The following is a 115,343-nucleotide window of genomic DNA, read 5'->3' on the forward strand; positions in this document are numbered from 1 at the left end:
CAAGACGAAGTAACCAAATGTATTCAAATGGTTTACGATGTTTATAAATCATTCGGCTTTGAAGATATCATCGTTAAATTATCAACACGACCTGAAAAACGTATTGGTAGTGATGAAATTTGGGATAAAGCTGAGCAAGGTTTAGCGCAAGCATTAACTGATTTAGGTATTACTTTTGAGTATCTTCCAGGTGAAGGTGCTTTCTATGGTCCTAAAATTGAATTTACTTTATTAGATTGTTTAGGTCGTAACTGGCAATGTGGTACAGTACAACTCGATTTTGCTTTACCTGAGCGTTTAGGTGCTACTTATGTAGGCGAAGATAACGAACGTTACACACCAGTAATGATCCATCGTGCTATTTTAGGTTCATTAGAACGTTTTATTGGTATTTTGATTGAAGAGTACACAGGTAAATTTCCAACGTGGTTATCGCCAAATCAAGTCACTGTAATGAATATTACCGACAAACAGAGCGATTATTGCAAAAAAGTAGTAAAAAAACTGAAAGAAAGTGGATTTAGAGCAAAACTAGACTTGAGAAATGAGAAGATAGGCTTTAAAATCCGCGAGCACACTTTGAAGCGTGTTCCGTATTTGTTAGTTGTTGGTGATAAAGAGATGGAATCCGGCGAAATAGCAATACGAACTCGAAGTGGTGAAGATTTAGGTACAATGTCTGTTGATGGTTTTATTGAGAAAATAACGGAAGAAGTTAACTCAAGAGCATAAACAGGTATAATAATATTTTATAATCCATATATTACACTTACGTAATAAAATATGGGAACAAAGTTCTTTGGAGGAACATGGCTATTAAAGGTGGTCAACGAGGCGGGCAAAAAGAGCCAGCTCATCGTTTGAATGAATTAATTACAGGTACAGAAGTACGTTTGATCCGTTATGATGGCGAAGCTGGAGGAATTGTTACTCTAGACGAAGCTATGAATCAAGCTGAAGAAGCCGGTGTGGATTTAGTAGAAATCAGCCCAACGGCACAGCCGCCGGTTTGTCGAGTGATGGACTACGGTAAGTTCTTGTATGAAAAAGCCAAAGAACAAAAAGAAGCTCGTAAAAAGCAGAAACAAATACAGGTTAAGGAAATTAAATTCCGACCTGGTACAGATGAAGGTGACTATCAGGTAAAACTACGCAGCCTGAAGCGCTTTTTAGAGGATGGCGACAAGATCAAGGTAACTTTACGTTTCCGAGGTCGTGAAATGGCCCACCAAGAACTAGGCTTAGATTTGTTAACTCGCGTTAAAAACGATTTAGCAGAACTAACTGTAGTTGAGTTTTTCCCTCGTAGAGCGGAAGGGCGTCAAATGGTGATGGTTTTAGCCCCTAAAAAATAGATAATATTTGGTCGTTAAAGTAATAAGCTAGCTTGCTAACTTATTCACCACTATTATCGGACACTGGTGATCCAGGCTTACAAGTAAAGCTTAACTAACTAATTGTAAAATTAGCTAAATGAGTTTTCGCCTAGGTTACTTAAATTTGGCATCCAATGCGGAGTTAGTAAAAATGCCTAAAATGAAAACCAATAAAGGTGCTGCAAAGCGCTTTAAACAAACAGCTACTGGCTATAAGTTCAAACAAGCTGGTCTTCGTCATATTCTGACTAAGCGCCGTACTAAAGTTAAGCGTCACTTGCGTGCTAAATGCATGATCGCTGCTTCTGATATTAAATCAGTTAAAAAACTTTTACGTCACGGTTAATAGGAGATATAGAAAATGGCAAGAGTAAAACGTGGTGTACAAGCACGTGCACGTCACAAGAAGGTTCTAAAGCAAGCTAAAGGTTACTACGGTGCTCGTAGTCGCGTTTATCGCGTTGCTTTCCAAGCCGTAACTAAAGCTGGCCAATACGCATACCGTGACCGTCGTCAACGTAAGCGTCAATTCCGTCAACTTTGGATTGCTCGTATTAACGCAGCAGCTCGTCAAAATGGTTTATCTTACAGCCGTTTCATTAATGGTCTTAAAAAGGCTGCTATTGAAATCGATCGTAAGATCCTAGCTGACATTGCAGTATACGACAAAGCAGCTTTTACATTCTTAGTTGAAAAAGCGAAAGCTTCTTTAGTTTAAGATTGAAATGTTGATTAGTAGAAAGGACGCCTAGTGCGTCCTTTTTCTATTCTGTTTTGTAAATGATAGATAAATAGTTTTAGCTAATGTTATTTAACGCAGATAATATTCGCTACAATTATTTTATATTTGAGATATGAAGGATTTATTGCCATGAGTCTTGCTGACAAAATTTTAGCGGTAAACAACGATTTACCTATTCGTACTGACGCACCAGTACACAGTGGTAAAGTGCGTTCAGTATATTGGTTAACTGAAACCGATAGTAAACGTTTAATAAAAGAAAAAGGCTACAACGTAGCAGAAGATACTGCCTTAGCTATTATGGTGATCAGCGACCGTATTTCAGCGTTTGATTGTATATGGAAAGGCGAAGGTGGTATGAAAGGTGTTCCTGGAAAAGGAGCCGCTTTAAATGCCATTTCAAATCATTGGTTTAAGTTATTCCAAGAAAAAGGTTTAGCTGATAGTCATATTTTAGATATTCCACATCCTTTCGTATGGATTGTTCAAAAAGCTAAACCAGTAATGATTGAGGCTATTTGCCGTCAATACATAACGGGTTCAATGTGGCGTTCATATAGTAAAGGTGAACGCGACTTTTGTGGTATTGAATTACCAGAAGGTTTACAAAAAGATTCTAAGTTACCTAAATTACTTCAAACGCCTTCAACAAAAGGTATTTTGAAAGGAATTCCAGATGTTCCTGAAGCTGATGATGTAAATATCACACGTAAGAACATTGTTGATAATTTTGACGCTTTTAATTTTAAATCGACTGATGATATTGCGTTATACGAAAAACTATTAACTGAAGGTTTTAATGTTATTTCAGATGCATTAGCTGAAATTGACCAAATATTTGTTGATACCAAATTTGAGTTTGGTTATGTAAAAGATAAAACTGGCGCCGAAAAGCTTATTTATATGGATGAAGTTGGTACACCTGATTCATCGCGTATTTGGGATGCTAACGAATACCAAAAAGGTAATATCGTTGAGAACTCTAAAGAAGGCTTCCGTCAGTTCTTATTAAATCACTTTCCTGATCCCGATGTTTTATTGAATAAAGAGAGAATGGTCGAAAGAGAAGCATTAGCAAAAAATAATGAGTTACCTGAATCGGCATTAATGGCTATTTCTGATACTTATACGGCCATTGCTGAGAAAATTACTAAGAGTAAAATTGTAATTTCTGATAATCCTAAACAAGAAGTTATCGATATTTTAAGAGATGAATATCAGCTTATTGATTAGCTTTATGAAATACTGAATCGTGAAATAAAAAATAAAAAACCACATTATATAATGTGGTTTTTTATTTTTTATGTGAACCTAGGTTCACATAAAACTTGGGGTTTTATAAATTTCCTAAAGAAGGTAGTTCTCTTATAATATCTTCACTTAAGGCTACATTGGTGTGAGATTCATCAATTGCATGCTTAGATTCATCAAGCATATCTGCAATGTTTTCTAAAATATGGTTAGTTTCGCCAACTTGTTGATGCATTTGTGCTATAACAGCTTCAGCAGCATGAGTACTCTCTAGAGAAAGAGAATGTACTTGGCCTAAGTCAGTTACTATATTTGACGTAATCTCAAGACTTTCTTCAATACTACCCACAACAATTTTTTGTTGTGTAATAATATCATCTGAAATGCCCATTATTTTTCCCATTCCTTCATGTATTTGTTCAGCTGATTCGTTTGAGATACTTGCTAAAGCTCTTACTTCATCAGCTACCACTGCGAATCCTCGACCATGTTCACCGGCTCTAGCTGCCTCTATTGCTGCGTTTAAAGCAAGTAAGTTTGTTTGACTTGCGATACTTTTTATCGCTTCTAATGATTGAGAAATAGTTTTATTGTTATTAGTTAAGCCTTCAAGTAGTACCGTAAATTCAGAAATGTTTTTTTCGGCCGTAGAAATTTTATCTGAAAGAGACTGCAATTGTTCTATGCTTATTGCACTTTTAGATGATGTTTCTTGTGCTGTAGATACTGAGTTTGCCGATAAGTCAGCCATAGCTGTTGCTTGTTCTGCTAATCGGCTAACTAGTTGAAAGTTATTTTCTATTTTGCTTAGGTGCGTTAATGACGCTTGGCTTGCGAGCTGGGTATTGGAAGCGAGTACCGATACTTTCTCTTGGAACTCGTTTGCAATTAATTGATCAACTATTCCTGCTTTTGTTTTTAAAATTTCTAGTTCAGCTTTATCAATTATGGTTTCGTTAGGAGATATTTTTTGTTTATTAAAAAAAGAGAGCATAAATTTTTTTCCATTTTATTATCATTTATCATGTTGTTTATTCATACTTTTTTGAATAAATACGACAACGGCATTGAAAACCTAATACATTAATTTTATTGAAGACTTAACTAGTATAGTTGAAATATACAATTAGTTTTTAATAAGTTGTAAAAATATAATGTTTCGTAAAGAGTCTGTCTACTTTTATATGAATTTACTTTTTATGCTCAGGTAAATATGAATTTTTCTATGGTGTGTAAATGACTATTAAATACGAAAACACATTACTTTCAATTGATTATATGTGTTTTTTTCTTAGTTTAAAAAAACGCTCTTATTTGTTTACTATCTGTCCAATAGCTTTTTTATGCATGTAAACTGTGAATATAATATATACCCGCTACCAATTAAGATGCTCATTTCTGAGTGTTCAAGCGATTCATCGAATGTGCGGTAGTTGAACTCAACAGGTATATTATTCTCCTTTTTTATGATCTTATTGTAGTTAAGTGCTACTAAATGTAATTTGATGTAATTGCAGATGGAATTCAGTTTTAGTCGTGTTAGATTGTCTTAATAAATCACTAAAATTAGTTTGTTCAGCTGTTGAAATATCTCTTATCCATTTTTTTTATTATTTGTCAGTACAGTATTAGCACATACAGTTTTGCTCAATGCGAAGCTGAAAGTACTTTATGTGCGCCCGTTGGACAATGGAAGTTATCAGTAGGTGTAGGGGCGGGAGTTTATACTAATCCTTTGTACGACAGTAAAAATATCCCTTTAATTGTAGTGCCTAGTATTAGTTATTATGGTGAACGTGTTTTTTTTCAAAACAACACATTAGGTTATACGTTTATAGAAAGCGAACAACTAACGTTAAGTGTGATCACTAAAGCAAATGTTGAAAAAGCCTTTTTTACTCGATGGCATCCTCAAAACATTTTTATCCCTAATTTATCTAACGATTTTGTAGAATCTGTACCCAGTTTTGGCGCAAGTATCAAGATCAGCCCTGATAAAGTCAGAAAAAGGAAATGGGCGTTAGATGCAGGTTTACAGCTAAATTGGTTTATATCAGATTCAATGAATGCTGAATTACAAATTATGCATGACGTTAATAGCGTTTATAATGGTTTGAACGCTAACCTAGAAGCTTCAAAAACATTGAGTGTTACAACAGAATCATCTTTAGAACTAACCGTAGGGGTGCAATGGAATAGCGCTAATTTGGTTGATTATTATTATGGTATTGATGAATCAGAAACGATTTATAATAGTGATTTATTCGAAGGTAAATCAAGTATTAACCCTTATATAAGTATTGGTTATGCATATAAATTATCACCAGATTGGACGTTTAAAAGTTACCTTAAAAGAAAAAGGTTAGACAATAATACCTATTTAAGTCCACTCGTTGAAGACCGTTATATTGATTTAATGTTTGTAGGTTTTTTCTATGAATTTTAAAAAAAAATTCTTAATGTTAATTATATTTAATATAAGTACTCAAGTTGTCGCTCAAGACGAATTAACATCAACTGTATTACAAAGTTCTGAAACCTCGAGTGTTATTAACATGTCTATTTCTCCTTCTATTTGTGTTGTAAAAACAAGGGGAGATCTTTGTCAAATGACGGCCTTTGTTATGTGGCAAGCTGGATTAGCAATAGATGCATGTTTATATCAAAACGATGACTTAATTACTTGTTGGGAAAAAAAACGTCAAATTAAGAAAAAATTAGAATTGTCGTTAATTCAAGATATTATTTTTACCTTAAAAGACCAAGATAAAGTGTTGGCTAAACAGCATGTAAAAGTGAATGCGAGCAGTTCAACCAAATACAGAAGACGATTACGATCGCAATGGAGTTTATTTTAATGAAGCACATATTGTTAGTTGAAGATGATATGAGATTATCTAAATTAATTTCAACTTTTTTAGAGCAAAGTGGCTTTCAGGTATCTGTATTAAACCAAGGTGATCAAGCCATAAGCTATATTCAAAAAAACTCATTAGATTTAGTTATATTAGACGTTATGTTGCCTAAGCTTGATGGTTTTAGTATTTGCCGTAAAATCAGAAGTTCATTTGAAAAACCAATCATTTTTCTTACCGCTAAAGACAGTGATTTTGATCATGTATTAGGATTAGAAATAGGCGCCGATGACTATATTATTAAACCTGTTGAACCTCATGTTTTATTAGCACGAATAAATATGCTACTTAGACGTAATGCTAATCTTAAAAAGGCGAATATTGAACAACTTAATTATGGTGGCTTATCTATAAATAAACCGTCAAGAACAGTTATGTTAAATCAAGAAATTATTGATTTAACAAGCCATGAATTTGAGTTGCTTTGGTTATTAGCACATCATGCTGGTGAACCTCAAAGCCGCGAATATATACATAAAAAAATGATAGGCAGAGAATATGATGGGCTTGATCGTAGTGTTGATGTCAGAGTATCTCGCTTACGAAAAAAATTAGGAGATAATACTGAAACCCCAACTAAAATTTTAACCGTTTGGGGTAAAGGATATTTATTGAGTAAAACAGCTTGGGATTAGTGAAGCGTTTATTCTTAGTTTTACTTTTAAGGGATTGTATTGAATCGTTTATTTATTAACTTGTACGTTGTTATTATTTGTGGATTGTTAGCCATTAACTTTGTGACTGAACAGTTATGGTTATTTTATGCGAATGAAAGCGACGAAATTGTTAACTCACAACACTTTATTGAGTTATTACCTCAATTTATTTCTCCTTCAGAACGTGACATTCAATTAGTTTCATCATCATTAAAAGTTCCAGTGAGTGTTATTTCTATTTCAGATGTAGCATGGTTAGACGACCAACTTAACCAGTTAAACTTAGGGCGTTCGGTTGCTCAATACAATGAGCAAGACGATGTTGTATTTTATGTAAAAGTAGCTAATGAAGAGCGTTTGTATCAAATAGGGCCATTTGTTAATCATCAAATATCATCTGCGAATGTATATATAAAATGGGTTATTCTTGCGTTTTCTTATCTGCTTTTAGCGGGGGTTGTTGCTATTTGGATAAAGCCTTTATGGCGAGATTTACATCAGCTAAATCAAATGGCCGCTACTATTGCTGACGGTGAACATGAGGTTAAGCTAGTTACCCATTCAATATCACCTATTAATCATGTTGTTGTCACTTTTCATCAAATGGCTCATCGTATTAAACGACTTCTTTCTGATCAAAAACACCTTGTGAATGCCGTTTCTCACGAACTACGAACGCCTTTGTCGAGGTTAAGGTTTGCTTTAGCTTTATTGCCTGCTGAAGACAAATTAGCGGTTAAAGAGATGGAAAAAGATATTAAAGAAATAGAAACGCTTATAGATGAAATGTTAGGTTACGCTCGGCTTGAAAATGTAAATCAACAAATTGAAAAGTCATCAGTAGACTTATCTACATTAGTTAATCAGCAGTTAAGTAAGTTAGTTTTTGTTCGCCCACTCAATATCAGTAAAAATATTCCTACTTCACTTTTATATGTATGCAATGCCAAACTCATTGAGCGAGTTATCCAAAACTTATTAGTGAATGCGACGCGATATGCTAACAACACTATAAATATCTCATTAGAAACTGATACTACAAAGTTAAATTTAGTCATTGAAGATGATGGTGTAGGCATTGCTGAAAATGAAGCAAGTAAAGTATTTAAACCTTTTTATCGACTTGAATCTCTCAGTGATAATAGTGAGACCAGTTCAGGTGCTGGATTTGGTTTAGGGCTAGCCATAGTGAAAAGAATTTGTGACTGGCACTTGGCTACATGTAAGGTAGAAAGGTCTTCTTTAGGCGGCTGTAAATTTATTTTATCTTTTCCGTATCATCAATAGCGGTATATTTACGCGTAAATCATTAAAAACTCCTATTTTTACTACATTTTTTCATCGTAATTGTGTAGAATCGGTCTCCATTTTATTAATCAAATTAGTCTACCCAAAGCCTTAACTTTTCAGTAGGGTGCTTAGAGGAAATCATGAATTTAGACGATATTATCTTGCAGGCAGAACAAGCAATAGCTGCTGCTACCGATCCTGCTGCACTTGATCAAGTACGTGTTAACTTTTTAGGTAAAAAAGGTTTATTTACAGAGCAAATGAAAGGGCTTAGTAAATTACCAAAAGAAGAAAAACCTAAAGCAGGGCAAGTAATTAACATAGCTAAACAGCACGTTCAAAAATTACTAACTGAGCGTGGTGAATTATTACGTGCTGAAGTGATTAAACAAAAGCTAGCGGCTGAATCTATAGATGTAACATTACCTGGTCGTGGAAACGAGTTAGGTGGTTTGCATCCTGTTACTCGCACTATCGAACGTATTGAAAGCTTTTTCGGTGACTTAGGTTTTTCTGTTAAAGAAGGTCCTGAAGTAGAAGATGATTTTCATAACTTTGATGCGTTAAATATTCCTGAGCATCATCCAGCAAGACAAGATCACGATACTTTCTATTTTAATCCTAAGCTTGTGTTACGTACGCAAACTTCAGGTGTACAAATTCGTACAATGGAAAAAGAAGCGCCACCATTAAGAATTATTTCTCCGGGTAAAGTATACCGTAACGATTACGATCAAACACATACACCTATGTTCCATCAGGTTGAAGGTTTGATGGTAGATAAAGACGTTAGCTTTACTCATCTTAAAGGTATTTTGCACGACTTCTTACATCACTTTTTTGAAGAAGAAGTTGAAATACGTTTCCGCCCATCTTATTTCCCATTTACAGAACCTTCAGCAGAAGTTGATATTATGGGTAAGAACGGTAAATGGTTAGAAGTATTAGGCTGTGGCATGGTTCATCCTAATGTATTGAAATCAGCCGGTATCGACCCAGAAGTATACACAGGCTTTGCCTTTGGTATGGGCGTAGAGCGTTTAACTATGCTTCGCTATGGTGTGAATGACTTACGCTCATTCTTTGAAAACGATCTTCGCTTCTTAAAACAGTTCAAGTAGGAAAGCCAACAATGAAATTTAGTGAATCATGGTTAAGAGAGTGGGTTAATCCTGCTTTATCTTCAGATGAGTTGTCTCATCAAATTACAATGGCTGGCTTAGAAGTTGATGCTGTTGATCCTGTTGCAGGTGAATTTACCGGTGTTTTAATCGGTGAAGTGGTTGAATGTGGGCCTCACCCCGATGCAGATAAATTACAAGTAACAAAAATTAATTTAGGACCAGATTTCAACGACGGTGAGTTAGTTGATATTGTTTGTGGTGCTAAAAATTGTCGTTTAGGGCTTAAAGTTGCTGTAGCCACTGTTGGCGCAGTTTTACCTGGCGACTTTAAAATTAAAAAAGCTAAATTACGTGGTGTACCTTCTCACGGTATGTTGTGTAGCGAATCAGAAATTGGTTTAGCTGATAGTTCTGACGGTATTCTTGAATTAGCGCAAGATGCACCATTAGGACTGTGTGTTCGTGAATATCTTGATTTAAATGACGTAACTATTGACGTTGACTTAACGGCTAACCGCGGTGATTGTTTAGGCCTTAAAGGTTTAGCACGTGAAGTTGGTGTATTAAATGGTTTAGCGGTTACTGAACCTGCTATTAATGATGTAGCGGCTACGATCACTGACGAGTTGACTATTACATTGTCAGCTGAAAAAGCCTGTCCGCGTTATTTAGGTCGTGTGATTAAAAATATTGACGTAACAGCTCAATCTCCTTTATGGATGGTAGAAAAATTAAGACGTTGTGGTATTCGCTCAATCGATCCAGTAGTTGATGTAACAAACTACGTGTTATTAGAGCAAGGTCACCCAATGCACGCGTTTGATTTAGATAAAATCGAAGGTGGCATTAACGTACGTTTCGCTAATAAAGAAGAGAAATTAACCTTATTAGATGAAAATGAAGTGACGCTTTCAACAGAAACTTTAGTTATTGCAGATGACAACAAAGCATTAGCAATGGCTGGTATTTTTGGTGGCTTAAACTCAGGAGTTACTACTGAATCTAAAAACATCTTTTTAGAAAGTGCTTTTTTTAGCCCATTAGCTATTTTAGGTAAAGCTCGTCAGTATGGTTTACATACAGATGCTTCTCATCGTTACGAGCGTGGTGTAGACCCACAGTTACAACTTGATGCAATGAACCGTGCAACTGAATTACTGCTTGAAATTGTTGGTGGTGAAGCAGGTCCTATCACTGAAGCTAAGTCTGAAGAAAATATTCCTCAAGAAAAACAAATTAGCCTGCGTAGAGTTAAATTAGATTCTCGAATTGGTCATCATATTGCTGATGAACAAGTTGCTGACATCCTGACGCGTTTAGGTTTCACTATTTCGTTTGCAAACGACGTATGGCAAGTAACGGTTCCTGCATATCGTTTTGATATTAAAATCGAAGTAGATTTAATTGAAGAAGTTGCTCGTATATTTGGTTACAACAACATACCGAATGTTTCGCCTAAAGCAACATTAAGTATGTGTGCAAATAAAGAAGCAAATTTAAGTGTAAGCAAATTACGTAACGCTTTAGTTAACCGTGGTTATCAAGAAGCTATAACTTACAGTTTTGTTGATCCTAAAGTTCAAGCCTTATTACATCCTGATCAAGAAGTGATGACATTGCCTCATCCTATCTCTTCAGAAATGTCAGTAATGCGCCTAAGTTTATGGACAGGGCTATTACAATCAGTTGCTTATAACCAAAACCGTCAACAAAACAGACTACGTTTATTTGAAACAGGTTTACGTTTTGTTCCTGACGAGTCTGCTGAAAACGGTGTAAGACAAGACAACATGCTTGCCGGTGTTATTACAGGGCAACGTAATGAAGAACATTGGGATATGGAAAAAGCTGCAACAGACTTTTACGATATAAAAGCTGATGTTGAAGCACTTCTTTCATTAACAGCTGATGCTTCTGCTTATGAATTTTCAAAAGCAGAAGTGAGTGCATTACACCCTGGTCAAACGGCTGGTATTTATCGTAATGGTGCTATTGTTGGTTATGTTGGTACCTTACATCCTGAATTAGAACGTAAATTAGGCTTAAACAGTAAAACATTAATTTTTGAACTATTATTATCTGAAATTTTAACTGCTAAAATTCCTGAAGCCGCTGCTATATCTCGCTTTCCGTCTAACCGACGTGACATCGCAGTAGTAGTAAAAGAAGATGTTGATGCAAAAAAAGTGTTACAACTTATTGAAAAGGTTGGCGGAAATTATTTAATTGATCTAAACTTGTTCGATGTATACCGTGGTGAAAGCATAGAGCAAGGTTTTAAAAGCCTCGCGATAGCCATGATACTACAAGATGATGAGAAAACACTTGAAGAAAAAGACATTTCTGATGTTGTAAATCGAGTGGTAGATTCATTAAAAACTCAATTAAACGCATCACTGAGGGATTGAGCAATGGCGCTTACCAAAGCAGAAGTAGCAGAACATTTGTATGAAAAGGTCGGTCTTAGCAAACGCGACGCAAAAGATATGGTTGAAATATTTTTTGAAGAAATACGTGAGACGTTAGAAAGCGGTGAGCAGGTCAAACTTTCGGGATTTGGAAATTTTGATCTGCGTGTTAAAAGCGAACGTCCGGGTAGAAACCCTAAAACTGGCGAAGATATTCCTATCTCTGCGCGTAAGGTAGTTACGTTCAGACCGGGTCAAAAGCTTAAAAGTCGTGTTGAAGACGGTAACGGATAAGAAATTCGTTTTCATATACTTTTATAAAAGGCTGCATTATTGCAGCCTTTTTTATTGCCTATTATTTGAAGTTTTTCTATAAATATTACTTCTCTGTAAATAATTCATAAGGTATTTTGTTATACCTTATCTTTATTGGTCGTGTAATTTACTTTACAGTGAGTTTTATTGAAAATTTGTACTACCCCGATACGTAAAATCTAGTATTATTTGAAGCAAAAAAGCGCTAAATGTGCTTGTCGTCACTATAGATGTAAGGAAAAAGTATGTTTAGTCTTAAAATTAATGGTGAATCTGTGGAAGTTGATGCTGAACCTGAAACATCGTTGCTTTGGGTTTTGCGTGAACATCTTGGTTTAACTGGAACTAAGTTTGGCTGTGGTGCTGGTGTGTGTGGTGCCTGTACAGTGCATATTAATGGGAAAGCGAGTGTTGCATGCCAATTAAAGGCTATAGATCTTAGCAAAGCCGAAATCACTACAATTGAAGGCTTGTCTGAAGATGGTACTCATCCACTACAACTTGCTTGGATGGAAGAACAAACACCTCAGTGTGGTTATTGTCAATCAGGCCAGATAATGCGTGCAGCCGCTTTACTTACCGAAAAACCAAACCCATCTCGTATAGAAATAGTGGACGGTATGTCGAGCAATATTTGCCGATGTGCAACTTATCCACGAATTATCCGTGCCATTCAACGCGCATCGAAAGAGGTATAAATCATGACGGATACTATGAATCTTTCACGTCGTCAATTTTTAATTGGTACAAGTGTTACAGCCTTTGCAATGTTAAGTACGGGCGCAATAGCCATTTTGAACGAAGATCCGCTTTCTAAAAATGAATCAAACCTTAAAGATCTTGATGCTTGGATCTCGATAAGCTCTGATAATCAAATCACCATTCGGTTTGCATCAACTGAAATGGGGCAAGGGGTTATGACCTCACAGCCAATGATCGTGGCGGAAGAGTTAGATGCTGATTGGTCAAAGGTGAGAGCAGAACAAATCAATCAAGGACCGTTAGAGACATACGGAAACAAAGAGTTAGGTGGCTTATTGTTTACAGCAGGCAGTGCCTCTATTCAAGGCTACTTTACAAAGCTTCGTTTCGCGGGCGCAAAAGTTCGAAGAATTCTTATTTATTCTGCGGCAAAAAATTGGGGCGTTCCCGTAGAAGAATTGACAACTGAACAAAGTGAAGTGATGCACCATTCCTCTGGCCGGCGAGCAACATTTGGATCAATAGCAACAGGAGGTCATCTTGTTGTTGACGTTCCAGAGGTGACTGAAGAAGAGCTTAAACCACAAAAACAATGGCGAATTATTGGTCACGATCAAGATCGTTTAGACATACCAGAAAAGACAAGAGGTGAAACTGTCTATTCTATAGATGTGCGTATTCCAGGGATGGTCTATGCCTCTCAAGCTCTTGCTCCTGTAGAAGGTGAAACACCTATTACTGTTAATGCTGATAAAGCACGTAAAGTGAAAGGAGTAATTGATGTTGTTACATTAGATAACAGTGTTGCTGTTGTAGCTAACACACTTGAAAGCGCTATCGCTGCGAGAGATTTTTTATCAATTACTTGGTCTCAGTCATCGCGATTTAGAAAAGCCGATAGCGAACAGGAATTACTGGATTTACAAAACGCGGCTAATGACCTTTCAATTCCTGCAATGGCTTGGGAAAATAGAGGGGAAACTGTTGAAAAAATTAAGCGTGACGCAAGTAATGTAATCAGCGCTACTTACGTTACAGAGCATGTTTATCATGCACAAATGGAGCCTCTTTGTGCTATTGCCGATGTTGATGATGATGAAAAGGGGGCTGAGGTTTGGTTAGGCACACAAAGTCAAACTATGTCTATTGTTGCTGCAGCACAAGCTTTGCAAACAAAGCCTGAACGTATTCGTTTTCATGGTATGCAAATGGGGGGAGGATTCGGACGACGCACCTTTTTTGGAAGAGATCTACTTAAAGATGCCGTATATATTTCACGCGCTGTTAAAAAACCCGTTAAGCTTATATGGACACGAGAAGATGATGTGAAAAACGCATGGTTGCGACCTGCAACTGCACATCATATGTCGGCAAGTATTAATGAAAATGGTGATGTTGAAGCATTTCGACACAGAGTTGCTAGCCCTTCAATATTTCAATTCGTTTTACCGCAACGCTGGAAAAAGGATGAGCCTGATGCATTAGTGATGGAAGGTACTGAAAGCTCTGATTATGATATCCCTAACTTTTTGGCTGAAACTGTTCGTTTAGAGCGCAAGTCTCGTCTTTCAGCATGGCGAGGGATAGGTTGGGGAGTAAACAGTTATGCACGGGAGTGTTTTATTGATGAACTGGCCAGTAAAGCAGGTAAAAATCCAGCAGATTTTCGTCGGAGATTGTTAAGGAAAAGCCCACGAGGCTTAGGCGTATTAGAAGAGGTTATCAAAATATCTAACTTTGGTAATGCGCCAGAAGGGCGAGCCCATGGTTTATCATTTGCAGGATACAAAAACACATTTGGAGCAGGGGTAGCTGAAGTGTCGGTTGATCCAAAAACAAAAAAGGTAAAAGTTCATAAGTTTTGGGCGGCAGTTGATCCTGGCATTGTGATACATCCAGAGAATTATATTGCACAGACGGAAGGGGGAATTTTATTTGGTCTTTCCGGGTTAATGCGTGAACGTATCAGTTTTAAGAAAGGTGAAATAGAGCAGAATAATTTTTACGATTACGAGTTAATGCGTATGAACAATGTGCCTGAATTAGAAGTGAGCATAGTAGAATCGGGCGAAGCACCATCAGGTGGTGGTGAAATTGGTGTACCTATGACCGGTGGAGCAGTTGCTAATGCAGTTAAAGCATTGACAGGAGTAAGTATTCAGCAAATGCCTTTTAATCAGTACCTGTGAATGAGAAGGAATATAGTGGGAGGTTGAAATCAATTATTTCTTGATGAAACTAAGTCACTATAAGATTAGTCGGGCTTTTAACCGTTTATACTATTCCGCTTCGTTATACATTGGCGATAATGGCTATATTGTGCATAAATTATTTGAATCTCTTGATACAGTAAAGAGGCCTTAACTATTATTACATTCACTCTATAGTGTTTAACTCCGGTGAATAAAGTTGAGGTTTGAGTAACTGACATTCTTAAAAATTGTTGTTGTATCAAGTACATACCAATTGGTACAACCTACTATCACTAAGCATATATACCCGTTATCATTCAAGATGCTCTGAAATACGCATCTTGAATGGTAACGGGTATAGACAAATCGACGTCGTTTTTGATATTTATGATAAATGCTTAGTCATCTTTTTATTCTCATGGAGACTCATGATAGTTTCTGTTTGTATTAGCTAAACCTATTTATCATTAATTACTTTTGAATATTTATTTGTTATTGAACGTATAAATATTATTGTATAGTTAATAACTATATGACTTGTTATAACAATGAATAGAGCAGATGCAACTCCTGTAGATAACGCAGGTAAACTTAATGGAATAGCTAACTGATATTGTTGAAATGTAGCTTGAACCATAGACTCATCAAATTCCGTAATAAAGTAATAAACTCGTTTAATGTAATCAGTTTCTTGTATATTAAATAAATGCGCTTGTAAATCTGATGCTCGAGTTGATGTATTCATAATGATCTCACCGGTTTCTTTAATAGAAGGTTCGCTGTTTAGTAAATACTTCTCTATCATCGTTTTTAAATTTCCGTCAAAATGACGGTTAGCAATTAGCTGGTATTCGTTTAATTGTAATAATGCTTCGTTTAAATGTCCTGATAGCCTTTGTGAATACTGTTGAATAAATTCAGGAAATTGCACACCTACAATAAAAGTAAGAGTAAACAAACACCGATCAAAGAGTGTCGATAAAATTTTTAACATAGGTGTTCTCATCTTTAACTGATTAAACCGAATTCAGGTTAATTAAAAAGCTGGCTGATTTTTTAAGGTAATGTTCAATATTACTACTCAGCATAAAATGCTGTGCGGCAGTAGTAAAGCTTTCTCATACTAAACTCACAGTATCCCATTGTACTGAAAACTCAAACACTATATGGTTAGCCCATTATTTTTTAAGGTAAATTAAATATGCGTCCAAGTCGTTTTAATGAAAATGAAGCCACTGAAATTAATTGGCGAGTAATTAAAATGTTACTTCCTTATATGATGGAGTTTAAAGCCAGAATAGCCCTAGCTTTACTGTGTTTAGTGTTAACTAAAGTCGCGAGTGTTTATTTACCTTTTATATTAAAAGATGTGGTTGATACATTAGATCAACAACAAGAAAACAATATTTACCTCGTACCATTTGGGCTAGTTGCTGCTTATGGCCTTGTTCGACTATCCATCGTTTTATTTGCAGAAATAAGAGATACTTTATTTGGCCGTGTAACTGAAAGAGCCATTAGACGCATTGGTTTAAAGGTATTTAAGCATTTACATGATCTTGATTTAGATTTTCATTTAAATCGTCAAACAGGGGGATTATCGCGAGATATTGATCGTGGTAATTCTGGTGTTAGTTTTTTAATGCGTTTTATGATCTTTAATATTATTCCCACCTTATTAGAAATCGTCATGGTTATTGGTATTTTATTTGTAAATTACGGAATATGGTTTGCTTTAATTACCGCAACTTCAATTACGCTTTATATCTTATATTCGGTAAAAGCTACTAACTGGCGTACTGAATTTATTAGAGAAGCCAACAAAGCAGACTCATCGAGTAACACTCGAGCAATAGATAGCCTGCTTAACTACGAAACTGTTAAATATTTTACTAACGAAGCCTACGAAGCTAAGGCATATGATCACCAGTTAGAAAATTGGGAAGAAGCTAAAAAGAAAAATCGTTTATCGCTCTTTGCTTTAAATGGTGGTCAAGCCATTATCATTTCAGTATCTATGACCGCAATGCTGGGGTTAGCGGCCTATCAGGTTACCTATGGGCACATGACTTTAGGTGACTTTGTTTTGATAAATGCATTTATGATGCAGTTGTTTATTCCTCTTAATTTTCTTGGCTTTATTTATCGAGAAGTTAAAGGATCTCTGGCGAATATTGAACATATGTTTGGCTTGTTATTAAAGTCACCCAAAGTGAAAGATAAAGATAACGCTACAGAGTTGGTTATTAATGGTGGCGAGGTTGAGTTTTCAAATGTGTCTTTCGCTTACGATGAAAAAAGACCCATTATAAAAAACATCTCGTTTTCAATAAAACCGGGTCAAAAAGTAGCGGTTGTAGGCGAAAGTGGCTCAGGTAAGTCAACCTTAGTTAAATTGTTATTTCGTTTTTATGATGTGAATCAGGGTGAAATAAAAATAGATAATCAGGCCGTTGACCAAGTTAGCCAACATTCATTAAGAAAAAATATTGGTATTGTGCCTCAAGATACTGTGTTGTTTAACGACACTTTATTTGAAAACATTAAATACGGTAATACCAATGCGACAGATGCCGAGGTTGCAAAAGCGATAGAGTTATCTCATTTATCAAGCTTTATCGCGTCGTTACCCGACGGAGATCAAACTAAAGTAGGAGAGCGCGGTTTAAAGCTTTCTGGTGGCGAAAAACAGCGTGTTGCTATTGCACGTACTATATTAAAAAATCCTGCTATTTTGGTGTTTGATGAAGCGACATCATCACTGGATAGTCATTCAGAGCAAGCTATTTTACGTGCTATTCAAACAGTAGCAAAAGGTCATACGAGTTTAGTGATTGCTCATCGTTTATCAACTATTGTAGATGCCGACAATATTATTGTGATGAACAAAGGTGAAATTGTGGAAGTGGGCGACCATCAAACCTTAATCGCTAAGAAAGAACATTATTACAATATGTGGCAATTACAACAATCTAGCTAATGTTAAGCCGAGTTCAGGTTAACTATTTAACTTTAATAAATATACGAATATAAAATGAATAAAGAACCCCGTGAAATATCACAAACACGACAATGGATAGAAGACATTATTGTTGGGCTTAACTTTTGTCCGTTTGCAAAAAAAGAACTGGTTAATGATACGATTTATTATTATTTATCTCATCATAAAAAGCTTAAATTAGCTCTAACAGAGCTTTTTGAGCAATGTCATTATTTACAACGTAATATTCAAATTGAAACAAGCTTAGTGATATTTGACAAAGGTTTTAAGTCGTTTGAGCAATATTTAGAACTTGTTGACTATGCTAACGAGCTGCTTATTGATTCAGAATATGATGGTGTATTTCAATTTGCGACTTTTCACCCTGATTATTATTTTGATGGCGTGGGCATTGACGATGCGGAAAATTACACTAATCGTTCGCCGTATCCTGTTATTCATATTTTAAGAGAAGAAAGCCTAACGCGAGTATTATCAACCTATAAAAATCCTGAAAATATTCCTGACAATAATATTGCTTTAGCACAAAAAAAAGGTCGAACGTATTTCGAGCAAGTACTTAAAAATATAAAACAATCATAATTTAATTTTAAACCGTTACAGCTTCTAAACGGTTCTAGCTGAAACATAAACTAATAATAGGTATACTGCGTGGCCCTAATATCGCAGTTAATAAATAGGTATTCTTTTTCGTGGAAAATAATAAATTAATCAATGTGGGTGGTAACGTTGAAAGTGCAGAGCAAGGCAAATATTCAATCGATATAAAATTGGTGTTACAAGAGGCTTGGAGCCTTACTCATAAATCGAGGCTTCCTATTATTGCCGGTGCGTTGATTTGTAGTGTTATAACATTGTTCATTGTATTTATTGCCAGTCAGTACCTAGGTGGCGTTGAAAACGCTTTAAAGGATATGCAGGCGCAGTACATTATTAATATTTTGGTTACTTTAGTTGTTTCGCCTTTTATTGCAGGAATAGAAATGATGGGCGTATTTCATGCTGTAGGATTAAAAACTCAGCCTAAATTAGTGTTTTCTTTTTTAAATAAAGGCGCTGTTATTGCTATATGCGCTTTACTTTCATCAACATTATCGTCATTGGGTTTTAATTTATTGATTTTACCTGGAATATTTTTATTGGTAACACTGTCTTTAACCGTACCTTTGGTGATTGAAAAAAATATGATGCCAATTAAAGCGATTATATTAAGTGTTAAATCATTACGTTTTCAGTTTTTTAAGTTATTAGCAATTTATGGCATTTTATTTATGGCTTTATTACTGTCTACTTTCCCTCTGCTATTATTATTTAAGTCTGGTTTTGAAATTATTGGTGTAGCATTTTTACTGTTTGCGCTTACTTATTTAGCTCCTCTTTTTTATAACACTAAAGGCATCTTGTATCGTGAAATTTTTGGTGTGCAACTCAATGCGTCTGAAGGCCCAACTCAAGGAGACAGTGGAAGTTTTTCCGCTTAACACTATATGGTAGGTCAAACGAATAGAGCTTTACATTATTTTAAAGTAGCAAGCTGTTGGTTGTTAATAGGGCTTTTTATCGTCGCATTAGTTGCTCCTTTTACTTTTATGAAACCACCTGTTGATACTCCAAGTAAAAAAACACCTGACGTAAAAGTTATACCGATTGAAAAACCGTTGCATAATGTAAAACTGCCTAAGTTTTCTAAAATTAAAGACGTTAAAGAAAAAAAACGTACATTCTTTGCTTTTATTAAACCCGTAGTGGAAAAACAAAATAATAAAATTCTTAGCCAAAGAAATAAGCTATTAGAAATAAAAGAACGTTATTTGAATGAATCAGTATTAACGAAAGCAGATAAAAGTTTTTTGGCTAAACTGAGTCTTAAATATAAAAGTAAAACGCAATTTGGAGTACTTGCACAAATAGATAAATTATTACTCAAAGTTGATATTGTGCCTATTCCTCTCGTTTTAGCGCAAGCTGCGAATGAATCTGCTTGGGGAACATCTCGTTTTGCTAGAATAGGTTTAAACTTTTTTGGTATGTGGTGTTTTGAAAAAGGTTGTGGAATGGTGCCAAGAAGTAGAAATGAAGGTGCTTTTCATGAAGTTGCTGCATTTAGTAGTGTAGAAGAAGCTATTACCAAGTATTTACATAACATTAATACTAATACCGCTTATAGCGTTTTTAGAACCATAAGAGGGCAGTTAAGACTACAAGAACTACCGTTAACTCCCGAAATATTAGCCACGGGTTTACTACCTTATTCTGAAAGAGGTACAGACTACGTGTTAGAAATTACCGATATGATCAGGCATAACCGAAAATATTTTTAACCTGTTATCGTATATACCCACACCACCTTAAGGTGCAGGATTCAGCTGCATATTGAGGTGGTATGGGTATACCTTCAATCATCTTCCGTAATTGTTCTATTTAAAAAGGCTCGATAATTAAATGCCATTTTTATATAGTCTGTACCGTCTAAGCATATAAGTCATTTGTGGATGCGAATTACATATGAGCTTTTCACGAGCGACAGATCACGTGCTTATCTTTAACACCAGAAAGCCTTAAAGCATTGAAGAATAAGTCATTTAACTAAAAATAATAGCAGGACTAACGTAGAGGTAGTGTTTATGGATGAATATTGGTTATTAAATGTATTAATTCAGATTTTTATTACTGTGATGATTATTTGGTTAGTTTTAAAGAGAGATAAAAAATCATTTATTGATAATGGTGATACTGTTGTGATTAGAAATACAATATTATCTAGAGTCTTTAACTTTGGAGTGAGAACGGTTAAAAAGTCAGATATCAATAAAGTTCAACTTGCAGGACGTTGTATAAGTATTTTTAATAACAGTAATAATGCTTATGATGTTTTTACTCATTCAGAATCACCCCAGAAGGTATTCAATCAAGCAAAAGCTATATTCACACATGCTGAGTTTATAGAAATAAATAGCTAAACAATCCACCGTAAAGAACCAAAACAGCTAGTCGTTGCTCGTGCGTTTTTCTTCATAGTCTGCCTAGCCTAACTTTTGTATGGGTCAGGATAGGCAGTTACACAGGCTTAATTTAAATAACCTCAGCTCGGGATAAGCAAAGTTACTCAACAAGCTATTTTTATGCCTAACTTCGTTGAATTTATTACTAATAGCTAGCTATTAGATAGAAAAATTCGCCTTGTTATACACACAAATATCAATGTTGAGAGACTAATATAACTTAGGAAAACAACGATACAGATTAAGGTTTTGATAAATAATAATTTTAATTCATTATCTAACATTCATTAACCCGAGTTGAGGTTAAATAGCCAGTTTTTATGGTTTTCCGTTGTTTATTTTTAGTAAATGTATTTGTTTAGCATTCAATTTTTTCCTACGGGTTTGCCAAGTAGCCCCACTCATTATTAATAGTAAAATACCCGCTAAGCTATAATAAATAGCGTTGTTTGGTTCAATGCTTTGCACGATTTGTTTTTCTAATTTTTGTCCGTTAACTTGTTGCTCTGCTTTTTCTACTTGGTTTTGCTGTTCAGCAAGCTGTTGGTTGTTCATTTCTTGCTGTAATTTTGCATTTGCTGCCATAGCTGCCATTGTTTTTGTTACTAAGGGAGCTAAACCAAAACCTTGCGCAAGTTCATTAACATGGGTTTTTACGGCATCATTTAGAATGACTAAGTCATTGTTATTAACCACAGCAATATATTGTTCAACCAGTTGTTTTAAACGTTCAGGATCTGCTTGCCAATAATCTTTACGTTCTGCTTCTAACATGCGCTCCATCATACGAGCAAAGGCAGCAGGGTTAATTTCTTTAAACCATTCATCGAGCTCTAAAGCTAATTTGTCATTAACATAAATGTCCATGTACTCATCCCATTGATCATTTCGTATCAAGTTAGGATCAACCACTTGCCAACCGAAAAAGTTATCCATTTTTGACGCTAATGACACGGCACCGGAATAACCTTCTTTTTGTAGCTCTTTTATCCAACGCGGGTGGAACATACGCGTGCGTAGCTCTTTAGCTAAAAATAAGTCGGCGTTTTCGGCTTTAGCATTTTTAGCGTCACGTAAATTTGCTACAACCATATCAGGGCTTTTACCATCAATATTACGAACGGCTAAACTGAGTGCTCCAAAGTATTCGAATGGATCATCGGTACTTAACATGCCAAATAGGTTTGACGAGCGTGCAAACATAGCAATGTCGGTACCTGATAATTGCTTGGCATAAAGTTGTACTTCTTTACCTTCGCTATTCGCGGCTTTTTGTCCCCATCGGCTGTTGTCGGCACCGAAGAAGTAACCCATTTTTCCAAGGTAGTTATCAGAGATTTTTTTGTCATTTTCCCAAGTGTCACTTGCCCAAACCGCATCATCAATACCTGTACCGTAATCTCCTGATTGATTGGAAAAAATACGTATAGTAGATAAATATTCGGCTTCTTTTTCTTCTACACCTTCAGCTAATAAATCGGCTTTTACTTTCTGGCTATTTTGCCAAACTGAGTTGTTGTCTTCTTTTATAGCTGCAACTTGATTGACGGCTTTTGCCAGCATTTGCATAACATTAGGAAATGCATCGCGATATAAACCTGTTGCAGATAATACAACGTCGATACGCGGTCGTTTTAATTCACTGTAGGGAATTATTTCAGTGCCAGTAACACGGCCGCTTGCACTCCATTTGGGTTTAACACCCATGGCATAAAGCACTTGAGACTCAAGTACGCCGTAGTGACGCATAGTTTCAATCGACCATAATGAAAAGGCCATTTTATCAGGGTAGGCTTTATGCTTTTGGTAGTAGTTGGCAATCATTTCTTCAACCAGTTCTTTACCTTGCTCGAAAGCTGCTTGGGTAGGAACCCGAGAAGGGTTAAAGCCAAATAGGTTATAACCTGTAGCCAATGATTCAGGATGTCGTATGGGATCACCACCTGATTTAACAGGGATATATTTAGCACTTAAAAAGTCAACCATAGCATCAAGCTCGTGGATACTTGCCATGCTTTGGTAAAGCTTTTTACCACGCTCAATATCAGCTTGTAGCTCAGTTGAAATTTCACTTAATGCTACTGGACGTTGCGCAGTTTGATCGTCAGCATCAATGATATAATTTTTTACGGTTAAATAACCTGACAAGCGGCTGATATCATTTTCTTGAGTTGTTTTAGTGTTGGTGATTTTATCGTTTTCAGAGTGTTGTTCGACGTTTTTCTCATTATGTTCGTCATGACTCTTTTCATGATAGGTATGGCTATGATCTGTGTTTTTATCTTCTTCATCGTCGTGGTGCTCACCGATTAAGCTTTCACTATAACTATCATGTTCAAATTCACTGGCCCGTTGTGTAAAGTCGTTACCTAGCATTTGTATTAAGGTTGAAATGGTAAGTGGCTGTTCAGGAATATAACCAAAGGTATGTAAACCTAATGGTTGATTTGCCGTTGCTAACGCCTCTAAGTGAATATGTAAGGCGTCAATAAACTCATCAAATGCTTGATCAATGCGTTCTTGTTCCCAGGCTAAGTCTTTACAAATATTGGTATCGAAACATAACTTAGTTAACTGAACGGCAGTTTTTTGCTTTACGCCACCTTGATCAAGCTGTTTATATTGATGCATTAATTCATGTAAATTACGTATTTCACCTTCTAAACCAGCAGCTGCGAATGGTGGTGTCATATGGGAAATAACTGTAGCGCGACCTCTGCGCTTGGTTTGCATTGCTTCGCCAACATCATCAACAATAAATGGGTAAACCACGGGCGTATCCCAAACCGCTAAATTACCTTGGTCATAAATTGATAAACCACGTTCTTTGCCACCTAAATACTCTTGTGAGCCGTGCGTACCTAAATGAACAATTGCGTCTGACTTCCAGTATTCTCGGGCATAATAATAAGCGGCTAGGTAAAAATGGTTAATAGGCACTAAACCTTGGTGATAAATCATGTTTTCGTCGTTCTTATTATCAGAACGAGGAGGCTGTCGCATGATCAACATATTACCGTTGCGAATGCGAGGTAGAATAAAAAAGTGTTTACCGCTTTTTTCTACGGCCATAAAGTTATCTTCTGGCTTGCCCCAATGATCGTTTATTGTTTGGGTTAACTCAGCGGGTAGGGCATTAAACCATGTTAAATAATCATCAATTGGCATTAACTCAGCTAAATCATTGTCTAACAATTCTGTTAACTGATAATCGCGGTAGAAAGGGTTGAGGATTTTTTTTGCGTTAGCTACAAAGTATTGCGCATCACGCTCTGCGGTTTTATAGCCTTCATTGGCTAAACGTTGGCTAATAGCTTCAATACTTTTAGGAATATTGAGAAAAGAGGCTCCTACGTCTTTGTCGCCCCAAACAAATAGGGTGAGTTTTTTATCTTTATTGGCTTTATATTTTAGATTAACGACATTAATCGCTTTGTTCACTAAATGCTCTAATTGGTAGTCGATAACTTCGATATTCTGGTCGCTCATGTTCCTCGCGGCTACGATCATAGGATCGATTACGCCGGCATTCTCTGGTAGCACTAAGGTAAATGACATCATATTGGCACTAACGCCTTGCATGTCATTTTCCCATGTTTCCTTATCGCCAGAATAGTAAGTCATCGCTTGCATGACAGGTACATTGAATTTTTCAAATTCGACTTTACGTTGGTTAGCCCAATGGATGTTACGAAAGTTAATGATCAAATCTACATCGGTTTGTTGGCCAATAACTTGACCATCCTTAGTCATTGGCAGTTGCAGTAAGTGGCTATAGTCGCTGGTAACAGGACTCAGTTTGAAAAAGAAGGGTACAACATAAGCACCTTTAGCTTCTAATTGGGCAATGGTGGCATCAATTAATTGCGTTTGCTCAGATTCAATCAGTGTTCGTTGTAATAGTATTGCTATTTTAGGTTGCTGAGGCTTTGCTGGACGGTGCTGTTTATATGTCGCTAAATCGTTAATGATTAAGCTCTCTAGCGCTGGATGGTAAATACCTTGCTGTGGAAAAATAATTGGAGTAGGCACGGTATTTTGTACTAAAGCATTGCCTTGGCCTGCTGATTTAATAATGTTTAGTGAGATATATGACAACATGTTATCGAGATTACGTCGGCCAGCATTCATCCAATAATCTTGTAAGGTGCTAGCACTATCAGCGTCTAAGCCTTTATTAAGGCTGGCGTTTTGTAAGTAGTTAAAAGCAACAATGTTAGTGTTTGTTTTAACTACTGCATTGTTATAACTATCAAAGGCCGCGCTGGCTTCTCGTACCGAAACCGCATCAAGAATAACTAAGTCATATTTATTGAATAGTGCAGCAAGGGCATCTGCTTGATTGGCAGTTTGTAATAATGATTTAGCTGATTTTTGCTGAATGTTCCATGTTGAGTTGGTTTTTTTATCGGCAACGGTTTTTAACAGCGTTATTTTGGCTGTGTTGGTATGAGCGGTACTGACAAAAAGTACACTATGGTTTGTGCTTTTGTTGCTAACACTATCTGTGACGGCATTACTAATAAAGCTAATGACGGAAAATAGTAAGATGGAAATTTTAATTAAAAGGTTTTTCATTGGATAATATCACTATTCTTTTACGTAAATCATGCTGCCGTCTGCCATTTCGTAAGCTGTACCGGCTTTTTTACCTGTACCTGCTCCCGTTGTTCCATCACTTTTGAAGCTTTCGATGGTATTGCCTTTTTTGACGATAATTTCCATATTCTCTTTGCCTTCGTTTTTAATGACAGTGACATCCTCAGCTAGGAAGGGATTTAATGGATTTTGTGCGATGGCGATGAGTAAAGCGGCAACGAGCACTAAAAACACATCAACTAAATTAACTACTGATAGCGCAGGGTTAATACCTTCGTCTTCATCAAGCAACCTCATAGTTTTTCTCCACGGCTTGTACAGGTAAGGTGAGTGCTGGTTGGTTAATTTCTGGCGCTTGGTTGTTGATCAGCGGCATTAAGGCCACAAGTTCTTCAACCATCCAGCGTTTTTTCACTGAAGCTATCCAAAAGGTAATTGACGCGATAATCAAACCAAAAATAACTGCAGAGAAAGCTACAATCAGATTTTCACTAATGCCTTGTATATTGCCATCGGCTAAGCTTTTTAATGCAGGCCCCATTGGGATCATAGTAGCGATTAAGCCTAACATTGGCGCAAGTCGGCTAACGTTACGTACACCTTCTAGCTCTTTCAGTGCTGCAACATCAAGTTGATCTTGGCTGATTGTAGGTACTTCATTGGCTAAGCTTGCCATTGGATAACCGTTTAGCGTTAGTTCAGGATTTTTGCCTAAATTATCGTTAAGTAATTGGATAAATGCTTGATAGTGACGACGGCGTTGTATTGTTTGGCTGAAAAACTGTCCGGTAGCAAATAGTGAATAAACAAAAAGTAAAGCGATAAGACAGAGTACTGGTGCCATAAAAAAATCTGACAGCTGGTACATGGTTTGTTCGATTAGATCGATCATAATAATTTCCTAGCGGTATTAAGATAAATTCATTAAGGGTGAGTCAGTGACTCAAGGCACAGAATGTGTGCCTTGAGTATGAGGTTTACAGGTTGGTTTTAATTACTTGCTTCGCCAGCAAGTTCATTGACTTCATCAGCTCTAAAACTGATGTTGCCAGAAATTCCATCGGCATCGTAATAGCTTGTTAATTGAAACTTATGGACGGTTGTTGGTGTTTTAATTAAGTAAACATCAAATTGTGACCATAATAAGTGACCACCATTTAGGGCATATTGATACCAAGGTGTGTTGTCAAAAGCCTTGATGGTGTGGCTATTTTCTTGAAAGTCGTAGAATGAAACGGCTGTTGGGTCAATGGCATTGTAGTTGTTGTCAAAGTCTTGTATCGCTTGAGCATCATCGGCAATATTGATGGTGAAATCAGCAGAGACTTTATCGGTAGCACAGGGCAAGTTAATGTCCCAATCATCGGCGTTGGTAACTTCTTGGTTCGTATCAAAATCTACATAAACATGGGTTACATCACCCGAACAAGTTAACGCTGCATCGATAACCAGTTCTTGTTCTGCTGCGAAGGCTGCATCACTGCTACCTTGGTAAGCTGTTTGTAACGTGAATTGACCAATACCTATGCCAGCGGTGACAATGTCAGTTACTCTAAACTTAGTGAATGCGTCATCTGAATTTACAATAAAGTAATGGTTTTGTGCTGCCGTGACCACATGTGTAGTGGTATTGTAATCGTAAAAACCTTCAATAATGTTTGATGTAACATCACCAATAAATTGAGTGTCATCTGTAGGAATATCAATGGCTTTAACGGCTAAGTAGTCATCTAATTCAGTGTCTGCGTTTGCAGCAATAAAGCTGGCAGCAATTGCACTGCCATCAGCGTTAAAAAATTCGCTGTTATTACCTGTTGCATAAGCTTTGACTGTATTTTCACTATGTTGATTTAAGTAAATGCCGCTGCGCTTAAAGGCCATATCCCATACTGAATTGGTTGCTGCTTGCTCTTCGGTGAGCTCAAGAACGGCTTTAGTTTCTAAATCGTAATAAACAAAGATCGGTTCGCTAACACTACCTGTGCTATGTGGGCCACTGATCGCACCTTGCTCTGGTGCAGTAGGTGCAGGAGTTGGTGTAGGTTCTGGAGTAGTTTCTTTACTTGAGTCACTTCCACCGCCACAAGCGGTTAGTAAAACACACAGTGCTAAGCTGCTTAATTTAAATGTATGGCTGATGTTTGCGTTAAATGTCATGTGATTATCCTAGAGTTTATTAAAATTGGTAACTAATGCCAGCACTGATGGTGCGGCTACTAACAGGTCTTGCATCAAATAGATTTTGATTATTTGTCGACGGGCTTTTATGCTCGTCAAAAATGTTGTCAACACGAATGCGCCAAGATAATTGCGTGGTTAATGCTTGATTTAATAGCGCATTAACGGTGGTGAATTCATTGTTTTCTACAGCTTGATAGCTATCGGGTACGGCTTCACCGGCTTGGTAAACGGCATAGGCAATAAATTCGATATCGTAGGCATCTATGTCGTAATTTATGTTGAATTTTATTTGATGGCGCGGGCGAGAAAGTAAGCGCTGATTTTTTTCATCTTCACTAGTTAAGTAACTGTAATTTAACTGCATCTTCCATTGGTTAAAGGTTAATTGACTGCTGATATCGATACCGTGTATTTTGGCTTTGTTAATATTTTGATATTGGTATATTGATAAGCTACTTTCTTCTGAAAGCTTAGGATCTATAATCGAGTCGATAAGATCGTCTGTTTTTGAATAATGCACACTAATATCACTGCGCAGGTCAACTGTGTTATCGGCAATACTGGTATTAAAGGTTAAACTTGAACTCATTGAATTGGCTGTTTCTGGTTTAAGGTTTTTATTACCTAAAACCATGTAGCCAAGAGCGCTGTGATCAAAAATATAGAAACGTTCTTTTAAGTTAGGTACGCGATAACTTTGACCAATGCCTGCACGCCATTGCAGGCTGCTTTTACCGAATGTAAAGTTTTTCATTGTGCTCAGGCGTAGGGCGTTATGCCAGCCAAAATCTGAATCGTATTGGCTGCGTATTCCTGCGAGTATTTGATCGTTGGATTTGCTCCAGTTGCCTTGAGCAAAAATTTCTACACTTTCTCGACTTTCATTGTCTATTTCAATAACACCGTCAGCAGGCTTATATTGATCTAGCTGGTCAGCATGAATCACACCGCCGGTAACTATTTCTATATGGTGTAACTGAAAAACTTTTTGAGCGTTAATTTCAGATAACTTGATACTCGAGTCTCGAATACTGTTTGACTGGCCACTCGTTTCTTGATGATTAATATATCTGGCGTTGATCTGCCATGGAGTTTTTGGGCTTGCAGCACTTTTTAAACCTAGCTCTATTTGTTGCTGGGTTACATCTGTTTGGTAATAAATTATCTGACTTTGTCCAGGTATTGCAGAGGTGTCACGTAGTTTCTTATCACTGAGCCATTGATACTTAGCACTTGTCGCTAAGTTGTTATGGGTTTTACTGGTGCTTAAGGTGATGAATTTTTTTTCTACGCTAGCGGCGTCTTGACTCACAGTTGTATTGTCATAGTCAAAACCCTGATCGTCGATAAGTAGCGCATTAAGTTGTGTACGCCAACCAGAGAAGTTATCAACCGCATTCATTTTAATGGTGTGGTTAAGATCACCATTTTTGATGGCATTCCCCTGATACTGGCTAACGTCGTAATCAAGTGCAAGTGTAGGTTGGTTTGTTTTCTGGGTAATAATGTTTATCACACCTCCCATGGCCGAACTACCGTACATCACCGACGCTGCACCGCGAATAACTTCTATTTGAGCTATGTTATTAGCGGGTACTTGGTCTAAATCGGCTGATGAACCGGTTGGGCTAACAATAGGTTGACCATCAATTAAGACTAAAACATGGTCACCATCGAATCCTTGCATTTGAATGTTATAGCCGTCTTTAGCGCTGCGCTTTACCACAACACCCGGAATATAATTTAGTGCTTGTGCTAAGGTGCCGTTACTAACCTTTGCAAGAGTTTCACCATCAATAACATCTACTAAAACAGGTGAGTTACTTAATAGTTTGGCTGTTCGTGTTCCTGTTATAACAATGTGTTCTGCACCTTCGGGCTTTGATGATGCTTGAATAGGGGGACTTATGGCTAACATAAATACCAGAGTTGATATGCTATTTTTTATATACATTTTACATTTTTACGTAGTGCGAATGAGATCGATTCGCATTATCATTCTAAAGTTAGGTTATTGCAACCCATTTTCAGAAAATAACTTACTTAAAAACTACCTAACCTGAATTTTGGTTTGATATTTTGATGTGTTTGAGAGGGGATGTTTTTTATAAGGCGTTTATAGAATGGGCTAAGGTAAGTTACGAGGTGAAAACTTACCTAACGTAATATAATACTTAATCTGAACTCGGTTTAATCTGTTATTAATGAATTGAAGTATACCCGTTACTACTCAAGAGTTTATTTCAAAGTGCTTGAGCTATATCAATTCAAGGCAGTGCTTTGTAATAATGGTCGTTCCCTTATAAAAAGCATTATCTTTTATTGCAAGTAAATTTAACGTAGAAGTTAGGAAAAATAGCTGTTAGAGAAGCATTTATCAAGCCGAGTTCAGATGACTTATCATATAAGTTGATGAGGTGCGCTACTATAGTGAAACTATTTTGAGAGACACCTTTAAGATAAATTATTTTGTTATTAATATTTTATGAGATATTGGTAATGTTAATAAACTGGTTTTCATCTATGTTTGTAGATGATACTACTTCATCAGAAAACTCATATGCTTTCCGTTTTTCAGTTCTATCTATGGCAAGGTTTGAAAAGTCGAATAGGTCAGTATCTGCTAATTGGCTTAAACTTACATTTTTGAGTGACTTGAATATATTTTGAACACGTCCGGGTGTTTGCTTATCCCATTCGCTTAGCATGGCTTTAATGTTTTGTCTTTGAAGGTTCTCTTGTGAACCACATAAATTACAAGGAATGATAGGGTAGTGTTGAAAGTTAGAATAATCTAAAATATCTTGCTCTCTGCAGTGAGCTAAAGGCCTAATCACAATATTTCTGCCATCGTCAGAGCGAAGTTTTGGAGGCATAGACTTTAGTTTTGCACCATAAAACATATTGAGAAACATGGTTTCAACAATATCGTCCATATGATGGCCAAGTGCTATTTTAGTGGCTCCTATTTTTTCAGCAAATGAATATAAGGTTCCTCTGCGTAAGCGCGAACATAAACCACAAGTGGTTTTTCCTTCTGATATTTTTTCTTTAACAACAGAATAAGTATCTTTATCAACTATGTAATAAGGAATATTTAACGATTCAAGATATTCAGGAAGAATATGTTCAGGGAAACCCGGCTGCTTTTGATCTAAATTAACTGCAACGATTTCGAAATGAATAGGAGCAGCTTTTTGTAATTTAAGCAGAATATCTAGCATTGAAAAAGAGTCTTTACCTCCCGATAAACACACCATGACTTTATCGCCGTCTTCAATCATATTGTATTCAGCGATCGCCTGACCCACATTGCGTCGTAAGCGTTTTTCTAGCTTAGATAGTTGTATGGCTTGCTCGGATGTTAGTGATACTTCAGGTGTTGTAGGTAAAGCGTTCATATATGTTCTCACGTTAATAGCGAGCGCATTATACCTAAAGGTTTGTTCTTAATAAACTAGGTAAGAGGAGAATTAAAAGAGTCTAGAGTTATATTAATAACTCTAGAGTATTTAGGGAGAAAATTTATTTAATTGTTAGTACGTTACTGCTATCTGACCAATCGATACGCTACCGCCTGACCATGTTGTACGACATTTTAATTCTAAAGTACTGTCAGCTTCATAATTGTTATTAATATTATTTGTACTATAATTTACAAACTGCTCACCTGTTATATTATAGTTTGTAATAGTACTCCAATCAAAACCTTCACCAGTCCCAAATCTAAACCATTTAGGTATTCCTCCATCGTTTACTTTCCGTATACGTGAAATTAGACACCCACCTGGTGCTTGTTGTATACCATTGACTTTGCCATAAACGTTAAGTGAAATATTACCCATATTGGCTGTTAGAGGGACACTACAATTGAAGTATCTAGTGGTTCTTTCAAATTGAGGATCAAAGATAAAGTAACCTTGTTCGGTTGGACCTACAGACTCAGAAGAAATAGTTGATAGGGCATTTAAGGCGCCTTCAGCCGTTTTTAAGTTATTAAATGCAGTTGCATGTTTAACTACATCTTCATTACAGTGAGTTGCACCAGAAAACGTAAGAGTATCAGCTAATGCAGATGTTGAAGATAAAAAGGTAAGGGTACCTAATATAGAGATGAGTTTGTTCATAATAATTTCCTTTTATATAATATTTTTTCCCTAAATACGAAACTAACATTACACAACTTTAATAATAAAATCAATAGATTGATTTGTTAATTGTAGTGTTATATATCGCTAATTGAGTTTTGTTATTGGCGAGGGATCAATTTAATATTACTACAAATAGGAGGACTTGGTTACTAAGCTAGTTAAAGTAGAGTTAAGTTGATTTAGATGTAATAGGTAATAAAGTAACTAAAATAGTAATTAGCTACTTTATTAGTGTTTTTATTACTTAACAAAAGGTGATTCATATCCATCAGGTTTTAACGCGAGTACATCACAGTTCAGTCGATCTATTACGTGTTCAGCGGTATTGCCTATTAATGTGGCTGATAATCCTGTTCTACCTACCGTGCCTAAAATCACTAATTCTGCGTCGATTTGGTTGGCAATTTCTTCGATAACATCTTCAGGTAAACCTTCTTGAACGTAGGTGTTCTCTTTCGCTATCTGGTATTTTTCACAATGTTCTGTCATCGCATCTTGGTGATGTTTTAACATAGTATCGTTGTATTCTACCGCGTTAAATTCAGGTATTTCTATGGTGATGTTAACAGGCGTACCGGGATAAGAATTAACAATGTGCACGTTACCGTTTATTGTTTTTGCTAAGTCGCTCGCTTGTGAGGTGATTTTATGGTTAAGCGAAAGGTGTTCTTCTTCATCACTTCCTACATTTATTGCTGCAAGTATATTGCCGTTTTCAGGCCATAAATGATCTTTAACTAATAACACAGGGCAAGGGCATTTACGTAAAATATGCCAGTCGGTAGGCGTAAATATAACGGATTTTAGTTTGTCGTGTTCGTGAGTACCTTTAATAACAATGTCGTGATTATGATCAAGCACTTCGCTGATCACTGCTTCAAAAGGTCTGTTGTGCCAAACAACTTTGGTGTTGATAGTAAGTGACTCTGTATCGAGTTGTTCGATAATGTTATTAAGCCATTGGTGTCTATCGTCTATAACGGTTTGTCGCATAGATTCACGTTCATCGCTTGATAACATGGTGGTCATTTCGTAAGAAAAATCAAAAATAGATAAGAAGGCTGTGATAGTAGCCTTAGTATGTTGTGCTAGTTCAATACTACGCTTTAACGCTTTTTGGTCGTCTGTCGTAGGATCAATAACCGTTAGTATATTTTGATACTTTTTCATAATATCGTCCCCAATTATTTAGCTCGTATTTATAATACCATGAGTATCAGTATAGTGTATGAACGAGTGTTTTTTAATTGTTTTACATCAAGATATTCTTAATTAATAATATCTTGATGAAGAGGGGAATATGAAATTTAAAATAGATCTTTTACGGAGATTAACAACAGTAATAATAACGTACCTTTTACTACTGTTGTTTATACCCGTTATCATTCAAGATGCAGGTTTCAGTGGGAACTAAAAACAATTTAAGCACAGATTTTACGTTCCAAACAAAATCTAAGGTCTACATCCATGTATGCAAGGCATTAAGTTTACGTCATGGCTATTCTCGGTAACTGCTCCTGCGTTACCCTAATGTCCTACATCCGTGTAGGAACCTGACTAAAGTTAATAACGAAGCATAAATTGTTTTAGACCCATCGAAGAAGCGCTTGAGCAAAATCACTTCATCAACAACGCTTTTCATAAGGGAGTAACCATTATCACAAAGCGTTGCCTTGAATTGATATCGCTCAAGCACTCTGAAATAGCCTCTTGATTGGTAACGGGTATATATCGAATTACAGTGAAGCAACTTCGTTAAGCTTTTCAATATTTTTAATGGTAATCAGTTTGCCACTCACATCGATTAAACCATTTTTATGAAACCTATTCAGTAAGCGGCTAATCGTTTCAACCGTTAAACCAATAAAGTTACCTATATCGCCACGTGTCATGGTTAATCTAAACTCAGACGCAGAAAATCCTCGTTCATGATATCTTTTACTTAACGTACTAATAAAAGTTGCTAATCGTTGCTCTGCATTTTTATGATTAAGTAACATAAGCATTTCATGATCTGAACGAATTTCAGAGCTCATCATTTTTAATATTTGTTTTTTAAGCTTTGGCATAGTGTTAGAAATAGAGTCTAACGTGTCGTATGGAATTTCACATACCATTGATGTTTCCAGTGCTTTAGCAAAACTAGGATGTTCTGAATTGGCAATGGCGTCAAAACCTAATAAATCACCTGCTAGATGAAACCCTGTAATTTGTTCTTCTCCTTGCTCATTAACGGTAAAGGTTTTAAATGTACCAGAACGAATGGCATAAAGAGATTTCATTTCGTCGCCGTCTTGAAAAATTTGCTCACCTTTATGGATAGGCTTTTTACGGTCAATAATATTATCAAGCGTATTAAGTTCTTGCTCGTTTAACGAAAATGGAAGGCATAATTCACTAATACTACAGTTTTGACAATGGATGTGTTGTTTTCCTGAGCAATTGTTGTTTTCCATAATGTCCATACTTAATCAAAGGTTAATTGATTTGGATCATATTCTAACCTTCATCTATATGCAATCGATTAAACGAGCAAGTACAAGGTATAAATACCGTAACCGATAAGGCTTATTGCCATTGTTTTTCTAAATAAGGGGTGGTTAAGTAGCGTTTTTGCTTTGATTAAGCTATACGACATAATAAGCAATGCTGGTAGGGTTCCTAAGCCAAAGCTAGTCATAATTAATGCGCCCGTAGTTACGCTGCCACTAGCTAATGACCATGTTAGCATTGAATAAATTAAACCACAGGGCAACCAGCCCCATAGCGCACCTAAACCTATGGCTTTTTGTGGTGAGTCTACAGGTATTAAACGTTTGGAGTAAGGTGATAAATATTGCCAAATAAATTTACCTAAGCGTTCAACTCTATTTAACCACATAAGCCATTGGCCAATATAAAGTCCTAAAAATATAAGAAATAGAGCGGATATTACGCGTAAACCAGCTAAAGGTACGCCAAGATTTTTAGCCGCGACAGAACCTGTAAAACCAACTATTGCGCCAATTAGGGTATAAGATAATATGCGACCAAAATTATAACTGAAAACTAAAAGTGTTTTTGAGTACGACGAATGTTTAGGTAGAGCAGAGGTTAGCATTGAGGTTATGCCACCACACATTCCTAAGCAATGGCCAGATCCCAAAATGCCTATAATAAAGGCTGAAAAATAATCAATGTTCATTAACTATCTTTTGGTTGATTTGATGCGTTGGTGTTTTTATTCTTTTCTGATATTAATTCTGATGTTGATTTATTTTTATCAGCTGCTTGATCGTCATTTTCGTCAAACAAAATACTTAAACCTTGTTTTTCAAGATCATCAAATTGTTCTGTTTTAACTGCCCAGAAAAAAAGATAAAGGCCAATAGCCGTTAATAGTACCGCGATAGGAATTAATACGTAAATTATGCTCATTGAATATATTAGCCTTTTGTATCTTTTTTGATATTAAGTAAGCGCAGTGAGTTAGTCACAACCAATATGGAACTGGCTGACATACCAATAACTGCGAGGTAAGGCGTAATATAGCCAGCCATTGCTAACGGCAACACTAAGGCATTATAACCAAATGCCCATAAGTAGTTTTGCCAAATAATTTTTTTAGTTTTTTGAGCAATGAGTTTTAACGCAGTAATATTAGTTAAATCACTGTTTAATAATATAATATCTGCGCCGTTTTTCGCAATATCTGTACCACTTCCCATGGCTATGGCTATATGAGCCGCGCTAAATACAGGCGTGTCGTTGACACCATCACCCACCATGGCAACAATATGGTCAACTTGTTTGGCTTTTAATAGCTCAACTTTATTTTTAGCACTTAAATTACTGTGAGCTTGAGATAAATGCAAAACAGACTGTGTTTTATCGCAACCGGCTTTATTGTCGCCTGAAAGCATTAAGGTTGATATTGATTGGTCATGCAAGTTTTTAATTAAGCTAGCGGCGTTATCTCTTACACTGTCTTCTAGGTAAAAGGCAGCGATAAGTTGTTCGCCTGTTACCAATACGCATTGAGCATTATTCACATTAGCTTCTGAATCGGCTAAACGTAGGGTGGGTAATAACCAACTGGGTTTACCTATTTGGTAGGTTTCGTTTTGATAATTACCTGAAACGCCTGAACTGGGTGTTACTTCTATTTGGGTGACATTAAGAGAAAAGTCTCTATGTTTAATAAATGCTTTTGCGATAGGGTGTTCTGAGTGAGATTCTAATCCAGCAGCAATAGCTAATACTTGTTTTTCGCTAAACGCACGATCAAATAATTCCACCTTACTGATAGTAAACTCACCCGTGGTTAACGTGCCTGTTTTATCAAAAGCAAAACAATTAACGTTAGGTAAGGTTTCCATTACGTGGGCTGACTTTATCAAGATACCTTTATTATTTAGTGTAACTGTTGCGCAAGTTAATGCGGTTGGTGTGGCTAACGATAAAGCACAAGGGCAGGTTGCCACTAATACCGAAAGCGTTATCCAAAAGGCTTCTTCAGGTAAGTGTATTTGCCAATAAATAGCCGTTGCTATTGAGGTAAGTAAAATTGTTGCGACAAAATATTGTGCTATTTTGTCTGAAAGCTTGGCTAATTTAGGTTTATGGGCTTGAGACGATTCACTTAAACGTATCATCTGGTTTAAGAATGAATATTGATTTTCTTTTTTTACTTCAACCGTAATATTACCATCGCCGTTAATGGTACCCGCTAAAACATTATCGCCAATATTTTTGTTAACAGGTGTTTGTTCACCAGATAACATCGATTCATTAATTTGGCTAGTACCTGAAATAACCATGCCATCGGCAGGTACAGTTTCACCAGGCTTGATCAATACAAGATCAAACTTCTTTAAATGTTTCGCGGCTATTAATTTTTCTTGTTGAGTTGTGCCTTTATCGTCAGTGATAGAAACAAGCTTGGTTGCGGTCATCGGCATTAGCTTGAGTAAATTAGCCGAAACATGAGAGGCTCGCATTCGCGCTCTAAACTCTAAAAACTTGCCAATAAGTAATAGGAAAGTAAACATGGCGACTGATTCAAAATACACTTCTCCTTGCTGACTAACCGTTGCCCAAGCGCTGGCAGAAAAAGCAAGAGTTATAGCAATAGAAACAGGAACATCCATTGAAAGGCGTTTTATTTTTAATGTATTTATCGCACCTTTATAAAAAGGAAAAGCGCCGTAGGTAACTATAGGTAAAGTTAAAATTAAGCTAGCCCATCTTAAATAAACAAGGTTGTATTCAGACATATCTGAAAACGCGCCAAAATATAATCCTACGGCAATCATTAATACCTGCATCATTAAAATGCCTGAAACGCCTAAACGCTTGATAAATGATTTACTTTGAGCTTTGTTTAGTTCTTCGATTTGGCTGGCTTTAAAGGGAAGTGCTTTATAACCGATGCTGTCTATGCGTTTTAATATTTCACTTAACTTTAGTTTATCATCTTGCCATCTAACGGTTGCGCGTTGTGTGGTTGCATTTACGGTAATAGAAACTATGCCTGTGGTTTTCGATAGCTGCATTTCAATTAACCATGCGCAGGCAGCACAACTAATACCATCAATAGTTAAAATAGCTTCTTTGTATTCGTTAGTTTTAAAGGTAAATTCGTTTTGTAAGCTTTCGTCATCTAATAATTGATTACGTTGTAACTGTTGTGGAACCAGTTGTTCGCCTTTTTTGGCTGGCTCGGTGCGGTATCGATAATATTCCGTTAAATTATTTTCAACAATAACAGAAGCAACGGCTTCGCAACCTATGCAGCACATAGGTTGTATAACGTTATCTATTTTAACTGATAAATCTATACCTTTAGGAATAGCTTCACCGCAATGGAAACACAAAGATGACATAGGTTGTTTTATTTCAGTAATGTGAGTTTATCAATAATTAGTTTAGTCATAATTAACTGGGTAATATGACTAAACTAACATGAAGGTTTAACTGTCTTTAGGTGCAGGCTCAATACTAATAGCTGAAGCTTGAGGTAAATATATCGTGTTTTGAATTTTCCATTTATTATCAAAAGTAGATAAGGTAATTTGCCACTTACCTTTAACGTCATGATCTAAGTGATGTCTAAAATTGCCATCGCCATCTGGAGTTAACGTTAAAGCGAAGTCTTTTTCTTCTTGTGTAGGATGATAAAAATTAACGCTAAGTAATGAAAATTCTTTTTCAATACCCGTAGGTTTTATCACGAGTTCATTATCTTTTAATGTAAGAGAAAATTTCATGCCTAGTTTTTGAGCTAATTTTATTTTACTTAACTCTAAGTTAATTGCTTTCCCTTTTTTGTAATAGTTACCAACTACCAGTGGATCAGGTTCGTGGTTGGCAATAATATAAGTAGCAATACCTGCAACTACGGCCGAGAAGGGTAATGCGAATACCAACCAAGCCCATGGTTCTTTGTACCAATATGTTGTCATTTATATGCCTTGTTCATGAAAATAAATAAGCGCGTATTATACGTTTTTATTAGTGATGAACCAATAAAAGATGGAGGGAATTGATTTAAATCTATAATTTTATGTGAAGGAGGTATAATTGTTTTAATTTACATTATTATAGCCGTTAAGGAGTTTTCATTGATTTACCCTGTATTTTTTATGGTATTACTTACATTAGTTATCGGAATTGTTGCATTTTTTACACGTGTAAATAGCGTAAAAGCACGTAAAGTTAATCCCAAAGCGTATAAATTAATGGATGCTGAAAGTTTTCCTGAGAGCGTTATTAAAACCACGCGTTGTTTTAATAACCAGTTTGAAGTACCGGTATTATTTTATGTGGGATGTTTATTTTACGTTGCTTTAAATATTTCTAGTGTTGTCGGTTTATACTTTGCGTGGGCTTTTGTGATACTGCGCGTAATGCATGCTTATATTCACATTACTTATAATCATTTACTACATCGTATTATTGTTTTTTGGGCCGCTGTTTTTATGGTGTTAGGTTTATGGATAACCTTGATGCTGAATATGGCGTAAATAAATGAGAAGAAAAAGGAGTGATGATCAGCTCATCTCTCCTTTTTATATTATTTTTTAATAGGTGCTTATAAAGTTACACCGTTTTTCCAAATAGAAATTTCACGATTATCGTTAATCTCGTTATTTGTTTTTTCACCTGATGCAACTTTTAGTAAGTAACTAAATAATTGTTCGGCACATTCATCAATACTCATATCAGACGTTAATATTTGGCCTGAATCGAAATCAATCCAATGTTTTTTACGCGTCGCTAAATCTGTATTCGACGATATTTTTACGGTAGGAACAGGAAAGCCTAATGGAGTTCCTCTACCTGTGGTAAAGAGAATGATATTAGCTCCTGCAGCTGAAAGGGCGGTTGATGATACCGCGTCGTTTCCAGGCGCTTGTAACAAGGTTAATCCTTTGCCAGAAGACGCTTTTTTACCATAACCAATCACTTCATTAATAATGGCTTTGCCTCCTTTTTGAATGGCGCCAAGAGATTTTTCTTCTAATGTGGTTAAACCACCAGCCTTATTACCCGGTGATGGGTTTTCGTAAATAGGTTGATTGTTTCTAATAAAGTAATCTTTAAACTCTTGCACAAGGTCAACAATTTCAGTGTAAATTTCTTTACTACATGCTCTGTCCATAAGCACTTGTTCAGCACCAAACATTTCAGGGGTTTCGGTTAAAATAACGCGACCACCGTATTGGGTGAGCATATCAGTAATTCGGCCAACAACAGGGTTTGCTGTTAAACCACTAAAACCGTCTGAACCACCACATTTCATGCCTAATGTAAGTTGCGATACCGGTACTTCGGTGCGAACGTCTTTGTCCATTTCATTCAGTAATTCTTCAACGTATTTCAAGCCCACTTCAATTTCGTTGTCTACTTCTTGGGAGTTGAAATAACGTACTTTCTTGGTATCAATATCTTTAGTTTCAGACATTAATGTAGATAACTGATTGTTTTCACAACCTAAGCCAATAACTAATACGCCACCAGCATTCGGATTTTGCATTAAACTACTTAACAGATTACGTGTATTTGATAAATCATCACCTAATTGAGAACAACCGAATGGGTGTGTTAGTGCCACAAATTCATCAGCACGACCTTCAAACTGTCTTTTACATAAATCAGTTATGCGTTTTGCAGACTGATTTACACAACCTACGGTATTAATGATCCATAAATCGTTTCGGATACCAACCTTACCATTTTTACGTACATAGCCTTTAAAGGTAGGCATGTCTGTTTTATCAGCTAAGGGAGTAGGCTCTTGATCATAATGATAGGTTTCACTACCGTTTAACTTAGTAGATAAATTATGGCTATGGATATGAGAACCCGCGGCAATATCAGCTGTCGCTTGGCCAATAACAAAACCATATTTAACAACATCATCGCCTTGCTTTAAGTTTTTCAACGCGAGTTTATGGCCTTTAGGTATCTCTTGGCTGAGCGTTACATTTTTGTATTCTTTAGATAAAACAGTGCTTTGAGCAAGAATAGAAATGGCAACGGCAACATTGTCATCATTATGTACTTTGATTACTTGGCGAAGTAAATTATTTTCAGAGTTTTTCACGTTAATAAAATTCTTAAATATGATCGTGAGTAAATTATATCATTTATATATAAAAATGTTAATCTTTACTTAATGGTCTAGCCGTAATATTATCAAACCTGAAACTTGCTATTTTTTATTTAGAAAGGAACATTCTTTAGGGTGGTAAATTAATAACGGTATTGTACGTAAAAGTCAGTGCAGCATGTAATAAAAGCAAACCATAATTAAAACAAGAGTTATAAAAATAATATAATTTATATATAAATAACTTAGGTTGTTTATAAATAGGGGACATAGATGAACACAAGCGTGAACGAAACCATTGGCGAACCGTCAACGGCTAACAATGAAGAGCAGTCTTCAAAACCTAAAATTTTAGAAGCACAATATATAGTACCTTTTATATTGGTGGCTTCGTTATTCCCTTTATGGGGTTTTGCAAATGACATAACCAATCCACTTGTAAAAGCATTTAAAGATATTTTTCTTATTTCAAATGCTCAAAGTAGTTTAGTGCAGTTTGCTTTTTATCTGGGTTATGGTGTTATGGCTATTCCTGCGGCAATTTTTATTCGTCGATTTTCTTATAAATCAGGGATATTACTTGGTCTTGGGCTATACGCGACAGGGGCGTTATTATTTCTTCCTGCTTCCATTACTATGGAGTTTAATTACTTTTTAGCTGCACTTTGGATTTTAACTTGTGGTCTAGCTTTATTAGAAACCACAGCCAACCCTTATGTTTTATCTATGGGGCATCCGGACACTTCAACACAGCGCTTAAACTTAGCGCAAGCGTTTAACCCTATCGGTTCACTTACCGGTATGTTTGTAGCCTCTAGTTATATTCTTGGTGAGTTAAAAGTTGAAGAGTTTAGATTAGCAGAAAAAGCAGCAAATCCTGACTATGCGAACATGTTGCCGTCAGTCGTGGACGGAAAATTAACACAAGCTATTCAAGATTTCTCGGTAGCTGATCCTGTTGCACATCAAGCGATGCAAGCAGCAGATTTAGTGACTGTGCGTGGTCCGTATATTGCCATTGCAGCGGTTGTTGCTGTGTTATTTGTTGTGTTTTTATTTAATAAGTTACCTAAAACTATTTCTACCGATCACCCGTTAACACTTAAAGAATTAAAAGAAACTTTCTGTCGTTTAATCGCTAATAAATGTTATTTAGAAGGGGTATTAGCACAAGCCTTTTATGTTGGCGCACAAATTATGTGTTGGACGTTTATTATTCATTACGGCATGACCTCAGTCGGCTTAACTGCAGCAGAGTCACAACAATATAATATGGTTGCTATGGGCGTGTTTTTAGCAAGCCGATTTATTTGTATTTTCTTATTGAGTTTTGTTCGCCCTGGGCAACTATTAATGTTACTTGCAGCTGGTGGCTTTGTGTTGTCGTTAGGTACTATTTTCTTAGGTGGTTATGCTGGTTTATATTGTTTAATTGGTATTTCAATATGTATGTCGTTAATGTTTCCAACCATTTATGGTATTGCCCTTAAAGGCATGGGTGACGATGCAAGTTTAGCGTCAGCGGGTTTAGTTATGGCGATTGTAGGCGGTGCGCTTATGCCACCATTACAAGCAAGCATGATTGACGCAGCTCCTCTTATTGAAGGTATTCCATCGGTGCAAACTTCGTTTGTTTTACCTCTAATTTGTTTTATTGTTATTTGTGTTTTTGGTTACAGAGCGCATAACAAATATAAAGTATAAGCTGTTCAGCAAAGGTTAAAACGAAAAAATGAAAGGCGAATACTTAGGTGTTCGCCTTTTTGTTTAGTTTTTTATACGGTATTAAGGTTTTTTACGTTTATATTTATAAAGTATTTTATATTAAAGGTTAATACCTGTTCCGAAAAACTGCTTAAGTTTAAGAGGAGTGGCATTTTCGTCACCTGTTACAAGATAATACACCAAGCCAGCATCTGAAGCGTCAGCGACTTTTTCAGGATGCTCCTCCATTCTTTTATATATCCATGCAATATTTTTATCTTTATGATTTTTCATCCAATGCCAAACTGTCCAGTCTTTACCTGAGTTCCAGCCTTGGTTTACATCCCATTTTACATTTTGATCTGTAATACGAATATATTTTAATCTGTTGCCACTTAATGCCATAACATCTTCTAATTTGTGATGGCTATTTTTTGCTAATACAGGTTTTTTATCAAATTTAGGATCGCCTCTGCGTAAGTGATTGTCATTGTAGCCACTATGAGAAATGATAGTGACATGAGCAAGGCTTTCTATATTTCCATCTGCTATCACTTGCTTTACAACTCGATAAAAAAATTCAGCAGGTCCCATATGCAGAAAAAACAAAGGATCGGCAGCGGTTGATTTAGCAATCTCGTTGACTAAATGACCTCGAGCTTTATTGTATTCTTCAGTCACGTCAAAGAATTTAGTTTTATCAAAGTTCCAACGCTTGATGGCCCCATCGACACCAATTTCCATTTGATTGATATCGCTTGTATGAGCTGGCGAGTCAATAAAGTTATTGTATGAGTAATGAACAAGTTTGTTGTGCAGTTTCTTCTTGGCAATAATAGCTAGGGCAAAAGGGGTTCCTCCCCAATCATCAGGATCGGCTCTTGGCCAAAAATGTAAATTATCTGCTTGATTATTACCATCAGCACTAATCGCAATGCGATTATTGTGGTAATTACTGTTTTGAGATTGGGCTAGAAACGAAGTTGAAATGAGAAGTATTAATAAGGTTAAATATTTCATTGTAACTCTTTTGTGTTTATATAATAAATTATATGTTTATATATAAGTTGTGCGGGTAATCTAGTCAAGTGAAGTCGATAAAGGTTTTATGGTTAACCAGTACCCTGAACTAACTCATATATACTTAACTTAGCGTTGGAGTATATAAATACCTAATAATAACAACTTAATTAAAGTAAGTTTTTTTGTGGGTACTAAAACCTATACCAATAAAAAATTTAATAATACATTTATATGATTAACCTCAACTCGGGTTAATGAATGTTAGATAATGAATTAAAATTATTATTTATCAAAATCTTAACCTGTACCGTTGTTTTCCTAAGTTATATTAGTCTCTCAACATTGATATTTTTGTGTATAACAAGGCGAATTTTTCTATCTAATAGCTAGCTATTAGTAATAAATTCAACGACGTTAGGCATAAAAATAGCTTGTTGAGTAACTTTGCTTATCCCGAGCTGAGGTTAATTACAATAGGTTATGTGTTTTTCTTTTAATATAAGTAGTTAGTTGGGTTTGTATTTTTATAGAGTAACTAAATGCACAATAAGATGTTAGTTCCTTGCTGTTTAGCCGTTGTTATTCTTAATAAATAAAGTAAAAATTATAGTTGAATCATATTACTCATAAAAATGTATTTATTTTATTGATGTGTTGTATGTAATCTGTTTGGTTTAAATGTAAAAAAATAAAAGGTGTTTTTTGTGAGTGTTTTAAAAGTTATTTTAGTACTAATTGTTCTTTTTGTAACAACTGCATGCGGAGGTAAAGACGATAAAAAGGCTACCAGCATCAATAAAGTTGAACAACCAAAAACAGAAAATAAGGTAACAAAAAATTTTTCAGTTAGCTTAACTCATGTTGAAATTTCTACCGTAGCAAATAGTACTCCTGTTGTGGTTGATACGAATAACATCAATAGCGGTACGCTAACGTTAGATAAGGAACAATAAGATGTCTCATATAACAAAAAAAATTGTCTTAGCAAGTACAATTACCACCGCGTTAACTTCAACTCTAATTATTGCACAAACGCCAGAACCTGAAGCGGGTAAACGCTGGGTACTGAATGCTGAATTCTCTGATGAATTTAATGGAAACACCCTAGATAAAACGAAATGGCGGAATTACCATGAAACATGGAAAGGTCGAGTGCCAGCAAAGTTTGAGCCTAGTGCTGTTTCTGTAAGTAATGGCAATATGCAAATTAGAAATCATAAATTGGCAGTACCTGATGGTAATTACACGATTGCTGGAGGGGCTGTACAGTCAATTACGAAAAACGCTTACCATGGTTATTATGAAGCACGTTTAAAGACTTCTCGTATTAATATGTCGACGACTTTTTGGCTATCAAATGGTAATGAGGACTTATTATCTCCCAATAACGTAAATGCTGATTGTGATAATGATAAATGGAGTATGGAACTCGATATAGCTGAAGCTGTTGGTGGTGTTATTGATAAGGAGTGGGGAGCGTCATTTAGAAATGGTCAACAATACAATACTCATGTGTGGTATTCAGATTGTAGTGGCAACCGTCAGGGTTTTGCTAAAGGTGTTAATGTCGCTGAAGGTGATGGCTCAACACCCGTTAATAATAAGTTACCCGATGGCGAAGAAGTTTGGCAAAATTTTAATACTTTTGCAGCTTGGTGGAAAAATGAAAATGATGTGCAATTCTATTTAAATGATAACTTTTCAGGCAAAGTTAAAGTAAGTACAGCGCTGCATAACAAACCGTATAGTCGTCCAATGGGAATCCAAATGTTAACGGAAACCTATAACTGGGCAACACCTTATCCAACAGATGATGAATTATCGAACGATGCAATAAATACCTCATATTATGATTGGATACGATCATATCTTTATATAGGTGTTAATGATGATTTACCTGTAAAAGACTCGGTTTTATTCACCAATTCAGGCTTTGAGTCAGGTGATTTTACGGCTTGGAGTGGTTGGGGAGGCTCACCACGTGATGTTGTACAAACTAATGTGAATACAGGTACATATGCCGGCCATGTTGTGGGCGGTGGTGCAATTGAAAAGGTAGTTACTTTATTAACCAATACCGAATATACCTTCAGTGCTTATGCTAACGTGATTAGCGGTAGCTTGAATTTTGGTGCTAAAACTAACAATGGAGATGAGATAAGTTTTGGTGTGACTATGCTAGCGGTTAATGATGGTTATGAAAAAGTTACTCTTACGTTTAATACCGGCGAGCAAGAAAACATAAAACTATACTGGTATGCTCCAAATGGCAGTGAATTTTATGTGGATGATATTAAGTTAGATCAAATAGTTCCAGCGCCTGAATCTGTTAATAACCTCTCAACTGCACTTTATACTGAAAACTTTACTATAAAAAATTATGTTTTGACTGAAGATAATCTAGCGTTAGCATTTTTATATCAAATAAACCAAGATCGAGATGCGGAAATCGTTGTTTTTGATGGCAATAATGAAGTAACCCGTAAAAAAATCACACTTAAAGCCGGTTATGGTCATTACCTTACCGACATTGATTTATCGACAATAGATCATTTAGTTAAACCGGTATTTGAAATCAACCTGATGCCTGTTGGCCAAATGGCAATATTAACGAGCACAGGAAAAGTTGCTATCGCTGATTCAGTACCTCCTGCTGAAATCATTCCAACGCTAACTTTAAGTAAAGATATGATTGCAGATACATCATTTAAAACAGGGAGTGGTGAACAAGTTGTTTTAAAAGCCATACTAAATAGTGATGCGGTAGGAGCTCAATTACATAACTTAACTTTTAAAGCAGAAGGGGATATTAATGAACTAAATGATGTTAGCTCTATTAAGCTTTATCACGACAAAAATAATAATGGTGTTGTCGATAGCGATGAATTGCTCGCTTCAGGTAATTACAGTGCTGATAATGGTGATATTACCTTTAATTTAAACAAGGTTATTGTGTTACCGGTTGGAAATACTGCGGTGTTGTTAACCTATACTTTTTAACACCAAACTAGCTATTGAAAAACATATAGCAAAGGTTAGTACGTTTTAATGTTATTGTATTTTGGGTTACAGAGTATATGCCCATCTGTTGGTTTAAAAGCCTCTTATGCTGTGTGATTGATTTCGATAAGGTTTCTACAAGGATGTAGTAAGCGTTTAAACGAAAAAGAAAAAATGAAAGGCGAATACTTAGGTGTTCGCCTTTTTTGTATAGTGAAAATAAAAAAACAAAACATAAATAATAACGTATTACTTGTTGCAGGACGTGACCTCAAATCTATTGAAAAAGCTTACCCTAACTATTTAAGTGATACTTCTGAATTTCTAGCCGAATATAGCCGAATTATACTTTCATAAACTTTATATTAGTAGATTAAATAAGGTAAGACAGTTTTCTTACCTTATTTTTAATTTAACTTTTTTGGAAGCCTAAGCCAATATCGCTTTAACTATTTTACCGTGAACATCAGTTAGTCTGAAGCGACGACCTTGGTATTTAAAGGTGAGCTTTTCGTGATCAACCCCCATCAAATGCATTAATGTCGCCTGAAAGTCGTGCACGTGTACAGGGTCTTTAACTATGTTGTAACCAAATTCATCGGTTTCACCGTATACACCCGGTTTAACACCGCCACCAGCCATCCACATAGTGAAACAACCGGGGTGGTGATCTCGGCCATAACCTGTTTCTGTTAGCTTACCTTGTGAATAATTTGTTCTACCAAATTCTCCACCCCAAACAACAAGGGTATCGTCTAATAAACCGCGTTGCTTTAAGTCGGTAACTAATGCTGCTGATGCTTGGTCGGTTTTTTCACAATTAGCTTTTATACCACCGGGTAAGTTGTCGTGTTGATCCCAACCTTGATGATATAACTGGGTAAATTTAACGTTGCGCTCTGCAAGTCGCCTAGCAAGTAAACAGTTAGCTGCATAGGTGCCCGGTATTCTTGAATCCGGCCCGTACATATCAAATACCCAGTCTGGCTCATCGCTAAAATCAGTAGCATCAGGAACTGATTTTTGCATACGTTCGGCCATGTCGTATTGGGCAATACGCGATTTAATTTCTTCGTCTTTCCATTTTTGGTATTGCAGATCTTGTAGTTTTCTGAATTTTTCCATCATTGAACGACGGTCACCGGTACTTAACCCCGGAGGATTATTAAGATATAAAACAGGATCTTGACCACCTCTAAATTGAACACCTTGATGTATAGACGGTAAAAAGCCATTACCCCATAAGCGTGAATAAAGCGGCTGTCCACTCGCGTTACTCGACACCATAACAATAAAAGGCGGTAGATTTGGATTATCAGTACCTAAACCATAACTCAACCATGCGCCAATACTGGGTCGACCCGCAATAGGAAAACCTGTTTGTAAAAAGGTAATAGCCGGATCATGATTAATCGCGTCGGTATGCATAGATTTTACGATACATAAGTCATCAACAATTTTTGCGGTATGTGGCAGTAATTCACTTACCCAAGCACCAGACTCGCCATGCTGTTTAAAATCGAATACTGAACGTGCTAGAGGCAATGAGGTTTGTTGAGCACTCATGCCTGTTAATACTTGTTCGCCTCGTACTTCGGCAGGAAGTTCTTGCCCATGTCGTTTGTCTAACATAGGTTTGTAATCGAAAGTTTCTAGTTGTGAAGGCCCACCACTTTGAAATAAATAAATTACACGCTTTGCTTTTGCAGGTACGTGTGGTGAACCTAAAATACCGTCTAGGTTTGGACCTTGTTCAGCCGCGGCTGTAGCTGCTGCAAGATGAGGGTAGCCAGCTAAAGCACTAGCGCCTAAGCCGAGTGAAGCACCTTTTAAAAATTGACGTCTGTTTATCATTATATTTCTCTTTTCAATTCTTGTATTGTGATTAACGCTTAATAACTACAGCATCGTGATTCATTAACATGTTGGCTATTGAACCAAGTGACGCAAGTTGAACCTTATTGTCTGACGCTTTTAATGGTTTATCGCCAACTGCTAAAAACTCATCAGCTTGCGCTGGGTTTGCCGCAAAGGTTTGGTTAATTTCGTTATACATACTGATAATTATCTCTAACTCTTGATCTGTTGCTTGATTACTCGTTAGCTTGCGATATACCCACTTTAGCTGTTCATCAAGTGATGCCGAATGGTTGATAGCTTTGCTTGCAAGTGCACGTGATGCTTCAATAATTTGCGGATCGTTTAGTAAGGCTAATGCTTGTAATGGTGTACTAGTTTGTTGTCTTTCACCTACGGTGTAACTACGCATTGGAGCATCGAATGCGGTCATATTAGGTGGCGGCACACTACGTTTGTATATGGTGTACATTGATTTACGGTATAAATCGTTGCCTGAACCGTGCTTGTAAGGGGTTTTACTGTTCATTTTCCAAATACCGTCTGGTTGATAAGGATATACGCTTTCTCCACCAATAGAATCGACTAATAAACCACTGGCTGCTAAGGCGTTGTCGCGGATCATTTCTGCTGTTAAACGGTTTGTTGGACCACGTGCATAAAGTTTGTTTTCAGGATCCGCTTCCATTAACTCTTGGCTAGCTATAGAGGATTGTTGGTAGGCTGATGACGTTACCATGAGTGTTAACATGTGTTTAATGTCCCAACCTGAATCAACAAATTCTCGTGCCAACCAGTCTAATAACTGCGGGTGAGTTGGTAGTTGACCTTGGTTACCAAAATCTTCAGGCGTTCGCACAATGCCTGTGCCAAATAGCATTTGCCAATATCGGTTTATTACTACACGAGATACTAATGGATGTTTAGGATCTGTTAACCATGCTGCCAAACCTAATCTGTTTTTAGGGAGCGATTCATCGTAAGGTAAAATGGTTTCTGGTACACCTGGGCTTACTTCTTCGCCATGTGATGCATAACTACCGCGTTCCAATACATAAGCCTGTCTTGGTTCTGGCATTTCTTTCATTACCATGATTTCTTGAACTTGCTCTGCCATGCTGTTTTGTTTTTGGCGCAGCGCAGTTAATTGAGATGCTGTTTTTTTATAGTCTGGGTTAAAACTTTTGTTGAATAAAGCTAACAGTTCACCTTTGTTATTTAAAATAGAAGGATTGGATATATTGTTTATATTAGCAATTTCGATACCGGTTAAGTCTCTATTATATATTTTTAGATCGTCAACTAAAGCGTCTTTAGTGCCACGGCTACGCCAGCGAGCACCAACTTTAATGCCTATTTCTTTTAAAACACCTTCACGCGTGTGTTTAATGTCTTTGAATAGGTTATCTCTATCAACATTCATTGGAACCGCTTTGCCGTTAATATAAAAATTAACACCTTCTGCTTTCGATGAACCATCGTAGGTCATGGTTACGTTTAACCATTGATCACGTTGTGCGTTTTCTGGAGAGGTTAAAGCAATGGCATTAAAAGGGTAAGTGTGGGCTAAGCGTACTAACCAGCGGTTGTTTTGAATACCAATATCAAAGCCTTTAAAGTTATATAAAATGCCGGCCTTGTTGTAATGCACTAATACACCTTCTTCAAGTTCGGTTGGTAGTTTTACATCAATACTTACGCTGAAAGGTCGTGCTCTATCAAAGTCGTTAACCGACGGAAAATAAAGCGGGTCGTCACCATTGAGTTTAATGGCTTCACGTCCATTTTCATTAACGTGAACCATCGCAGGGCCTTCTTTTTTCTTGGGATTTGAACCAAAAATTACTTTACCGATGGCTTTAGGTGTCACGCTATTCGCTATTGTTTTGTTGTTGTCGCGTTTGGTTAACGGGAAATGAGCAATAAGCGCATCTTCACCTTTAGCTTCTTTAATGGTTTGAGTATTAGCTGTTAGCCATGCATTAAAGCGTTGGCTTTGTGCGTTATATTGGATATTTATTTTATTAGATAAATCTGAAATCTCGTTGGTTACATGAGTTAATTCTTGTGTTTGTTGGCTTGTTGGTATTAACAAGGTAGGTACAGGAATGTCTGTAGGGTCGTAAGAAATTTGTCCTGAATCATCAATATTATTGAAAAAAGCAAAGGTTGAATAATAGTCTTTCGCAGAGATAGGGTCGTACTTGTGATCATGGCATTGCGCGCAATGCATGGTTAAACCAAGTAAACCAGTACCAACGGCTTGAACACGGTCTTTTACGTATTCAACTCTGAACTCTTCTGCAACTATTCCACCTTCACCATTTTGTGCATGAATACGGTTAAAAGCGGTTGCTAAGATTTGATCTTGGCTCGCGTTAGGCAGTAAATCCCCAGCAATTTGCCAAGTAATAAACTCATCAAAAGGACGGTTTTCGTTAAAACTGCTTATTACCCAGTTACGATAAGGCGACATATCACGATAATAATCTGTACTGTAACCATGGGTATCAGCATAACGAGCAACATCAAGCCATTCAACCGATAAACGTTCCCCAAAACTTGGTGAAGCCATTAAACGATCAACTAATTTCTCGTAGGCGTTTTCGCTGGTATCCTGTAAAAAATTATCTATTTCTTCTAACGTAGGTGGTAAGCCAGTTAGATCGAACGTTACACGTCTTATTAGGGTTTCTTTTTCTGCTTTTGTATTGGGTGATAAACCTTTATCCGCTATTTTTTTAGCAATAAAATTGTCGATAGGGTTACTGACCCATTCATCATGCTTAGAGGTTGGTGTTTTTGCTTTAGCTGGCGTAATGTAAGCCCAATGTTTTTTGTACTCAGCTCCTTGGTCAATCCACTTTTTAATAATGGCTTTTTGTCGAGGCGTTAATACTAAATTAGAAGATAAAGGCGGCATCATGTAACTTTCGTCGGTAGACATAATACGCATGAAAGCTTCACTACCTTCAGCATTACCTGGTATTAGTGCCTGTATACCATTGTCGGTTACATGGGACGTTGCTAATTCAAAAGAAGCGAAACTCAAGCCATTTTTCGCATTAGGTAAATCAGGCCCATGACACAAAAAACAGGTGTCAGACAAAATAGGTCTAACATCAAAATTAAAATCAACTACCTCAGGAAGCGGTTCGCTAAATTCAATTTCAGGTTCTTTATCATTACAACCTAGCAGTAAAATACTGGTTGCAGCGAGTAAGGTTAACTTATGTGGTTTTAAATAATTTTTCATTTTAGCTCTTATTATTAATACTTAAACGCGTTCTAATTTAATAGGGTAAATTTGGTTTGAATTCCATTGGCCTACATATAGGTTTTCGTCGTCATCTACACATACGGCATGGCAATGGTTAAATACATCGTAAGTGGTTTGCATGGTAGTTAACTCGCCATTTTCGTACTGAGGCCTTGTACCACCTGGATTTGAAACGACTTTATTGTTTTTATCTAAAATGGTAATAAAACCTGAGTTTGGTGCCATTTTTCCATCAATATGGGACCAACAAACGGGCGCATAAAAGTTTTCACCTTTAAAGGTTGGTCCGCCAACATAAGCACCTGGTAACGAAATGTCGCCTATGTATTTACCGTCTAATGTATATTTTTTAAGTGCGCGTTCAGCGCGAGAACTAATAAGTAAATGATGATTATTTGGATCACGTGTATCAACACCAATACCGTGAGTGTTTTTAAGGTTTAGGTTTTTATCAGCGTTCTTTTTTCCGCCCCAGTGTCTTATGTAGCGACCATTGCTGTCGTAATGAATAACGTAGTCAGATCCGTAACCGTCAGTTACATATAAATCACCATTGGGTGCTATGGTGATGTCGGTAGGTTGAAAAGGCATGCCCGGCTCGTAAATACCAATGGTTAACGGGTGGCCAAGGGTATAAACCAATTTACCTTCAATGGTTAATTTAGAAATAAAACCGCTTTGTTTATACCATTTGTTTTTCCATTGATTATCAGGTCTATTTCTATCTAATACCCAACCACCATCAACGATGTAGATAAAGTCTTCACCGTTTTCTCGCGATATTTTAACGGAATGAGCGCCGGGGTATTGTGTTCCCCAAGCGTCTATAAACTTTCCGTCTTTGTTATATATAACAAAATTGTTTACGTCGCTATCTGTCACCATAATAATTCGACCTTTTGAGTCGAAATCCAATCCATGACAGTTTTCTACAGGTACTTTATGAGGCTCTAAATCGCCCCATAAGTAGTTAACTTTGTATTTAAAGTCGCCGTGACCAACTATTTTTCCATGGGGACTTCGGCCTGCTTTAGGTAATGGCTTTTTTGGTGGTTCATGGGCGATAGCTGAGGTTGATGTACCAGCTAGGATAGCGCCAGTAGTTAACCCCGCGCCTAACATAGAAGATTGTTTAAGAAACTGGCGCTTCTTCAAATCGGGTCTAATAAAATCGGTAGTTTTATCAATATTTTTATTCTTATTTATTGTGTTTTTATTATTCATAATATTTACCTTCAAAGAATCCAGTTTCTATGCTTTTTTGTTTGCATTAATATTTGCAGTAGATAAGCCCAAAATAATGCTTTGTTTTGCTTTATCGTTAAATGATGATGCGCTTGTGGGTGTTATTTTAGTTTGCCCTACATAAACTGCTTTTAACTTGGGTAGGGTTTCTAATAGAGGTAAAGCCTCATCATCTACATCAGTTCTATACAAATTTAAGTATTCAAGATTAACCAAAGGAGATAGGGCATTGATACCTTTACTGGTTACCTTGTTTTTTTCTAATCTCAGTTTCATTAAATAGGTTAGTTGTGCTAACTGGTTAAGCTGTTCATCGGTAACTTGTGAATTAACTAAATTAAGGTAAGCAATATGAGATTTAGCTTTGAGTAAACTAGCGAGTGCTTCAGGCGTTAGTCCTTCACGAGACGAAGACAAATCAACATCAATGTAATTAACGTTTTTAGCAATAGTTTTCACGACAAAACCATGGCTTTGTAAATCACGTATTATCTCTACTGATAAAGGTTCTATCTTAGCTAGCGGCCAACTACCTGCTTTAGGTGTTAGTCCTAATGTACGCATTACTGCGAGTTTAGATTCGCTTGATAACGTGTGGTCGGTTACCATGCCTGATGTTGGTGAGCCGGCGTTTATCCACCACGCTATTGTTTGTACTTGCTCGTCTGAAAGAGGTGTTTTACCTTCTGCTGGCATGTATTTTTTATCATGACTGTCAATAGTTATACGTTTGTATAACTCACTTTTTTCAATACTATTTCCAAAGGTTTTACCTGAACGACCGCCTTTTTCTATGCCTTTAATGCTAGCTAAATTTAATTTGCCTTTTTGTTTACCGTCGTTATGGCAACTTACACAGCGTTGTTTAAATATAGGTTCAATTAAGTCGGCATAGGTTTCAGCTTGAGCAATAGACGTAATAGGGGGACGAGGTTCTTTGTGTGGTTCAAAACCTGCGAGTACACGAACAACGTTAGGTGCATGTTCAACCAAGTAGGTTTCACCGTGAGTCATATTCGCGCCGTAATGTCCGGTACTAAACAATAAAAAAAGTTGTAATGAAGCGAGTGCACTTATTACAATTTTGTTTGTTTTTTTACTCGGTATGAGCGCGCCAAAATACACCCAGCAAATAATGGAACAAACGGCCACCGATATTCCAAACGATTTATGTATAAATACTGCGTCAGCACTGTAACCGCCGCCTAGTGATAACATGTAACCTAAAGTACATGCTCCAATTGCAGAAATAGCTCCCCAAAACCAAATCCACTTTAATAGTGAATTTCTAGGCTTATTTTTTACAGCGTAGAAAATTTCCATTAATGCCGACATTAACAATATGCCTATGGGCAAATGTAAAACTAATACGTGAAAACGACCAAAAAATTGAATTATATCCATCAGTAAATTATATTTTTTATATGTAATAATTGTGATGTTACTTAAATTGTAGAGGTAGTTACATTGGTATTTCTGATATGGATTTGTGTAAAATTGATAAATGATAGATTGATATAGTTCAAATAATAAGAGAGTATTCGTACCAGCCTTTTTGAATGATAAAAATTACATGCAACCAGAAAAAATAGAAACCGGTTCAAATGGCTTTGTTTGGAAAAACGTATTGCCCGACGAGCTTATAAGCCAGATTAAGCTACATGTTTATACGGCTCATAAAATGAAAACAGATACTTCGTGGGCGGGTAGCGACTTTATCAATCATTACAATCGTCTGTACTATGTAGAGTCAGGAGAAGCGGTTTTACAGTTTAAAGACATTGAGATTTTAATGCAGCCGGGATATCTATATTTGATCCCTGCATATCAATTAATATCTCATTACAGCAAAGGTGATTTCACTTTTTATTGGACTCATTTTCAGGCATCACTTGATGCAAATCTTGATTTATTTATGATTTATGGGAAGCCGCAAGGGATAAATTGTAAAACATTGCCGCATATTTCACAGAATTTTGATGCACTTATTCAGTCTATGAATAATGTACACCCAACGGTTGGTTTAACACGTATGCTGCATTTATTACGCTTACTTGAACCTTTTATTGAGAAGTTTTCAAAATCGCCTAACTTACCGACTAATTTTAAACATCAAGCCTTAATCCCTGCTTTAGATATGATCCAAGCAAACTTAACTAAACCACTCGAAATACAAACTTTAGCTGAAATTAGTAACTTATCGCCAGAGCATTTTTCGCGTAAGTTTAAATCAGCGTTTAATATTTCACCTAAGCGATATATTTTATCCAAACGTATTGAACTCGCTAAGCAGCTTTTATTAGAAAAATTTTCTGTAGGAGAGGTGTCGGAGCAATGTGGATTTTGTGACTTATATCACTTCTCACGAACATTTAAACAAAGTACGGGGATGTCACCAACGCAGTTTTGTAAAGCTTATGGTCGTGATGCTTAGTTTACTAATTTAAAAGATTAAAAAAGCCAAAGCATTTTGATGTGCTTTGGCTTTCATTTTTAAACTCATTAAAAAACGATTAATTTTCTAACTGTATTTTATATACAAAAGGTAAGTCGTTATTAAAGCTGAATTTTTGATGCTTTATGGTTAAACCTTCTTTTGATTGCTGCCACTCAATTTTGTTTGGTTTACCTATTAGAACAACCGATTTGACCTTTATATTATGACCATACTGCAAGCGTGAAAGCGCTGTAAGTAAAGTATCATTACCAGATTGACCAAATTGAATCGCGTATAGGGTTTTGTTGTCTTTTGAACGAGTATAGCGAATATCTTGTGGACTAAAGCCTTTAAAATGTAAATCAGCTAAATGACCTTCAGGTGTAATAGTAGGGCCTTCACCATAAGTATACCAAGGACGAGTAGCATAAATTGCTTCGCCATTAACCTTCAACCATCCGCCTATAGCAAGTAATAGATCTTTTTGTTCTTGTGGAATGGTGCCGTCAGCTTTGGGCGCAATATTAAGTAATACGGAACCATTTTTGCTCACAATATCTACCAAGTCTTGCACTAAACGCTGCGCACTATAGTATTTCATAGGTTCAGCGTAACCCCACGAATTAACACCTACTGATGTGTCGGTTAACCAAGGTTGTGGATAAATACTGCTCATTCGGCTACGTTCTAAATCAATGGTGGCTGAACCTACAAGTAAGTCAGGTGTTTTGTAAGTCAATACAACATCTTTCTTCCATTCTTCTGCGCTGTTGTAATAATTGGCCACCATATTCATTCGCGTTTGTTCTGGTAGAATATTCATGCGGTTATCAAACCATAATAAATCGGGTTTGTAGCGTTCGACCACTTCATTAACTTTGGCTAACCATTCATCTGCAAATTTCTGTGGCGGTAACGTTTCAGGATGCAAAGGCGTTATTACACCATTCGCTTTAGCTGAGCCCCAAGCGGTTTTGTCAGATGTAGGGCCATATAAGGCTTCATTTTTTGGGTTGCTTGTATCGGTGTTTTTGTCTGATGTTGGATACCAACCCCATTTCCAATGATGATGGAAAGACGTCATAAACTTTAAGCCTTCACTACGTATCGCTTTTTCAAGTTCAGCAACTACGTCTCTTTTCGGGCCCATATCAGCGGCATTCCAAGGTGTTAGTTGTGTGTCCCACATCGCAAAGCCGTCGGCATGTTCAGCAACAGGTCCTGCAAATTTAGCTCCTGCTGCTTTGTATAATTTTGCCCATTCGGTCGCATTAAATTTTTCAGCTTTAAACATCGGAATAAAATCTTTGTAGCCAAAGTTTTTTAAATCGCCGTAGGTTTCTTTGTGATAAGCGTTTAAAGGATGACCTTCTACATACATGTTACGACTATACCAATCGGATCCAAAAGCCGCTTTAGTTGCAGAGTAAGGTCCCCAATGTGCGTAAATGCCGAACTTAGCGTCTTGAAACCACTCAGGCGCTTGCTGATACTGAGCTAAATAATCCCAGTTAGCTTTAAATTTAGGTGTTTCAGCGGCATTAACCGAGGAAGCAGCTACGAACATAAGTGCCGTAGAAGTAAGCGTTAATAGTTTATTCATTATTATCTCTGAAGTTGTTTTTATTAATGAGGTTATTATGTGAATTATTGACATTCTACGGAGCAAATCAATGAAAATGAATAGATATAACTGATATGGTTTTGTGTTTTTATGATTTTTAGGTTTTGTAAATATGGTATTAGTTAGTGATCAAATTGTACTGATAAAATATTAACTACCGAGAAGTGTAATCTCTGTACCCTCTGTGTAGGACGAAGTCCCTCAGTGCTCTCTGTGGTGAACTTATAGCTTTTAATTAGAAAAATTCGTGTAATTAGCTGGCAAGCAAATCATGAAAAGATAAAAGATGTTAACCACCGAGAAGAACCACGGAGAAACTACCGAGAAGTATAATCCTCTATACCTCTGTGTAGGACGAAGTCCCTCAGTGCTCTCTGTGGTGATCTTATAGCTTTTAATTAGAAAAATTAGTGTAATTAGCTGATAAGCAAATCATGAAAAGATAAAAGATGTTAACCACGAAGAAGAACCACGGAGAAAGTCAAAACAATAAACCTCTTGTATAAAACTCTATGTCCTCAGTGCTCTCTGTGGTTGCACTTATGGTTTTAATTAGAAAAATTAGTGTAATTAGCTGATAAGCAAATCATGAAAAGATAAAAGATTTTAACCACAGAGATGAGTATGGGTATTAATTTATAAAATATTGTTAAACATGCACTTTTAAATTTGCGTAATAAGATTTCTCTTCTATATTCATAGGGTACGGTATTTTTAATGAGGAACGTAGTATGGAAAAATGTGAAGGATTTAGAATGAAAAAGATGAAGTACATGGTGGTTGTACCACTACTTTTAGCGAGTTACTCCAGTCATGCTGATTTTACTTGGAATGGTTTTGCATCAATTGGTGCTGGTGTAACAATGGATGAGGATGAAGTTTTTGTTATAGATGAGTTAACTGGTGCTCGTTATACCGATGAACTTTCTTTCAAACCTGATACGCTTTTTGCCTTACAAGTGAGCAGTGATTTAGGTGATGACCTAAGTGTTACTGCTCAGTTGTTAGGAAACGGAGGCAATGACTTTGATATGGAGTTTGAATGGGCTTACCTTTCTTACAATATAAATTCAGAGTTGACCTTCCAAGTTGGGAGATTAAGAACTCCATTTTTCGTTCACTCACTTTCTCTTGATGTAGGATATACATACAATTGGATCAGGCCTCCTTCAGAGTTTAATACTGTATCTGATTTATCTAAACGTATAGAAGGCGTAGATCTTACTTGGTCTAAAACATTAGGAGATTTCGATACTACATTCTCTTTAACCTATGGTAACTCAGAAGTTGATGCAATTATCTCGTTGGGTCCTTCTAATCTTAAATTTAAAGATGTTACAGGACTTACAGGGCAGGTGACTTATGATTGGCTTACTGTTAGAGCTGGTTATTTAGAGGCTGATGCTGAGGTTACTCCAGAGAGTAGTGGTGTAACTCTTCCGATTAATGCTGGTTATCAAATATATACTGTAGCAGCTATTGCAGAATGGGATCAGTACTCTATAAAAAGTGAGTATTTTCAACGTAATTTCCCTGGTAATGCGGGTAATGATGATACGGGGTGGTACTTAAGTGGAGCTTATACTATAGGTGATTTCACACCACATATTACGTTTTCAACTTTCAAAGATAACGATACTAACTCTAACCCTCTTGCATTAGAAAAATATAACTCGACGATTGTAGGTGTAAAGTATAACTTTCATTCAAATGCTGCACTTAAACTAGAATACATTAGTCGTAGTGTTGATACTACCGAAGAGGCCGCATCTGCTTTAATTGCACGTGGTGGTATACCAATTGTCGAGGCAGATGTACTGGCTGTAGCTGTAGATCTGATCTTTTAAAAGGAGTCAATTATGAGATTAAAATTAGTTAAACTTGCATTAATGTTTAGTATGTTCTTTAGTTCTTGGGTTTATGCAGGAGTCGCAATAATTGTACATCCTTCTAATAATGCATCTTTGGATGAAGAAACAATCGCGAAAATATTTTTAGGTAAGTATAAAAAATATCCTGATGGTGGCCAAGCTATTCCTGTAGATTTAACACAAGGAGCTAGCGCAAGAACATCATTTGTAGATACTGTTTTAAAAAAGAGTGATTCACAAATGAAAGCATATTGGTCAAAATTACTTTTTACTGGTAAAGGCGTTCCTCCAAAAGAGGTTGATACTGATGCTGAGGTAATAGATTTAGTAGCAAATAACCCATCTATAATTGGTTATATAGATTCTTCAGCTGTTAACGATAGCGTGAAGGTTGTTTATCAATTCTAAGTAGCGATGTTGTTAAGTAAAAATAATAAGGGCACTCTAAAAGTGCCCTTTTTCTTATATATCTGTTACCAATCAATATACGTATTTCAGAGTGCTTGAGCGATATAAATTCAAGTCAACGCTTTGTAATAATGGTAGTCTTCTATAAAAGCATTAACGTTTTATTTAATGGTAAACTTAACGTCTTGCTCTCGTAATAAGTAAAGCGTAAAACATGCTGCCCACATTGGCCATGCAGTAAAGAATAATAAGTTATTAAAACCATCAAGATATTGATTGTAAGATGACAGGGTAGACATACCGTGCATAATAAAAATTATGCCATAAGTAATGCGTTTTTTTATTCCTGCTAAAAAAGCGAGAACAAGTATTAACTGTAATGCACCGAGTATGTAAGTAATAATATCGCTTGAACCACTAATACCATAAAATTTTTCAAAAATTCGGGCGCTATGCCCAGGGTTTAAAAATTTATCTAATGTCCACATAACCATCACGATAAATACACCCACACGCAAAGATAATAAAGACCATTGCAAACGATTTTGCACATCAGCACTTATTGAATTACTCATAAAACTAAAATTTCCTAAACTAAAAAATATATACATTAGAAGTAGTAAGACCGTGGTTTTATTTTTTTCTTTCAAATAAAAATCGTATTCTTATAAATATCTCGGCCGCAAGTGACCGAGTTTTAAAATAAGTCCAGCTGACCTGAGTTAATTTCTTTATGACCTAATTCAACTAGTTGGTTTTAAGTATATTTTTGAATAACTTCTTCGCTAGGGTCTATTGATCTTTGCTGATTGTTGCAAGGAATTTACATAGAACAACTATGCTAGATCCCTTGCGCCGCGAGCAACAAGCATTTAATTCAAACAAAATTTAAACATGAAAGATCAACAGACTCTAATAATTTAGATGAAGCCCAAATGTTTACGCATTTGGGCTTCTTTTTATAAGATAGAGAAGAGCTACAGAGGCAGGGATAGAAAGCTTCGATATCTTTTAATTTATCACTTCGGTGTTATCTGTGGCTTATGGGACGCTTATTAATTCGAGTAATTAGTGTAATTAGGTGAAAAGACCTTGTTAACTAAAGAGGCTAATAATAATCACAGAGGCAGAGATAAGAGAGCTTCGATATTTTTAAATTTCTTATTTCGGTGTTCTTTGTGGTTGCTCTTGTGTTTTTAAAGCCTTTTTAAATAGCGGTATATAAATAACCTCAGCTCGGGATAAGCAAAGTTACTCAACAAGCTATTTTTATGCCTAACTTCGTTGAATTTATTACTAATAGCTAGCTATTAGATAGAAAAATTCGCCTTGTTATACACAAAAATATCAATGTTGAGAGACTAATATAACTTAGGAAAACAACGGTACAGGTTAAGGTTTTGATAAATAAGAATTTTAATTTATTATCTAACATTCATTAACCCGAGTTGAGGTTAAATATTATTGAATAATACATCTAACTAAACACAGCGCTTACTTTAAATTTCTTGGGTATAACGCTCTGTTTTATTTATGCTTTCATATAACATTTTATTGTAATCTCATAAATAAATATTCTTTATAATTATTGCTAAGCCCTTTAACTCAAGCTAAGCTCTTGAATAGTTTTAACAATAAATTTTTATAATATTGTTGTTTTTAATTACCAGAGGTTATTTTGAATATTCCTGACATCCCCAATAATCATGCATTAATGATATTAATTATTACTGCTATCGCCCTATACTTTTTTAGACGCGACGATATTCCTTTAGAAACCTCGTCTTTGGCTGTTCTTGTGCTTTTATGTTTGGTTTTTACTGTGTTTCCTTTTGAAACTAGTACTGGCCATTTAGAGGCCTCTTCCTTGTTCTTTGGCTTTGGACATGAAGCGTTAGTCACCGTTTGTGCCTTAATGATAATAGGGCATGCATTAGTCAGAACTGGCTCTTTAGAGCCTGTAGGGCGGTACTTAGCTAAACTCTGGAAAATAAGCCCAACATTATCTTTATTGCTCACGCTTATTATTGCCGGTGCTTTAAGTGCGGTGGTTAATAATACGCCAATTGTAGTTTTGCTTTTACCTATTTTAATGAGCGTTGCTATAAGAACTAAGACCGATTCTTCACCCATGTTGTTACCCATGGGATTAGCAACATTAGTGGGCGGTATGACCACCACAATAGGTACATCAACTAACTTACTTGTTGTAAGTGTAGCCAGTGATATGGGGTTGCCTAGAATAGGTATGTTTGACTTTATTGTACCTGCATTAATTGCCGCTAGTATTGCTATAGCGTATTTATGGATAGTAGCACCGCGTTTATTACCTACTCGATCGCCTACATTACCTGATACATCACCTCGAATTTTTACGGCTTACTTAAATATTAATGAAGAAAGCCAATCTAATGGTAAAACCGTTGCTGAGTTACTTAAGTTAACTGATGATCAAATGACGATAGAGTCAATTCAACGCAGCCCTGATAACCGTAATGTTATTCCATTGCCTGATACTTTGATTAAGGCTGGAGACAGGTTGCAGGTAAATGATTACCCTGATCAATTAAAAGAGTTTGAAACGGTTATTGATGCAACGCTTTATTCAGGTAACCAAAAAGTTGATGATGATCATCCTTTAAAAGAAGATAAACAAGTTTTAGCTGAAATTGTTGTAATACAAGCTTCAGGCTTAGTAGGCAGAACATTGAAAGATGCTAATTTCGCATATCGTTATGGAGTCTCTGTGGTTGCTCTTCATCGTGAAGGTAAAGCGATGAAAATTGGCCGTCAAAGTATTGGTCACGTTACTATTAAAACAGGCGATGTACTTTTAGTGCAAGGTGAAGCTGAACAAATAGATGGTCTAAAAGGAACACGTGGGCTTTTAATTATTGATGGCGCGGCAAGTTTACCTTATACAAAAAAAGCACCTATAGCGCTTTTAGTTCTAGTTTTTGTTGTTATATCAGCAGCCGTTGGCTTATTACCTATAGCGGTTAGTTCTCTTTGCGGTATTCTGGTGCTATTAGCAACTAAGTGCTTAGATTGGAGCGAAATTTCTTCAGCACTAAGTAGCCAAGTTATTCTTATTGTTGCAGCATCTCTTGCGTTAGGTTCTGCCATGATGCAAACAGGCGGTGCAGAATATATTGCACAAGTTTTTGTTGCTGTTTCATCAGGTTTACCACCCGCCGGAATTTTATCAGCGCTTATGTTGTTATTAGCCGTGTTAACCAATATCGTTTCCAATAATGCAGCGGCGGTTATAGGTACACCTATAGCAGTCTCAGTTGCTACACAGTTAAATGTACCCGTAGAGCCGTTTATTTTAGCGGTTCTATTTGGCGCTAACCTAAGTTATGCCACTCCTATGGCGTATAAAACTAATATTCTAGTTATGAACGCGGGAGGTTATCGATTTTCAGATTTTATGAAAGTGGGTATACCGCTTATTATTCTAATGTGGGTGGTATTATCGTTTTTGTTAAGCTGGTTTTATCTTTAGTTGAATGTAGTTCAGTAAAAAAATTAAAAACAATAAATAAAAATTCTTAGGTAGTAATTAATGAACAACATAAAAGCAGCAAAAATTTTATTAGAAAACCGATTAACCAATCAAAAACTTGATCGTTTACCCGAAGACATTCGCCCTAGAAATAATGAACAATCGTTAGCTATACAAGCTAATATTGCTGAACTAAATAGCGAAAATGCACAGGTAGCAGGTTGGAAGTGTTTACTGCCTTTAGCTAATGGAAATATAGTCGTAGCGCCTATTTTTTCAAATACGGTTACCCGCTTAAATGAAGGTTCTGAAGTTTTTTTGGTGCCAGATAACGAGAAAGCGAGAATTGAACCTGAAATAACCTTTATATTAAATAAAGACATTCCAGCCTCCGCTACTCCTTACTTAGAAACTGAAATAGATGATGCTATTGGTCAAACGCATATAGCCTTAGAACTTATCCAAAATCGTTTTTCGGCAACTAGCGAAGCAAATTTTGATGAAAAGCTAGCAGACTGTTTATCAAACCAAGGTTTATTTATTGGGCCTGAAATAGATAAAAAACAAGCTTATGTTGCATCGACTATTGATATTGCTATTACTCAAAATGGCGTTAATTTGTCATACGAAGGAAAGCACCCAAATGAATTACCTGCTTTGCCTATTTATTGGATGATTAATTACATGACGCAACGTGGTGTTAGTTTTAAAGCAGGGCAAGCTATTATTACGGGTTCATATTGTGGTGTTGTTGATTTAGCTTTTAATCAAAAAACGACTATTGAGTATAAAGGGTTAGGTTCGTTTAACGTTGAATTTAAAGCGACTCGTTAATAAAAAGAGTGGTAACGGCTATAAATAGACGACATGCAAGTGTGTTATTAGATTAAATAATAACGAATAGTTAAGTTTTTAGAAAATATGACTGTAATTATTCTTATTAATGTTACGAATTTAAAAAGCTAAACTACACTTACATAAGTCTCTACTTGAACAGTAATGTAAATAATTGTTTAAGTGCTAAACTTTTTTAATAAAAATAAACTAAAATTAAGTAGAATTTGAATACATTGCTTGAATTTTATAATAAATTGACACGCTTAAAGTCTATAAGTATAAATGGTCAATCGCTTTTTTGTATAATGGAGTAACAATGATTAATTATGATGATAATCGCGATTTTTATCGCATGATGATAAACAGCCAAGTTACCGTAACTATTATTGATGATGAAGTTAATTCAACAATATTAGCTGTATGTCGAGATTTGAGTGCGACAGGGATGGCGATTGAAATGCCTCATCCATTAGAGTTAGGGACCGCGATAAGAGTACATGTAGATGCTGCAAATAATAGTATTTCAGCGTTAGATGTAAAAGGGAAAGTCGTTCGATCTAACCAAGAAAGTGATGAATGTTACTTGCTAGGTATCAATATATCTGAAATTGATTAAGTTAATTTTACTGCCTAGGAATTAACAAGCACAGCTACAATGAACAGCTGTGCTTTTTTTTGACTGTAGTATTACTCTACTTGGCAAACTAAACCTTTCAGATAGTAACCTTCAGGGTAGTTTGACGATACAGGGTGATCAGGTGCTTGATGCAAACGATCAACAATATAAGCATTTCTTCTAGCGTCTAATGCTGCATCAGCGACAATTTTTTGAAATAATCCCGCTTCCATTAAGCCTGAACATGAAAAGGTTAGTAAAATTCCACCAGGTTTTAATAATTGCATGGCGAGCATATTAATGTCTTTATAACCTCTGCAAGCTCCTGTTAGCTGCGCTTTAGATTCAACAAACTTTGGTGGATCTAGAATGATCATATCAAACGTGCGTTTTTCTTCTCTGTACTCACGTAATAATTTAAATACATCAGCTTTAACAAATTTTACATTATCACCAAGGTGATTAAGCTCAACATTTTCTTTTGCAATATCAAGAGCTGATTGAGAAACGTCAACGTTAATAACTTCTTTAGCGCCTTTTAAAGCGCAATGCAGTGCAAACGTTCCAGTATAAGAGAAACAGTTCAGTACTGATTTTCCTTCAGCATATTTACCTGCTGCCACTCTCGATTCACGTTGATCTAAATAAAATCCTGTTTTATGACCCGTAACAATATTAACTTTAATTTTTACGCCATATTCTTCAATAACACATTCAGTAGTGTCTTGTGGTTCAGTTAACCAACCCGTTACTGGGAGCAAACCTTCTTTTTTTCTTACATCAACATCTGAACGTTCATAAATATGGCAATCGGGATAAAGCTTTTTTAACGCTGAAACTAAAGTATAACGATGAAAATCAGCGCCAGCGCTAAGTAGCTGACAAACAAGAAAGTTATCGTATTTATCTATGGTTATTCCCGGTAAACTGTCAGATTCACCTGCAATTAGGCGATAGCCCGTTAAGCCACCTTTTTCAATAAACCAATCTCTGCGTGCTTGAGCACTTGATAGTTTTTTGAGAAAAAAAGCTTCGTCGATTTCTTCGTTTTCATCAAAGGTCCAAACACGTATACATATTTGTGATTCTGGGGAATATGCGCCTCTAGCCAGCCAATTATCCTTACTGTCGTATATATCAACAGTATCTCCTAATTGAGGATTACCTTTAATTTTATTGATGGCTCTTGAGAATACCCAAGGGTGTTTTCTCAACAAAGATTTTTCTCGGGAAACTTTTAAATAAATTCTGGCTGACATATGTCTATACTTAATATTAAAGAGGCGTGGATCATACCATATCAATTGGTATTAACCATCTTGGCGAGGTACTCATTATTATGATCTCGGCTACATACAAAGGAAAAAGAACATGAATGTAAGTTACATCGCACATTTAAGTGGCAAAGTACAAGGAGTTAGCTTTAGGTCGTTAAGCCAACAAATGGCAATTGATTATAGTTTAAGTGGTTATACGCATAATTTAGCTGACGGAAGTGTAGAAGTGCTCATTTGTGGAGAGCAGGTCAATGTAGACAAAATGTTGTTATGGTTAAAACAAGGGCCACCAGACGCTATTGTTAATAAAATGGACCAAAAACAAGTAGAGTGGAAAGAACATCATTTTTTTGCAATTAATTGAATATATAGGATTTTATATAATGTTTAGTCATTTATTGAGTTTTAAATGATTTATAATACCTTTAAAAGTTGACACTGTAGTCAGCTTTTTGCTTTACTATAGCAATAGTTTACGTAATGCTGGCATAACAATAGAGAATTCAACATGGCAAATGGCGCGCTTCAATTTCTGCTCAATGATGAAATAGTTACACTCGATCACTTTGATCCTAATTTAACGGTGCTTCAGTATTTAAGAAATATTGAAAACAAAACAGGCACTAAAGAAGGTTGCGCATCGGGCGATTGCGGTGCCTGTACAGTTGTTGTAGCTGAACTCTCTAATACGAGTACAGATTTAGCTTATAAATCGATAAATTCGTGTATAACATTTTTAGGTGCGATGCATGGTAAGCAACTTATAACCGTAGAGCATTTAAAACCTGCTAGCCAGCTTGATTCAAATGAAAAACTTCATAGCGTACAACAAAACATGGTTGATCATCATGCATCACAATGCGGCTTTTGTACGCCGGGTTTTGTTATGTCGTCGTTTGCGTTACACAAAAACAAGCAAAACCCTGATAGAGAAGAAGTGCTTGAAGCATTAGCTGGAAACTTATGTCGTTGTACAGGGTATCGCTCCATTATTGATGCCGCGATAGATCAAACCAACGATTGCGCTAATGATTCATTCGCACAAAATTATCAGCAAACGGTTGATAAACTTTCAGTATTAAACCAATTACCAGCGGTTCAAATTCAAAGTACAAACAAGAGCTATTTTGCACCTAAAAACAGCAAAGAATTATCTACTTATTTATTAGCACATCCTGATGCCATTTTGGTAGCTGGCGGAACAGATTTAGCTTTATCAGTTACTCAACATTTATCCTCTATTAACGAGCTTGTGTATTTAGGTGAAGTTGAAGAGCTAAATACAATCACTGTTGATGACGAATTTATACACATAGGCTCTGCTGTTCCTTATCATAAATTTACGCACTTACTTGAAAAAGAATATTCAGACTTAGGCGATATGATTGAGCGCATTGGCTCAATGCAAATACGTAATAACGGTACGTTAGGGGGGAATATTGGTAACGCGTCACCAATAGGTGATATGCCTCCTGCCTTAATTTCATTGGGCTGTACTATGGAGTTACAATGTGGAGATAAAACTCGCACCGTTTTAGTAGAAGACTACTTTGTTGATTACAAAAAAACGATACTAGCACCTTCAGAGTTTATTAAATCTATCAGCATCCCTAGAGCGAACAAGCCTAAAGCTGAAGTAGCTTTAAAAGTGTATAAAATATCTAAACGTATCGATGATGATATTTCTGCGGTACTTGCTTCATTTTATATCGAATTAAAAAACAACCAAGTTACTGCTATTCGCATAGCTTTTGGTGGTATGGCTGCTATTCCAAAACGTGCACTAGCGACTGAGCAAGTATTATTAAATAACGCGTTTACGAAAAAGAACATTGAACGCGCTCAGCAAGCATTAACGCAAGATTATCAACCAATGTCAGACGTAAGAGCGTCAGATGCTTACCGAATGCGTGTTGCACAAAACTTGTTAGAAAAATGCTTTATTGAACTTACACAAAGTTCGGCTTCTTCAACACCACATCAACTTATTGAAACGCGAGTTATTAATCATGCGTAATTTAACTAATGTACCAAAAGGTACCGATAAAAGCGTAGATGCTGCTACACAAGCTATAGAAATAGGTTTAGGTGGTGTAGGTAAACATAAAAAACATGAAAGTGCTGAAAAACATGTCAGTGGCGAAGCGCTTTATATTGACGACAAGCCAGAGTTACAAGGGCAGTTACACGCAGCAGTAGGGCAAAGTACTCATGCCCATGCAAACATAAAGTCACTTGATTTATCAGCCGTTAAAGCAGCTGAAGGCGTTATTGCCGTAATTACTGTGGAAGATGTACCGGGGCATACTGATATTGGCCCTGTATTTCCGGGTGATCCTGTTTTAGCGATAGGTAAGGTTGAATATGTTGGCCAACCTATTTTTGCTGTAGCGGCTACAAGCCATGATTTAGCCCGCAAAGCGGTTACCTTGGCAAAGATTGATTACGAACCACTTGAAGCCGTTTTAACGGTTAAACAAGCGTTAGAGCAGCAATCATTTGTTAGACCACCCTTTACAATGCAACGTGGCGAGTCCGATGCTGCAATTGAAAAAGCTAAACATCAACTTAGTGGCGAAATCACCATAGGTGGGCAAGAGCACTTCTACCTTGAAGGGCAAGTCTCATCAGCAGAGCCTACCGAAGATGGCGGAATGGTGGTTTATTCATCTTCTCAACATCCGAGCGAAGTGCAAAAACTAGTCGCTGAAGTGTTAGCCATTCCTTTAAATCTTGTCGTTGTAGATACTCGAAGAATGGGAGGTGGTTTTGGTGGTAAAGAAACTCAAGCGGCACCTTGGGCATGTTTGGCGGCACTTTTAGCGAATAAAACAAAACGTCCGGTTAAATTTAAATTAAGCCGAATGGACGACATGATCATGACGGGAAAACGTCATCCATTTGAAAATAATTACACCGTAGGATTTGATGATAAGGGTGTAATCGAAGGCATTAATATTACCGTAAATGGTAATTGTGGTTATTCGCCCGATTTATCAGACGCCATTGTCGACCGAGCTATGTTTCATTCTGATAATGCCTATTATTTGAATGAAGTAAAAGTAACGGGTAACCGCTGCAGGCTAAATACAGTCTCGCATACAGCATTTAGAGGTTTTGGTGGTCCACAAGGTGTTATGACCATTGAAATGGTCATGGACGATATCGCAAGACACTTAGGTAAAGACCCTTTAACGATAAGAAAAGCAAATTTATACGGGAAGAACGAGCGTAACATTACTCATTATTATCAAACCGTAGAACATAATAAATTACCTGAATTAATGGACAGCTTAGAACAAAGTTCTGACTACCAAGCACGTCGTAAAAGTATTAACGATTTTAATAAACAAAGTCCTATTTTGAAAAAAGGCATAGCTTTAACACCTGTTAAATTTGGTATTTCATTTACCGTTCAGCATCTAAATCAAGCAGGGGCTTTAGTTCATATTTATACCGATGGCACTATTCATTTAAACCATGGCGGTACCGAAATGGGCCAAGGCCTATTTACTAAAGTTGCTCAAATTGTGGCTGAAGAGTTTCAAGTGAATGTTGATACCGTAGGTGTGTCTGCCACTCGAACCGACAAAGTACCGAATACGTCTCCTACAGCAGCATCATCAGGAACCGACTTAAACGGTAAAGCGGCACAAGCGGCGGCAATTACGATTAAAAAGCGGTTAATTAATTTCGCTTGCGAACATTACTTTATTGATGAATCAGGTGTTGTTTTTGACAATAACCAAGTTATTTTAAGTATGAACGACAAAGTTATGCATACGTTTAGCTTTGCTGAATTTGTTCAACAAGCTTATATGAACAGAGTTTCTTTATCGGCAACCGGTTATTACAAAACACCTAAAATACACTTTGACCGTTCAACAGGTAAAGGTCGACCATTCTTTTATTATTCAACGGGCGCATCAGTTTCAGAAGTATTAATTGATACGCTAACTGGCGAATACAAAGTACTACGAGCCGATATTTTGCATGACGTTGGTCATTCATTAAACCCCGCAATTGATAGAGGCCAAATTGAAGGGGCTTTTATTCAAGGCATGGGTTGGTTAACTACCGAAGAATTGATGTGGAACGACCAAGGTCGATTACTTTCAAATAATCCGGCAACTTATAAAATTCCGGCAATTAGTGATACACCTGAAGACTTTAGAGTAAATTTAGTGCCTGACGATCCTAACCGAGAGCAAACTATTTATAACTCGAAAGCGGTAGGTGAGCCTCCATTTATGTTAGCTATTTCTGTGTGGTCAGCTTTAAAAGATGCCATTGCAAGTGTGGCTGATTACAAGTTAAGCCCTAAGCTAGATACACCAGCAACGCCTGAACGTGTGCTATGGGCGGTAGAGTCGATGAAAGCTCATAACAAAGCAGATAAAACGGCATAGGTGTGTGTTTGTCTAATGATTTTGGTGAAGGTTTAGGAAAGGTAAATATGTTGGGTGAATGTTCATGAATAAGCAAAATTGGAGTAGTGCAACCTACCAGCTTAACCAGCAAGGTAAAGCCTACGTAATGGTAACCTTAATAGGCATTACCGGATCTACACCGCGTGATAGCGGCACTAAAATGGTGATCACTCATGATGAGTTTTTCGACACCATAGGTGGAGGTCATCTCGAATTCAAAGCGACAAAGTTTGCCCATAAGTTATTAAAAAAAGGTGTGAATGCTCAACATATTGAACACTTTCAATTAGGTAGCCAACTAGGGCAATGTTGTGGTGGTACAGCAACCGTTTTATTCGAATGTTTTGCAGCTACAGGTATTAACATTATGTTATTTGGAGCCGGACATGTAGGCCAAGCACTTATGCCTATATTGTCAGCTTTACCGTGCCAAATTACGTGGGTAGACAGCAGAGCAGAACAATTTCCAGCGAATGCCGAAACCCTTAATAATACCTGCGTTATTGTAAGTGAAACACCAGAAGACGAAGTAGCAAATATGCCCGCGAATAGTTATTTTATCGTTATGACACATAATCACCAAATGGACTTTGATATCTCTCAAGCCATTTTGAAGCGTGGCGATTTTGCTTACCTTGGTTTAATTGCGTCTGACACTAAATGGCGTCGATTTAAACAAAGATACAAACACAGAGATATTGATGAAGCGTTAGTTGAACGTATGCATTGTCCAATCGGTTTACCTGACGTTACCGGTAAATTACCTATGGAAGTTGCGGTATCGGTTGCGGGGCAAATTATCAGTTGTTACCAAACGAACGAGCATCAAAAGATAGCTCCAGAGAAAGGAAGCCAGCAAGGTGTTCCTTTAAAAACGATTAAACAATTAGTTAGCGATATAAATTAGGATCAAGTTATGCACTTTGCGTTACAAAGTAAAAAAGTGATTGTTCAGGGGCAAATGAAGCCTGCATGTATTGAAATTAAAAATGAATTAGTGGTTGCTATTCATAACTATGATCATCCTTTAGATTGCCAAGTGATTGATCACGGTGAACTGGTTATTTTACCAGGATTAGTCGATTCACATGTGCATATTAACGAACCTGGTCGAACAGAGTGGGAAGGCTTTAACACCGCAACTCAAGCCGCTGCTGCAGGTGGAATAACCGCCTTAGTAGATATGCCATTAAACTGCATACCGGTAACAACCACTAAAGCGGCATTTGAAGAAAAGCTAGATGCGGTACACGACAAACTTTGGGTTGATTGTGGCTTTTGGGGCGGTGTTATTCCCGATAACATTGATCAACTTGACGATTTATTAAATGCTGGCGTATTAGGTGTTAAATCTTTTTTAATTGATTCAGGTGTTGAAGAGTTTCCTAACGTACAAGCTGACGACATTCGCAAAGCACTGCCTATTTTAGCTAAACATAATGTGCCTTATCTTATTCATGCAGAGCTAGATTGTGGTTCGCATCCAGATCCTATTATCGGTGATAAATACAATAGCTTTTTAGCGTCTCGCCCTAAAAAATGGGAAAACGATGCGGTTGCTTTAATGGTTGATTTAGCGAAAGAAGCTAAGCAAAACGGCCACGACTGTAAGGTGCATATTGTGCATTTGTCGTCTGATGAAGCCCTTGAAAGCATCAGCGAAGCTAAGCAAGCAGGATTACGCTTTACGGCTGAAACATGCCCGCATTATTTAACCATAGCGTCTGAAAATATTCCTGATGGCAAAACGCTATTCAAATGTTGTCCGCCTATTCGAGAAAACACCAACCGTGAATCGTTATGGACGGCGGTAAAAGATGGTCGTATTAGCTTTATTGTGTCGGATCATTCACCTTGTACACCTCAATTAAAGCATATTGATACAGGCGATATTGAAAAAGCATGGGGAGGTATTTCAGCCTTACAGTTTGGTTTACCTCTTATATGGACCGAAGCCAAAAACAGAGGCTTTAGTTTAGTGGACATCGCTCGTTTAATGTCGCACGAAACTGCTAAATTTGCTGGTCTTGATCATTACAAAGGTCAAATTAAAGTTGGTTACCATGCTGACTTTGCCATATTTGACGAATCAAAAATTTTCACTATTACCAATGAGATGATCAAACATAAACATAAAATAACGCCTTACGTGGGTAGAGAAGTTACCGGTGAAATTAAACAAACGTATGTGCGTGGGCAACTTGTTTATAGCGACGACAGTTTTGTAAATACACCTAAAGGGCAGGTACTACTGAAGCAAAAGTAGATACGGTTAAAGCATTTAATATAAAAGCATATTAAAAAATAGATAAACAACAAATTCAGCCATGAATTGGAGCAAATAATGATCGAGAACACACAACAACAAAATAAACTAACAGGCGAGAGTGCCGAGTTAGCTTTAAAACTTAAAACACACTATGTAGATTTAGCAAGCGAACGTGTTGGCGGTGAAACATTGTCGTGTAGTGACGATTTTTTTGCTGAAATGGAAAATCTACTTAAATCAGGTCGTGGCATCTTTATTGATGACAAATATACCGAGCGTGGTAAGTGGATGGATGGCTGGGAGTCGCGCCGTAGTTATGGTCGAGACAATGGGCGTGAATTTGACTGGTGTATTATCCGTTTAGGTATTCGTGGTGTTATCAAAGGTTTTGATATTGACACAAACTACTTTAGAGGTAATGCACCACAAACCGTTTCAGTTGAGGCGTGTGTAAGTGAAGTACAACCTAATGATGATACCGTTTGGCACACAATTTTAGCTGAAAGTGCGGTAGAGCCACATAGCCAAAACTTATTTGAATTAACGCAAGCATCGGCTGGTGAGTTACTTGAAAAGTCATGGACTCATGTGCGATTAAATATGTTTCCTGATGGTGGCATAGCTCGTTTTCGTGTTTACGGGGAAGCTGATGTGAGCTGGGATGATTTTGTTGCAGGTGAACTTGTTGATTTAGCTTATATTAAAAATGGCGGTAAAGCCTTACTCGTAAGCGACATGTTTTTTAGCGATAAAAATAATCTGATTATGCCTGGTCGTGGTAAAGACATGGGCGATGGTTGGGAAACTAAACGTCGTCGCGATCCAGGGCCAGATTGGTCCATTGTAAAATTAGGCCAGTCGGGTACGGTAGAAAAAGTGATTATTGATACCTGTCATTTTAAAGGCAATTATCCAGATAGCTTTAAGCTAGAAGGTACTATTACGATGGATGATGACTTTACGCAAAACAATGCGCGCTGGGAACCTATTATTGAGCAAACTAAACTGTACGCACATCGCGAGCACTTGTTTATCAATGAAATAATTAAACCTTCAAACATATATACCCATGTACGTTTAAGTATTTACCCCGACGGTGGTATTTCACGTATGCGCGTATTTGGTAAAGGTTCTGAACTTGGAGCGGATCTAAATACTTTAGATGAAGCATTAGGTGGTGAATTAGGTACAAACCATGAGTAACTCTTTAGCAATTGATACACTAAACGCCTTACCTGAAAATGATGCAATACATGCGTTTATGCAGTGTTGCACATCGTCAAAATGGGTAGAACGAATGCTGAATTCTTTACCTGTTGCAGATAAAGACCAGCTGGTAAACCTTGCGAACGAACATTGGAAAAATTTAACCGAAAACGATTATTTAGAAGCCTTTGAAGGTCACCCTAAAATTGGTGATGTTAATTCACTTCGAGCTAAATATGCTAATACCAAAGCCTTAGCCAGTGGTGAACAGAGCGCTGTTGATAATGCGACTGAAACAGTATTAACCCAGCTCGCGAAAGGTAATGATGATTATCAGCATAAATTTGGTTTTATTTTTATTGTTTGTGCAACAGGAAAGTCAGCTGAAGAAATGCTGACGCTATTGCAACAGCGTTTACCCAATAATAGGCAAACAGAGCTGGAAAATGCGGCAGAAGAACAACGTAAAATATTTCAAATACGAATAGACAAAATGTTAGATCACCTTAAGGAAGGTAATAATGACTAGTACAAATTCAAACCCAGTGAGTCAAGGTGTTAGCCAAATAACCACGCATGTATTAGACACTTCTCGAGGTTTACCAGCTAAAGGTCTTCCTATTACTTTGTTTCAGCAGGATAAAGACTCTGTATGGCATTCATTAGCGAATGGAGTAACCAATGATGATGGGCGTATTGCAGGGCTATTAGATCCTACACTCGTATTGCCTGCGGGTTTATATCGTATGCATTTTGATACTAAAGCTTACTTTGATTCGATAGATGAAAAAGGCTTTTATCCGTATGTCGATATTGTCTTTGAATTAGACGCAAGCGGTGATCATTACCACATTCCATTACTGCTCACAGCGTACGGCTATTCAACTTACCGAGGCAGTTAATCAATGACCACCGATGTAATTTCAGTAAAACCTAAACCATTAACTAAACAAAGCTTTTTACCTTTTGGTGATGTGATAGAAGTTGATGAGTCAAATCAGCATTTTACGATAAACGATGGTTTTACAGAGCGTTATCACGATTTAGCTAACATTGATGTAGAAACCAATAACGGCAGAACACTTGTTAATATATTCAGAGCAACACCATTACCTCAGCCTATTACAATCAATATGATGGAAAGGCATCCATTATCAAGCCAAGCTTTTATGCCATTAAGTCAACAACCTTATTTGGTTGTTGTTGCTCCTGCTGGCGATTTTAATATTGATGAATTACAAGTATTTTTGGCAACAGCTAATCAAGGTGTTAATTATCACAAAGGTACTTGGCATCATTACTGTTTGGCATTAAACGAAGTGTCAGACTTTTTAGTTGTAGATCGTGGTGGTGTAGGAGATAACTGTGATGTTATTTCACTAGATCCAATAAAAAATGATGCCGTTAAGCATTCGTTAGTTATTTCTTTAGAAAAGAACAATTAAGGTAAAACCATGTTAAAAGTTTATCGAGGTGAGTTATTACATTTCTTAGCCGATCCCTCTAAAGTTAAGTTAGAAGACAGCTACGAATATTTTCCAGACGCCTTACTCATCATTAAAAATGGCTTGGTTGATACCGTAGGGCATGCTCATGATTTATTATCTACATTGCCTTTCGGTACTGAAATTATTCACTATACCGATGGTTTAATGATGCCGGGGTTTATTGATACTCATGTTCATTACCCACAAACAGAAATGATCGCCTCTTACGGTGAGCAGTTATTAGAGTGGCTTGAAAACTACACCTTTCCCGCTGAACGACAATTTAGTGATGAAGCACATGGTAAAAAAGTTGCTGAGTTTTTTCTTTCTCAGATGCTTGATGCAGGAACAACTACTGCTTTAGTTTTTGGCACTGTACACAAAGCTTCTGTTGATGCCTTTTTTAGTATTGCAGAACAAAAAAACCTTCGTATGATTTGTGGCAAAGTCTTGATGGATCGTAATTGCCCAGATTATTTGTCTGATACCGCAGAGAGTGGTTACACTGATAGTAAAGCTTTAATTGAAAAATGGCATAACAGAGGTCGGCTTCAATACGCAATAACTCCACGGTTTGCACCTACGTGTTCAACAGAACAATTGAATGAAGCAGGGCGTTTACTTAATGAATATCCTAGCGTTTATTTACATACACATTTATCTGAAAACAAAAATGAAATTGAATGGGTAAAGTCATTATTCCCAGACAGTGAAAACTACCTAGACGTTTACGATAAAAGTAACTTACTTGGCAGGCGCAGCGTTTTTGCACACGGTGTACATTTACATGACGATGAATGTCAGCGTTTATCTGATACCGAATCAGCTATCGCATTTTGTCCAAGCTCAAACTTATTTTTAGGTAGTGGTTTATTCAATTTAAAACAAGCTGAAGAATTTAACGTTAACGTGGGGTTAGGTTCAGACATTGGCGCAGGCACAACTTTTTCTATGTTAAGCACCTTAAACGAAGGTTACAAAACGCAGCAACTACGTGGCGATAAACTTAGCCCGTATAAATCGTTTTATCTCGCTACCTTAGGAGGTGCAATCGCATTAGATTTAGAAGGCACCATAGGTAACTTTGTAAAAGGTGCAGAAGCCGACTTTATTGTAATAGACACAAAAGCTACACCATTAATGGAAAGACGAATGCAGCATTGTAAAACACTAACAGAAGAATTGTTTATTTTAAGTATGTTAGGCGACGAACGTCACGTAATAGCAACACACATAATGGGTGAACGAGTATGTTAATTTTTACACCACATGTTTTACTCTATTTAAGAGGAAATGGTTAATGGATCCTTATATTACTGAATGGCTGAATTTAATTATTCGTTTCGCCCATTTAATTACAGGGATAGCGTGGATAGGCGCGTCTTTTTATTTTGTATGGTTAGATAATCACTTACAAAATCCACCCGAGTGGAAAAAAGAAAAAGGTATCTCTGGTGATTTATGGGCCATTCATGGTGGTGGCTTTTACGAAGTGGCTAAATACAAATTAGCGCCTGAACAAATGCCAACAACATTACATTGGTTTAAATGGGAAGCCTACACTACATGGTTAACGGGATTTTTATTACTTTCATTAATGTTTTACGTAGGTGCCGATTCATACCTTATTGATAAAAATGTGGCTGATATTAACCAAACCCAAGCAATATTATTAGGTTTAGGCTCTATCGTTATAGGCGTAGGTAGTTACGAAATATTAGTAAGAACAAAGCTTAAAGATCACAGCTTAATATTAGGCGCTATTCTTATTGTTTTAGCTACCGCTTTATCTTATGGATTAACGCAAATATTTAGTGCTAGAGGCGCTTACATGCATATGGGCGCGATTATCGGCACTATTATGGCGGGTAATGTGTTTTTTGGTATTATGCCTTCACAACGTGCTTTGGTTAAAGCGGTTGAAGAGGGTAGAAAACCTGACGCTAAATATGGGCTAAACGCCAAGTTACGTTCAACACATAATACATACGTTACGTTACCCATATTATTTATTATGATTTCTAATCATTACCCTATGACCTACAACCATAGCGCTAATTGGTTGGTACTTATGGCTATTGTGTTAATTACAGCAGCAATAAGACAATACTTTGTATTAAGACATTTTGGTAAACAAAAACCAATGATTTTTGTGGGCGCTATTGTGGCTGTTATTGCCTTAGCTTACGCGATTGCACCTAAAAAAATGGAATTTACAGAAGAACAAAAAAGTACTCAAATATCAGATGCGACGATTACTCAAATAATTGAAAAACGTTGTTCTAGCTGTCATTCCGCATCACCCACAGATGATATTTTTAAAGTAGCTCAAGCTGGCGTCAGTTTAGATAACATTACAGCTATAAAACAGTGGTTGCCTCGTATTAAAGCGAGAGTGATAGACAGTAAAGACATGCCGTTTATGAATAAAACTCAGATGACAGATGAAGAAAGACAACAACTTGCTTTATGGATTGAGCAAAGCCAATTAATAACACAGTAGAAGTTGTAACGCGTTGGTTTTAATTACATATATTAAATTAAAATCAACGCAATATGTGATATGGAATCGCTTATGTTGTATATTAATTTTTCAATAATGAAAATTATAAATATAAACGTAAAATAGAAAGGGGAGTTAAGTGACAGATAAAAAAGCAGTTGATGGAAGTATAAGAAAAAAGAATAAAGCCATTATTTTAAATGCCGCTAAAAATGAATTTGTTGAACATGGTTTTCAAGGCGCATCTATTAAGCGTATTGCTGAAAGAGCAAATATTCCAAGAGCAAATATACATTACTATTTTGAAGACAAAACTGATATTTATAGCCAATTACTCGATAGTATTCTTGATATTTGGAACACTCATTACGATACATTAAATGCTCAAGATGATCCTAAAACCGCGTTAACTGCTTATATTCGCTCTAAGGTTATGTATTCGAAAGAAGACCCTGATGCATCTAAAATATTTGCTAGCGAAATTATTCATGGTGCACCCGTTTTAAATACCTACCTTTCAGGCGTGTTTAAAGCATGGGTTCAAGAAAAAGTAGAAGTTATTGAGTCGTGGATCACGAGTAAACAAATAGACCCGATAAACCCATATCATCTACTGTTTCTTATTTGGGGAGCTACACAGCATTATGCTGATTTTAATGTGCAAGTTGCTGCTGCCATGGATAAAACTGAAATATCGTCTCAAGATTTTGACGAGGTTGTTGATTCATTAACTGCAATTATTTTAAAAGGCGTTGGTATAAGCGCTTAATATACCTTTGATACACCAGATGTTTTTGCTAAAATTTGTTTTTAAATATAATGTTAGCGCGATAAAATACGTTAGTGCAGATTAATAGCGCTAAACACATCGGTAAATATTAGGTAAATTATAAAAATGGCAAAGCCTAAAAGAGCAAGGATCCAAGACGTCGCAGAAAGAGCTGGCGTATCAAACATGACAGTATCTAGGGTTCTAAATGAAGACTCTAAAGTCAGTGATGCTAAAAAAGCATTAGTACTTGATGCTGTTAAGGCTTTAAATTATCGCCCTAATGTTTCAGCAAGACGATTGGCCAGTAACAAATCATTTTTCTTAGGGTTACTTTATCTTGATACGCGTAATGCCTATGTCAGTAAATTTTTATTCCAAGCCTTAAAAAGTAGTAGAGCTAAAGGTTATCATATTGTAGCTGATGGTATTGATGACAGCATTGAAACAGCACTTCACTCTATTCAAGAACTTATCGACGTAACTCAGGTAGACGGCGTAATACTTTTACCGCCCGTGTGTGATATGCCAGAAGTGTTGAATTTACTACAAGCATCTAAAGTTCCTTTTGTACGTATCGCGCCAGACAGTCAACTTACCTTGTCGCCTTATATTTGTATTGACGACTATCAAGCGGCTTTTAATATAACTGAATTATTAATTAAAAAAGGCCATACAAAAATTGGTCATATTATTGGAAATGCACCAGAAGGGGTAAGTCGTTTACGTTATCAAGGCTATTTAGATGCGTTGCGATCAAATCAAATTAACGTACCACCAGAATATATTGAACAAGGTGATTTCAGTTACGACTCAGGCGTTATTGCTGCCAGAAAAATGCTGGCGTTAGAAGATAAACCTACAGCAATATTTACCAGTAACGATGAAATGGCAGCTGCCGCTATTTCTGTGGCGCATATTAATGGTATTGCAGTACCTGAAGAACTTTCTATTGTAGGTTTTGATGATACGCCATTAGCGACAACAATTTCTCCTCACTTAACTACTATCAGACAACCTATCCAAGAAATGGCAGAACTTGCTATTACCATTTTAACGTCGGGTAAGTTTTCAGATTTATCTAAAGCTAATAGCCACGATTTTAGAAATGTTTTAGGTTTTGATGTGATTGAAAGAAACTCTGTTACACAATTATAATAGGGCGTGTTGACTTTCTCTGTGGTTAAAATGTTTTAGTCTTTTATAAGTAACCGTCAGCTAATTACGCGAATTATCCTAATTAAAAGATCAACCACAGAGTACACAGAGGGGCTTCGCCCTACACCGAGAAAAGATTAGTAAAGAAAAGGGTTTGACTTTCTCCGTGTTCTTCTCTGTGGTTAAAATGTTTTAGTCTTTTATAAGTAACCGTCAGCTAATTACGCGAATTATCCTAATTAAAAGATCAACCACAGAGTACACAGAGGGGCTTCGCCCTACACCGAGAAAAGATTAGTAAAGAAAAGGGTTTGACTTTCTCCGTGTTCTTCTCTGTGGTTAAAATGTTTTAGTCTTTTATAACTAACTGTCAGCTAATTACGCGAATTACCCTAATTAAAAGACCAACCACAGAGTACACAGAGGGGCTTCGCCCTACACCGAGAAGACTTCTTCTTATTTTTAATCATTCGTGAAATTAGCGTAATTCGTTGATGACGTCTTTTAAAACACAAGATCAACCACAGAGTACACAGAGAGGCTTCGCCCTACACAGAGGATTTTAAATCATTACTTCTTATGTTTTGACCTTCTCCGTGTTCTTCTCTGTGGTTAAAATGTTTTAGTCTTTTATAAGTAACTGTCAGCTAATTACGCGAATTACCCTAATTAAAAGATCAACCACAGAGAACACCGAGGGACTACGTCCTGCACCGAGAAGACTTTTTCTTGTTTTTAATCATTCGTGAAATTAGCGTAATTCGTTGATAACGTCTTTTAAAACAAAAGATTAACCACAGAGAGCATAGAGGGACTAGGTTCTAAACCAAGGAACGATTAATAAAGAAAAGGTTTTATTGTTTTGATCTTCTCCGTGTGTGCGAAGCACAGCTCTGTGTCCTCGGTGGTAAATTTTCTTAGAAAACCTTGTCAGCTAATTACGCGAATTACCCTAATTAAAAGACCAACCAGAGAGAGCACGAGGGGCTACATCCTTCTCCGAGAAAAGATTAAGTACATAATTTCTCGGTGCTCTCATTGGTAAATTTTTTAAACTAAGCTTTCACCAAGGCGTAAACAATTTTAAAGCTTAACGGTGTTTCAGGTCCGGTTAACTCAAAAGGGAAATGTGGCTTGTTTGGGCTATCTGGAAAGAACTGAGGTTCTAAACATATGCCTTGAAATGAGTTGAAAGGCGCTTCTAAATAACGCCCAGTATACACTTGAACACCCGGTAAATTGGATGAAACGTGTAATGCTAATGCATTATCAGGGCTGGTTAAAACACCTTGTTTATTTAACGCGTTTTCTGCGTGGGATTGGTATCCGTGATCATCAATAATAAAGTTATGATCTAAATCGTCTAGGCCTACACCTAAATTTAACGCTCGTGTTTCTCTAAAATCAAAGGCTGTGCCTTCAACTGAAGCAATCTCACCTGTCGGTACATTTACCTCATCAGTAGGTGTGTAGTTCGATGCATTAACTTGCAATGAATGGGCTTGAGCCGATTGTTCAGCACCCATCAAATTAAAGTATGGATGTGATGTTGGTCCAATAGCCGTTAGTTGCTCACTCGTCATTTTACCTGAGATAACTAAAGCACCATCATTGGTTAATTCATAGTTAATTTCAGCATTAATAGGGCCAGGGTAGCCATTAAAACCATCATTTAAATAACACGTAAGTGTCAATACCTGATCACTTCTACTGGTCACTTGCCAAAATAATTCACCAAAAGCTTTAGAACCACCATGTAATTGGTTTTTACCTTCGTTAGCCGCAAGACAATACTTAGTATTGTTTGCAGTAAAAGATGCACCGCCAATTCTATTGGCATAAGGCCCAACAATGGCACCTAAAAAAGCATTATCGTCGAGGTATTTTGTAGGATCAGAAAACCCAAGAACAATATTACGAGTTTCACCTTTTACAATGGTGTTCCATTGGGTAATTCTGGCGCCATAATTACAAAGAATTATCTCGTCACCTTGAGTATTTGATAACTTAAATGTTTCTACGGTATTTGTTGTCATGCGTTTTCTAACCTATTCCTTAGATGATTTATAAAAATCTAATAAACCATAAGTAGAACTATCTAAATTATCACTTAATTTATCTGCTGATAATTCAGCTAATACTTTGTTAGCAAGCCCTTTACCTAATTCAACACCCCATTGGTCGAACGAACAAATTTGCAATAAAATACCTTGTACAAATATTTTGTGTTCGTATAACGCAATTAAACTTCCTAATGTTTTTGGTGTTAATTTTTGCATTAAAATAGTGTTAGAAGGGCGATTACCTTTATGTACTTTATGTGGAGCTACTTTGTCTATTTCTTCTGCCGACATGCCTTTAGCTGTTAGCTCTTCACGTACTTGCTCTTCAGTAACACCCTGCATTAAAGCTTGAGTTTGAGCAAAAAAGTTAGACATTAAAATATCGTGATGATTGTTTACCGGAATTAAACTTTCCACTGAACCAATAAAATCAGCAGGAACGATTGTATTACCTTGATGTAAATATTGGTAAAAAGCATGCTGTCCGTTTATACCTATTTCGCCCCAAATAGCAGGTACGGTAGTATATGTGATTTCTTCGCCTTCCCACGAAACTGACTTACCGTTACTTTCCATTTCGGCTTGTTGTAAATAAGCAGGTAAACGATGTAATGATTGGTCGTAAGGTAGAATAACCTGAGATTGCGAGCCTAAGAATGTGGTATTCCATAAACTTAACATAGCCATAATCACAGGAGCATTTTGTTCTAATGGCGTATTACAAAAGTGATAATCAAGATCGTACGCACCCTCAAGCAATTCAACAAAGTTATCGAAACCTAAATCAATCGCAATAGGTAAGCCTATTGTTGACCATAAAGAGAAGCGACCGCCAACCCAATCCCACATATCAAATATGTTTTCTTCGTTAATACCAAAGGCTGTTGCTTTTTCTTTGTTTGAAGATACAGCAACAAAATGTTGTGCAATAACACTTTTATCAAACGCAGCAGCAACTAACCATTCCATTGCGGTTGTTGCATTGGTCATAGTTTCTGACGTTGTAAAGGTTTTACTTGAAACAATAAAAAGTGTGGTTTCTGGATTTAATGGGCGTAATACATTGGCAATTTGAGTACCATCTACGTTTGATACGTAATGCATTTGAATGTCTTTAGAACCGTATTCCTTTAAGCCTTCAGTTACCATTTCAGGCCCTAGATTAGAACCACCAACACCAATACTTACAACGTCAGTAATACACTCGCCAGAATAACCTAACCATTCGCCATAACGCACTTTATCGCTAAAAGCTTTAACATGGTTTAACGCTTTTTGAACATCTTCGTTTACATTTTTACCATCTACTAATATAGGTGTATTGCAGCGGTTACGTAATGCGGTATGTAAAACTGCTCTGTTTTCAGTTTTGTTAATACGTTCACCAGAAAACATTTTATTGCGCCATTCTTCAATATCACATGCCTTAACTAAATCTAGAAGTAGGCTAAACGTTTCATCAGACATTAAATTTTTAGAGTAATCAAATAAAAACGCTGGTGTTTTTATTGAATACTTAGAGAAACGTTCACTGTCGTTAGCAAATAAATCAACCATATGTTGTTGTTTCATTTCTTCTGCGTGCGAGATGAGTTTTTGCCAGCTTGGGAGTGATGTTCTTGAAGTCATATTGAGTTCCTGTTATTGCAACTAATGCTAATATATTTCAATAATTTAAAGAGTTAACATATGAAAACTTAAGTGTGTTTTAATCATTGAAATAAAATTAGAGAAGTAAGCCTATTAAACGTGTTTACAGTGATAATATTTATTTTGTTTATGTTTTAAACTAGGTTAACGTTTAAAACATAAACAAAATAAAACCTATTACGCAAAGCGTAATAGGTTAGATGTGTAGTTACTTAATTAAATCAGCAACTAGGTCTTCTAAAATGCGTTGATCAACAGCAAATTTACGAATACCTTCAGATAATTTTTCAGACGCCATAGCATCTTCGTTATGTTGCCAAGCAAATGTTGCTTCAGTTAATGGAACAATCTCGCTTTGCGACTTAACTTCAATACCGTCAGTAGAAAGTTTAGTTTCTAAAGTACCTTCAGTATTTTGTAACTCCGTTAATAAAGCAGGAGAAATAGTTAACAAGTCACAACCTGCTAATTCAATAATTTCTCCGGTGTTTCTGAAACTTGCGCCCATTACTACTGTGTTATAACCGTAAGTTTTATAATAGTTATAAATACCTGTAACAGAAATAACGCCTGGATCTGCAGCGCCAACAAAGTCTTTACCTTCGTTTGCTTTGTACCAATCTAAAATACGACCAACAAACGGAGAAATTAACGTTACGTTAGCTTCAGCACAAGCAATAGCTTGAGCTTTACTGAATAATAAAGTTAAGTTACAAGAAATACCTTCTTTCTCTAATTGTTCAGCCGCTTTAATACCTTGCCATGTAGACGCTAATTTGATTAAAACGCGTTCTTTAGCAATACCTGCTTCTGCATATAAAGCAATTAACTTACGGCCTTTTTCAATACTTGCTTGTGTATCGAACGACAAGCGAGCGTCTACTTCACTAGAAATACGACCTGGGATTATTTTTAAAATTTCACAACCAAAATTAACAATTAATTGATCACAAACATCATCAATATTGCTACCAGCTTTAGCAATAGCGCTATCAATAAGGTGCTTATATTGTGGTAATTTTGCTGCTTGTAAAATTAATGAAGGGTTAGTTGTCGCATCAACTGGGTTTAATGCTTTAATTGAATCAACATCGCCACTGTCTGCAACAACGGTAGTTACTTTCTTTAATTGCTCTAATAAATTCATGGGAACTCTATCTTATTTGATTATTCTGAATGCATTACTTTGTAATTCATCAGTAATACCAATTGAATTAATAAATTCATTATTTCAGTTATAAACTGGTGAATTTATTCTTTCAATTGGTATAGTTAAGGCATAGCTGATTAGAGCTATAACCCGCGAAAATAATGAACATATATTATTGCTAATATTTTATGTATAGCAAAGACTTATTTGAACTATTTAACAATGTTTTTTTATATCAAATTTAAAAGAGCAAAGTCGTAGAAATAATGGACTATTCCTGCGTGTTTTTACTGTTTTAAATAATGTATGAACTATAACATCACACTCATTTTTATACTTTGTATAAATTATAAACTAATGGTTGATGGGTTTGTTTTTGTTTCAATAAAATCACCTATTGATAGGGGGGAATTACTTGTATTCATCAAAGGGGTAAAATATTATTCATGTGATTTTCGTCAATATTCAAATCTCTCTCATTAAAGGATCTTAAGTGCATCAATACCTCAATAACAATGAATTAAAAGAGCCTAGCTTTCTTGAAACTAAACTTCCCGTTTTATTTTTAATTTTAAATCTTTTTGTTTTTCAAATTATATTTCATATATCAACCGCAACATTAACGTCAGTAGCAGCTAAGCAAAACTTACTATCGTTTGAAGGATTAACCGAATTTACTGTCGACATGTGGTTTGTTGTTATTTTGTTTTCTATTGGGCTGTTTAGTTACGCTAAAATAAAAAAGCAGAGTGAATTACTACTAGTGATTTTTATTACCATGCCTAGCATTATTGTAGTGCTGTCGTTGTTACGTAACGTATCGTCAATTATTGTGGTGGCATTAGTCGTTGTTATATCTTTTCTTATTTGCCGTTTTAATTATCAAAAGCTTTCAGCTAAATATTTAGAAGATGCCGCAAACGCTAACCAAGGCCCATATTAATTGTTATGAAACAGTTTTTGTATTTAATGATATGTATTGTCGCTTTGGGGTTGGGAAGTTTGTTTGTACTGAAAAAACCAGACGGACAACCTTGGTTAAATCTATCTGATTTTTATAACCATCAAAGTGTTACACAAAAAGTAACAGGCTTTAAAGATACCGTGGTCGATAAAACGAATTCGTTACTAAATCAAAGTAGTAACTCATTAAGCCGTGGCGAAGATCCTACTATTTATAAATGGCAAGACGAGCAGGGCATTTGGCATTACTCAGACAAAAAAATTGAGAATGCTAAAGCTTGGACAAAACCAGAAAACTTAACCATTATTCCAGCCATTAAACCATTAGATAAAGCCGAAATAAAAAGTGTAAAAACTGACAGTAAAATTGAAAAAACAAGCTCAGCACCTTCACAATCGAATAAAATAAAAGACTTAATTAATGACACTAATAATGTTCAAAATATTATGGATAACAGAACAAAAAATATTGATAAGCAACTGAAGCAAATGCAATGAGTGACCTATTAAAAAAAGTATTAATTGGTCTTATCGCACTTTATATTATCAGTTATATAGCTGCCTCGTTGTTTAACGCGTTTTACCTATCAGAAACAGAGTTAGCTATTCAACAAACATCCTTGTATTTAGAGCAAGCTAAAAAGAATCAAGAGGCTTATTTAGAGGCTAAATATCAGCAAAAAGAAAACATATTAAATCGCCAGTTAGAGATGGAGCGTAATATGAATGCTCAACTTCGAAGTGGTTATAAGCAAGCCGGATATAAAACTAATGAGCAGTGGCAACAAGAAAGAATAAGACAAGAAGCCTACAAAAAAGCACAACAAGAAAAAAGAAAGAAAAAGGTCGAAGCTGATAAAATTAAGCAAGAACAAATAAACGAAAAAAACAGAATAAGAAGAGAAAATGAACGTGCTGATAGAGAGCACATCAGAAAAGAAAATCTTAAAACCTGTAAATTTTGGACTCAAGCGTATAAAGAAAATCCGACTATCAAAAATAAAAATTTAAGACAAACTTCTTGTGATCGTGTTTATGGTCGCTGATTTTAAATACGCTCATTACCGTCATGACAAAGTCGTTATACCAAGCTGATCTATTTATTACTTAAATTGGTATTGTGTTTATTTACCTTATGATTGATGCATTAAGCTAAACATTATACCGTTTGTTCTATTTCGCTTAGTTACACATTTTAGTAAACTAATCAAAAACTTCATTTAAATATACTACTACAGGAATCGCCTTATTGTTTTTTCAACAAATATTCAGTGATTGTAAAACACAAGTCTTTTTATTTTTTATTTACATATTTACCGCTCAGCTAGGAGACAAGTCTTGAGAAAATTTCTTTTTTACATATCACAAGATTATAGTTTTGCTATTTTAAGACCTTTGCAAGAACTACTCTTCGCAAGAGGAGATGAAGTCAATTGGTTTTTTGAAGGTAACAATGTCACTAAAAGTTTTCTTACGCCCGACGAGCGTTTAATCGATACAGTTGCAGAGGTATTTAATTACCAACCTGATGTTGTAATTGCTACAGCAAATAGTATCCCAAGTTTTTTACCCGGCTTAAAAGTTTGTGTTTTTCATGGTTTTGATGCCGGAAAAGTTGATAAAAGAGGTGTCAACGATCATTTCAAAGTTAGAGGGTGCTTTGATCTTTATTGTACGCAAGGACCTAACACAACAAGTCAATTTAAAGCATTACAAAAACAGTATGGTTATTTTAATGTGGTTGAAACAGGATGGTCGACTTTTGATAAATTATTCGATCCATCTCAAGAAATAAAAAAGAACAAGCAGCCGACTATTTTTCTAGGATCTACATTTAGTAAACGCCTTACACAAGCTAAGTATATATTTCCGCAAGTTAAAGCGCTATCTGAAACTATGGATTGGAAATGGATTGTTTCACTACACCCCAAGTCTGATCCAAGTGTTATTGAGTTATATAGGTCAATTGAAAATAAAAATCTCAGTTATCAAGCAACCGATGATCTTATTCCTATATTGCAAGAAGCCGATATTATGATAGGAGATACTTCTTCTTCTCTTACAATGTTTATTATCCAAAACAAACCGGCTGTAACAGTTAAAAATATTGATGCTAAACCCTATTTACTTAATATTACTGACGCTAAAGATTTAAAATCAGCAATAGAAAAAGCGTTAACTTATCCTGCTGAATTAATGCAGGAAATACTGAGTTATAATGAAGAAACGCACCCCTATACTGATGGTAAATCATCAGATAGAGTTATTAAAGCAATAGATGATGTGCTTGATAATAAATATCCTTTATATAAATCCAAGCCTCTAAATTTTCTTAAAAATTTAAAATTTAGAAAACGTTTAAATTATTGGTCTTGGTAAAAGATAGACTAAATCTATGGCTGCTTAGAAACAAGAATGTTTTATGTTAAGTGAAGAGCCATTCATTTTAATTTAATTTAGTTTTGGAAAATATAACATGCCAATAATTGTTGCAGGTAAGCTTATTATAAAACCTGAATTACGAGACGAATTTATTACAAAATCTCAAGAGTCGATTCAATTGGCAAGAAGTAATACTGCTTGTGAAGATTTTTCTGTATCACCAGACGCTATTGATTCAAATCGAGTTAATATTTTTGAAAAATGGCAATCTTATACTGCTCTTAAAGCATTTCGAGATTCAGGACCAGATAGCGACTTGTTCTCACTTGTAGAATCATTTGAAGTAAAAGAATACGAAGTAAATAGTGAATAACTAATAGATATATTTTCCAAGGATCTTTATGAATTTTCAATCATTATCAGACCAGCAAATTTTTGATATAGCTGATCCTATTATGGATAACTTAATGGCTGCGTCTACCGAAATAAACCATACAAAACATGTTCTGCACTTTACAGAACGGATGAAAGGTATAGTTACACCTGCTTATCTTCAATCGGTTTGTGAACATTACCAAAATGAAAAAGGTGTATTTCGTGACAGAACACCTGTAGCTGTATTTAAAAGGCCAAATGCTGCAGCCATTATTTGGAAGCAAACGTTCAGTAAAGCGGAAGGTGAGTTTGTAGCTGAAATGTTGTTGGTTTATGAAAATGGCCAATACCTTGTTGATCACGTAATGGTGTTTTAATTTGTAAGCGAAGGAAAGAAAAGTATGCAACTCGTACAACCTCTTAACGAACATTTGATAGAAATGATGAGTTGGTTTTCTAATGAAAAAGACCTTACGGACTGGGCTGGCCCTAACTTTAGCTTTCCTTATAACAACACTTCTTTTGTTGATGATTTACAGCTTAATGATTTAAGTTCTTTTTCTCTTGTATCGAACGACTCTGATTTTTTAGCTTTTGGGCAATATTACCTGCGTTTAGGTAAATGTCATTTAGCCCGACTCATTGTAAATCCTAATTTTAGGGGGAAAGGTTTAGCAAAAGAGTTAATCAATTGTCTTTGTGAGTTAGGTCTTAAAGAATTAAACGTTATTCAATGTTCACTGTTTGTGTTCTCTCATAATGAAATAGCATTAAACACTTATAAGAAAATTGGTTTCACTATAGCGAACTATCCATCTGAATTAACAATAAAAAATTGCTTATATATGGTTAAATAAGTTTTTTTATTTGAGCTCAGCACTTATATACGGTAAGTTGGCTGCACTTCAATAATCTAAAAATCTGTCGTAGGGATTATGCAGCATTTACTATCTACTATTGTTCAACAAGTTGGTTCTATTGTTATCGGAAAAGAGCCTCAAATTCGCTTAGCCTTAGCGTGTTTATTTGCCAAAGGTCATATTCTTATCGAAGATTTGCCGGGTACGGGTAAAACTACCTTAGCTCAGGCGCTTTCTAAAACCTTGGGTTTGTCTTACCAGCGCACACAATTCACGAGCGACATGTTACCGTCAGATGTTGTGGGCATTTCAATATTCGATACTGCTGAAAATAAGTTCACTTTACATAAAGGGCCTATTTTTAATCAGGTTGTGCTGGCCGACGAAATTAACCGAGCTAGCCCTAAAACACAAAGTGCATTGCTTGAATCGATGGAAAGTGCACAAGTCAGCATAGACGGAACAACTTATCCGTTAACAGAACCTTTTTTTGTAATTGCTACACAAAACCCTTTATTCCATTCAGGAACTTACCCGTTACCTGAGTCGCAATTAGATCGTTTTACCATGCGAATTTCATTGGGCTTTCCGAGTATAGAGGCCGAAAAGCGCATACTCAGTAATAGTAACAACAAGCACGACATTACTAACTTAGTTGCTTGCATAAGCCCTGAACAACTTATTGATATTCAAAAAAGCGTAGAAGATATTCACGTATCTGACGCTATTTTAGAATACGTTATAGCCTTGTGTCGTATATCTCGCAACGGCTTAGGTAATGTAAATCCATTATCGCCAAGAGCAGGTAAAGCACTGTTAGCGTCAGCTAAAGCTTGGGCGTTTATTGATAATCGAGATCATGTTTTACCGCAAGACATTCAAGCCGTTTTTGAAGCCGTTTGCGAACATCGCTTAGACACCAGCGGTACTATTTCTATGAACAACGAAATAAGCGCAGCAAAAAATATACTGCAGCAAGTTGACCCAACTAACCCGTTGTAAATAGTTCGCTGTAATCAATTTTTTGTAAATAACTCTTGGCTATTATGTTTAAACAACTAAAACCATTTTTTAAAAAGCGCTTTAATAATTTTTTGAAAAAAAGAATGCCAGCGGCAGCTAAGCAAAACTTAAGTAATAAAAATATTTTTATATTACCTACTAAGTTTGGCTTGGCTTACGTGCTGTCGGTATTCGTTTTATTTTTATTAGGTACTAACTATCAAAACAATTTAATTATTTTAATGAGCTACTTATTTGCTAGCGTGTTTTTAACCACTATGCTGTATAGTTTTTTAAATATGTTTGGTTTGCAGTTTTTATTTAAAAGCCAAGTAAGCGCGTATGCGACACAAACCGTTTCGGTTCCTTTAACCATTATCAGCAACAAACCACGTTTTGATATTAATTTTGAGTTTGAGAACAACCAACAAACTACTGAAGTAGCGATAAAAGAGGGCGAGTCTGCCACTAAAATACCGTTTTACGCACTAAAGCGTGGTGTAAATAATCCGGGTCGCTTAAAAATATTGAGTGAATATCCTTTAGGTTTATTTGTATGTTGGACACATTTAGATTTTGATTGTGAAGTAATAACCTATCCCGCTAAAAATACCTTTCATCACATAAAACAAGATTCATCACAACAACATGAAGAAATTAACGGCAATAACGTTGTTGAAGGTGGAGAAGACTTTGGCGAATTACGTGAATACAAGCAGGGCGAGTCGAATGCTAAAATTGCATGGAAACAACTTGCTCGCGGTCAAGGTTGGTTAACTAAAACCACACAAATAGAGCTAGGCCATAAAGTTTGGTTAAGCTTAAAGCAATTACCATCTGCACCTATTGAAACAAAATTAGAAATGCTGTGCTTTTTAATACTCGATCATCATAAAAACAATATTCCGTTCGGGCTAGATTTAGACGCTATTCAAATTTCACCATCAACCGGTAATAAGCATATCAATAAATGTTTAACCGCTTTAGCTTTTTACGGCAAACCACAACATAGCGGCGCGTTGTCTGCATTAAATAGCCATGCTGAATCTGAGGTGGCGCTTAATGTTTAATAAAAAAGCTAAAAAGAAAAAAACTCAGTCAACAAATACAGGGCAACAAAACTTTAAACTAAGCGCTAACAGTATTTTGTTGCTGATTGCTTGTCAGTTTTTTAACTTAATTACCTTGTCGTTAGAGTTGTCGTGGTGGATGTTATCTATTATTGGTATTTGTTTAGTTTGGCAAATACTCATCACTAAAAATAAAACCCCACAACCCAGTAAAATATTAATAGGCGTACTCTCAGTAATTGGTTGTTTGTTATTAGCTTTTACGGCAAAAAGTTTAGGTTTGCTATCAACTATGCTGCACCTACTGTGTTTGTCGTATGTGTTAAAAAGTTTTGAACAAAACAAACGATCCGACTTTTATCAAATTGTTTTATTAGGTTTATTTGTCGTGGTATCGTCGTTAATTTTTCAACAGTCGTTGTACTTTGCTCTAATATTATTTTGTATTCTTATTGTTAACTTTACTCTTATTATTGGATATTTTGCGCCAACTAAAAACTATATGAATACAGTTAATCTCTCTGCGAAAGTGTTTGTGCAAAGTATTCCATTAGCCGTTTTTCTGTTTATTGTATTTCCTAAACTCTCGCCATTATGGGCAGTACCTAGTGCTAAAAGTGCAAAAACAGGGTTGTCTGATTCTGTACAAGTGGGCGATATAGCTAACCTAGCATTGTCTGACGAATTGGCGTTTAGAGTTAAGTTTGAGCAAACCGTTCCTAATTATTCACAATTGTATTGGCGTACTATAGTGATGGAAAACTTTGACGGACGCTCATGGAAAACCAACATAAACCCAAGAGTTATTTATCAATATCCTTTTGATCAAGCCAGCGCAAAAGGTAAACGTGTAAATTACCAAGTTATAGCATCACCTACGTATCAAAACTGGTTGTTCGGGTTAGATCTTGCTCGTATCGACAGCACTAAACCGCAAAGTACCGATATTGTTTACCGACAAGATTATTCGTTGTATAGCAAAAAAGAACTCACACAAAACACCAGTTATAACGTAACCAGCTATGTAGAAGCGCCACTAGCGTTATATATTAGCCAACGCTCTTACCAAAGAAACTTAGCAGTACCCGAACAAAGCAATCCAAAACTGGTTGAAAAAGCTAAAGAATTACGTGCAAAGTATCAAAATAACGAAACCTTAATTAACGCAGTTCTAGCTACTTTTAATCAAGATACTTATCGTTACACCCTTAATCCACCGCGATTAACGAATAATAGTTTGGATCAGTTTTATTTTGAAACCAAAGCCGGATTTTGTGAACATTTTGCCAGCAGCTTTACTTTTTTAATGCGAGCTGCAGGTATACCTGCTCGACTTGTTACCGGTTATATGGGCGGAGAATATAACGCCCAAGCCGACTACTACAGCATTTACCAACGCGATGCTCATGCATGGAGTGAAGTGTGGATACAAGGTAAAGGCTGGACAAGAGTCGACCCAACCGCTGCTATAAATCCTGAGCGGGTAGAGCGTGGATTTTCAGAACAACTACTGCGAGAACAAGCCGCCACCTCAGAAAACTTTTCGCTATTACGTTTTAGTAACAACAACGCCTTTATTAATAGCATTCGATTACAACTTGAAGCGATTGACTATAACTGGACACGTTGGGTAATAGGCTACACCGCCGACAAGCAAAACAAGTTTTTACAAAACATAGCTCTCGCTTTTAAATCAATGCTCGACCTACATTGGCTAACCTTAATTTATTACGCATTGTTATTAATAAGCGCCATTGTTTTATGGTGGGTAGTACGCCAAATAAACCAAGCACGTAAACCACAAAATATTAATTACTACTACCAACAAATACTTGAACACTTAGCTAAACAGGGCATACAAAAACCAACAGATATGACCCCGAAAGACTTTGTATTAGTGATCAAAAATGAATGGCCAACACTTGCCATTGAATTTGCTAAATTTACCCAACTGTATACTTCGCTTCAATATCAGCAGTTAAATGAAAAGCAGCACGCATCAGTGGTTAAAGCATTGAAGAAGAGTTATCGAGAGATAAAGAAAATAGCTTAAAGAATAAGGTTTGATATCAATTTTATTACTCCCGAATAAGACATCTTATTGACATAAGTCTTAAATGAGACTAAATTGGTGTTATTGTCTAATCTGGGAGCAAAGCAATGGCAACGATAGCAGAAGCTCAATATGCACCAAGTATCAATCATAGTGCAGCTTTTACCATGGGTAACAATATTCTTGAAAAATGGGGATGCTCTGCAGCTCAAAAACAAGCGATTTTAGGGATCCCAAAAAGCACTTTTCACCGTTATCAAAAAGATCCTAGCTCTGCCTCTTTAAGCAGCGATCAGCTTGAGCGCCTGAGCTATCTTGCTAATATTCATCAGGCATTAAGAATCATATTCTCAAACCCTGATAACGTTTATGGTTTTATGGGTATGGCTAATAGCAATCCATACTTTAATGGTAAAAGTCCGTTATCTATTATTAGCACCGGAAACTTTGGCGCCTTGTATGAAGTATTTAAGCGAATCGATAGCATGAGAAGCGGACAATGGTAGAGCAGAAACGTGTATCTTTCTCTAAACAAGCCTCTTATCGCATGGTTAACTCAAAGTTTCCGCCAATTACCTTGTTCGACGATGTAATAGACGAAACCGACTTTGAAACGGCATACGCCTTGCAAGCATTAACCAATCCCAGACATCTTGATGAGCTTGGCGATCTAAACCTTATTCCAACCAATGAAATACCTTTTGGTATAACAGGAGTAAACTACGTTACGGCGCCATTTACCCATGTTACCCCCGACGGCTCTCGTTTTAGTGATGGCTCATTCGGTGTCTTGTATCTTGCTGATACTGCGGAAACCGCGATAGCAGAAACTCGATATCACCAAGAAAAGTATTTTCGCAATATTGAAGGACTTCACTACGACACCGTTGATATGCGATGCCTTAAAGTAAAGTTCTCAGTAGAACTTATTGATGCTGTGTCAGTTGATGATATTCATACACCTGATGATTACACTGCCTCTAGAATTTTTGGCGCTAAAGTAAAAAAAGCAGAAGAAGCGGGTATTCAATATCGTTCAGTTAGACATAAAGGCGCTGTTTGTTGGGGACTCATGTCTCCCGTACATGTTGAGTCAGCGGTTCAAACCCAACACTTTGAATTTGTGTTTGATGGTAAGGGTATTTCAAAGGTTCGTGAACTGACTATGGAGTGTTAGCTGTTGGGTTTATTTATAAATCAGAGTAATAGCTTTTAAATTGTGTTGTTAGCGCCTGTAGCTTCATTTATCAAAGATGAACAAGCGACATAAATTTTGCGAGATTGAGTTCATAGGTTCTAAAAAATTACATAATATTTTTAATGCAACAAACTGCGTTTATTTGATGCTTGGCAAATTATTAAATAGAAAAATGATTTTGTTGCTGGTACATCTACATAATCAGAAATCACTAAATGGATAACTAGTAAATGGATAATTACAAATGAATGACATTGCTCAACTACATCTCAAAAATTGGCTAAATTATTTTTTTCTAATAATTATGTTAATAGTTCAAGGGTGCTCTCCTGATAAAAATAATCGAATAGAAGATCTTCCTGAGAGTGAGCAACGTGCATATGCTGATGCGCTTGCACTCTCTACTTCACAATCTGAGCCATATGCATATATTGAAGGGAGTGGTTATATCGACAAAATGGGACGAGGCTCTGTAGTTAGCTGGTTGTCTTCTAATAAAGTTATTTATGGTGTTAATTCCACGAAAAGAAAGAATAGCTTTTATGGTGTAGAATATTCTGATCTTGAATCGTCAAAACAAGTAAATATTCTAGATATTACAACCCATAAAACTATTCTCTATAAAAAAGGACAGTTGATAGGGCATAAAAATGGTAAAATACTTATCCGTTTAGCCATGGGTGGATACAATCCTAAAAACAACCAACATACGTCTAAACCTAAGTTGTTATATGGTAACTTAGGCTCGGAAACTCAAGAAGAATATGATCAAGCTAAAAGTAAGCCTTTCCAATACTTACCTCCTATAGATAAATGCCCTTTTGATAACACCAGTGGTGAGGCCTATGACGCATGGAAGTTGAGCTCAGAACATGGATGCTTACGAATTCCAAAAAATTATGGAAAAGATAAAAGGTGGATTTATTATCAAGCTAATGGACAAGCTCTTGAGCTTATTACTTCGTCAAGTCAATTCACTCCAGATTTCAAATGGATTAGTTGGTTAAAGGCTTATGTGATAGAAAATAGATTCCCTTCAATAGAAACTACAGCAACAGTGAGGGTTTTACATATAAATGGAAAGTTTGAGTTAATGGATATTAGTCCAGCACTTCAACATGCGAAACCAACAAAAGCAGGTATTATTGGTGCAGTCAATAATAAAGGTAGTATTGATGGACTTAGGCTTATTCATGATGGAACAGCGTATCAAATCACTAGAGGAATTGTACGGCTCACAGAAGTATCTCCAGATGGTTGTCAAGTTGCTTATGTAACAAATCAAAAGTTACGTGTGATTGATGTTTGTTCTATATTTTAGATAACGGTAAAGGGATTTGAATTCACTGGTAATTCAGGATCAAGCTTAACGTCCAAAGTTATCTAATTATCTATAAATCATCGTATTCTCTATATTCATCAGAAAAACATCCATGTTCAGCGATAAAATCATTGTATGATTTTATCGCTTTTTTATTTTCAGTTATCCATTTTTTAGCTTCAATTGTTTTTAACTTATTTTGTAGGGCTCGTTCTAATGTCGTTGATAAATTGATGTTATGAACTTTTGATTTTTTAAGTAAGTCGCTATTTAAATTAAGATTTATCTGTTTTTTAGGTGCATCTAAATCATATAGTGTTTGCATGGTTTTTATCTCTATCATTATTTAGTATTTAATTATGAGTATGGTAATAGCCATGCTTTTATAACTCATTACATTCGTATTATCCATAACTTGCAATCTACATCAAAAAGGTATAGTTTTTACTCTATGCATACTTTTGAATTTGATTTAAATAAAAGCCTTACCAATTTAGAAAAACATGGTATTGAATTTAATGAGGCAAAATTACTATGGGACGATCCTTATTTAGTCGAAATTCCTGCTAATACGAGCGACGAACCGCGCTATGTTATTATTACATTTTATAATGGTAAACACTGGTCAGCTGTTATTACATATCGAGATAATAATATTCGTATAATTTCAGTTAGGCGTTCTAGAACAAACGAGGTGAAATTTTATGAAAGCTTCTGATTTCGATAAAGAGTTTGATGCTGGTAATGATGTGCTTGCCAACTTAGATTTATCTAAAGCTAAACGAACAACGCAAGTGACCAAAAGGGTAAATGTTGACTTTCCTGAATGGATGTTAGATTCACTCGATCGTGAAGCAAGCCGTGTTGGCGTCACCAGACAATCAATTATTAAAGTGTGGTTGGCTGAACGTATTGAGAGTTTAAATAAACATCAATTTAAGCATGAGTAATGAGTGCTATTTATCAAGTAAAACGACTTGGTTAAGAGTGAGATTATTATTAAAGCTTCCTCTTAATTAAAAAACATACAACGCCTCTAAACTATCCTCAATAAATCCTTATTTTAACTCGTATTATCCCTATGCTTATGGTTAAATTTACTTAATTAAAATCCATAAGAAAGGTATCGTGTGATCTATCTTTATCCCGCTAATAAAATGGAAAATTTGTTAGTACTTTTAGATAAAATCCAACAGGTTTCACCACTTCCTATTTTCTCCAAAGACGTTATTGTTGTGCAAAATGCGGGTATGCAGCATTGGCTTAACATGTCGTTGGCAAAACAACGTGGTATCAGTATGAATATTGATTACGCGTTACCGTCTCAGTTTTTATGGAAGCTAGTCAGATCAATAGCTAGCGAAGAAGATGTGCCTGATCAATCGCCTTTCTCTCGTGAAGTACTCGCATGGCGAATTTTTACGTTATTTGCTCAGCCAGAAGTAATGAATGATGCTGATTTTGATACCGCAACTCAGTATTGGCGATCGCACACTTCAGCTTCAAACAATCAATTATCAAACAATCAACTAAAAGCCAGTTCAACTACTGATGTAGAACAGGGCGTAGATTTACCACCTGAGTTTGCAGACAAAATAACAAATACAGAACAATTAAAGCGTTATCAGCTTGCTTGCCAAATGGCCGATTTGTTTGAACAATATTTAATCTTTAGACCTACCTGGATTGATGCTTGGGAAAACGGAAATTTTACTGCGGGTTTTGTGCAAGGCGAACAATCAGACGCAGCTGAAATTGCTCAATGGCAAGGTAAGTTGTGGCACTTGTTAACGCGCGAGCAATCGTATAATCCTATTACCTTAATTGAACAAGCCATTACTCAACTTAATGCGGGCTGTTTTGATCAACAACAGTTAAAAAATAGTTTACCTAAACGTATTTCTTTTTTTGGTATTAATATTATGGCGCCTATGTGGTTGTCGTTTGTTAATGAACTTAGCGAATATGTTGATGTACACTTTTTTCATTTAAACCCGTGTTATGCCTATTGGGGCGATGTAATTACTGAAAAACAAGCGATTAAGTCGATTCAACAATGGGTAGACGGTTACGACGATATTACTCAGTCGGTGGGTAATCCGCTATTGGCTAATTTAGGCCAGCAAGGGCGCGAGTTTATGGCCTTGTTGCACGGTTACAGTACAATTAATATTGATGCTTTTGAGGATATTCACGACGAGTTAAATAATGAATCAAGTGATACCTCAGATGATACATCAAGTAATAACACCTCAACACAAGCCAGTGTGTTACAGCAAGTACAACACGACATTTTAACGCTAACGGATGCGCGTAATGCACCCATTGAACAACGCGATAACTCTATTGTATTTACCAGTTGTCATAGTGCTTTAAGAGAAGTGCAAGGGCTGCACGATTGGTTGTTACATCAATTTAATAACGACAGCATGTTAACACCCAAAGACGTTTTAGTGATGTGTCCGCAGGTAGAAGAATACGCACCTTACGTAAATGCTGTTTTTGCCCGAGGTTGGCAAGACTTTGACGATAAAGTACCGCCGTTGCCTTGTTCAATTGCTGATCGTGTTAGTAAAGATTCTGAGCCTGTTGTTGCTGCGTTTTCAGACTTGCTTACTTTGCCTGATAGCCGATTTCAGGTGTCGCAGTTGTTATCGTTTCTTCGTATTCCTGCTATGCAAACCAAGTTTGATTTAAGTATTGAAGACATTGATAAAATTTCAGTGTGGTTAGATCACGCCTCTATTCATTGGGGGCTTGATGAAGAGCATAAACAGCACACCCTTAAAACCCATGCCGTTTCAAATAACTTTACATGGCAGCAAGGTTTATCACGTTTATTGCGTGGCTTTGCGTTTGGCGATGTCGAAACCATTTACGATGAGCAATTATTATTACCCACAGTAGAAGGCAACGATGCTGAGTTACTTGGGCAGTTAATGCTGATATTAGAGCAACTGCAACAGTTTTCATTTAGCTTAACTAAAGAACGTACCGCAACTGAATGGCAAACTTTTTTAACTACCCTGATTAACGAGTTATTTGATACCAGCAATGACGACGGTTTTAACATTGTTACTGATGCCATTGAGTCGTTAATTGAATATTGCTTACACGCTAAATTTGAAGAGAAAATTGATTTACTGATAGTGCGCGATTTTTTAAATCAGCATTTTAGCCAACCAGATCCCGGCAAGCAGTTTATTGTGGGCCAAGTAACGTTTTGTTCTATGTTACCTATGCGGAGTATTCCTTTTAAAGTGATTGCTATATTGGGCTTAAACGATGGTTTGTTCCCAAGGCAACGTCAGCCCTTAAGTTTTGATTTAATGTCGATAACGCCTGCTATGTTAGGTGATAGATCGCGACGTGGCGACGATAGGTATTTATTTTTAGAAGCGATTATTTCTGCCAGACAATCACTTTACTTAAGTTATCAAGGTAAAAACATTAAAAACAACGCGCCGAAACAAGCGTCGTTAGTATTAAAAGAATTAATGGAGTATTTAACTTTAGGTTATGGTTGGGCTTTATCTGAAGAGAGTGCAGAAGACGCTAAAGTAAGCGATTATACGTCTCCCGATGGTAAGTTAAGACATTTACCTATGCAGCCTTTTAGCCATAAAAACTACCAAGGTTTGTTAAAAAGCTTTGATAACCATTGGCTAAACTTAGCGCGACTATCAAGCAAAGAGAATGCAGCGCAAGGTGATAACTTATCATCAGGCATTGATATTCCTTTGCCCGAATCAGACTTAATAGAATATTCAGCTGCAGATGCTTGTTATGTTATGCATGTTGAGTTGTCGCAGCTTATTGCCTTTTTTCAACATCCATCAAGATACTTTGCTAGAAAACAGCTCAACCTGAATTTTGATAATTATTCGTTAGAGTTAGACGATGTAGAGCCGTTTGAGTTTGACCGATTACAAAGCTATTTATTACGTGAACAATTAATAAAAGCTCAACTTACCGATGATGAAAGCACAATAGAAGCCGCAGAGCAGGCGGTTCAACAATGCTTAAAAGCAGCAGCTCTTTCGGGGAAATTTCCTGAAGCGGCAACCCGAGATATAACTTTTGAAAGTTGGAAGTTAGACAGTGAAAATTTTAGTCAAACCATTACAGAGCATAACGGTAAAATTAAACATAAAGAAGACTGTGCAATAACATTCGATTTAGATGCACAAACCTCGCAATTGCTAATACAAAAGTTAACGGGTAACAGTAGTTCAGTAGGCGTTAAAGTAAAAATATCGACTAAGTTACCTATAAGTGACGACAAGTTAGTGTTTTATCGCAGCAGTTCGCCTAAGTTTAAAGATTTTATTACCTTATATTTTCACCAATGTGTGTTGACGATTGCGAAAGAGCAATTAGCTGAAAAAGCATCACTTATTGAAGGTGTTACCGCCACACATGGTTTTTACTTTGATACCAAAAGCCAGAAAGTAACGCAGTTTAAATATGGCGAAATAGTAGACCCTAAAGCTCAGTTACTTAAGTTTATTCAACAATATATTGTCGGTTTGCAACAGCCGTTATTAGTGAATGGTGAAATTGCTGAAAAAGCCTTTAAAGCGAAAGTGTTTGAACAAGCGCAATTCGAACTTTATTGGAGTGATCCTAATTCGATGATGTCGTTAGGTGACGATCCTTACATTCATTACTTTTGGCCACAATGCCCTAATTACGAAGAGGTTCAACCTAACATTGAGTATTTATACCTTGATGTTTTTAACGCAAGGGAGCAAATAAAGTAATGGCTAATACGATGATTCAAAATCTAAGTGCTCATACTATTCCTTTGCAGGGTAAACATTTAATTGAAGCCAGCGCAGGAACAGGTAAAACCTTTAATATAACGCGTATTTATTTACGCTTACTGTTAGAGAAAAACCTAACGGTTGAACAAATATTAGTGATGACCTTCACTAAAGACGCAACGGAAGAACTACGCGGCCGAATAGACGCTTTTATCAGACAAGCCCTAAACGAGTGGGATACGTTATCAGTAGAAGATGAATATTTTATTGCCATAGCAAAACACGTTGAAGCCGCTGACGCCAAAATACGCTTAAAACAAGCGTTATTGTATTTAGATGAAGCGTCTATTTTTACCATTCATGGTTTTTGTAAAAGGGTGCTTACTCAACATGCTTTTACCAGCGGACAATCATTTAACTTAGCGATGGAGTCAGATTGTAACGATGTGCTGCTAGAAAGCACGCAAGATTGGTACAGAGTGTTAGCAAAGCAATCGTCAGAGCAATTTTTATTAATATCTGAGTTTTGGCCAACACCGCATGTATTTGTTAATCAGTTTGCTAAAGCAATCAATCAGGGAAATTCGAGTACATTAGATTTAATTGATGAAATTTCAGTTATTGAAAACTTTATTGATATTGTTGTGCAAGCAAGAACCTCGTTACAAAATAATAACGCTGAATTAGTCGCGTATTTGGTTGATGTTAAAAAGGGCGCAGACAGAGAAGTTAGACTACAAGAACTGAACGAATTAATTGATTGGCTGATTAAATTAGAAGGCGAACTAAAAACCAATATTCAATCAGCTTTGGTGTTAGCGAATGGCAAAATGCCTGATGCTTTTATTGATGGAAAACGCTATTCACGTTCAGCGAATAAAGAAATATTACTCGCAATATTTGAACCCGTAAAACAAGTAAAAACGTTATGTAAAAGCTTGAATAAAAGTATTAATCGCGCGAAAGCTTTATCTGTTGTGAGAGAAGGTATTTACTCAATACGTAAAGATGTAAACGATAAAAAGCTCACACGTGATTTAGTGAGCTTTGACGATTTAATTAGTCGCTTAGCTAATCAGCTAAGTGTAACGCGTAACGATAATGCTATTGAATTTAAAGAAAATAATTTAAACGTAGATGATGAGGCGAATAATAAGAATAACTCACTCGCAGAGTTATTATTTAAGCAATATCCCGTTGCATTAGTGGATGAATTTCAAGATACCGACCCTCAACAATTTACTATTTTACAAGCCATATATTACCAACAGCCTACAGCTGCTCTTTATATGATTGGTGATCCTAAACAAGCCATTTATGGATTCAGAGGCGGCGATGTATTTGCCTATTTAGCTGCACGTTCTGGCTGTGATTACCAATGGATAATGGACACCAATTGGCGTTCAAGTGAGTCGATGATTCAAGGTTACAATCGCTTATTTTATGGCAATAATTTAGACCAAGGCGCTACCGATGTTTTTAAATACAACATTGAATATATACCGGTAAAAGCATCGCCTAAAGCGGCCGAAAAACAATTAGCCGATGCGACTTTTAAAGCATTGCAGTTTGTGCATTTTACGCCAGAAAAAACTAGAGGTTCTGTTAATCAAGCTTTTAGACCCACCATGGCCAAGTGGTGTGCACATGAAATTATTCGTTTACTGGGCTTAAATAACACAAGTAAACATACAAGTGAGAACATTCAACCGCAAAATATCGCCATTTTAGTGCGCGACGGTGCCGAGGCGAGTGTAATAAAACAAGCATTAGATGATGCGGGTTTGGCCTCTGTATTTATGAGTAATCGTTCAAACTTATTAAAAAGTGCGCAAACACAACAATTGGTACAAGTACTTAAAGGTATTTTGTTTGTTGAAAACGATCGCTATTTTTCTGCGGCTTTAGCGTCTGACTTATTAGGTTTTACCGCGAATAAACTGTATGCACTTCAACAAGACGAACTTGCTTGGCAAAATCTTAAATTGTCTTTTGCTGCTTTAAAACAAGAGTGGGAAAGCAAAGGTTTTATCGGTATGGCGTTAAAGTTAATGCACGAACACTTTACTGCATTTATGCATGATAAAGACCGCGTATTAACTAACTTACTGCATTTGTTTGAACTGTTGCAATCAGCCAGCCAACGCCATAAACAACCGCAAGAGTTATTGTATTGGTTTGAACAACAAACCCTACAAGATAACCCTGATATTGAAGCCGAGCTACGATTAGAAAGTGACGATGACTTGATTCGAATTGTGACTCAGCATGGCGCAAAAGGTTTGGAATATCCTATTGTATTTGTGCCTTTTGCGACACGTTTTAAAGATCCCCTTAAATTCGGTGCACGTGCGGTAACCTTTATTGAATATCATAACGAGCAAGGGCAACTAGCGTTAAGCTTAGATGGCACCGAAAAAGCCAAACAAGCCATGGCAGACGAAGCTTATGCTGAAGCAGTTCGACTTTTATACGTAGCGGTAACAAGAGCAGAGCAACGCTGTTATATGTTAACGGTTGAATTTGATAAATGCGAAAACTCGCCATTAGGACAAGCCTTACATTGGCAAAAAGGTTGTGATATTGAGCAAAGTATTCAGCAATTAGTAGCTGATAACCCAGATGATATTGCGCTTCTTACGATTAACGACATAGAAGCATTACAAAACGAAAATCTAACTTATATTGGTGAAGACTCGGCATTACAAGCGCAAAATATGCAAATGTTAGCTGCCGAAACTTTCCGTGGAAAAATTGAACGCGACTGGTGGCTAAGCTCTTTTTCAGCCTTGAGTAGAAACCTAAAACATAAGGGTGTATCAAGTCCCGATCGAGATAATGAGCTTAATAATCAAGAAGACGCTAGTTTAGCGCTGATGTTAAATGTTGCTCATAATTTGGTAGATATTCAACCGCCGAGCTTAGCTAATCAATTACGTTTTGTGATTGAAAAGGGCGCTCGTACCGGTAATTTATTACATAACATTCTTGAGCTCTTACAGTTTGATGATCCTAATTGGGAGCTTGCACTTGAACGCCCACTAACCCGTTATGGCGAGTTCACTATAGGTTACACAGAACATGATCTTCAGCATTGGCTTGAGCAAGCATTATTAGCACCTTTAAATATTGATGATTCAGATACCTTTTGTTTGCAAGATTTGTCTTTAAATCACTGCATTAAAGAAAGTGAATTTTATTTCCCGATGAATGCAAATAGCGCTAACGAGTTAACTAACTTACTCACTGAACATCGTAAAGGCGGTAATACTCATAACAATATGATTGAAGCGTTATCAAGCTCGGTACAATTACCTTATTACCAAAAATTAAAAGGTATGATGCACGGTTTTATTGATTTGATTTTTGAAAAAAATGGCAAGTTTTATGTGTGCGATTATAAGTCGACCTTTTTAGGTGAAGATTTTAGTTTTTACACACAAGAAGCCATGAGAGCCGATATTGAACATAACCATTACGACTTACAGTATTTAATTTATTCGTTGGCATTGCATCGTTACTTGGCATTTTCATTACCTGATTATGATCCCGAGCAACATTTTGGTGGTATTTATTACTTGTATTTAAGAGGTCTAACTAACGATCCTACTTATAAAGGAGCAGGCGTGTATCACCGTGCTATTAACATAGACGAGCTTGAATTACTCGATGCACTTTTTACTGGCGAGCATGTAACAGCAGAACATATTGCTAGAGAAAATGGTACAAGGGAGCAAGCTGATGTTTGATCAAACAGAGGGTAAAACTTTTAATAAGACTTTCAACAAACCAGCATATGCAAGCTATGCGCTAGCGAAAAAAGAAATAGCGTCTATAGCGCCTATCGATTATTTTTTTGCGAAAGACTTAGTTCAGCTGTTCAATCTTAATGAAACACAGCGTACAGAGCTCTTTCATTTGTTAATGGCGTTAAGTCAAAGCTTGAGAGAAGGGCATGTTTGTTTGCCTATTCACGCAATAGCTAATACCCAGTATGGCTATTTAAGTGACGATTTTGGTTTAGTGCAACACCATGGGTATATTTTTTCAGATGTGGCATCTTTACACCAATTACTCGATATGATGAATATTGGAGCTGAGGCAGAGCAGCCGATTGTTTATCATAATCATAATGTTTATATGCGCCGTTATTTTCAGTTTGAGCAAGACTTGTTTAAGTCGATTGCTGAAAAGAATACAGCTGACACTGATGAGCTTTCACAAGCAGATATCAATCTAAATATTAATATAAATAATAAACAGTGTATTGATATGTTATTTCCCGAAACGAATGCAGCAAACACGGAAATAGATTGGCAAAAAGTTGCGGTAGCAAACGCGTTAAATAAAAACTTTAGTGTAATAGCTGGTGGGCCAGGTACAGGAAAAACCTATACGGTAACTAAATTATTGGCCGCTTTAGTGTATTTACATCAACAAAAGCAAAGCGCTAACTTACATGCTCAACAAGCTGCATCGCTTAACATAGCGTTAGTTGCGCCAACAGGTAAAGCCGCTCAACGTTTATCTGAATCTATCGTAAATGCTATAACAGGATTTAGAGGCGCCATTTCGGATGACATTTTAAATGAAATACCAAGCGATACACACACTATTCATCGTTTATTAGGTGTTATTCCGAATAGCCCTAACTTTCGATTTAATGAGGAAAATCCTTTAAACATTGATGTATTGTTGATTGATGAAGTGTCGATGGTTGACCTTGCAATGATGAACCGCGTGTTTAAAGCATTACCCTTAGGTTGCAAAGTGATTTTATTGGGCGATGCTGATCAACTCCCGTCTGTAGCAGCTGGTAGTGTTTTAAGTGATGTAGCGCCTCGACCTTTTTTAGGTTATAGCCGAGAAAACGCTCACTATTTAAAACAGGTAACAGGTTTTAATGTACCTCAAATATCGAAAAAATCAGAAAATAAACAAGTACTCAACCAAGCATCAAACCTATTTAATAGCTGCGATAACGTAACTTTTTTAACTAAAAGTAGACGCTTTGACGGGCAAGGCGGTATTGGGCAATTATCTCAAGCGGTTATTGCAGGTAATTACGATCAAAGCTGGGCTTTATTAAATCAAGCTACAGGCGAAAATCAAATAACACATTTACAAGGCGAACTGGTTGAATGGTTATGGCCTTTAGTTAAACAGTATTACCTTCCTATTTTTAAGTGTATAAGTGTGGGTGATGCGTTTGCGCTATTTAATCAATTCAGGGTGTTATGTGCCACGCGCGTTGGTGAGCAAGGTGTCGACTTTTTAAATGAGTTAATTACGTCGTTACTGATCAATAAAGGGGTTATTCGATCAGATAAAGTGCTTTATCAGGGGCGACCTATCATGATTTCAGAGAATAATTATCATCAAGGTTTGTATAATGGCGATATAGGCTTTTTATGGAAAAATGATGCGGGGCATTTAATGGCAGTGTTTGAAGATGTTGATGATACTTACCGTTGGATCATGACCAGTAAATTGCCTCATTACGAAACCGTGTATGCAATGACCATCCATAAAACACAAGGGAGTGAGTTTTCTCATGTTGCTATGATTTTACCCAATCAAAAAGACAATCGACTATTATCGCAAGAATTGTTATATACTGGCATCACAAGAGCAAAAACTCATATTAGTATTGCTTCAAACGCGAGAGTATGGAGACAAGGTGTAGAAACAAAAGTTAAACGCTATTCAGGTTATTTTAAGAATTCTTAAATTTTCAATTAACATATTACCAAGAAGAATGTACATTTTTTATGCAATTAATAGATATAGACAAATCACTTTACCGAAAACGATTAAACATTGTTATCGGGCTTTCCATCCTATGCTTAACTTTTTTTTCCATTAGTTTTGGCGCCATCCTCATTCAATTATTTGGGCATGCATTACCCGCGGTTCATCCAGAAACGGGTGAGCCATTAAGTAATTTTAGGTTTAATTTTGTTGGCGTTATTTTAGGTTTACTTACTTGTATAAGTATTTTACAACAATTAAAAAACCATCCGTTTTGTTATGAAATTCATTATGTTATGAAATTAAAACAAATTCATAACATAATATATAGACGCTTGAAAAACATAAAAAAAGCGGCTCAAGACTATGAAACGGAAGGTGATGTTAATGCCTTTATTGTGTTGAATTATTATTATACCAGTTTAAAGCAAGTATATTTGCTTGATAACAACACATTAACGCTTTCTGCTTTAGCAAGAGATACGGAAGCCTTACAAGACCGCATGAAAACTCTAAATATTGAAGTTAATACCGATCAATTTGAAAGAGTTATGTTAATTGATTATCGCTAAGTTGTTTAAAATTTACAGAGTAGATTAATAATGAAAAAAATTAAAAATGAAGCAGATCTTCTTAAAAAAGCTATTGAAGTAGGTGAAAAGTACGCTAAAAACCGTGGTTACAAAGGTTTTGATGCGACAAATTCGGCAAAAGATAAAGTAGAAGCTCTTTATCGTTTATTAGTAAACGATAAGTTGGTTCAGCCTTTAGCGGTTACCGATGAAGATCAACCTCATATGAAACATAAACTTGCGTTATGGATTTCGAAACAGCTACCAGCTGATCATCCATTGAATCAATAAATTTATAAACGATAGAACTGACTGATGAACCGTAAAAAGAAAATTAACCAAGTGTTAAAAAGCAAAGTTAAAAAAGCGAATGCTAAGCTACAGAAAAGCAATAAACCTAAATATATCTCGAAAGCTGAACGTGAAAAAATTGCGTTAGCAGCAGAGCAAGCAGAAGAATAATCTTCAAGAGGTGTTTCTTTTATACTAGGTTGGTTGCTGGTTATTAAGTTGTTTTTCTCTCTAATGTTTGCGCTGATATTTGACTCTCTCTAAATTGTGAGGGTAATTGGTCAAACATTTTTTTGAATTGCTTACTAAAGTAGCTGTGTTCACTAAATCCCGTTGCGTTCGCAATATCAGAAATAGATCGGTTTGTTTCTACGAGTAAGCGTCTGGCGTTTTCTAATCTAATTTCATTTAGAAATTGTTTAGGCGTTTTTGCTAAATACTTTTTAAAGCGGCGTTCTAGCGCGCTTACCGACAAATGCGCAACGCCGGCAAGTTCGTTAATACAGATGTCATTCATATAATTATTTTTTATATATTCTACTGGAGTCTGTACTGCGTTTAGGCCTGATAAAACCTCTGAAGTTTTGTTTAAATGTCGAGTAATTCCGTAAGTACCAACAACTTCACCCGATTGATTACGCAATGCCCGTTTAGATGTTGTAAACCACGACAACTTGCCATTTTTAATACTATTCATTTCTAAACGATCATTTACTACATGACCTTGTATATTTATTGTTTTTTTTGAAAGGCTTTATCAATACGCCGAATTTATCATATAAAAAAACGAATTTATCTTAACATCATTTTATCTTTAACTTTAATATCAATGGTCAGTTTATTTCTATTTAGTACAACTGTTATACCCGTAACCATTCAAGATGCCCTGAAATACGCATCTTGAATGGCTACGGGTATATATAACGATAAAACTAAAATAATAATTATAGAGGAAACAAAATGACTGAAAGTAATCAAAACAGCTCTCGACTGTTTTTAATCAGCTGTATAGCATTAACGGTTACAGCAATGACATTCGCAATAAGAGCGGGGATTCTTGGACAACTAGGTGTTGAATTTGAATTAAATTCAGAAGAATTAGGCTGGGTTAACTCCATGGCTTTTTTAGGTTTTCCGTTAGCTATGATGTTTGGAGGTGGTTTATATAACGCCTTAGGTGCTAAAAATTTACTTATTATTGCTTTTGTTGGGCATTTATTAGGTTTAGTACTAACGATAACCGCTGGTGGTTTCTGGGGGCTGTTTATTTCTAGTTTATTTATTGGTTTTGCCAATGGCTCAGTTGAGGCTGCATGTAATCCTTTAATTTCAGAAAGCTACCCAACCAAAAAAACCGCTATGTTAAACCGATTTCATGTCTGGTTTCCAGGGGGGATTGTTATTGGTTCATTAGTATCTAAGTTTATGACCGATGCAGGTTTAGGTTGGCAAATGCAAATAGGTGTTATGTTGTTACCTACACTGGTTTATGGCGTAATGACGTTTAGCCAACAATTTCCTAAATTTGAAAATGTTAAATTGTCTACTGCAAGTAACTTTAAAGCATTGTTCTCACCATTATTTTTGTTTATGGCATTTTGTATGACATTAACGGCAACATCAGAGTTGGCAACAGGACAATGGATTAATACCATTTTAGGTGCGTCTGGTGCATCACCAATGATCATATTAGCAATGATCACAGGTTTAATGGCGGTAGGACGTTACTTTGCAGGGCCTATTGTACATCGTTTGAACCCAGCGGGTGTTTTACTATGTTCTGCAATTTTAACCACTCTGGGTTTATATTTATTAAGTACCAGTACAGGTGGTTTAGTATATGTGGCGGCAATCGTTTTTGCTTTAGGTGTGACTTATTTTTGGCCAACTATGATTGGTTTTATCGCCGAAAATGTTCCACAAAGTGGCGCATTAGGTATGTCGATTATTGGTGGCGCAGGTATGTTTGCGGTAAGTATGTGGAATCCTGTTATTGGCCAGTGGATAGATGATGCTAAAGCTAAAGCCTTACTTAAAGTAACTGAAGGTGTGAACCCTGAATTAGTCGCAGGGCAAGAAGTACTTTCAACGATGATAGTGTTTCCTGCTATTCTTATCGTGGCTTTTAGCTTGTTATACGTATACATGAAAAAGAAGAAAGCAGAGTAAATTTATACCCGTATCATTCTGCACTCTGAAATACGCATCTTGATTGGTAACGGGTATATATACCTGTTTTCTAAGCATAAAAAACCAGTCAATAGACTGGTTTTTTAGTTTAAAGCAGGGCTTCAAATATTAGTTTTTGTAGCTATCGTTATGAACACTCATAACAGCACGGCCAGATGGATCCGCGTTGTTTGTAAAGCTTTCATCCCAGGCTAGTGCTTCTTGAGTACTACAAGCAACAGACTTACCACCAATTACACAATCTGCGGCAGAAGGTAATGGGTACTTGTCTTCAAAAATACAACGGTAGTAATAAGCTTCTTTACTGTCTGGTGTATTTACAGGGAATCTGTATTCAGCACTTTCTAATTCGTGATCCGTTACTTGTGTTTCAATAAACTCTTTTAAGCTATCGATCCAAGAATAACCTACGCCATCAGAAAATTGCTCTTTTTGACGCCATAAGATTTCTTTTGGTAAATAACCTTCGAAAGATTCACGTAAAATCGCTTTTTCCATTTTACCGTTACCACATAACTTATCTTCTGGGTTGATGCGCATAGCAACGTCCATAAAGTTTTTGTCTAAGAATGGTACACGAGCTTCAATACCCCAAGCGGACATAGACTTGTTAGCACGAAGACAATCGAATTTATGTAAACGGTCAAGCTTACGGTTAAGCTCTTCATGAAACTCTTTAGCGTTTGGTGCTTTGTGGAAATATAAGTAACCACCAAAAATTTCATCAGCGCCTTCACCAGAAAGTACCATTTTAATACCCATAGCTTTAATTTTACGCGCCATTAAATACATTGGGGTAGAAGCACGAATCGTTGTAACATCGTAAGTTTCTAAATGGTAAATAACTTCTTTAAGTGCATCGATACCTTCTTGCTCAGTAAAAATAACTGAGTGATGAATAGTACCAATAGCATCAGCAACTGTTTGTGCCGCAACTAAATCTGGAGAGCCCGCTAAGCCACAGGCGAACGAGTGAACTTTTGGCCACCAAGCTTCAGATAAATCATTTTCTTCAATACGACGAGCCGCAAATTTTTGTGTAATAGCAGAAATAAGTGATGAATCTAAACCACCAGAAAGTAACACACCGTAAGGTACGTCAGTCATAAGGTGACTTTTAACTGATTCTTCTAATGCTTCACGAATTTTAGTTGTGCTTGTTGTATTGTCTTTAATCGCATCATATTTGTGCCAGTTACGGTTGTAGTATTTTTGCAACTCACCAACACGGCTATCTAAAATATGACCAGGAGGAAATTCGCTCACTGTTTTACAAATAGGCATTAACGCTTTCATTTCTGAAGCAACATAAAAGTTACCTTCTGCATCGTAGCCAGTGTAAAGCGGGATAATACCAATATGATCACGTGCGATAAGGTAAGAGTTGTCTGTTTCGTTATATAAACAAAAAGCAAACATACCTTGAAGTTTATCTACAAACTCAACACCAAACTCTTCATATAAAGGCAGTATTACTTCACAGTCAGAACCTGTTTTAAATGTGTAATCAACGTTTAAGTTTTTAGCCAATTCTTTATGGTTATATATTTCACCATTAACAGCTAATACGTGAGTTTTATCTTGATTGTATAGTGGTTGCGCGCCATTTTCTGTATCTACAATTGAAAGACGTTCATGAACAAGAATGGCGTGCTCATTACTGTAAACACCTGACCAATCTGGTCCACGGTGACGTAAAAGGCGAGAAAGTTCTATTGCTTTTGGGCGTAATTCTTCAGCCCCGTTTTTTATATCTAATATACCAAAGATCGAACACATTGAAGCGCTACTCCTTTATAGTTAAGTTATATACAATCGTTTATTTTGAATGAAATTGTGACATTTTCTTGAGGTGTTATGACAGAAATAAACAGGAAACAAGTCGTCAGAAGACACTTTGCCATTTTTGTAGGAAAAATCAATATAAATATGGTGATGATCTTAAATTATTTTATGTGTACTATGTCGCCATAAAATATAATAAGTAATTCAAAACAGACTAATTATTGTTAAGTGAACAATAAATTGAATCTGATTGATATAAAAACAGGGTCGTTTTTTCATGTTATTTACTAATAAATTAGCTTGCTCTATAGCTATAGCTCTTTCTATATGTAGTCTTAATGCCCAATCGATAACGATTGAAGAACAACGTATAGAAAAAGCAATTAAAGTTATGCCATCTGTTTCTTTGGCGCTGTCTGAACGCGTAGATTTATTTGCTGAGCAAGTGCAAAAAGCACGCAATTTAACTGTGCTAAGTCAATTATCTATTAGACACGGTAAAGGCATATGGAATGATGCTAAACAACATTTTAAAAATACCAATAGTTATGATGATAGGCCGTTGTATTGGTCTCGACTGCAAATGTCTAAAGCCCTTAAAAGTACTAAGGCTTATAAAGAGTCATTACCAGATCAGCAAAATAAATTACTTTGGAAATTTGAATTATATTCACGTGGTCAAACGGATATTAAATACGATAAAAATACCAACAAAAAAATCTTAATTACAGGCTTTGACCCTTTTTTACTTGATCGAAATATCAAGCAAAGTAATCCATCAGGCATTAGTGCACTTGTTTTAGATGATTTAGTGATTAGTACTGAAGGTAAAAGTGCTGAAATAGAAACACTTATTTTACCTGTGCGATTTTCAGACTTTGACCAAGGCATTGTTGAAGAGATATTAACACCTTATTTGAGTGTTAACGCCGTTGATATGATCATAACGGTGAGTATGGGAAGAAATAGCTTTGAGTTAGAGCGTTTTCCTGGCTTAAGGAGAAGCTCTGTAGCGCCAGATAATTTGAATGTATTAACAGGCGCTAGTAAAGATGAACCGTTAGTTCCTATGTTGCACGATAAAAAGCTTAATGGCCCTGAATTTTTAGAATTTACTTTGCCCTCTGCACAAATGAAGAATGCAGCTGGATTTTATCCAGTTGAAGATAATCGCATTGTTACGACTAAAAATATGACATTAGAAGTTCAAGCATTAACTGAATTAATGAATGAAATTTCGGTACAAGGTTCAGGTGGTGGTTATTTGTCTAATGAAGTGTCGTATCGTAGTTTATTGTTAAGAGATTTATACAGCCCAGTATTGCCAGTTGGGCATATTCATACACCAAGTATTAAAGGGCATGATAACAATAAATTAGAACTCATTGTGACTCAGCTTAAAGCGATGTTAACTCAAGGGTTAAAAACATTGTAGTTGTTCTTAATATCAAAAGTGAGTTGAAATTTTATTAAGCGTCACTGAGAAAATTCACCTCTTATGAAATGTAAAAATCTGATTAAATACTTAGATCAATATGCTGAAAATAATGTTACCCAATTGGGCACACATTTAGCCGATTTGCTTCCACACAATGTGAATTTTGAGCACGTTGTTGTTATACCTGCTTATAAAGAGTCGCCTCAGTTTGTAGCGCGACTTTTATCTTCTCCTGTAATAGTACCTGTTTTATATATTATTGTTATCAACCAGCCAGACAGTGATGTTGATAGTTCACCACAGATAAATTTATATAATTTTATAAAAAGCTCAGGTACGTCAATTTTTAAAGAAGGGGAGATCGAGCTAATTTCTGCAAGCGAACAAACTTATTTTTTGATTGTAGATGCTTTTACTCATCCATTACCTGTAGATCAAGGTGTAGGATTAGCGAGAAAGATAGGTTCAGACTATGCCTTATGTCTAATTAATAAAAATAAAGTATTATCTGATTGGATCCATTCAACGGATGCTGATGCTCATTTACCTGAAGGTTACTTTGAAGCAACGAGTGCTTTATCAAAGCAAAAAAAACACAATCAAACCGTTGCTGTAAGTTATAACTTTACTCATGTAGATAAGAATATAGAGCTACAGCAAGCGAACAAGTTGTACGAAACGGCACTACGATATTATGTTGCTGGCTTGAGTTATGCCGGATCTGATTATGATTTTTTTACCATAGGTAGTGTTATCGCTTTCAAAGCAAAAGAATACGCTATGGTAAGAGGTTTTCCTAAACGCAGTGCAGGAGAAGATTTTTATTTGTTAAATAAACTCGCTAAATTAGGTCAGGTTAAATTTTTAAAAAATGCGGTGGTAACGATTGAGGCGAGGGTGTCTGACCGTGTTCCTTTTGGTACGGGTCCTTCGGTGGCTAACATATTGCAGCTGAAACAAGACAATAAACCTTATTGTTACTATCATCCTCAGGTATTTGAAGAGTTAAAAAACTGTATTCGTACTTTTGATACCTTGTGGGAAAATCGATTTAACCTTGACGATTGGACAAGCGCTTTATCTAAAGAAAGCCAACACGCCTTACAAGATATTAAATTAGCGTCGTTTGTTGATAAGCAAAAAAACAATAACCAAATACAGTTTAATAAACAGTTAACTGTATGGTTCGACGCTTTTAAAACATTAAAGTTTATTCACAGTTTACGTGAACAAAAATACGCTGATATTCCATTACAAAAAGCGATTGAAAGCGCTGGTTTTACTTTCGACCATTATTAATTTTCTGTTCATATTCTAATGTTTTTAAGGTTACAACAGTTTTAACTATCAGCAATTTCTACTAAGTTTGCGTAAAAACCCCCTAACTGAATAAGTGAGTTATGTGTGCCTTTTTCGATAATTTTACCTTGATCAAGTACGATAATTTGATCTGAGTGCTGAATAGTACTGAGCCTATGAGCAATGGCTATAACTGTTTTTTCAGCAAAGACATGATCAATAGCACGTTGGATCATTTTTTCAGTTACAGAGTCTACAGAACTGGTCGCTTCGTCTAGTAAAACAAGATCGCTACCACTTGCCATAGCGCGTGCAAAAGCAACTAGCTGAGCTTGGCCTGCAGAGATGTTACTGCCATTTTCATCCAGTATAAATTGATAGCCACCGGGGAGTTTTTCAATAAATTCATCAGCGTAAACATATTTAGCGGCAGCTTTTATGGCTTCATCGTTAATGCCTTCACGTTGTAAACCTATATTAAACGCTAGGCTTTCATTGAATATATAAACTTCTTGCTGCATTAAAGAAAAGAAATTATTTACCCATTTTTTAGGGATATCTCTTAGTTCTATATCATTTAATTTGATGCTGCCTTCGTAATTATTATAAGTTTTAGTAAGTAGACGAAGGATTGTTGATTTCCCCGAACCTGTGCTACCGACTAATGCAATTTTATCCCCTTTTTTTAGTGAGAAAGTTACACCTTTTAGAACATAAGGACCCGTTGGCTTATATCTAAACTGCACGTTATTAAATTCTAAAGAAATAAAAGAACTTAACTGCTTAGACATTGATTTAATTTGGCTTGCTGATAAGTGCGCTTCATCATTGTCTGTTTCTAGTGGTTGTTCATATAAAGTTTGAATGTTACTTAACGCAGCTAAAGCTCTTTGGATGGCGGCCATTTGTGATGTAAAATCTCTTACTGGAACAAAAATTTTATCTAGTGTTTGTATGAAACCAATTAAAACACCTACCGATAAAGCAGCAGCTAAAATCTCATGAGCACCATACCAAATAATAAGCCCCATACTGATAGTTGTGATCCCTTCGATAATGGAAAATAAACTGGCATCAATTAAATTTGATCTTGACTGAAAACGGAAAAAGGCATTTGTAAAAAAGCCAAAGCGATTTTGTGCTTCTTTTTCTGCATTGTAGAGCTGTACAGTTTTGATACCTTGTATGCTTTCTTGTAAATAACCGGTGCTTTGAGATAATACTTGACGTGAAGCTAGTTGTGACTCGTGTAATAAGCGCCTTAATATGGTTGTTACCCAATAAATAGGTGGCGCAATAATTAAAGTAACTAGGGTCAATTGCCAACTGATTGTTGCTAAGAAAATTAACAAAGCTGTAGTAATTAAAACATCCCGAATCATGGCGAGCATTCCAGCAGCAAGCGATTCATTAATAGCTTCTAAATCACTTGTTAATCGGGTTAATACAGATCCCATAGGAGTTTTATCAAAATAACTACGAGGGAAGTTTAATACACGGTTGAGCATGTCTATTCGCATGTCTCGCATTGTGTAAAGGGCAGCTTTTTGTATAAAGTAGGAGTAACTCGAACTTGCCAAGTAATTAGTGAACAGCACTAAAGAAATCAAAATAAGCCATAGTGTCATTCCATCCCATTTTTGTACGGTAAGCTGTTTGTCTACGATCTGAATAATCAGCCAAGGAAAAGCAATACTACAAAATATTGAAATAGGAATGGGTAATACCCCAAAAAAGTAGAGCTTTTTATACGGAGCTATAAAAGGCAAAAATTGCTTCCAATATTCTTTTATCGTTGGCTTTTGGTTAGCCGAGTTAGAAGAACCGTTTAAAGCTGTGTTAATTTTTTTATTATCTGAGGAAGATGCATTATTTTTAATTTTAGACATTTTCTTCCTCCGTTGTTCCTGTTTGAAGAAATTGCCACGTTTCTCGATATAAGTTAGATGTGCTTAACAACTCATTGTGGCTACCTGATGCTGTAATTTCACCGTCCTCCAATAATAAGATTTTATCTACCCGCTCTAAAACTGCTTGGCGATGGGAAACAATTAAACAACTTTCTGTTTGTGTGCTATTAAATATTTGATCTAATAAAAAGCTTTCTGTTTCATTATCAACAGCCGAAAGTACGTTATCTAGCACCATTAATTTTGT

At 36.3% G+C, this 115,343-nt stretch carries 99 protein-coding genes (2 of these 99 running past the window's edge); 67 read left to right on the forward strand and 32 right to left on the reverse strand.

Annotated features, from left to right (window positions below; all coding sequences use genetic code 11):
- The 5 genes from thrS to AC0L5Q_RS01465 form a co-directional block, all read left to right on the forward strand.
- Positions 1–732, forward strand: the 3' end of a protein-coding gene (gene thrS, locus AC0L5Q_RS01445; RefSeq protein ID WP_473613925.1) for a threonine--tRNA ligase. It extends 1,179 nt beyond the left edge of the window; the window shows 732 of its 1,911 coding nt (coding positions 1,180–1,911); the start codon falls outside the window, past its left edge; its stop codon occupies positions 730–732.
- Positions 733–809: 77 nt separating this feature from the next.
- Complete coding sequence (infC, locus tag AC0L5Q_RS01450; RefSeq protein ID WP_473613929.1) at positions 810–1,355, forward strand: translation initiation factor IF-3; 546 nt, start codon at positions 810–812, stop codon at positions 1,353–1,355.
- Positions 1,356–1,527: 172 nt separating this feature from the next.
- Positions 1,528–1,722 carry a 50S ribosomal protein L35 gene (gene rpmI / locus AC0L5Q_RS01455; protein ID WP_077342442.1) on the forward strand — a complete coding sequence of 65 codons (195 nt, stop codon included), beginning with the start codon at positions 1,528–1,530 and terminating at the stop codon, positions 1,720–1,722.
- 15 nt (positions 1,723–1,737) lie between these two features.
- Positions 1,738–2,094, forward strand: a complete 357-nt coding sequence (gene rplT, locus AC0L5Q_RS01460) for a 50S ribosomal protein L20 (protein WP_076418046.1) — start codon at positions 1,738–1,740, stop codon at positions 2,092–2,094.
- A gap of 153 nt (positions 2,095–2,247) precedes the next feature.
- Positions 2,248–3,351, forward strand: a complete 1,104-nt coding sequence (locus AC0L5Q_RS01465; protein ID WP_473613937.1) for a phosphoribosylaminoimidazolesuccinocarboxamide synthase — start codon at positions 2,248–2,250, stop codon at positions 3,349–3,351.
- A 103-nt stretch (positions 3,352–3,454) separates the two neighbouring features.
- Here AC0L5Q_RS01465 and AC0L5Q_RS01470 read toward each other — a convergent pair whose 3' ends face one another.
- Positions 3,455–4,363, reverse strand: a complete 909-nt coding sequence (locus AC0L5Q_RS01470; protein WP_473613941.1) for a methyl-accepting chemotaxis protein — start codon at positions 4,361–4,363, stop codon at positions 3,455–3,457.
- A 588-nt stretch (positions 4,364–4,951) separates the two neighbouring features.
- Between AC0L5Q_RS01470 and AC0L5Q_RS01475 the strand changes: the two genes are divergently transcribed.
- The 9 genes from AC0L5Q_RS01475 (at position 4,952) to AC0L5Q_RS01515 (ending at position 14,968) form a co-directional block, all read left to right on the forward strand.
- Entirely contained in the window at positions 4,952–5,815 is an 864-nt protein-coding gene (locus tag AC0L5Q_RS01475; protein WP_473613945.1) for a MipA/OmpV family protein, read from the forward strand.
- A complete protein-coding gene (locus AC0L5Q_RS01480; protein WP_473613949.1) occupies positions 5,805–6,227 on the forward strand; it encodes a DUF3019 domain-containing protein in 423 nt (140 codons plus the stop codon). The genes AC0L5Q_RS01475 and AC0L5Q_RS01480 overlap by 11 nt, the downstream gene beginning before the upstream one ends.
- Positions 6,227–6,919, forward strand: a complete 693-nt coding sequence (locus AC0L5Q_RS01485; protein ID WP_473613951.1) for a response regulator — start codon at positions 6,227–6,229, stop codon at positions 6,917–6,919. The genes AC0L5Q_RS01480 and AC0L5Q_RS01485 overlap by 1 nt, the downstream gene beginning before the upstream one ends.
- 39 nt (positions 6,920–6,958) lie before the next feature.
- On the forward strand, positions 6,959–8,227 hold the full coding sequence (locus AC0L5Q_RS01490; RefSeq protein ID WP_473613952.1) for an ATP-binding protein: 1,269 nt from the start codon (positions 6,959–6,961) through the stop codon (positions 8,225–8,227).
- Positions 8,228–8,370: 143 nt separating this feature from the next.
- Positions 8,371–9,351, forward strand: coding sequence for a phenylalanine--tRNA ligase subunit alpha (pheS, locus tag AC0L5Q_RS01495; protein ID WP_076418053.1), 981 nt, complete (start codon positions 8,371–8,373; stop codon positions 9,349–9,351).
- 11 nt (positions 9,352–9,362) lie between these two features.
- Positions 9,363–11,762, forward strand: coding sequence for a phenylalanine--tRNA ligase subunit beta (gene pheT / locus AC0L5Q_RS01500; RefSeq protein ID WP_473613953.1), 2,400 nt, complete (start codon positions 9,363–9,365; stop codon positions 11,760–11,762).
- A gap of 3 nt (positions 11,763–11,765) precedes the next feature.
- Entirely contained in the window at positions 11,766–12,056 is a 291-nt protein-coding gene (locus tag AC0L5Q_RS01505; RefSeq protein ID WP_076418055.1) for an integration host factor subunit alpha, read from the forward strand.
- Positions 12,057–12,322: 266 nt separating this feature from the next.
- Positions 12,323–12,775 (forward strand): (2Fe-2S)-binding protein, encoded by a 453-nt coding sequence (locus tag AC0L5Q_RS01510; RefSeq protein ID WP_473613954.1) that lies wholly within the window; start codon positions 12,323–12,325, stop codon positions 12,773–12,775.
- Positions 12,776–12,778: 3 nt separating this feature from the next.
- Positions 12,779–14,968 carry a xanthine dehydrogenase family protein molybdopterin-binding subunit gene (locus AC0L5Q_RS01515; RefSeq protein WP_473613955.1) on the forward strand — a complete coding sequence of 730 codons (2,190 nt, stop codon included), beginning with the start codon at positions 12,779–12,781 and terminating at the stop codon, positions 14,966–14,968.
- A 460-nt stretch (positions 14,969–15,428) separates the two neighbouring features.
- Here AC0L5Q_RS01515 and AC0L5Q_RS01520 read toward each other — a convergent pair whose 3' ends face one another.
- Complete coding sequence (locus AC0L5Q_RS01520) at positions 15,429–15,965, reverse strand: DUF2937 family protein (RefSeq protein ID WP_473613956.1); 537 nt, start codon at positions 15,963–15,965, stop codon at positions 15,429–15,431.
- 207 nt (positions 15,966–16,172) lie between these two features.
- Here AC0L5Q_RS01520 and AC0L5Q_RS01525 point away from each other — a divergent pair, with 207 nt between their 5' ends.
- From AC0L5Q_RS01525 to AC0L5Q_RS01545, 5 genes are all read left to right on the forward strand, one after another.
- Positions 16,173–17,951 (forward strand): ABCB family ABC transporter ATP-binding protein/permease, encoded by a 1,779-nt coding sequence (locus AC0L5Q_RS01525; protein ID WP_473613957.1) that lies wholly within the window; start codon positions 16,173–16,175, stop codon positions 17,949–17,951.
- A 54-nt stretch (positions 17,952–18,005) separates the two neighbouring features.
- Positions 18,006–18,554 carry a DUF1415 domain-containing protein gene (locus AC0L5Q_RS01530; protein WP_473613958.1) on the forward strand — a complete coding sequence of 183 codons (549 nt, stop codon included), beginning with the start codon at positions 18,006–18,008 and terminating at the stop codon, positions 18,552–18,554.
- Positions 18,555–18,664: 110 nt separating this feature from the next.
- Positions 18,665–19,453: a hypothetical protein gene (locus AC0L5Q_RS01535; protein WP_473613959.1), complete on the forward strand. Its 789-nt coding sequence runs from the start codon at positions 18,665–18,667 to the stop codon at positions 19,451–19,453.
- Between the two features lie 6 nt (positions 19,454–19,459).
- On the forward strand, positions 19,460–20,293 hold the full coding sequence (locus AC0L5Q_RS01540) for a glucosaminidase domain-containing protein (protein WP_473613960.1): 834 nt from the start codon (positions 19,460–19,462) through the stop codon (positions 20,291–20,293).
- A gap of 303 nt (positions 20,294–20,596) precedes the next feature.
- Entirely contained in the window at positions 20,597–20,932 is a 336-nt protein-coding gene (locus AC0L5Q_RS01545) for a hypothetical protein (RefSeq protein WP_473613961.1), read from the forward strand.
- A 360-nt stretch (positions 20,933–21,292) separates the two neighbouring features.
- Here AC0L5Q_RS01545 and AC0L5Q_RS01550 read toward each other — a convergent pair whose 3' ends face one another.
- The 13 genes from AC0L5Q_RS01550 to AC0L5Q_RS01610 form a co-directional block, all read right to left on the reverse strand.
- Positions 21,293–25,552, reverse strand: a complete 4,260-nt coding sequence (locus AC0L5Q_RS01550) for a cobaltochelatase subunit CobN (RefSeq protein ID WP_473613962.1) — start codon at positions 25,550–25,552, stop codon at positions 21,293–21,295.
- 12 nt (positions 25,553–25,564) lie between these two features.
- On the reverse strand, positions 25,565–25,870 hold the full coding sequence (locus AC0L5Q_RS01555) for a DUF2149 domain-containing protein (protein ID WP_473613963.1): 306 nt from the start codon (positions 25,868–25,870) through the stop codon (positions 25,565–25,567).
- Entirely contained in the window at positions 25,857–26,465 is a 609-nt protein-coding gene (locus AC0L5Q_RS01560) for a MotA/TolQ/ExbB proton channel family protein (protein WP_473613964.1), read from the reverse strand. Before AC0L5Q_RS01560 ends, AC0L5Q_RS01555 begins: the two co-directional genes overlap by 14 nt.
- A 98-nt stretch (positions 26,466–26,563) precedes the next feature.
- A complete protein-coding gene (locus AC0L5Q_RS01565) occupies positions 26,564–27,730 on the reverse strand; it encodes an HmuY family protein (RefSeq protein ID WP_473613965.1) in 1,167 nt (388 codons plus the stop codon).
- A 19-nt stretch (positions 27,731–27,749) separates the two neighbouring features.
- Complete coding sequence (locus AC0L5Q_RS01570) at positions 27,750–29,672, reverse strand: TonB-dependent receptor plug domain-containing protein (protein ID WP_473613966.1); 1,923 nt, start codon at positions 29,670–29,672, stop codon at positions 27,750–27,752.
- 565 nt (positions 29,673–30,237) lie between these two features.
- Positions 30,238–31,155 (reverse strand): tRNA 2-thiocytidine(32) synthetase TtcA, encoded by a 918-nt coding sequence (gene ttcA, locus AC0L5Q_RS01575; protein WP_473613967.1) that lies wholly within the window; start codon positions 31,153–31,155, stop codon positions 30,238–30,240.
- A 135-nt stretch (positions 31,156–31,290) separates the two neighbouring features.
- Entirely contained in the window at positions 31,291–31,881 is a 591-nt protein-coding gene (locus AC0L5Q_RS01580; protein WP_473613968.1) for a hypothetical protein, read from the reverse strand.
- 264 nt (positions 31,882–32,145) lie between these two features.
- Positions 32,146–33,075, reverse strand: a complete 930-nt coding sequence (gene uspE, locus AC0L5Q_RS01585) for a universal stress protein UspE (protein ID WP_473613969.1) — start codon at positions 33,073–33,075, stop codon at positions 32,146–32,148.
- A gap of 566 nt (positions 33,076–33,641) precedes the next feature.
- Positions 33,642–34,370: a fumarate/nitrate reduction transcriptional regulator Fnr gene (gene fnr / locus AC0L5Q_RS01590; protein ID WP_473613970.1), complete on the reverse strand. Its 729-nt coding sequence runs from the start codon at positions 34,368–34,370 to the stop codon at positions 33,642–33,644.
- Positions 34,371–34,429: 59 nt separating this feature from the next.
- On the reverse strand, positions 34,430–35,089 hold the full coding sequence (locus AC0L5Q_RS01595; protein ID WP_473613971.1) for a sulfite exporter TauE/SafE family protein: 660 nt from the start codon (positions 35,087–35,089) through the stop codon (positions 34,430–34,432).
- The gene (gene ccoS, locus AC0L5Q_RS01600) at positions 35,089–35,322 is read right to left on the reverse strand and encodes a cbb3-type cytochrome oxidase assembly protein CcoS (protein ID WP_077342918.1); all 234 of its coding nucleotides are present in this window, start codon (positions 35,320–35,322) and stop codon (positions 35,089–35,091) included. Before ccoS ends, AC0L5Q_RS01595 begins: the two co-directional genes overlap by 1 nt.
- Positions 35,323–35,330: 8 nt before the next feature.
- Positions 35,331–37,769: a heavy metal translocating P-type ATPase gene (locus tag AC0L5Q_RS01605; protein ID WP_473613972.1), complete on the reverse strand. Its 2,439-nt coding sequence runs from the start codon at positions 37,767–37,769 to the stop codon at positions 35,331–35,333.
- Between the two features lie 87 nt (positions 37,770–37,856).
- Positions 37,857–38,348: a FixH family protein gene (locus AC0L5Q_RS01610; protein ID WP_473613973.1), complete on the reverse strand. Its 492-nt coding sequence runs from the start codon at positions 38,346–38,348 to the stop codon at positions 37,857–37,859.
- A gap of 159 nt (positions 38,349–38,507) precedes the next feature.
- Between AC0L5Q_RS01610 and AC0L5Q_RS01615 the strand changes: the two genes are divergently transcribed.
- Entirely contained in the window at positions 38,508–38,909 is a 402-nt protein-coding gene (locus AC0L5Q_RS01615) for an MAPEG family protein (protein ID WP_473613974.1), read from the forward strand.
- Between the two features lie 68 nt (positions 38,910–38,977).
- Here the strand turns inward: AC0L5Q_RS01615 and AC0L5Q_RS01620 are convergent, their stop codons facing one another.
- Positions 38,978–40,492, reverse strand: coding sequence for a UxaA family hydrolase (locus AC0L5Q_RS01620; protein WP_473613975.1), 1,515 nt, complete (start codon positions 40,490–40,492; stop codon positions 38,978–38,980).
- A gap of 279 nt (positions 40,493–40,771) precedes the next feature.
- On the opposite strand from AC0L5Q_RS01620, the gene fucP reads away from it, so the two are divergent.
- Positions 40,772–42,202: an L-fucose:H+ symporter permease gene (fucP, locus tag AC0L5Q_RS01625; RefSeq protein ID WP_473613976.1), complete on the forward strand. Its 1,431-nt coding sequence runs from the start codon at positions 40,772–40,774 to the stop codon at positions 42,200–42,202.
- Between the two features lie 120 nt (positions 42,203–42,322).
- On the opposite strand, the gene AC0L5Q_RS01630 is transcribed toward fucP, so the two are convergent.
- Positions 42,323–43,222 (reverse strand): hypothetical protein, encoded by a 900-nt coding sequence (locus tag AC0L5Q_RS01630; RefSeq protein WP_473613977.1) that lies wholly within the window; start codon positions 43,220–43,222, stop codon positions 42,323–42,325.
- A 707-nt stretch (positions 43,223–43,929) separates the two neighbouring features.
- On the opposite strand from AC0L5Q_RS01630, the gene AC0L5Q_RS01635 reads away from it, so the two are divergent.
- From AC0L5Q_RS01635 to AC0L5Q_RS01645, 3 genes are all read left to right on the forward strand, one after another.
- Positions 43,930–44,178, forward strand: a complete 249-nt coding sequence (locus AC0L5Q_RS01635; protein ID WP_473613978.1) for a hypothetical protein — start codon at positions 43,930–43,932, stop codon at positions 44,176–44,178.
- Position 44,179: 1 nt separating this feature from the next.
- Complete coding sequence (locus AC0L5Q_RS01640; protein WP_473613979.1) at positions 44,180–46,225, forward strand: carbohydrate binding domain-containing protein; 2,046 nt, start codon at positions 44,180–44,182, stop codon at positions 46,223–46,225.
- A gap of 174 nt (positions 46,226–46,399) precedes the next feature.
- A complete protein-coding gene (locus AC0L5Q_RS01645; RefSeq protein ID WP_473613980.1) occupies positions 46,400–46,582 on the forward strand; it encodes a hypothetical protein in 183 nt (60 codons plus the stop codon).
- 72 nt (positions 46,583–46,654) lie between these two features.
- Here the strand turns inward: AC0L5Q_RS01645 and AC0L5Q_RS01650 are convergent, their stop codons facing one another.
- From AC0L5Q_RS01650 to AC0L5Q_RS01665, 4 genes are read right to left on the reverse strand one after another with little or no spacing between them, the layout of a single operon-like run.
- Positions 46,655–48,079, reverse strand: coding sequence for a DUF1501 domain-containing protein (locus tag AC0L5Q_RS01650; protein WP_473613981.1), 1,425 nt, complete (start codon positions 48,077–48,079; stop codon positions 46,655–46,657).
- 31 nt (positions 48,080–48,110) lie between these two features.
- Positions 48,111–51,338, reverse strand: a complete 3,228-nt coding sequence (locus tag AC0L5Q_RS01655; protein WP_473613982.1) for a DUF1553 domain-containing protein — start codon at positions 51,336–51,338, stop codon at positions 48,111–48,113.
- Between the two features lie 21 nt (positions 51,339–51,359).
- Positions 51,360–52,586: an NHL repeat-containing protein gene (locus AC0L5Q_RS01660; RefSeq protein WP_473613983.1), complete on the reverse strand. Its 1,227-nt coding sequence runs from the start codon at positions 52,584–52,586 to the stop codon at positions 51,360–51,362.
- 27 nt (positions 52,587–52,613) lie between these two features.
- The gene (locus tag AC0L5Q_RS01665; protein ID WP_473613984.1) at positions 52,614–53,942 is read right to left on the reverse strand and encodes a c-type cytochrome; all 1,329 of its coding nucleotides are present in this window, start codon (positions 53,940–53,942) and stop codon (positions 52,614–52,616) included.
- Positions 53,943–54,180: 238 nt separating this feature from the next.
- Here AC0L5Q_RS01665 and AC0L5Q_RS01670 point away from each other — a divergent pair, with 238 nt between their 5' ends.
- Positions 54,181–55,041: a helix-turn-helix domain-containing protein gene (locus AC0L5Q_RS01670; protein ID WP_473613985.1), complete on the forward strand. Its 861-nt coding sequence runs from the start codon at positions 54,181–54,183 to the stop codon at positions 55,039–55,041.
- A gap of 79 nt (positions 55,042–55,120) precedes the next feature.
- On the opposite strand, the gene AC0L5Q_RS01675 is transcribed toward AC0L5Q_RS01670, so the two are convergent.
- Complete coding sequence (locus AC0L5Q_RS01675; protein ID WP_473613986.1) at positions 55,121–56,647, reverse strand: alpha-L-fucosidase; 1,527 nt, start codon at positions 56,645–56,647, stop codon at positions 55,121–55,123.
- 752 nt (positions 56,648–57,399) lie between these two features.
- Here AC0L5Q_RS01675 and AC0L5Q_RS01680 point away from each other — a divergent pair.
- Positions 57,400–58,515: a porin gene (locus AC0L5Q_RS01680; protein WP_473613987.1), complete on the forward strand. Its 1,116-nt coding sequence runs from the start codon at positions 57,400–57,402 to the stop codon at positions 58,513–58,515.
- A 12-nt stretch (positions 58,516–58,527) separates the two neighbouring features.
- Positions 58,528–58,947, forward strand: coding sequence for a substrate-binding domain-containing protein (locus tag AC0L5Q_RS01685; RefSeq protein ID WP_473613988.1), 420 nt, complete (start codon positions 58,528–58,530; stop codon positions 58,945–58,947).
- A 161-nt stretch (positions 58,948–59,108) separates the two neighbouring features.
- Here the strand turns inward: AC0L5Q_RS01685 and AC0L5Q_RS01690 are convergent, their stop codons facing one another.
- Positions 59,109–59,522: a hypothetical protein gene (locus AC0L5Q_RS01690; protein ID WP_473613989.1), complete on the reverse strand. Its 414-nt coding sequence runs from the start codon at positions 59,520–59,522 to the stop codon at positions 59,109–59,111.
- Between the two features lie 1,103 nt (positions 59,523–60,625).
- On the opposite strand from AC0L5Q_RS01690, the gene AC0L5Q_RS01695 reads away from it, so the two are divergent.
- The 3 genes from AC0L5Q_RS01695 (at position 60,626) to AC0L5Q_RS01705 (ending at position 63,908) form a co-directional block, all read left to right on the forward strand.
- Positions 60,626–62,455, forward strand: coding sequence for an SLC13 family permease (locus AC0L5Q_RS01695; protein WP_473613990.1), 1,830 nt, complete (start codon positions 60,626–60,628; stop codon positions 62,453–62,455).
- 60 nt (positions 62,456–62,515) lie between these two features.
- Positions 62,516–63,289, forward strand: a complete 774-nt coding sequence (locus AC0L5Q_RS01700) for a hydratase (protein WP_473613991.1) — start codon at positions 62,516–62,518, stop codon at positions 63,287–63,289.
- 319 nt (positions 63,290–63,608) lie between these two features.
- Positions 63,609–63,908: a PilZ domain-containing protein gene (locus AC0L5Q_RS01705; protein WP_473613992.1), complete on the forward strand. Its 300-nt coding sequence runs from the start codon at positions 63,609–63,611 to the stop codon at positions 63,906–63,908.
- Between the two features lie 71 nt (positions 63,909–63,979).
- On the opposite strand, the gene AC0L5Q_RS01710 is transcribed toward AC0L5Q_RS01705, so the two are convergent.
- Complete coding sequence (locus AC0L5Q_RS01710; protein ID WP_473613993.1) at positions 63,980–65,167, reverse strand: class I SAM-dependent methyltransferase; 1,188 nt, start codon at positions 65,165–65,167, stop codon at positions 63,980–63,982.
- Positions 65,168–65,279: 112 nt separating this feature from the next.
- On the opposite strand from AC0L5Q_RS01710, the gene AC0L5Q_RS01715 reads away from it, so the two are divergent.
- The 13 genes from AC0L5Q_RS01715 to AC0L5Q_RS01775 all read left to right on the forward strand — a co-directional run bounded on the left by AC0L5Q_RS01715 (position 65,280) and on the right by AC0L5Q_RS01775 (position 79,007).
- Positions 65,280–65,549 (forward strand): acylphosphatase, encoded by a 270-nt coding sequence (locus AC0L5Q_RS01715; RefSeq protein WP_473613994.1) that lies wholly within the window; start codon positions 65,280–65,282, stop codon positions 65,547–65,549.
- A gap of 144 nt (positions 65,550–65,693) precedes the next feature.
- Positions 65,694–67,202 (forward strand): xanthine dehydrogenase small subunit, encoded by a 1,509-nt coding sequence (xdhA, locus tag AC0L5Q_RS01720; protein WP_473613995.1) that lies wholly within the window; start codon positions 65,694–65,696, stop codon positions 67,200–67,202.
- Complete coding sequence (gene xdhB, locus AC0L5Q_RS01725) at positions 67,195–69,594, forward strand: xanthine dehydrogenase molybdopterin binding subunit (RefSeq protein WP_473613996.1); 2,400 nt, start codon at positions 67,195–67,197, stop codon at positions 69,592–69,594. The genes xdhA and xdhB overlap by 8 nt, the downstream gene beginning before the upstream one ends.
- A gap of 64 nt (positions 69,595–69,658) precedes the next feature.
- Positions 69,659–70,522 carry a xanthine dehydrogenase accessory protein XdhC gene (gene xdhC, locus AC0L5Q_RS01730; RefSeq protein ID WP_473613997.1) on the forward strand — a complete coding sequence of 288 codons (864 nt, stop codon included), beginning with the start codon at positions 69,659–69,661 and terminating at the stop codon, positions 70,520–70,522.
- Between the two features lie 9 nt (positions 70,523–70,531).
- A complete protein-coding gene (allB, locus tag AC0L5Q_RS01735) occupies positions 70,532–71,881 on the forward strand; it encodes an allantoinase AllB (RefSeq protein WP_473613998.1) in 1,350 nt (449 codons plus the stop codon).
- Between the two features lie 78 nt (positions 71,882–71,959).
- Positions 71,960–73,087, forward strand: a complete 1,128-nt coding sequence (gene alc / locus AC0L5Q_RS01740; RefSeq protein WP_473613999.1) for an allantoicase — start codon at positions 71,960–71,962, stop codon at positions 73,085–73,087.
- Positions 73,080–73,619, forward strand: a complete 540-nt coding sequence (uraD, locus tag AC0L5Q_RS01745) for a 2-oxo-4-hydroxy-4-carboxy-5-ureidoimidazoline decarboxylase (protein WP_473614000.1) — start codon at positions 73,080–73,082, stop codon at positions 73,617–73,619. The genes alc and uraD overlap by 8 nt, the downstream gene beginning before the upstream one ends.
- Entirely contained in the window at positions 73,612–73,992 is a 381-nt protein-coding gene (gene uraH / locus AC0L5Q_RS01750) for a hydroxyisourate hydrolase (protein WP_473614001.1), read from the forward strand. The genes uraD and uraH overlap by 8 nt, the downstream gene beginning before the upstream one ends.
- A 3-nt stretch (positions 73,993–73,995) precedes the next feature.
- The gene (locus tag AC0L5Q_RS01755) at positions 73,996–74,535 is read left to right on the forward strand and encodes an ureidoglycolate lyase (protein WP_473614002.1); all 540 of its coding nucleotides are present in this window, start codon (positions 73,996–73,998) and stop codon (positions 74,533–74,535) included.
- 9 nt (positions 74,536–74,544) lie between these two features.
- Positions 74,545–75,834: a guanine deaminase gene (gene guaD, locus AC0L5Q_RS01760; RefSeq protein WP_077341902.1), complete on the forward strand. Its 1,290-nt coding sequence runs from the start codon at positions 74,545–74,547 to the stop codon at positions 75,832–75,834.
- Positions 75,835–75,877: 43 nt separating this feature from the next.
- Complete coding sequence (locus tag AC0L5Q_RS01765) at positions 75,878–77,080, forward strand: urate hydroxylase PuuD (protein WP_473614003.1); 1,203 nt, start codon at positions 75,878–75,880, stop codon at positions 77,078–77,080.
- A 139-nt stretch (positions 77,081–77,219) separates the two neighbouring features.
- The gene (locus tag AC0L5Q_RS01770) at positions 77,220–77,849 is read left to right on the forward strand and encodes a TetR family transcriptional regulator C-terminal domain-containing protein (protein WP_473614004.1); all 630 of its coding nucleotides are present in this window, start codon (positions 77,220–77,222) and stop codon (positions 77,847–77,849) included.
- Between the two features lie 126 nt (positions 77,850–77,975).
- Positions 77,976–79,007, forward strand: a complete 1,032-nt coding sequence (locus AC0L5Q_RS01775; protein WP_473614005.1) for a LacI family DNA-binding transcriptional regulator — start codon at positions 77,976–77,978, stop codon at positions 79,005–79,007.
- Between the two features lie 1,055 nt (positions 79,008–80,062).
- Here AC0L5Q_RS01775 and AC0L5Q_RS01780 read toward each other — a convergent pair.
- The 3 genes from AC0L5Q_RS01780 to tal all read right to left on the reverse strand — a co-directional run bounded on the left by AC0L5Q_RS01780 (position 80,063) and on the right by tal (position 83,867).
- Positions 80,063–81,043, reverse strand: a complete 981-nt coding sequence (locus AC0L5Q_RS01780; RefSeq protein WP_473614006.1) for an aldose epimerase family protein — start codon at positions 81,041–81,043, stop codon at positions 80,063–80,065.
- Between the two features lie 12 nt (positions 81,044–81,055).
- A complete protein-coding gene (pgi, locus tag AC0L5Q_RS01785) occupies positions 81,056–82,699 on the reverse strand; it encodes a glucose-6-phosphate isomerase (protein ID WP_473614007.1) in 1,644 nt (547 codons plus the stop codon).
- Between the two features lie 229 nt (positions 82,700–82,928).
- Entirely contained in the window at positions 82,929–83,867 is a 939-nt protein-coding gene (gene tal / locus AC0L5Q_RS01790; RefSeq protein ID WP_473614008.1) for a transaldolase, read from the reverse strand.
- Between the two features lie 496 nt (positions 83,868–84,363).
- Between tal and AC0L5Q_RS01795 the strand changes: the two genes are divergently transcribed.
- From AC0L5Q_RS01795 to AC0L5Q_RS01855, 13 genes are all read left to right on the forward strand, one after another.
- Positions 84,364–84,813, forward strand: coding sequence for a hypothetical protein (locus tag AC0L5Q_RS01795; RefSeq protein WP_473614009.1), 450 nt, complete (start codon positions 84,364–84,366; stop codon positions 84,811–84,813).
- Positions 84,814–84,872: 59 nt separating this feature from the next.
- Positions 84,873–85,331 (forward strand): hypothetical protein, encoded by a 459-nt coding sequence (locus tag AC0L5Q_RS01800; RefSeq protein WP_473614010.1) that lies wholly within the window; start codon positions 84,873–84,875, stop codon positions 85,329–85,331.
- The gene (locus AC0L5Q_RS01805; RefSeq protein WP_473614011.1) at positions 85,328–85,879 is read left to right on the forward strand and encodes a hypothetical protein; all 552 of its coding nucleotides are present in this window, start codon (positions 85,328–85,330) and stop codon (positions 85,877–85,879) included. The genes AC0L5Q_RS01800 and AC0L5Q_RS01805 overlap by 4 nt, the downstream gene beginning before the upstream one ends.
- A gap of 292 nt (positions 85,880–86,171) precedes the next feature.
- Entirely contained in the window at positions 86,172–87,212 is a 1,041-nt protein-coding gene (locus AC0L5Q_RS01810) for a CDP-glycerol--glycerophosphate glycerophosphotransferase (protein ID WP_473614012.1), read from the forward strand.
- Between the two features lie 97 nt (positions 87,213–87,309).
- On the forward strand, positions 87,310–87,588 hold the full coding sequence (locus tag AC0L5Q_RS01815) for a putative quinol monooxygenase (protein ID WP_473614013.1): 279 nt from the start codon (positions 87,310–87,312) through the stop codon (positions 87,586–87,588).
- 28 nt (positions 87,589–87,616) lie between these two features.
- Positions 87,617–87,967, forward strand: coding sequence for a hypothetical protein (locus tag AC0L5Q_RS01820; protein ID WP_077341922.1), 351 nt, complete (start codon positions 87,617–87,619; stop codon positions 87,965–87,967).
- A 24-nt stretch (positions 87,968–87,991) separates the two neighbouring features.
- Positions 87,992–88,447 (forward strand): GNAT family N-acetyltransferase, encoded by a 456-nt coding sequence (locus AC0L5Q_RS01825; protein ID WP_473614014.1) that lies wholly within the window; start codon positions 87,992–87,994, stop codon positions 88,445–88,447.
- 78 nt (positions 88,448–88,525) lie between these two features.
- Positions 88,526–89,452, forward strand: a complete 927-nt coding sequence (locus AC0L5Q_RS01830; RefSeq protein WP_473614015.1) for an AAA family ATPase — start codon at positions 88,526–88,528, stop codon at positions 89,450–89,452.
- Between the two features lie 44 nt (positions 89,453–89,496).
- Positions 89,497–90,522: a DUF58 domain-containing protein gene (locus AC0L5Q_RS01835; RefSeq protein WP_473614016.1), complete on the forward strand. Its 1,026-nt coding sequence runs from the start codon at positions 89,497–89,499 to the stop codon at positions 90,520–90,522.
- On the forward strand, positions 90,515–92,575 hold the full coding sequence (locus AC0L5Q_RS01840; protein WP_473614017.1) for a transglutaminase TgpA family protein: 2,061 nt from the start codon (positions 90,515–90,517) through the stop codon (positions 92,573–92,575). The genes AC0L5Q_RS01835 and AC0L5Q_RS01840 overlap by 8 nt, the downstream gene beginning before the upstream one ends.
- 107 nt (positions 92,576–92,682) lie before the next feature.
- Positions 92,683–93,081: an antitoxin Xre-like helix-turn-helix domain-containing protein gene (locus tag AC0L5Q_RS01845; protein ID WP_473614018.1), complete on the forward strand. Its 399-nt coding sequence runs from the start codon at positions 92,683–92,685 to the stop codon at positions 93,079–93,081.
- On the forward strand, positions 93,075–93,752 hold the full coding sequence (locus tag AC0L5Q_RS01850) for an RES family NAD+ phosphorylase (RefSeq protein WP_473614019.1): 678 nt from the start codon (positions 93,075–93,077) through the stop codon (positions 93,750–93,752). The genes AC0L5Q_RS01845 and AC0L5Q_RS01850 overlap by 7 nt, the downstream gene beginning before the upstream one ends.
- 325 nt (positions 93,753–94,077) lie before the next feature.
- Complete coding sequence (locus AC0L5Q_RS01855) at positions 94,078–95,094, forward strand: hypothetical protein (protein WP_473614020.1); 1,017 nt, start codon at positions 94,078–94,080, stop codon at positions 95,092–95,094.
- Positions 95,095–95,164: 70 nt separating this feature from the next.
- Here the strand turns inward: AC0L5Q_RS01855 and AC0L5Q_RS01860 are convergent, their stop codons facing one another.
- A complete protein-coding gene (locus AC0L5Q_RS01860; protein ID WP_473614021.1) occupies positions 95,165–95,419 on the reverse strand; it encodes a type II toxin-antitoxin system CcdA family antitoxin in 255 nt (84 codons plus the stop codon).
- Positions 95,420–95,545: 126 nt separating this feature from the next.
- On the opposite strand from AC0L5Q_RS01860, the gene AC0L5Q_RS01865 reads away from it, so the two are divergent.
- The 8 genes from AC0L5Q_RS01865 to AC0L5Q_RS01900 all read left to right on the forward strand — a co-directional run bounded on the left by AC0L5Q_RS01865 (position 95,546) and on the right by AC0L5Q_RS01900 (position 106,645).
- Positions 95,546–95,812: a BrnT family toxin gene (locus AC0L5Q_RS01865; protein WP_473614022.1), complete on the forward strand. Its 267-nt coding sequence runs from the start codon at positions 95,546–95,548 to the stop codon at positions 95,810–95,812.
- On the forward strand, positions 95,799–96,044 hold the full coding sequence (brnA, locus tag AC0L5Q_RS01870) for a type II toxin-antitoxin system BrnA family antitoxin (protein ID WP_473614023.1): 246 nt from the start codon (positions 95,799–95,801) through the stop codon (positions 96,042–96,044). The genes AC0L5Q_RS01865 and brnA overlap by 14 nt, the downstream gene beginning before the upstream one ends.
- Positions 96,045–96,224: 180 nt before the next feature.
- The gene (gene recC, locus AC0L5Q_RS01875; protein ID WP_473614024.1) at positions 96,225–99,857 is read left to right on the forward strand and encodes an exodeoxyribonuclease V subunit gamma; all 3,633 of its coding nucleotides are present in this window, start codon (positions 96,225–96,227) and stop codon (positions 99,855–99,857) included.
- Positions 99,857–103,609, forward strand: coding sequence for an exodeoxyribonuclease V subunit beta (gene recB, locus AC0L5Q_RS01880; RefSeq protein ID WP_473614025.1), 3,753 nt, complete (start codon positions 99,857–99,859; stop codon positions 103,607–103,609). The genes recC and recB overlap by 1 nt, the downstream gene beginning before the upstream one ends.
- Positions 103,602–105,590, forward strand: coding sequence for an exodeoxyribonuclease V subunit alpha (recD, locus tag AC0L5Q_RS01885; protein WP_473614026.1), 1,989 nt, complete (start codon positions 103,602–103,604; stop codon positions 105,588–105,590). The genes recB and recD overlap by 8 nt, the downstream gene beginning before the upstream one ends.
- A 41-nt stretch (positions 105,591–105,631) precedes the next feature.
- Positions 105,632–106,183, forward strand: a complete 552-nt coding sequence (locus tag AC0L5Q_RS01890) for a DUF3087 family protein (protein WP_473614027.1) — start codon at positions 105,632–105,634, stop codon at positions 106,181–106,183.
- Between the two features lie 30 nt (positions 106,184–106,213).
- On the forward strand, positions 106,214–106,474 hold the full coding sequence (locus AC0L5Q_RS01895) for a DUF5062 family protein (protein ID WP_473614028.1): 261 nt from the start codon (positions 106,214–106,216) through the stop codon (positions 106,472–106,474).
- 24 nt (positions 106,475–106,498) lie between these two features.
- On the forward strand, positions 106,499–106,645 hold the full coding sequence (locus AC0L5Q_RS01900) for a DUF2986 domain-containing protein (RefSeq protein WP_077341957.1): 147 nt from the start codon (positions 106,499–106,501) through the stop codon (positions 106,643–106,645).
- 43 nt (positions 106,646–106,688) lie between these two features.
- On the opposite strand, the gene AC0L5Q_RS01905 is transcribed toward AC0L5Q_RS01900, so the two are convergent.
- The gene (locus AC0L5Q_RS01905) at positions 106,689–107,171 is read right to left on the reverse strand and encodes a helix-turn-helix domain-containing protein (RefSeq protein ID WP_473614029.1); all 483 of its coding nucleotides are present in this window, start codon (positions 107,169–107,171) and stop codon (positions 106,689–106,691) included.
- 263 nt (positions 107,172–107,434) lie between these two features.
- Between AC0L5Q_RS01905 and AC0L5Q_RS01910 the strand changes: the two genes are divergently transcribed.
- Positions 107,435–108,643 (forward strand): MFS transporter, encoded by a 1,209-nt coding sequence (locus AC0L5Q_RS01910; RefSeq protein WP_473614030.1) that lies wholly within the window; start codon positions 107,435–107,437, stop codon positions 108,641–108,643.
- A gap of 129 nt (positions 108,644–108,772) precedes the next feature.
- On the opposite strand, the gene asnB is transcribed toward AC0L5Q_RS01910, so the two are convergent.
- Positions 108,773–110,443, reverse strand: a complete 1,671-nt coding sequence (gene asnB, locus AC0L5Q_RS01915; RefSeq protein WP_473614031.1) for an asparagine synthase B — start codon at positions 110,441–110,443, stop codon at positions 108,773–108,775.
- Positions 110,444–110,726: 283 nt separating this feature from the next.
- Between asnB and AC0L5Q_RS01920 the strand changes: the two genes are divergently transcribed.
- Together AC0L5Q_RS01920 and AC0L5Q_RS01925 are read left to right on the forward strand one after the other, a co-directional pair.
- On the forward strand, positions 110,727–111,884 hold the full coding sequence (locus tag AC0L5Q_RS01920; RefSeq protein WP_473614032.1) for a pyroglutamyl-peptidase I: 1,158 nt from the start codon (positions 110,727–110,729) through the stop codon (positions 111,882–111,884).
- 63 nt (positions 111,885–111,947) lie between these two features.
- Positions 111,948–113,186 (forward strand): hypothetical protein, encoded by a 1,239-nt coding sequence (locus AC0L5Q_RS01925; RefSeq protein ID WP_473614033.1) that lies wholly within the window; start codon positions 111,948–111,950, stop codon positions 113,184–113,186.
- Positions 113,187–113,227: 41 nt separating this feature from the next.
- Here the strand turns inward: AC0L5Q_RS01925 and AC0L5Q_RS01930 are convergent, their stop codons facing one another.
- Entirely contained in the window at positions 113,228–115,075 is a 1,848-nt protein-coding gene (locus AC0L5Q_RS01930) for an ABC transporter ATP-binding protein (protein ID WP_473614034.1), read from the reverse strand.
- Positions 115,068–115,343: the 3' end of an ABC transporter ATP-binding protein gene (locus AC0L5Q_RS01935; protein ID WP_473614035.1), read on the reverse strand. 1,533 nt of this gene lie beyond the right edge of the window; the window shows 276 of its 1,809 coding nt (coding positions 1,534–1,809); the start codon falls outside the window, past its right edge — the gene reads right to left on this strand; it ends in the stop codon at positions 115,068–115,070. The genes AC0L5Q_RS01930 and AC0L5Q_RS01935 overlap by 8 nt, the downstream gene beginning before the upstream one ends.

It is taken from the genome of Pseudocolwellia sp. G5-9 (assembly GCF_055808995.1).

What these genes read in the sequence shown, in the direction of transcription:
- infC (WP_473613929.1), top strand. Translation starts at nt 810, where the DNA reads ATGGCTATTAAAGGTGGTCAACGAGGCGGGCAAAAAGAGCCAGCTCAT.
- rpmI (WP_077342442.1), top strand. Translation starts at nt 1,528, where the DNA reads ATGCCTAAAATGAAAACCAATAAAGGTGCTGCAAAGCGCTTTAAACAA.
- rplT (WP_076418046.1), top strand. Translation starts at nt 1,738, where the DNA reads ATGGCAAGAGTAAAACGTGGTGTACAAGCACGTGCACGTCACAAGAAG.
- AC0L5Q_RS01465 (WP_473613937.1), top strand. Translation starts at nt 2,248, where the DNA reads ATGAGTCTTGCTGACAAAATTTTAGCGGTAAACAACGATTTACCTATT.
- AC0L5Q_RS01470 (WP_473613941.1), bottom strand. Translation starts at nt 4,363, where the DNA reads ATGCTCTCTTTTTTTAATAAACAAAAAATATCTCCTAACGAAACCATA.
- AC0L5Q_RS01480 (WP_473613949.1), top strand. Translation starts at nt 5,805, where the DNA reads ATGAATTTTAAAAAAAAATTCTTAATGTTAATTATATTTAATATAAGT.
- AC0L5Q_RS01485 (WP_473613951.1), top strand. Translation starts at nt 6,227, where the DNA reads ATGAAGCACATATTGTTAGTTGAAGATGATATGAGATTATCTAAATTA.
- pheS (WP_076418053.1), top strand. Translation starts at nt 8,371, where the DNA reads ATGAATTTAGACGATATTATCTTGCAGGCAGAACAAGCAATAGCTGCT.
- pheT (WP_473613953.1), top strand. Translation starts at nt 9,363, where the DNA reads ATGAAATTTAGTGAATCATGGTTAAGAGAGTGGGTTAATCCTGCTTTA.
- AC0L5Q_RS01505 (WP_076418055.1), top strand. Translation starts at nt 11,766, where the DNA reads ATGGCGCTTACCAAAGCAGAAGTAGCAGAACATTTGTATGAAAAGGTC.
- AC0L5Q_RS01510 (WP_473613954.1), top strand. Translation starts at nt 12,323, where the DNA reads ATGTTTAGTCTTAAAATTAATGGTGAATCTGTGGAAGTTGATGCTGAA.
- AC0L5Q_RS01515 (WP_473613955.1), top strand. Translation starts at nt 12,779, where the DNA reads ATGACGGATACTATGAATCTTTCACGTCGTCAATTTTTAATTGGTACA.
- AC0L5Q_RS01520 (WP_473613956.1), bottom strand. Translation starts at nt 15,965, where the DNA reads ATGTTAAAAATTTTATCGACACTCTTTGATCGGTGTTTGTTTACTCTT.
- AC0L5Q_RS01525 (WP_473613957.1), top strand. Translation starts at nt 16,173, where the DNA reads ATGCGTCCAAGTCGTTTTAATGAAAATGAAGCCACTGAAATTAATTGG.
- AC0L5Q_RS01530 (WP_473613958.1), top strand. Translation starts at nt 18,006, where the DNA reads ATGAATAAAGAACCCCGTGAAATATCACAAACACGACAATGGATAGAA.
- AC0L5Q_RS01540 (WP_473613960.1), top strand. Translation starts at nt 19,460, where the DNA reads ATGGTAGGTCAAACGAATAGAGCTTTACATTATTTTAAAGTAGCAAGC.
- AC0L5Q_RS01545 (WP_473613961.1), top strand. Translation starts at nt 20,597, where the DNA reads ATGGATGAATATTGGTTATTAAATGTATTAATTCAGATTTTTATTACT.
- AC0L5Q_RS01550 (WP_473613962.1), bottom strand. Translation starts at nt 25,552, where the DNA reads ATGAAAAACCTTTTAATTAAAATTTCCATCTTACTATTTTCCGTCATT.
- AC0L5Q_RS01555 (WP_473613963.1), bottom strand. Translation starts at nt 25,870, where the DNA reads ATGAGGTTGCTTGATGAAGACGAAGGTATTAACCCTGCGCTATCAGTA.
- AC0L5Q_RS01560 (WP_473613964.1), bottom strand. Translation starts at nt 26,465, where the DNA reads ATGATCGATCTAATCGAACAAACCATGTACCAGCTGTCAGATTTTTTT.
- AC0L5Q_RS01565 (WP_473613965.1), bottom strand. Translation starts at nt 27,730, where the DNA reads ATGACATTTAACGCAAACATCAGCCATACATTTAAATTAAGCAGCTTA.
- AC0L5Q_RS01570 (WP_473613966.1), bottom strand. Translation starts at nt 29,672, where the DNA reads ATGTTAGCCATAAGTCCCCCTATTCAAGCATCATCAAAGCCCGAAGGT.
- ttcA (WP_473613967.1), bottom strand. Translation starts at nt 31,155, where the DNA reads ATGAACGCTTTACCTACAACACCTGAAGTATCACTAACATCCGAGCAA.
- AC0L5Q_RS01580 (WP_473613968.1), bottom strand. Translation starts at nt 31,881, where the DNA reads ATGAACAAACTCATCTCTATATTAGGTACCCTTACCTTTTTATCTTCA.
- uspE (WP_473613969.1), bottom strand. Translation starts at nt 33,075, where the DNA reads ATGAAAAAGTATCAAAATATACTAACGGTTATTGATCCTACGACAGAC.
- fnr (WP_473613970.1), bottom strand. Translation starts at nt 34,370, where the DNA reads ATGGACATTATGGAAAACAACAATTGCTCAGGAAAACAACACATCCAT.
- AC0L5Q_RS01595 (WP_473613971.1), bottom strand. Translation starts at nt 35,089, where the DNA reads ATGAACATTGATTATTTTTCAGCCTTTATTATAGGCATTTTGGGATCT.
- ccoS (WP_077342918.1), bottom strand. Translation starts at nt 35,322, where the DNA reads ATGAGCATAATTTACGTATTAATTCCTATCGCGGTACTATTAACGGCT.
- AC0L5Q_RS01605 (WP_473613972.1), bottom strand. Translation starts at nt 37,769, where the DNA reads ATGTCATCTTTGTGTTTCCATTGCGGTGAAGCTATTCCTAAAGGTATA.
- AC0L5Q_RS01610 (WP_473613973.1), bottom strand. Translation starts at nt 38,348, where the DNA reads ATGACAACATATTGGTACAAAGAACCATGGGCTTGGTTGGTATTCGCA.
- fucP (WP_473613976.1), top strand. Translation starts at nt 40,772, where the DNA reads ATGAACACAAGCGTGAACGAAACCATTGGCGAACCGTCAACGGCTAAC.
- AC0L5Q_RS01630 (WP_473613977.1), bottom strand. Translation starts at nt 43,222, where the DNA reads ATGAAATATTTAACCTTATTAATACTTCTCATTTCAACTTCGTTTCTA.
- AC0L5Q_RS01640 (WP_473613979.1), top strand. Translation starts at nt 44,180, where the DNA reads ATGTCTCATATAACAAAAAAAATTGTCTTAGCAAGTACAATTACCACC.
- AC0L5Q_RS01645 (WP_473613980.1), top strand. Translation starts at nt 46,400, where the DNA reads ATGAAAGGCGAATACTTAGGTGTTCGCCTTTTTTGTATAGTGAAAATA.
- AC0L5Q_RS01650 (WP_473613981.1), bottom strand. Translation starts at nt 48,079, where the DNA reads ATGATAAACAGACGTCAATTTTTAAAAGGTGCTTCACTCGGCTTAGGC.
- AC0L5Q_RS01655 (WP_473613982.1), bottom strand. Translation starts at nt 51,338, where the DNA reads ATGAAAAATTATTTAAAACCACATAAGTTAACCTTACTCGCTGCAACC.
- AC0L5Q_RS01660 (WP_473613983.1), bottom strand. Translation starts at nt 52,586, where the DNA reads ATGAATAATAAAAACACAATAAATAAGAATAAAAATATTGATAAAACT.
- AC0L5Q_RS01665 (WP_473613984.1), bottom strand. Translation starts at nt 53,942, where the DNA reads ATGTCGGCATTAATGGAAATTTTCTACGCTGTAAAAAATAAGCCTAGA.
- AC0L5Q_RS01670 (WP_473613985.1), top strand. Translation starts at nt 54,181, where the DNA reads ATGCAACCAGAAAAAATAGAAACCGGTTCAAATGGCTTTGTTTGGAAA.
- AC0L5Q_RS01675 (WP_473613986.1), bottom strand. Translation starts at nt 56,647, where the DNA reads ATGAATAAACTATTAACGCTTACTTCTACGGCACTTATGTTCGTAGCT.
- AC0L5Q_RS01680 (WP_473613987.1), top strand. Translation starts at nt 57,400, where the DNA reads ATGGAAAAATGTGAAGGATTTAGAATGAAAAAGATGAAGTACATGGTG.
- AC0L5Q_RS01685 (WP_473613988.1), top strand. Translation starts at nt 58,528, where the DNA reads ATGAGATTAAAATTAGTTAAACTTGCATTAATGTTTAGTATGTTCTTT.
- AC0L5Q_RS01690 (WP_473613989.1), bottom strand. Translation starts at nt 59,522, where the DNA reads ATGAGTAATTCAATAAGTGCTGATGTGCAAAATCGTTTGCAATGGTCT.
- AC0L5Q_RS01700 (WP_473613991.1), top strand. Translation starts at nt 62,516, where the DNA reads ATGAACAACATAAAAGCAGCAAAAATTTTATTAGAAAACCGATTAACC.
- AC0L5Q_RS01705 (WP_473613992.1), top strand. Translation starts at nt 63,609, where the DNA reads ATGATTAATTATGATGATAATCGCGATTTTTATCGCATGATGATAAAC.
- AC0L5Q_RS01710 (WP_473613993.1), bottom strand. Translation starts at nt 65,167, where the DNA reads ATGTCAGCCAGAATTTATTTAAAAGTTTCCCGAGAAAAATCTTTGTTG.
- AC0L5Q_RS01715 (WP_473613994.1), top strand. Translation starts at nt 65,280, where the DNA reads ATGAATGTAAGTTACATCGCACATTTAAGTGGCAAAGTACAAGGAGTT.
- xdhA (WP_473613995.1), top strand. Translation starts at nt 65,694, where the DNA reads ATGGCAAATGGCGCGCTTCAATTTCTGCTCAATGATGAAATAGTTACA.
- xdhB (WP_473613996.1), top strand. Translation starts at nt 67,195, where the DNA reads ATGCGTAATTTAACTAATGTACCAAAAGGTACCGATAAAAGCGTAGAT.
- xdhC (WP_473613997.1), top strand. Translation starts at nt 69,659, where the DNA reads ATGAATAAGCAAAATTGGAGTAGTGCAACCTACCAGCTTAACCAGCAA.
- allB (WP_473613998.1), top strand. Translation starts at nt 70,532, where the DNA reads ATGCACTTTGCGTTACAAAGTAAAAAAGTGATTGTTCAGGGGCAAATG.
- alc (WP_473613999.1), top strand. Translation starts at nt 71,960, where the DNA reads ATGATCGAGAACACACAACAACAAAATAAACTAACAGGCGAGAGTGCC.
- uraD (WP_473614000.1), top strand. Translation starts at nt 73,080, where the DNA reads ATGAGTAACTCTTTAGCAATTGATACACTAAACGCCTTACCTGAAAAT.
- uraH (WP_473614001.1), top strand. Translation starts at nt 73,612, where the DNA reads ATGACTAGTACAAATTCAAACCCAGTGAGTCAAGGTGTTAGCCAAATA.
- AC0L5Q_RS01755 (WP_473614002.1), top strand. Translation starts at nt 73,996, where the DNA reads ATGACCACCGATGTAATTTCAGTAAAACCTAAACCATTAACTAAACAA.
- guaD (WP_077341902.1), top strand. Translation starts at nt 74,545, where the DNA reads ATGTTAAAAGTTTATCGAGGTGAGTTATTACATTTCTTAGCCGATCCC.
- AC0L5Q_RS01765 (WP_473614003.1), top strand. Translation starts at nt 75,878, where the DNA reads ATGGATCCTTATATTACTGAATGGCTGAATTTAATTATTCGTTTCGCC.
- AC0L5Q_RS01775 (WP_473614005.1), top strand. Translation starts at nt 77,976, where the DNA reads ATGGCAAAGCCTAAAAGAGCAAGGATCCAAGACGTCGCAGAAAGAGCT.
- AC0L5Q_RS01780 (WP_473614006.1), bottom strand. Translation starts at nt 81,043, where the DNA reads ATGACAACAAATACCGTAGAAACATTTAAGTTATCAAATACTCAAGGT.
- pgi (WP_473614007.1), bottom strand. Translation starts at nt 82,699, where the DNA reads ATGACTTCAAGAACATCACTCCCAAGCTGGCAAAAACTCATCTCGCAC.
- tal (WP_473614008.1), bottom strand. Translation starts at nt 83,867, where the DNA reads ATGAATTTATTAGAGCAATTAAAGAAAGTAACTACCGTTGTTGCAGAC.
- AC0L5Q_RS01805 (WP_473614011.1), top strand. Translation starts at nt 85,328, where the DNA reads ATGAGTGACCTATTAAAAAAAGTATTAATTGGTCTTATCGCACTTTAT.
- AC0L5Q_RS01815 (WP_473614013.1), top strand. Translation starts at nt 87,310, where the DNA reads ATGCCAATAATTGTTGCAGGTAAGCTTATTATAAAACCTGAATTACGA.
- AC0L5Q_RS01820 (WP_077341922.1), top strand. Translation starts at nt 87,617, where the DNA reads ATGAATTTTCAATCATTATCAGACCAGCAAATTTTTGATATAGCTGAT.
- AC0L5Q_RS01825 (WP_473614014.1), top strand. Translation starts at nt 87,992, where the DNA reads ATGCAACTCGTACAACCTCTTAACGAACATTTGATAGAAATGATGAGT.
- AC0L5Q_RS01830 (WP_473614015.1), top strand. Translation starts at nt 88,526, where the DNA reads ATGCAGCATTTACTATCTACTATTGTTCAACAAGTTGGTTCTATTGTT.
- AC0L5Q_RS01835 (WP_473614016.1), top strand. Translation starts at nt 89,497, where the DNA reads ATGTTTAAACAACTAAAACCATTTTTTAAAAAGCGCTTTAATAATTTT.
- AC0L5Q_RS01840 (WP_473614017.1), top strand. Translation starts at nt 90,515, where the DNA reads ATGTTTAATAAAAAAGCTAAAAAGAAAAAAACTCAGTCAACAAATACA.
- AC0L5Q_RS01845 (WP_473614018.1), top strand. Translation starts at nt 92,683, where the DNA reads ATGGCAACGATAGCAGAAGCTCAATATGCACCAAGTATCAATCATAGT.
- AC0L5Q_RS01850 (WP_473614019.1), top strand. Translation starts at nt 93,075, where the DNA reads ATGGTAGAGCAGAAACGTGTATCTTTCTCTAAACAAGCCTCTTATCGC.
- AC0L5Q_RS01855 (WP_473614020.1), top strand. Translation starts at nt 94,078, where the DNA reads ATGTTAATAGTTCAAGGGTGCTCTCCTGATAAAAATAATCGAATAGAA.
- AC0L5Q_RS01860 (WP_473614021.1), bottom strand. Translation starts at nt 95,419, where the DNA reads ATGCAAACACTATATGATTTAGATGCACCTAAAAAACAGATAAATCTT.
- AC0L5Q_RS01865 (WP_473614022.1), top strand. Translation starts at nt 95,546, where the DNA reads ATGCATACTTTTGAATTTGATTTAAATAAAAGCCTTACCAATTTAGAA.
- brnA (WP_473614023.1), top strand. Translation starts at nt 95,799, where the DNA reads ATGAAAGCTTCTGATTTCGATAAAGAGTTTGATGCTGGTAATGATGTG.
- recB (WP_473614025.1), top strand. Translation starts at nt 99,857, where the DNA reads ATGGCTAATACGATGATTCAAAATCTAAGTGCTCATACTATTCCTTTG.
- recD (WP_473614026.1), top strand. Translation starts at nt 103,602, where the DNA reads ATGTTTGATCAAACAGAGGGTAAAACTTTTAATAAGACTTTCAACAAA.
- AC0L5Q_RS01890 (WP_473614027.1), top strand. Translation starts at nt 105,632, where the DNA reads ATGCAATTAATAGATATAGACAAATCACTTTACCGAAAACGATTAAAC.
- AC0L5Q_RS01895 (WP_473614028.1), top strand. Translation starts at nt 106,214, where the DNA reads ATGAAAAAAATTAAAAATGAAGCAGATCTTCTTAAAAAAGCTATTGAA.
- AC0L5Q_RS01900 (WP_077341957.1), top strand. Translation starts at nt 106,499, where the DNA reads ATGAACCGTAAAAAGAAAATTAACCAAGTGTTAAAAAGCAAAGTTAAA.
- AC0L5Q_RS01905 (WP_473614029.1), bottom strand. Translation starts at nt 107,171, where the DNA reads ATGAATAGTATTAAAAATGGCAAGTTGTCGTGGTTTACAACATCTAAA.
- AC0L5Q_RS01910 (WP_473614030.1), top strand. Translation starts at nt 107,435, where the DNA reads ATGACTGAAAGTAATCAAAACAGCTCTCGACTGTTTTTAATCAGCTGT.
- asnB (WP_473614031.1), bottom strand. Translation starts at nt 110,443, where the DNA reads ATGTGTTCGATCTTTGGTATATTAGATATAAAAAACGGGGCTGAAGAA.
- AC0L5Q_RS01920 (WP_473614032.1), top strand. Translation starts at nt 110,727, where the DNA reads ATGTTATTTACTAATAAATTAGCTTGCTCTATAGCTATAGCTCTTTCT.
- AC0L5Q_RS01925 (WP_473614033.1), top strand. Translation starts at nt 111,948, where the DNA reads ATGAAATGTAAAAATCTGATTAAATACTTAGATCAATATGCTGAAAAT.
- AC0L5Q_RS01930 (WP_473614034.1), bottom strand. Translation starts at nt 115,075, where the DNA reads ATGTCTAAAATTAAAAATAATGCATCTTCCTCAGATAATAAAAAAATT.